We start from the raw sequence: 115,343 nt of genomic DNA, 5'->3' as shown, positions 1-115,343 counted from the left end.
AGAACTCCTTCCCGGCCGATCTGATGGCCTCTACGCCGGTCGGTTCTGCCGCTTCTCCTGCGGTGACTGTTCCCGCCGAGCCGCTGCCCGTCGCTGACCCGGTTGTCCCCGTGGCCGATCCCTTCGCCCCGATCGACAACTTCGCTGCCGACGACCTGGACTAACATTCGGCCTACAATTTAGTGCCTCGAAAGGACCCGCAGCTTGCGGGTCCTTTTTTATGACTGTGCAAGGGCGCGCAACATAAAAAACCGAGCCCTGCACATGGTGGCGCAGAACTCGGCGAACGGGTGAGCGGTCAAGGGTAGGTTTTAAGGCATGTCCCAAAAATCTACTTGAGGAGGAAGTCGGAGAGGGGAATGGTGCGTGCCTCGCGATGCTCGGGATCGGCGATGTGGTCGGCGGGATAGCCACAGACGAGCATGTGATAGGGATAGACGCCCTTGGACAGATTGAACTGCTCCTGTGCCACCTCAGGCTTGAAATGGCACACCCAGCACGTTCCCAGGCCCTGCTCGGTGGCCTCCATCATCATCTGATCACACACGATGGACGTATCGATTTCGCTGGAATTCATCTGGTCATACGGGCGCACCCAAGCGTCATCGGTAACGCTGCAAATAAGGAAGACAAGCGGAGCCCCAAAGATAGACCCATCACGAGCAAACCGGGGCTGACAAGCAGCAGCCTTCTCCAGAAGCTCAGGCGTATCCAACACCATCACACGGGTTGGATGATTATTACAAGCAGAAGGAGCAATACGCCCAGCCTCAACAATGGCATCCACCACAGCCTGCTCAACAGAACGATCCTCAAACTCACGACAAGAATACCGACCCCGAGCCAGATCCAAATAAGACATACAAGCCCTCCAACAATTAAAAATCAAACAAACCCAAAGTAACCCAAACAGTACCCAAGCAGCAATCAGCCAAACGCTCATCGAGGGCCAAAGTGTCTGAACGGATACCAAAGGTCCCTTCAGCCAAACCCCCATTGCGCTATAACTATCAGCCAAAGTTCCCAATGGTGGTACGTAAGGGAGCGGGCCCGGCCACTAATAACCTTTTGAACGACTCTGCTTGCAGCCGGAGTGAAAAAGGTTATTAGTGGCCGGGCCCGCGACCGCCGGGACACGTACCCCCAATTAACTGTTCTTCATGACAATCGAATCCACAACATCGGCCACATTCTCACAGCAGTCAGCACAGTACTCCAGGAAGGCGTACACGTCACGCCAAGCGATGACCTCGAGCGGATCCTTGCCGTTGACATGCAGGTTGCGCATGGCGTTGATGTAGAGCTCGTCGGCCTCGGACTCGATCGTGTTGATCTGGATGACGAGTTCGCGCAGGGTCTTGGACTTGCGGTAGTTGGGCAGCTCGACCATCAGGTCCTTCATGGCGCGGCAGGCGTCGGTCACCTTGTGGGCGATCACGATGGCATCGGGGTGGATGCTCTGGATGTTGGTGAAGTAGACGCGCTGCACGACGCCCTCGATACGATCGAGTACGGTGTCGAGCGAGCAGCTCATCAGGTCCAGATCCTCGCGCTCAAGCGGGGTGATAAAGGCCGTGAGCAGGGCGTCCTCAAGCTCATGGTGCTTCTTGTCGGCCGCATGCTCGATCGCGTGCATCTTGTTGAGCATATCGTGAATCTTTGCGGGGTCGAAGTTCTCGAAAATCTTGGTGAGCAGCTCGGCGGCCTGGACGGCAAGGTCGGCGCAGGCGACGTAGTTGTCGAAGTAGAACGAATCGGGTTTCTTTGCCATGAGTGGGTCCTTTCGAGGCGAAGACGGGTGGGCGAAGTATTACGGTCCGGATGGACGCTCGGTTTGACTAGATGAACATCATGAACAGCTTGGCCATGACAAAGCTGATGAGTCCGCAGGCGGGGAAGGTAAAGAACCAGGTGAACATCATGTCCTTGACCACGCCAAAGTTGATGGCCGAAAGGCGCTTGACGGCACCGACGCCCATGATGGCGCAGGTCTTGATGTGGGTGGAGGACACGGGGATGCCGGTAAGGGTGGCAAGCAGCAGGTTTGCGGCGCCTGCGAGGTCGGCGGAGAAGCCCTGGTACTTTTCGAGCTTGACCATGCTCTGGCCGACGGACTTGATGATGCGCTCGCCGCCCACGCTGGTGCCGATACCCATAGTGGCCGAGCACAGCAGCATAATCCAGATGGGGATGCCTGCATCGCCGACGCTCGTTTGGCCGCTGGCAAAGGCCACACCTAAAAAGAGCACGCCGATGAACTTCTGTCCATCCTGCGCGCCGTGCATAAAGCTCATGGCCGCAGCGCTCGCGATCTGAGCGTATTTAAAGAAGACATTGGCACGTCGCCTGTTGGCGGCGGCGAAAAGAATCGAGACGAGCTTGCACAGGACCCAGCCCATGACAAAGCCCAAGCCGATGGAGAGCGCCAGACCGTAGATAACCTTCATCCACTCGTGGACGTTGACGCTGCTCGCGCCGCCGAGGGCGATAGCGGCACCGGTCAGGCCGGCGATGAGGCTGTGGCTTTGCGAAGTGGGGATGCCAAAACGCGACGCTGTGGCGCCGTAGACGACGATGGAGAACAGCGCCGCGCATAGGCAGGCGAGCGCCATGGTGCTATTTCCGCCAAAGTCGACGATATGTGAGATGGTGTTGGCGACGCTCGCGTTAAAGTGCGTCATGATGAGTACGCCGAGGAAGTTGAATGCGGCGCTCATGAGAATGGCGGCACGGGCGGGCATGCAACGCGTAGTGACGCAGGTCGCGATGGCGTTGGGCGCGTCGGTCCATCCATTGACGAAGATGGCGCCCAACGCGAGGATCACGGTGACGGCAAGGACTGGGTTCGACACAATTTGGCCGAGGAAGGTTGAGAACGTTACGTCCATATATGGGCTTTCTCGAAGTTTGCAGGCACGTTACAAAAACATGATAAATCGTATCACCTCCTGCGGGTCTCTTTACCGAGTTCTGATGGGAGAAGTGAACTTTTTGGCACTAAAATTGAATATTTGCCCTGTTGACCGCGGGTGTTCTTTTTGCTAACACGCCATGCGGACACGTGTGATTACTACGACACTCCAAAACCACAGTCTGTTCGCTTTACAACATACAAACATGCGTTCGATAATAGGAGGCATGGAATATCGACAGACAGACGGCAAAACTCGGCGCGTACACAAGCAGTATGTGGACGTCGTGGCTCGCATCCTCGCGGGCGGACAGGTTGTGCCGGTTACCGTCTGCTGGGTTGACGGTCGCTGCTTTACGATTGACGAGATTGTCTCGTCTACCGGTTTTGGCCTGACGGTTCACGGCATTCGTACGGCGACTTATAAGGTTCGTTTTGGTGGACATGCGACCGAACTGTATCTGGAAGAACAGGCACGCGAGCGACCGGATGGCTCGCAGGCACACGTGATGCGTTGGTGGGTCTGGGCCTTTGATCGCACGCTCGAGGGCGAGCGCCGTAGGTAAGGACGTACGGCATTCGGGTACAATGACAGGAATCTTGTCACCTACGGTGCCGTCGCGGCGCTTTGTGAAAGGACGAAGTATGAACGATATCCAGGGCTATCAGAACGGCCTCATCGAGACCGGCGCAAGCCGCGCCAAGGAGATGTCGCCGCGCGCGTACAACCTTGTCATGTCTGCCCTGATCTTTTTGGGCTTTTGCGCCATGGGCGCCGGCGCCTATTTTACGAGCACCATGTCGTTTGCGCGCATGATGATGAGCGGCGCCGCTTTGCCGCTGGTCTTTGGCTCATTTATTTTGACCATCGTCGGCATGGTCATGATGTCGGCTGCTGCCAGCAAACAGTCCGTGGGCCTGTCACTCGTGGGCTACGTGGTCTTTGCGAGCACCTTTGGTCTGACGGCGTCGTTTGGTCTTGCAAACTACGACCTGCCTACCATTAACACCGCCTTTATCGCCACGGCCGCCATCACCTTTGTCTTTGGTGCGCTGGGCGTGACCTTCCCCAAGTTCTTCCAGCGTGTGTATGGCATTGGTTTTGGCATCCTGCTTGCCACGATTCTGGTCGAGATCGTGCTGATGTTCATGGGCGTTTCGCAGTCCATCACCGACCTGATCGTGATTGTGGTGTTCGCCGGCTTCATCGGCTACGACACCTATGTGGCAACGACGGTGCCGCCCACGCTGCCCAACGCCGTACTTATGGCATCCAACCTGTTCGTGGATATTATCAACGTGTTCCTGCGCATTCTGAACATCCTCGGCCGTCGCGATTAAAGCGCGGCATTGCGATGCTTCCTGCCGGACACGGTAAAACGATGCGAAAGGCGGTCCTTCGGGACCGTCTTTATGTGTGCGGCGGGGTATCATGGATGGGAAAAGCCGATAGCGGCAGCGACAGGAAAGGTGGCCATGTATGGCAGACGTCGACAGCAGGAACCGTAACCGCAGGTCCAACCGAGCGGGTCAGCCCAATCCCAAGCGTGAGGCACGTGCCAAGGCCGCCGAGTGCCATGTGACGGCTGTGTCCGAGGCCTGTGCCAAGGACATCGAGCGTTCGCTTGCCGGCGTGCGCGAGTTCGATGGTATGCCTGCCGGTTTTGTCGCGGCGATGAAGACCAGGGTCCAGAAGGCAGCGGCTGCTGAGGAGCAAGCCGCCGAGGACGTCGAGGCTGCCGAGGTCGAGGCTACTGAGGCTGCTGAGGTCGAGGCTGCGGTCGATGCCGAGGTGGCGCCCGAGCCCGTCGAGGAGGCCACCGAAGCCGAGCCCGCGCCTGCCGCCGAGGAGCCCGCTCCGGTCCTGCCCGAGGTCACCGTGCTCGACGCCTCTGCCACGCAGGCCATTCTGGATAACGGTCGAGGCTACGCGCAGTTCTGCGACATGGCTGTGCTTGCCTTTGCCTCGTTCACCAATCCGGGCGGTGGCTACATCCAGGGCTATCTGGGCCAGGAGGCCACGCTGTGCGCCGATTCGTACCTGTACAATGTCCTTGATAAGCAGCGTAAATGGTACGGCGAGAACCGTCGCCGCAACATCAACTGTGAGCTGTACCGCAACCGTGCGCTGGTGGTGCCCGCGGTGCGCTTCGACCGCAAGCATGTGCACGCCTATGCCGACGTAATCGTCGCCGCTGCACCCAACGCCAAGCGTGCTCGCCAGGAGTACCGCGTGAGCGACGATGCCTTGCTTGACGCCCTGCGCGACCGCATTCGCTTTGTGCTTGCTATCTGCGATGAGCTGGGCCGCGAGAAGCTCGTACTGGGTGCTTGGGGCTGCGAGAACAACGGCTTTGACGCCGAGGCCGTGGCCGAGCTCTTCCGCAAGGAGCTCGCATCGGGCGACTTCAAGGTCAAGCAGGTCTTCTTTGCCGTGCCCTCTACGCGCTGGGACGAGGATTTTGCCAAGTTCGAGCACGTGCTGGCAAACTTCCCCGAGCGCAACGAGGAGTCCTATGCCCAGGTTGCCGCCCGCGCCGCAGCCGCTCGTGCCGCCGAGCAGGCCCAGGCAGCAGCCGAGGACGATGAGGACGAGGACGACTGGCGCAAGTACCTGTAAGCGGTGCGCGCGATGTGATATGCCAAGCCGACGGGAGGGATTGCTCCCGTCGGCTTTTTACGGAATGGGGAACTCAAGATGAAAAACGTTCTGTGCTTTGGTGACAGCAACACCTATGGCTATGATCCGGCGGGTATGCGCGACGGCACCGCAGTGCGCTATGCGCAGGATGTGCGCTGGTGCGGTGTGGTGCAGCGTGACCTGGGTGAGGGTTGGCATGTGATTGAGGAAGGCCTAAATGGTCGCACGACGGTGCGCGACGATATGTGCCATCTGGACACCAACCTCAACGGCATTCGCGCGCTGCCGATGCTGCTCGAAGCCCATAAGCCGCTGGACGCGATCGTGATTATGCTGGGCACCAACGACTGCAAGACGGTCTTTGGCGTGACAGCCTCCGATATCGCCCGTGGCGCCATGGCACTGATTCGCGCCGTCCGCGCGTTTGCCTGGACCGATGCCGCGCCCTGCCCACGGATTCTGCTGATGGCGCCTATCAAGATTAAGCCGCAGATCGCCGACGTATATATGACCGATTTTGACGAGCATTCCGTAGAAGCCTCGGAACATTTTGGTGAGTACTACGCGCATGTGGCTGAGCAGTTTGGCTGCGACTTTTTGAATGCCGCCGACTTTGCCGAGCCGGGCGATATCGATTATCTGCACATGATGCCCGAAGGCCACGAGAGCTTGGGACATGCCGTGGCAGCCAAGCTCCAAGAGATGCTCGGTGAGTAGCGCAGCCCCAAACCAGTACAAAAGTTTCCCTTGCGGCGGCTTGTTTCGTTGGTTTGTCTCGATCTGTAACAGCTGTAAGGCCGAAAACGGGCTAGATGTTACAGATTGAGATTATTCAGGTTGATATCGGTCGTTTGTCTCGATCTGTAACATCTAGGGTCGATTTTGCCGATCTACTGTTACAGATCGAGATTATCTTCTCGGCAGAATTTGAATGTCTCAATCTGTAACAGGTGGGCCGAAAAATGGACTCTAACTGTTACGGATCGAGATGTCTGTGGGAACCACCGCAAAGGTGTCTGTCCCCTTTGCGGTGGTTTTGGACTGCGAATCTTAGTACTGCCACATGTGGTTGACGGGGCCGGAGCCTTTGCCCATGTCAAAGCCGGCGGCGAGAGCGCCCGTTAGGTAGGCCTTGCCGGCATTGATGGCGTCGGCAAGATCCATGCCCTGCGCCAGCGCACAGGCGATGGCGGACGAGAGCGTGCAGCCGGTGCCATGCGTGTTACCGGTCTCGATGCGCTTATGGCGGAACCACGTGGTGAGCGGATCGCCCAGGTGGTTGCCCTCGTCATCGAGCGGCGCGGGCTCTGCTAGCACATCGTTGGCCTCGTTGACAAAATGCCCGCCCTTAACGAGGGACGCGCAGCCAAAGCGGCGGGTGAGGAGCATGGCAGCGTTTTGCTGCGTGCGCTCGGAATCGACCTCGTAGTCGAGCAGCGCCATGGCCTCGGGAATGTTGGGCGTGATGACGGTCGCCAACGGGAACAGGCGACGTGTGAGCGCCTCGGCGGCATCCTCGGCAATGAGGCGAGCGCCCGAAGTGGCGACCATGACGGGATCGACGACGATATTTTGTGCGTCCCAGGCACTCAGGCGGTCGGCGATAACCTCGATAATCTCAGCAGAGGAAACCATGCCGATCTTGACGGCGCTGGGTCGGATATCGTCAAAGACGGCATCGATCTGCGCCGCGACAATATCCGGGGAGACATTCTGCACGGCGGTGACACCGAGCGTGTTTTGTGCGGTGATGGCCGTGATGGCTGTTTCGGCATACAGACGGTGCGCCGTGATGGTCTTGATGTCTGCCTGAATGCCGGCGCCACCGCTGGAATCGGATCCTGCGATGGATAGAACGGCTGGTACCTTACTGTGATCCATGTTCGCTCCCTTGTCCGGTCGGATTCAAATGGGTCTTTTACCCCGCATTATAAAGATGCCCGGGCCGGCGATATGCCGAACCCGGGCGCGAGATGCAATTTTTACGCAAATGCAGGCAAATGTTCACATGTCAACAATTGACGAACACCTTGTGGCCGTTTGTGGCTCCGGTGACGAGTTAGTCCTCCATGCCGAGGTCGATCGTGGTGCCCTCGAAGATCTTGTTGACGGTGCGGACGGCGCACATCTTGCCACACATGGTGCAAGTGCCCTCGGTGGCGGCGGGGGACTCCTCGTAGCGCTTCTTGCCCGTAACCGGGTCGAGCGCGCACTCCCACATGGCGTCCCAGTCAAGCTTGCGGCGTGCCTGGCCCATCTTGTCGTCCATGTCGCGGGCGTGGGGCACCTTTTTGGCGATGTCGGCGGCGTGTGCGGCGATCTTGGTGGCCATGAGGCCGTCGAGCACATCCTGGGCGTTGGGCAGGCATAGGTGCTCTGCCGGTGTCACGTAGCACAGGAAGTCGGCACCGGAGCTGGCGGAGATGGCGCCGCCGATGGCAGCGGTGATGTGGTCGTAGCCAACGCCGATATCGGTCACCAGCGGCCCGAGCACATAGAACGGGGCGTTGTGGCACAGGCGCTTCTGCAGTTTCATATTGGCAGCGATCTCGTCGAGCGCCATGTGACCCGGGCCCTCGACCATGACTTGGACGCCGGCGGCCCAAGCGCGCTTGCATAACTTGCCGAGCTCAATCATCTCGGCAGTCTCGGTGGCGTCGTTGGAGTCGTAGAGGCAGCCCGGGCGGCAGGAGTCGCCGAGCGAAATCGTCACGTCGTACTCGTGGCAAATCTCGAGCAACTCGTCGTAGAACTCATAGAACGGGTTCTCGTTACCGGTGACCTCCATCCAGCCAAACAACAGTGAGCCGCCACGGCTCACGATGTTCATCAGGCGGCCGGTCTCCTTAAAGGTCTTGGTGACCGACTTGTTTATGCCGCAGTGGATGGTCATAAAGTCCACGCCGTCCTCGGCATGCGCGCGCACGACTTCGAACAGGTCGTTCTTGGTGAGCTTGACCAGCGGCTTTTCCATGTAGCCGATGGCGTCGTACATGGGGACGGTGCCTACCATGAGCGGTGTCTCGTCGATGAGCTGCTGGCGGAACTGGCGCGTCTTGCCCGAGTTGGAGAGGTCCATGATGGCGTCGGCGCCAAAGTCCTCGGCGATCTTGACCTTCTTCCACTCTTCGGCGGCATCGGCCTTATCGCCCGAGATGCCCAAGTTGACGTTGACCTTGGTGGACAGGCCCTCACCGACGCCAAAGGCGCGCATGCCCTTTTTGATGTGCACGATGTTGGCGGGAATGGCGATGCGGCCGTCGGCCACGCGCTCGCGGATGTACTCGGGGTCGCGATGCTCGCGCTCGGCGACTTCCTTCATCTGCGGTGTGATCTGCCCGGCGCGGGCGAAGTCGATTTGCGTGACGAGCTTGGGCTCGGTCTGTGTGCTCATTGGCACGGCTCCCTTCGTTGGCATTACCCATATCAGGTTTGCGGGTCAGGGCGGGCGCGCCCAGTCTCAGCCTGCCGTCTTGTCCTGCAAGCTCCCCGTTTATGTGGTGGGCTCAAGTATAGCCTGAATGGGTACGATTGGGCCAACGAGCGTGCCTGTGGGGAGGCGAACATGGAAGACAAGCATCTATATCGAGAGACGCAATGGGATGTATCGGCCGAGGAAAGCCGTGCGCACCATGGCCTTGTCGCGATTGGCTTTGCGGTGCTTGCCGTGCTGGTGATTGCCTTTTGTATTTGGACGTTTGGCGGTCGCGGCGGCGCTGCCTGGGAGTTTGAGGCCGACGAGGGCCTGCCGATTATGACGGTGAGGAGTACTGGCGGTAATGCCAATACGCTCGCCGTTCCGGGCGATTATTGGTACCCGTGCGATGAGTTTGTGCAGTTGCAGCTGAGTGGTGGGTCTATTCCTGGTGAGGAAATCGAACGCGTGACGTATGATGCGACGTTCAAAACGTTGACGGTGAAGCTCAAAGATCAAGGGGATGTGCCCACGACGATGGATATCGCGCTGACGGAATGGCGCCTGGAGCCCCCGTCGGGTGTTGCGGTGTCCGAGGTCGAGCACGTCAAGATTGTCTATCAGGACGGTTCGACAAACGGGATTGCAAAGGCCGACGGTCTAGCTGAATAGGTGTCGAGCCTAGCAGCCAATTCATAAAAGTTGCGGTGGAATAGTTCCTGATTGTGCGAAAAAGGCTCAAATAGGAATTATTCCACCGCAAGTTATATAGAGAAGGCTGAGCGGGTCAGTGTTGGGTGCCGGCTCTAGAGCATCTGTTCGTTGATGAACACGAGGGTGCCTAGGTATGAGAGCTCGGGGACGTGGCGATAGCCGATGTTGAATGCGGTAAGTTCGCTTGCATCCTCGAGCTTGTTTTCTGCCATCCACCGCACCATGGAGCCGCGCGCCTTTTTGCTGGCGGTCGACCGTTGGATGGGCTTCCCGTTGCGGATACCCTCGCCAAAGAGGCACGTGACGGCTGTGGCGTCGCCCGCGAGGTGGGGCAGAACGGCTTTGGCATACTCTACGCTGGCGAGGTTGACGATCGTGGTGTTTGAACCTGCCGGGGCGATAACCCGCGCGAGCTTGTCGCTCCAAAACGCGTAGAGGTCTCGGGCATCGTCAACGGCGAGCTTCGCACCCATCTCCAGCCGATACGGTTCGACGGCATGAAAGGGGCGTACGCATCCGTAAAGGCCCGAGAGGATCCACAGATGGTCTTGCAGCCATGCGAGCTGCGCGGCATCCATCACCTCGGGTGCCATGCTCTGGTATTGAATGCCGTGATAGGACATGACGGCGGGGGAGGTATTGCGGGCGATATCGGGATTGTCGAGGTCGCCGTTTTCCAAGATGGGCTCGAACTCATGCAGGGTGTTGAGGCAAGGCCCCAGCAGTTTGTCACTCACGTTCCATAGCGCCTGCAGGCCGCCGCTGCCTTCATTTCGCTCAATATCTAGCAACGCGCGATGCAGTCGAGCCGTCTCGCGCGCAAAGGGCGGAATGCCCAGGACTTCAAAAGCATCTTGGGCCGAGCGCATCTGCTTGGCGGGCGAAATGATGACCTGCAGCATGGACTCTCCTCTGTCAAAAAGGAAGTTGCGGTGGAATACGGTCTGTTTTGGCCGTTTATAGGCCAGTTTAGTCCGTATTTCACCGCAAGTTATGAAGGGCTGGTTAGGCGCGCTCGAGGAAGGCCTTGTAGCCGCGGTAGGCCTCGTAGATATCGGCCTTGTTGGCGACCTCCCATAGGGCGTGCATGGACAGAACGGCAACGCCGGAGTCGATGACATTCATGCCGTACTTGGCCATGATGTAGGCGATGGTGCCGCCGCCACCTGCGTTGACGCGGCCGAGCTCACAGGTCTGGAAATCCACGCCTGCCTTGTCCATGATGTCGCGGACGAGGGCCACATACTCGGCATCGGCGTCGTTGGAGCCGCCCTTGCCGCGGCTGCCCGTGTACTTGTTAAAGCACAGGCCGCGACCCATAAAGGCGGCGTTCTTGGTCTCGAACTTGGCGGCATAGCCCGGGTCGAAGCCGGCGGACACGTCAGAGGAGAGCATGCGGCTGCGGGCGAGCGCGCGGCGCAGGGCCAGCGGGCTACCCTCGCCGGCGAGCGTCATGATCTCGGCGACGGTGTTCTCGAAGAAGCGGCTCGTCATGCCGGTGGCACCCACGGAACCGATCTCCTCTTTGTCGACGATGAGCGTGATGCTCGTGCGCTCCACGTTGGTGACGTTGATCTGGGCGAGCATAGAGGGGTAGGCGCAGACGCGGTCGTCGTGGCCATAGCCCAAGATCATGGAGCGGTCGAGGCCCATGTCGCGGGCGGGGCCGGCGGGCACGACCTCGATCTCGGCGGAGAGGAAGTCCTCCTCCTCGACGCCGTACTGCTCTTTGAGGATGTCCAAGAACATCTGCTTGACGGGCTCCTTGGGAGCGTCCTTGTCGTCCTCATCGAACTTGACGGGGCGGCCGCCCACGATCACGTCGAGGATCTCGGCGTCGACGGCGTCCTTGGCAGGCTTGGACATCTGCTCGCTCGAGAGATGGATCAGCAGGTCGGAGATGGTAAAGACCGGGTCGTCGGCCTTGTCGCCGATGTTAATGTCGACGGTGGTGCCGTCCTTTTTGCAGATGACGCCTACGAGTGCGAGCGGGGAGGCCACCCAGTGGTAGCTCTTGACGCCGCCGTAGTAGTGCGTGTCGAGATAAGCCATGTCGCCGGCCTCGAAGGCGGGGTTCTGCTTAAGGTCCAGGCGCGGCGAGTCCACGTGCGCGCCCAGGATGTTAAAGCCCTGCTCGAGCGGGGCGGTGCCCAGGTTGACGAGCATAAGGTCCTTGCCGTGATTGGCGGCGTACACCTTGTCGCCTGCCTTGAGCTCGCGGCCTTCGGCGATTACGGTCTCCAGGTCGACGTATCCCGCCTCCTCGGCCATCTTGATGCCGGCCTTGACGCACAGGCGCTCGGTCTTGTTCTCACTCAAAAACTGCTTATAGCCGCGGCAAAGCTCCTCGAGCTCCTCGATTTGCTGTGGCGTGTACTTTTTCCATGCGCAGGGACGCTCCATGACGCAGGCTCCTTTCGGATCGATCGTGCTGGTTGATGTACCGTGAGCCATCGTATCACGCGCGGGCTCACGGTGGCGGGGGAGCTTGATGTGAGGTGGCCGCGGGGCGGGGAGCGTGTAAACTGGAGTGAGCAAACCGTGCCCAGCCCAAAGCGAGGTATTCAATATGTCTGACAAGCGCCGCACCTTTGCCGTTATCGACGGCAACTCGCTCATGCATCGCGCCTTCCACGCCGTGCCGCCGACCATGAACGCGCCGGACGGTCGCCCCACCAACGCGATTTTTGGCTTTCTGAACATGTTTCTTAAGATGATCGACGCCTTTAACCCCGACGGCGTTGTTGTGGCGTTTGACAAGGGCAAACCGCGCGTGCGCATGGAGATGCTGCCGCAGTATAAGGCGCAACGCCCGCCCATGGACCCCGATCTGCATGCGCAGTTCCCTATGATTAAGGAGCTGCTCACCGCGCTCAACGTGCCGATTCTGCAGTCCGAGGGCTGGGAAGGCGACGATATCCTGGGAACCATGGCGCGCCTGGGTGAAGAGGCCGGCTGCGACATGCTACTGGTGACCGGCGACCGCGACATGTATCAACTCGTGACCGAGCACGTCAACGTGGTCTCGACCCGCAAGGGCCTGTCCGACGTGGCGATTATGACGCCCGAGAGCGTGGACGATCTGTATCACGGCATCACGCCGGCGCTCGTGCCCGACTTTTATGGTCTGAAGGGCGACACGTCCGATAACATCCCCGGCGTGCCGGGCATCGGCCCCAAAAAGGCGAGCGCGCTCATTGCGCAGTACGGTAGCCTGGACGAGGTCATCGCACATGCCGACGAGGTCAAGGGCAAGATGGGCGAAAACCTGCGCGCGCACATCGACGATGCCCTGCTGAGCCGCAAGGTCGCGACCATCCGCACCGATGCGCCCGTTGAGCTCGATTTTGAGGCGACGTCCTTCCCGGCGTATTCTGCCGATGAGGTTTCCGCGGCGCTGGGCACGCTTGGTATCACCGCCATGCAGAACCGTTTCTTGGCGCTGATCGGTGGCGAGGGCGGGGCTGCGGCCACTGCCAGCACGTTTGAGATTCCCCACGTTATGCGCGCTGCCGCCGGCGATGCCGAGGCGCTTGCTGACGTGGCGTCCGAGGTTTCGCGTGCGATCGAGGCGGGCGAGTGGGTCGCCGCCGTGGTGGACGACGACAAGGAAGATGGCGCGCTCTTTGGACTGACGCGCACGCTGTGGTTGGCGACGTCCAAGGGCCTGTTCGCGCTCGAGGAGGGCGACAGCTGTGCGGTGGCTGAGGTTGAGGGCTTCAACTTCGTCCACGGCGTGATTGCCGGCGTGCTCGCGCGTCTGTTTATGGAGGGTCGCGTGGCGAGCCCGGATATGAAGGCGCTGTTGCACGAGCTTTCGCCCATCGATTCTTCTGAGCCCGAGCTCATGGATCCGCTGGCAGTTGATTCCACGCGCATCTTCGACACCGTGGTTGCCGCCTACCTGTTGGATTCCGACCGCTCCGAGTTTGATGAGGCATATCTGGCCGATACCTATCTGCAGATGGCGCTGCCTGCGGCGTGCGGTGCAGAGGGTGCCGGCGAGGACGCTCCCGCGCCTGCCGCCTGTACTGCGGCTCTGACGCTGGCGCTCGTGGCGCCGTTGCGCGAGTGCATGGCCCGTGAGAATGCCGCCAACGTGTTCGATGGCATCGAGATGCCGCTCGTTCCGGTACTTGCCAAGATGGAGCGCACGGGCATGCTCGTGGACCCCGATCGGCTGCGCAGTCTGTCCGAGGGTCTGGCGACCCAGATTACCGAGGTTGAGCGCAGTATTCGCGACCTTGCCGGTGACGAGACCTTTAACATCGGCAGCCCCATGCAGCTGTCGCATGTGCTCTTTGATGTGATGGGCCTTCCGACCAAGGGTCTCAAAAAGACCAAGCGCGGTTACTATTCGACCAACGCCAAGGTGTTGAGCGACCTTGCCCGCGACCACGAAATCGTGCGTCTGATCTTGGATTGGCGCGAAAAGTCCAAAATCAAGTCCACCTATCTGGACACACTGGGCCCGCTGCGCCGTGGTGACGGTCGCGTGCACACCACGTACAACCAGACCATCACGGCAACGGGGCGTCTGTCCTCGAGCGACCCGAACCTGCAGAACATCCCGACGCGCTCGGAGCTGGGTCGTACCGTCAAGACGGCGTTTTCGGCAGGCGAGGGAAGCGTCTTTTTGGCGGTGGACTACTCGCAGATCGAGCTGCGTCTGCTGGCGCATCTCTCGGGTGACGAGCACTTGGTGCGCGCCTTTAACGAGGGCGAGGACTTCCATGCCGAGACGGCGGCGCGCGTGTTTGGTGTGCCGGTGTCCGAGGTAACGCCCGACCTGCGCAGCCGCGCCAAGGCCGTGAACTTTGGCATCGTGTACGGCCAGCAGGCCTACGGTCTGTCGCAGTCGCTGCATATCTCGATGGCCGAGGCGCGCGACATGATCGATCGCTACTACGAGGCCTACCCGGGCGTGCGTACGTTCCTCGACAACGTGGTGGCGCGCGCCAAGCAGACGGGCTACGCCGAGACCATGTATGGCCGCAGACGCCATATTCCGGAGCTCAAGGCCAAAAACCCGCAACTCCGTGGCTTTGGTGAGCGCACGGCCATGAACCATCCCATGCAGGGCACCGCCGCCGACATCATCAAGATCGCGATGGCCCGCGTAAGCCGCCGTCTGGAAGAGGAGGGCTTTGCCGCCCACATGATCTTGCAGGTACACGACGAACTGGACTTTGAGTGCCCCATCGACGAAGTCGAGCGCCTAACCACCATGGTCCGCGACGTCATGGAACACGTAGTAGACCTCCGCGTCCCCCTAATCGCCGAAGCTTCGACTGGAGTGACCTGGGCAGACGCCAAGTAAGGGCACGACCACAATTCCAAAGTAACCAAAACCAGAAGGACGCCCCTCATCAACAAGGAGCGTCCTTCGTTCAATAAAAATCAGCCAAAGTATCTAGGCGCCAAGACGCCATCCATGCGGCAAGCAAGTCAACGTAGCCATGCCCGGGGCCGGCCGTTTGATTTTTGTAGATTCCGCACGAGCCGAAGAGCACTTAATGTGCTCTTCGAGCGAGCCCAGGACCTGACCGAACAAAAATCAAACGGCCGGCCCCGGGCATGGCGGCGAGTTTAACGAGCCGCCAGAATGGCGTCGATGAGCGTCAGTACGCCCCCGTCGTTGTTGCTCGGAATGCGCCACTTGGCGTGCGCGTTCATATGCTCCTCGGCATTGTCCACGATAAAGCTGTGACCGACGCGCTCGAGCATGGGGATGTCGTTGTAGGTATCGCCCACGGCGGCGGCATCGGCAATATCGATGCCCAGGTGCTCGCACAGGTGCGCGACGCCGGCGCCCTTGTCGACGCCCAGGTTCATAAAGTCGATCCACTCGCGCCCGGCGTTGGTGACGTAGAGCTTGTCCGAGAACTCGGGGCTATAGGTCTCGCGGAATGCGGGCTCGGCATCATAGGCCGGGAAGAAGATTGAGATCTTGTTGGACTCGATATCAAGGCCCTCAAAGCTGTCGACGTAGTTGATTGTGTTGTAGTAGACGCTGATCTCGTCGTGGTATTGATGGTCGCGGGCAAGCACGTAGAACTCGTCGAAGCAGCACAGGACGGGGACGGCGCGAGGGTCCTCCGAGGCACGGCTCAAGACCTGCTGATACAGCTCCACGTCAATATTGCTCTTATAGATATAGCTGCCGCGATAGATCATGCACGCTCCGTTGTCGGGACAAAAGGCGAGGCGGTTCTTGATGCCCTCGAACATCTCCTCGAGCTTGGGGGCGGGACGTCCGCTGGCGGGGCAGAATACGATGCCGGCGTCGGCGAGCTTGTCCAGGCGCTCGTCAAGACCCTGGGGCAGCACACGCTCGTCGGTCAGCAGCGTCTTGTCCATATCGACGGCGAGAATCTTAATGTTGCCGATGTTGGCGTCCGATTCGTAAGTTTGCATAAAAATGCGCCTTTCGTTTCGAGATTGTTTCAGACGTTATAACCATCAACTAGTAGTCGAGCGTATTTTCGCAGGAATGGTGCGTATTTGCACTGCAATTCACAAACTAATGAAAAAACTTTTCAGAAATTTGAATTTGTCGCTTGCGCAGCGTGCACTTTATCGTAATATAGCGAACATCGAAAACGGAGACGGAAAAACAACCGCTTACCGAGGAAAAGGTACCGTTTACGATATTAGAATTGCGCCCGGCGATAGGTGAAAGGAGAGGCAGATGCAGTTCGTAAAGATCATCACCACTGCAGACAATGCCATCCGACGCCAGCGCGCAATTTCCCGACGACGATAACAATCGTCTCTGTCCGCATGGGGCGAATTGCCTCAACAGAGTCATTTTGAGGTCGTTGGGTTTTAGCACGACATTGCTGCATGTTTCTAGGGCATGTATGTGCTGATTTTTGCTATTTAACCTGATATTGCACGGTATATGACCTTGAAATGACTTGCAACTGACCGATGTTCTAACTAGCTACCAAGGGCGAAAGGAAACAGCCATGAGCAAGGAAAAAGTCGTTCTCGCATATTCCGGTGGTCTTGATACATCCGTATGTGTCAAGTGGCTCCAGGACGAGAAGAATCTCGATGTCGTTTGCGTCTGCGGCAACGTGGGCCAGGAAGAGACCGGACTGGATGCCAAGAAGCAGAAGGCGCTCGACCTGGGCGTTCTCGATTGCCAGGTACTCGACCTGCGCGACGAGTTCTCCGATGAGTTCCTGACTAAGGCCATCGCCGCAAACTCCATGTACGAGAACAAGTATCCGCTGCTCTCCGCCCTGTCTCGCCCGCTGCTTGCCAAGAAGCTTGTTGAGGTCGCCCACGAGTTTGGCGCGACCTACGTCGCCCACGGCTGCACCGGCAAGGGTAACGACCAGGTCCGTTTTGAGGCCGCCGTCAAGGCCCTCGACCCCGAGCTCAAGGTTATCGCCCCGGTTCGCGAGTGGGACCTGAAGTGCCGTCCCGACGAGGTCGCCTATGCCCACGCCCACAACGTGCCGGTTCCCGAGGGTGCCAACGACAACCCCTACTCCATCGACGACAACCTGTGGGGTCGTGCCATTGAGTGCGGTCACCTGGAGGATCCCTGGAACGAGCCACTCGACGACGCTTGGGTTATGACCAAGAACCCCGAGGACACGCCGGACACCCCGACCTACACCGAGATTGAGTTTGAGGCCGGCAAGCCCGTCGCCGTCGACGGCAAGAAGATGAAGCTCTCCGAGATCGTCATCGCCCTCAACAAGATTTCGGGCGACAATGGCTTTGGCCGTCTCGATCTGGTCGAGGATCGCCTGGTGGGCCTTAAGAGCCGCGAGTGCTACGAGGTTCCCGGCGCCCTGACGCTCATCACCGCCCACAAGGCGCTCGAGGACATCTGCGTCGAGGGCGACCTGCTCAAGACCAAGATTAAGCTCGAGCAGGATTGGGCCACCGCCGTGTACAACGGCCAGTGGTACAGCCCGCTCAAAAACGCGCTCGATGCCTTTATGGCCGATACCCAGAAGTTCGTGACCGGCACTGTCCGTCTGAAGTTCTTTAAGGGTAACTGCCATGTCGTCGGCCGCAAGAGCCCCTTCAGCCTCTACGACTACGGTCTGGCTACCTACGACCGCGACACCACGTTTGACGAGAAGGCCAGCGCCGGCTTTATCGAGATCGATACGCTGTCGCTCAAGACGTGGGCAAAGGTCCAGGGCCCCAGCTCTGCTGCCGCCCAGGCCTAGCGCCTCCTTCCCTTGGTATCCGCGCGGCCCATCCGCGTGATACAAAACGGGCGCACGGGGTCCCTACCTTTCGTTATGCTTGCTGACACTTCTTAACATCGGTGGCCCCTACGTTCCGCCCGCATATATGACGCTGCGCTTGCGGCTGAGTCCGAGCCCCGCCGGGGTTGTCCGGCGGGGCTCCTTCTATCAATTTGGCGGCTCTGCGCCTATATATATGAGGAGTATCCATTATGTTCAATGCTATCGCGCATGCTTTACTTGCCCTCGCGCCCGAGCTCGATGCTGCAAAGGTCGAGGACGTCCCTATGAGCCTGAAGGCTTGGATTGACGGTTCGCAGGGCAACATCCGGAGGGAGACGTTGGGTGCCAAGTGCATGGTGCGTCACTTCTTTGCAAATTAGCTACATGGCCCCGCATGCAGTGGGAAATGTGCAAAACTAGCGGTTGGTAAATCGCTTTAGCGACATGGCACATTGCTTTGGGCGCTTCGTTTGGTATTTGATGAAAGGGGACGATCCCATGGCTCTTTGGGGCGGTCGTTTTGAGGCGGGCGTGGCCGAGGTCACGCAGGAGTTTGGCGCGTCGCTGCCGGTCGACAAGCATCTCTATAAGCAGGATATCGCCGGCTCTAAGGCGCATGCCAAGATGCTGGCCGCTCAGGGCATCATCAGTGCCGAGGACGAGCAGGCGATTGCCGAGGGCCTGACCGGAATCGAGCAGGATATCGATGCCGGCAACTTTACCTTCGATATCAACGACGAGGACATCCATATGTCTATCGAGAGCGAGCTGACGCGTCGCATCGGCGAGGCCGGTAAGCGCTTGCATACCGGACGTTCGCGCAACGACCAGGTGGCGACCGATACGCGCCTGGGCGTCAAGGCACTGGCCAAGGAGCTCATGGAGGCCAATCTTGAGCTGCGCCATGTGCTGGTGGATGCGGCTAAGAAGTATGACAAGGTGATTCTGCCGGGCTACACGCATATGCAGCACGCTCAGCCCGTGCTGCTCTCGCATCATCTGCTGGCGTATTCCTGGATGTTCGCGCGCGACTTTACGCGTCTAAAGGCCGCCTTCGATGCCGCTGATAATTGCCCGTTGGGCGCCGCCGCACTTGCCGGTACGAGCTATCCGCTCGATCGCCAGATGACGGCTGCCGAGCTTGGCTTTGCGGGCGTGATTCCTAACTCACTCGATGCTGTTTCCGATCGCGATTTCCTGCTCGACCTGCATTACGCCGGCTCCGTCATGGCCATGCACCTGTCGCGTCTTTCCGAGGAGATTGTGCTGTGGTCGAGCTCCGAATTTGGCTTTATCACGCTTTCCGACTCGTACTCCACCGGCTCGTCCATCATGCCGCAGAAGAAGAATCCCGACTTTGCCGAGCTTATTCGCGGCAAGAGCGGCCGTGTGTATGGCAACCTGGTGCAGCTGCTCGTGACCATGAAGGGCTTGCCGCTCGCATATAACAAGGACTTGCAGGAGGACAAGGAGGGCGCGCTCGATACCGCTCACACGCTCATGCAGTGCCTGTCGGTTATGGCCGGAATGATTTCGACTTGGACCGTCAACGAGGATGCCATGGCGCGCGAGTGCGGCGTGGGTCACCTTGCCGCCACCGATGTTGCCGATTACCTGGCTAAGCGTGGTCTGCCGTTCCGTGAGGCACATGCCGTGGTGGGGCATCTGGTTCTGATGTGTGAGAAGCGCGGCTGCAATCTTGAGGACCTACCGTTTGAGGTGTTCCAGGAGGCAAGCCCGCTCTTTGAGCGCGACATCACCGAGGCGCTCGACATCCCGTCGATTGTCGCCGCGCGCACGACCGAGGGCGGCACCGCTCCTGCCGCCGTTGCCGTGCAGCTTGAGCGCGCCGAGGCACAGCTCGTGGCTGACGAGGGTGTGTTTGGGTCACTGACTAAGGTCGTCGAGATGGGCCACGGGGTAAAGTAGGGATTTGGCTGAAGCCGTTTTGGCCATTTATTGATAAATCGTTTTCACTTTACGGGCGCCTGCTGATGTGGGCGCCCGTATTTTGTTGCTATGGGGGAGGGGCTTGTCGAGAACTTCTGTAGGACCTTTGGGCAGGTTGTGAAGGGGATACGTTCGCGGGCGGCAACCGACCGCCTGCTCTGTTCGATGCGGTTGATGGGCGGTCGGATGGTACTCTAATCGGGCTTCAAAACAGAAGTGACACATATGGAACGCTTCAATAAATTGCAACGTTTCAATAAACAGCTTTTTGTTTAACTGCAGCTAAAACTCTGTTACGATGCAGTCCAGGCGGGTGCCGGAATGGGACTTGGGCACGCGCGAACCTACTTGAAAGGCTACCTTATGGCTATCGAGAAGACCTTCATCATGATTAAGCCCGACGCCGTGCGCGACCGCAAGATCGGCGAGATTGTTGCTCGCATCGAGCGCAGCGGCCTTGTCATCGAGCGCATGGAGATGACCACGCTCGAGCGCGCTACCGTCGAGGAGCACTACGCCCATCTGGCCGACAAGCCCTTCTTTGGCGGTCTCTGCGACTTTATGACGAGCGGTCCGGTCGTCAAGATGGTCGTTTCCGGTCTCTCCGCTGTTGCTAAGATGCGCACCCTCATGGGCGCTACCAACCCGCTTGAGGCTGCTCCTGGTACCATCCGCGGCGACTTTGCCGTCGATGTCAACGCCAACGTGATCCACGGCTCCGACTGCCTGGAGAACGCCGAGATTGAGATCAAGCGCTTCTTTGGCTAAACCAGCTTTGACTCCTTAAAGCTGTTAGCGTGTGGCTTGGGCGCCGCGGAACTCCATCCGCTGCGCCCTTTTATTCCAAAATCTATGCAGGGGCCCGCTCGGATATGTGTTCCGAGCGGGCCCCTGCTGTTAGCTTGTGGCACTGAATAGTTTAGGCTTCGTCGACGATCTTAAGGCCGCGCGTGCGATCGATCTCGTTGAGGAGGTTAACGCGACGCTCGTGACGACCACCCTCAAACTCGGCGTCGAGCCACTCGTCGACAATCATCTTGGCGAGCTCGGAGCCCACGACGCGGGCGCCAAAGGCGAGCACGTTGGTGTTGTTGTGCATGCGGGAGAGCTTGGCGCTGAAGGGCTCGGAGCACACGACGGCGCGAACACCTTCGACCTTGTTGGCGGCCAGGCTGATGCCGACGCCGGTGCCACAGATGAGGATGCCCAGGTCGACGTCACCGTTGGCCACGGCCTTACCCACCTTGTAGCCGGCGATGGGGTAATCGAAGCTCTCGGAGGTGTCGGTGCCAAAGTTCACGACCTCGCAGCCGCGCTCCTTCAGGTGCTCGGAGATGATGTTCTTGAGCTCGACGGCGGCGTGGTCGTTACCGATACCGATCTTCATGGATGGTTCCTCTCTGGTCTGTGCGGCGCAAATGCTAAAGGTGTTTACCGCGTTCGACTGCATGATAGCGCGACTTTTGCGTAAACGCTCGAGCGTTTTTTGGTCAAACGCTTTAGCAGGCAACAAGACTGGCTTCTCGTGAATGAATGTCGTCAGTTTGCGCTTGAGCGCCGTCTGCCGGAACCATGGTTGCGGTTTTTGATGCATTGTTATCAAATAAAGGAGCTAACTTTTTTGAGAGCCCAGCCCGTTATGCAAGCAGGAGATACCTATGCCTACCGATTCCATCCGTGATGCCGCGTTTTGCGATGTTTTGAACCGCGAACTTGTCTGTGCACTCGGCTGCACCGAGCCCATTGCCGTTGCCTATGCAGCGGCGCTGGCGAGTCAGACGCTCGGTTGCGAACCCGATCATATGGACGTTGCCTGCTCGGGCAACATCATCAAGAACGTTAAGAGCGTGACCGTGCCCAACTCGGGCGGCATGCACGGTATTGAAGCGGCGGCCGTGCTGGGTGCCGTGGGCGGCGACGCCAAGAGCGCGCTCGAGGTGCTCGAGAACGTTGACGATAAAGACCGTGCGCGCGTGGCCGAGCTTCTCGCCGACGCCGGCTACTGCGATGTGTCGCTTGTCGAGGGTGTGCCCAACCTCTACATCAAGGTGACAGCGACGGCCGGGGGCCATACCGCGGTCGTCGAGATTACCGACCACCACACTAATGTCACGTGCCATACGCTCGATGGTATTCCGGTATGCGGCAAGTCAGCGGGGGAGTGCGCCGCCTGCGCCGAGCGCGTGGTGGCCGAGCGTGCGGCAGATAACGCCGATACCCCTATGAGCATTGAGTCCATCATCGACTTTATCGAGGACGGTGACATTGAGGACGCCCGTGCTGCCGTTGAGCGTCAGATTGAGCTGAATGGCGCGATCAGTGCTGAGGGCCTTGCGCACGCTTGGGGCGCCGAGGTGGGTCGTACGCTGCTGGGTGCTCGTGCCGATGACGTCGCCTGCCGTGCCCGTGCCCGTGCGGCCGCCGGGTCCGACGCCCGCATGAACGGTTGCGCGCTGCCGGTCGCCATTGTGTGCGGCTCGGGCAATCAAGGCATTACCTGCGCATTGCCCGTCATGGAGTATGCCGAGTACCTGCGTTGCGACCACGAGCGCCTGGTGCGCGCCGTGATGCTGTCCGATCTTATCGCCGTGCATATCAAGAGCTATATTGGTGCGCTCTCGGCGTTTTGCGGTGCTATTTGCGCCGCGTGCGGCGCCGGCGCCGCGATTACCTGGCTGTGCGGTGGCACGCGCGAGCAGATTGGCGCGACGGTCTCGAATACGCTCGGTAACGTGGGCGGCATCGTGTGCGACGGCGCCAAGGCGAGCTGTGCCGCCAAGATCTCGGCTGCCGTCGATGCGGCGATTCTGGGCCATGATATGGCCATGCAGGGCCGCGGCTTCCGTGCCGGCGAGGGTCTGATCCAGGATACCGTTGAGCAGACAATCGCCAGCATGGGTTATGTGGGCCGTGTCGGTATGAAAGATACCGACGTCGAGATTCTCAACATCATGATCGGCAAAACCCAGGTTTGTTAGTTACGCGGTTTTACCAAACCGCGTAACCAGTCGACGCTGCAAGCCCGCCTGAGCGGCAATCTGCCTTTCAACTTCGGCGGCATGACCAGAAGGTCAATGCCGCCTTGTTTCAAGGCACCTTGCTCGCTCTGGCGGGCTTTCGCTGTCGTTGCCAAAACATCGGCGCCATCTTTGTAATGTGAAAAGGGGCTGAACCTTTGTCACATTCGGTCTGCGGCGTTATTTTGTTTGGAGCGAGCGAGGGGGTACTACGACAGTTCGTCGGCTATTTGGTGTTCGTAGAAGGCTTCTACTACGGCGTTAAAGTCGCGGGCGAAGTCTTCCATGGTTCCGCGCCAGGTGGCTCGGCTGGACTTGCCCTGGCCCACAAAGGCGGTTTGGATGCCGCAATCGGGGGACGGGAAGTCGCGTTTGGGATCGTTGCCCACCATAAGGACCTCGTGTGGCTCGAGCCCCATCACCTGAAGCTGTTCAAGATAATAGGTGGCATCGGGCTTGCAGCGGGTGGTGTTTCCCATGTGCGTGACAAGCTCAAAGGGGGCGTCGGCCAGGTCGCCCCAGCCCATGCGGCACTCGATGGCCCCCTGCGGAAAGCTGGGGTTGGTAAAGAGCGCGCAGCGCAGCCCTGCGTCCTGTACGGCCTGAAGCGCGGCGTGTGCGCCCGGCATGGCGTGGGCGTTAATGACATCGTCGTTCTTGTGCGGAAGAACTTCGCGGTCGTAGTAGGTAAACGCCTCGTAGATGAGGGGATCGGAGAGGCAGATCCCGCATCGGCGCTCGACCTCTTCTTGGTAAAACTCAAGATTGGTGCGGTTGTCCGTGCCGCTGCGGCGATTGGCGTTGAGGTCGACCAGGATGGTGCCGAGGCGTGCCATCGTGCCACCGCGGCTGCGGCGCCCGATATCCGCGAGCATCGAAGAGACATCCTTAAAATAGCGAAGGATGAACGCGTTGAGGTTGATGCTGAGAAGCGTTTCGTCCATATCGAAAACGACTGCTTTGAGCACGCGGGCACCTTTCTCGAAAAATCGATCTAGAATCGTTGGCTCCGGATACTTTACCCCAAAGCCGAATGCCCGGCTGGTTATCGTCAAGTTGCGGAGACGTGTGTTCATAAGATTACGAAAAAGTCTCCACACGAGTAAAAAATCGCAGTTCACGCTTGAAATCGAACTCATTTCCCCGTAACCTATACGAACGTGATTGCATAAGCGTCACATTAGTATCTGTCGGCTCCCGAGTGTTCCTAAACGTTGTGTGCTTGTCGCACCCTTCTGTAGGTCCTAGCAATCGGGGCCCCGTAGTTCGAAAGGGGTCCACCTTTGAGTGAGATTCAGAACTCGTCCATTTTCTCTCTTGACGATGTCAATGAGGAGGAGATGAACAACCTCATCGACGGTACGATTACCGACTTTGATGAGGGCGATCTCGTTAACGGCACTGTCGTTAAGATCGAGCATGACGAGGTGCTCGTTGACATCGGATTCAAGTCCGAGGGCGTTATCCCGGTCCGCGAGCTGTCCATCCGCAAGGACGCTAACCCTGCAGACATCGTTGCACTCGGTGATCCCATCGAGGCTCTGGTTCTCCAGAAGGAGGACAAGGACGGTCGTCTGGTCCTGTCCAAGAAGCGTGCCGAGTACGAGCGTGCTTGGAACCGCATCGAGGAGAAGTTCAACTCCGGCGAGAACGTCGAAGGCGAGGTTATCGAGGTTGTCAAGGGCGGCCTGATCCTCGACATCGGCCTGCGTGGCTTCCTGCCCGCTTCCCTCGTCGACCTCCGTCGCGTCAAGGACCTCACCTCCTACATGGGCACCCGCATCGAGGCTCGCGTCATCGAGATGGACCGCAACCGCAACAACGTCGTCCTCTCCCGTCGCGTCGTGCTCGAGGAGTCCCGTAAGGCCGAGCGCTCCGAGATCCTGTCCAAGCTCAAGTCTGGCATGCGTCTCCAGGGCACCGTTTCCTCCATCGTCGACTTCGGCGCCTTCGTCGACCTCGGCGGTATCGACGGCCTCATCCACATCTCCGAGCTCTCCTGGAACCACGTCAACCATCCTTCCGAGGTTGTCAAGGTCGGCCAGGAGGTCGAGGTCGAGGTTCTCGACGTCGATCTCAACCGCGAGCGCATCTCCCTGGGTCTCAAGCAGACCACCGAGGATCCGTGGCGCGCACTGGTCAAGAAGTACCCCGTCGGCGCTATCGTCGAGGGCACTGTGACCAAGCTTGTCCCGTTCGGCGCTTTCGTCGACCTGGGCGAGGGCATCGAGGGCCTGGTGCACATCTCCGAGATGGCCAACAAGCACGTCGATCAGCCTTCTCAGGTCACCCACGTGGGCGACAAGGTTCAGGTCAAGGTCATGGAGATCGACCTCGACCGTCGTCGTATCTCCCTGTCCATGAAGTCCGCTGCTGAGACTCTGGGCGTCGAGATCGAGGTTACCCCGCTTCCTTCCGAGAAGAAGGACGAGGAGACCGACGCCGAGTAAATCGGTTTAACGATCACTTGTTTTAAGGGATCCGTCCGCAATGGACGGGTCCCTTTTTGCATTTGGTGCCGAGATGCACGATGCTGCCCATGCTGTCCACAGGCTATTTGGTTGTCGCTGCATGAAAAATGCCGACATCCCGCCTCGGGGAGGAGGCGGGAACGCACCGAGTAGGCGGAGGGGTGCGGAGCGCGGTCGCGTCTCGACTGACGACGTTGCCCATCGACTGAACTATTGTAGCGCATGGGTGGTTCTTGGTTTATCGTGCGAGCGCTTGTGTTGTGCCATTGCCTGCGGCAACGGTGTGCTACACTCTTGCACTGCTGAGTGGGCCAGACGGTCGCGCGATGTGCTGCTTGCAGCACGCGTGAGGAAAGTCCGGGCTCCAGAGGGCGGGATGCCGGCTAACGGCCGGGCGGAGTGATCCGACGGAAAGCGCCGCAGAAAAGAAGACTCCCACCTGCGTCGCAAGGCGTAAAGGGAAAAGCTGAAACGGTGGTGTAAGAGACCACCAGCGTCGTGGCAACACGGCGGCTTGGCAAGCCCCATCCGGAGCAAGCGCGAATAGGAACGCTATGGGCCGGCCCGGTCCGCGTTCGGGTAGCGTGCGTGGAGCTGCACGGTAACGTGCAGACAAGATAAATGACCGTTCACGACAGAACCCGGCTTATAGGCCCACTTGGCAACTATGTTGACGCTGCGAACCCGTCAGCGCGGCAATCTGCCTTTCAAGCCTTCGGGCATGACCATAAGGTCAATGCCCTCGTCTTTCAAGGCACCTTGCTCGCGCTGACGGGTTCTCGCCTTCGACGGCGTCAGCTGGCCGATTTGGCGCTCATTCGTCGGTCGCCGCCATAAGGCGTGCTCCCTCCTCTTTCGGGCCAAATCGACTCAGCTGACGCCGTCTCGCTGTCTTTGCCTGATCATCGACAGCCTCATTTTTGTTGCAATCTCGACTTTCAAGGCACCTTGCTCGCGCTGACGGGTTCTCGCTGTTGGTGACGGCATCATTGGCGTTCCCGTTCTTGTTGGCGAGGGCAATGGTGCTGTCTTTGCCGTATTATTGAGGCTGTTTGTTGCTGCACTTTATTCTGTTGAGGGGCTTTGTTGGACAGCTATTTTACTCTGCAATCGAATATTGAGGCTTCGGGCGAGTTTTTGGACCGCAAGAGTCGGTTTATTGCCCAGCTGGTCCATATTGAGTCCGAGGAAGAGGCGAATGCCTTTATCGAGATGGTTCGCAAGCGTCATTACGACGCTCGACACAATGTTCCCGCGTGGATTTTGGTCGATGGGCGCGAGCGCCAGAGCGATGATGGTGAGCCGAGCCGCACGAGCGGCATGCCGACGCTCGAGGTGCTGCGCGGTGCGGGGCTCAAAAATGTTTGCTGCGTGGTGACGCGCTATTTTGGTGGCACGCTGTTGGGGCCTGGTGGCTTGGTACGCGCCTATACCGCGGCGACGCAGGCGGCGGTGGCCGCGGCTCAGGAGGCAGGGCAGATCGTTGAGATGACAAGCGTCGTGCCGGTTGACGTGCATGTGGCCTATCCGCAGTATGAGCAGGTGCTTCGTTTGGCGCAGGATTCGGGTGCCAAGGTTTCGGATACCGATTTCGCGGATGCCGTGACACTTCATTTTGTGTTTAAGGCAGGGGAGCAGGAGTCGTTTTGCGTTAAGATGCGCGAGCTTATGGCGGGGCGCGAGGAGATTGAGGTCGGCGCTCCCGAATTTTCCGAGTTCTAACGGCGACGGCCGGCGTGCTTTTGGATGGATCCCAAGCGCGCCGGCCGTCGTTTTTCTGTTGCTGCTGTTTACTCGGCGAGCTGCCTTAGCACATCGCAGGCGATCTCGACGGCATCGTCGATGCAACCGGGGCAGCTGCGGAGCGGACCCTTATCCGATCCGATGCCCTTGAGCGTGCCGCAGACGGTCGTCGTATTCTTCTCGCCAAAACGCTTGGCGATTTCGCGCGACAGCTTGTAGGTCTGGCCCTTGGTCTTGGGGTTTTCCATGCCGTCGCTCATTACAAAGCCCATGATGGCTACGGCGCCCGAGATAGCGCCGCAGGTTTCGGTCATGCCGCCCATGCCGGCACCAAAGCCCTCGGTGAGGGTAAAGGCGATCTGGGGGTCGAGCCCGACGGCGGGCGCGAGCGTGCAGGCGACGGCCTGGGCGCAGTTAAAGCCACGGGCGTGGTACTCGGCAGCCTGAGCCTGACAGGCGGTGATGTCGAGCTGGGCCGTATCGATTTGCTTCATCGTTGTCTCCTTGGTCACGGTGTACCCGCCTATGGTACCCGTGCCGGTGCGTGTAATCATCGAGAGCTTCATGGATGCCTCATTTTTATCTATCGAGCAAATGCCCAAGGCTTGAGATAAATACCCCTGATCAATTAGTCACATAACCTACCTTGGGGATGGGTTGAGAGGGGTGCGGGGTAGCGGTATCGTGAACCGAATAAAACTAAAACCCAGGCAAGGGAGCTAGATATGAGCAAGCAGACCATCGGTACGACGTGTGTTCAGGGCGGCTATCACCCGGGAGATGCCGAGCCGCGTCAGGTGCCCATCTACCAGTCCACCACGTGGAAGTACGACACGTCCGAGCACATGGGCAAGCTTTTTGACCTGGAGGAGTCGGGCTACTTCTATAGCCGTCTGCAGAACCCCACGTGCGATCTGGTTGCCGCCAAGATCTGCGAGATGGAGGGCGGCACTGCCGCGATGCTCACGAGCTCGGGCATGGCCGCGAATTTCCTTGCGATCTTTAACGTGGCCGGTGCCGGCGATCACGTAGTCGCGAGCTCTGCCATCTATGGCGGCACGTACAACTTGCTCGCCCACACCATGGGCCGCATGGGCGTGACCTGCACGTTCGTCGCCCCCGACTGCACCGATGAGGAGCTCGAGGCGGCCTTTGAGCCCAACACCAAGCTCGTCTTTGGCGAGACGATCGCCAACCCCGCGTTGGCGGTCCTCGACATCGAGCGCTTTGCCAAGGCCGCACATGACCACGGCGTGCCGCTGATGGTCGACAACACCTTCCCGACTCCCGTGATGTGCCGTCCCTTTGAGTGGGGCGCCGATATCGTTACGCACTCCACCACCAAGTACATGGATGGACATGCTGCCTACCTGGGCGGCGTGATCGTCGACCATGGCCAGTTTGACTGGATGGCCCATGCGGACAAGTTCCCGGGTCTCACCACGCCCGACGAGAGCTATCACGGCGTGACCTATGCCGAGAAGTTCGGTCGCGAGGGCGCCTTCATTACCAAGGCAACCGCTCAGCTCATGCGCGACCTCGGCCCCATGCAGAACCCGCAGGCGGCGTTCTTCTTGAACAGCTCGCTCGAGAGCCTGCATGTGCGCATGCCGCGTCATTGCGAGAATGGCCTGGCCGTTGCCAAGTTCCTGCAGAGCCATCCCAAGGTGCGCTTCGTTAGCTATCCGGGTTTGGAGGGCGACAAGTACTATGACCTGGCTCAGAAGTACATGCCAAACGGTACCTGCGGCGTTGTGAGCTTTGGCTTTAATGGTGGTCGCGCGGCGGCCGAGACCTTTATGAAGAGCCTCAAGCTCGCCCAGATCGCCACGCATGTGGCCGACGCCCGCACCTGCTGCCTGCATCCCGCTAACGCTACTCACCGCCAGATGAACGATGAGGAGCTCATCGCCTGCGGTATCTCCGCCGACATGGTGCGCCTGTCGTGCGGCCTCGAGGACACGGCCGATCTGATTGCCGACCTTGAGCAGGCGCTCGAGCAGTGCTAGGCTAGCGTTCGTGCGAGGCGCCGATGCTGGCAGAAAGCTTCGGCGACCTTTCGTTCCGATTCCGTAGGCGGGACCCCAATTGCGACTGTTTACAGGCGATTGGGGCCCCGTTTTTGCGTTGGGCCACTCGAAAGGATGGATATGGAGAAAACTGCAGAGCAGCTGCGCCGCGAGCACATTGCCCTAGAGGGCGACACCCATGGAAAGAACAAGTGGGCGATTCTGTTTACCGTGCTCATCATGACGTTTATGGTGTGTTTGGATTCGACCGTCGTGACCGTGGCGCTGCCCGTGATGCAAAAGGAGCTGGGCGTGGGCCTCGATCGCATTCAGCTGGTAAGCTCGGTGTATCTGCTTGCGACTTGCGTGGCTATGTTGCCGTTTGGCCGTCTGGGCGACGTGCGCGGCAAGGTGAATGTGTTCCAGTTGGGCGTCATCGTCTTTTCGGTCGGTTCGCTGCTGTGCGGCCTTTCGGCCTCGCTCGAGGTTCTTATCCTGGCACGCATTGTTCAGGGCATAGGTTGCGCGGCGGCCATGGCTAACAACATGGGTATCATCACCGAGTCGTTTCCGGCGCGCGAACGAGGCCGTGCCATGGGTATTCTTGCGACCTTCGTGGCTCTCGGCATGATGTGTGGACCCGTGCTCGGCGGCATGCTGGTGGCAAGCTTTCCTTGGGAGAGCATCTTCCTCATCAACCTGCCCATTGGCGTCATCTCGTTTATCGTGGGGCTCTACACGCTGCCGCACGTTAAGCCAGAGGCCGGCGAACGCCCCATGTCCCTGATCGAGGCTGCTCGTCGCTGCTTTGCAAATTCGGCCTTCACCATCAACCTTGCCTGCATGCTCATCGTGTTCGTTGGTATTGGCGCATCCGAGTTTATCCTGCCGTTCTATTTTCAGGACGCCCACGGCTTTGGTTCCGACATTTCCGGATTGCTCTTTTTGGCGCTGCCGATGGTGAATGCCTTTATCGGACCGCTTTCGGGTACGGTTTCGGACCGTGTTGGCTGCGAGGGCCCCACGGCGGTCGGCCTGGGCGTGTACGTGTGCAGTCTCTTTGCGGTAAGCACGCTCGACGAGCACTCTTCTATCCCTGTGATCGTGTGCTGCGTTGCGTTTATGTCGTGTGGCACGTCGATTTTCCAGAGCCCCAACAACTCGCTGTATATGGGCTCAGCTCCGCGCGAAGCGCTCGGCTTTGCGGGCAGCTTGGGCAGTTTGGCGCGCTACGCCGGCATGGCACTCGGCATTACGGTGGCGTCGCATATCCTGTATGGGCAGATGAGCGTGGCGATGGGCGAGGCCGTGACCAGTTTTGTTGCAGGTCGTCCGGATGTGTTCCTGTTTGGTTTCCGTTCGGTGTTCTACGTGCTCATGGCTGTGGCCGCCGTGGGCTTTGCGCTTGCCATGGTGCGTTTGGTGAGGATACGCGCTCGCCATTAGCTTGTGGGGGCAGGCTTGCCATGAATCGGGCCTATCTACCGGTCTTGCGGCTTTGTGGTGCGATGCGGCTTGTGGGGCGGGCGGGGGTCGGTCCGTGGTAGACTATCGAACAACGTTTATTAATCGCGCGGTATCGTTGCCGCGAGAAGGGGTTGCGCCATGCAGGAGCTTGAGGATCGTATTCGCCATGACGGCATCGTAAAGGCCGGTAACGTCCTTAAGGTTGATGCCTTCCTCAACCACCAGTGCGACGTTGAGCTGTTCGACCACATGGGCGCCGAATGGGCCCGTCTGTTCGAGGGTGTCGAGATCAACAAGATCCTGACGATCGAGGCTTCGGGTATTGGTATGGCCTGCATCGCGGCTCAGCATTTTGGCGGCGTGCCGGTGGTCTTTGCCAAGAAGGCACAGTCTATCAACCTCGACGGCGAGCAGTATGCCACGACCATCTACTCCTTTACTAAGCAGAAGGAGTACCCGGTCATCGTTGGCAAGCGCTTCCTGTCCGAGGGCGATAAGGTCCTGATCATCGACGACTTCCTGGCCAACGGCTGCGCGCTCGAGGGTCTTATCAAGATCTGCGAGGCTGCAGGTGCCGAGGTGTCCGGTATTGGCATTGCGGTGGAGAAGGGCTTCCAGGGCGGTGGCGATAAGCTCCGCGAGCGCGGCTTCCGCGTCGAGAGCTTGGCCCGTATCGCCGATATGGACTGCGAGACCGGCGAGATCACCTTCGCCTAAGCGCACAGCACAATCGATTGGTATGCGATGTGACAAAGGGACTGTTCCTTTGTCACATTTTTTGTATGAGGGGAGGTATTGATATGGATGAGAACAAGATGGGATGGCGCGAGTATGCACGCTATGCCGAGATGTCGGTCGAGGAGCTGGCACGCGATTGCGAGGTGCAGGTGTTTCGCGCGACGGGTCCGGGTGGACAGGGCGTGAACACGACGGACTCGGCGGTGCGCATGAAGCATGGGCCCACGGGGATTGTCGTGACGGCGCGTGAGAGCCGCAGTCAGTTTCAGAATCGCAGCTGCTGTCTGCGTAAGCTGAGGGCAGAGCTTGAGCGTCGCGGGCGTCCACCGCGCCGACGCGTAAAGACCAAGGTGCCTCAGCGCTCGCGCCAGCGCAGGCTCAATGACAAGCACTTCAACGCGATTAAAAAGGCCAACCGTCGCAAGCCAGGCGGGGAGGAATGATCTTCTCAATAAGTTGCGGTGAAATGGGGACTGTTTTGCGGCTTTAGCTGCATAAACAGTCCCCATTTCACCGCAACTTAGGTGGGGCTAGCGGGTGGGGCGCCAGACGTGGAGGGCGCCGGCGAGGATGTCGACCTCGATGCGCGAGGCGACAACGGGCTCGCCGTCGGCCTGGATGGGGTAGTTGGGCTCCTCGAACGTGAGCTCGGCATGACGGCAACGACGCATGCGAACCGGCGGCAGCTTGGTATGGTGGCCGTCCTTGGCCGAAAGAAACATGGGCAGGGCAACCGCACGAGGGACGGGACCGCAGGCGTAGCAGACGTCGAGTATGCCGTCGCACGGGTCGGCGTCGGGGCAGATGCGATAGCCCGAACCATAGGTGGGGCCCAGCTGAATCGCCATGATAATCGCCCTTACGCGCTCGGCGGGCGCGCCGTCAAAGCTGACGGTCATGGGGTAGTTGCGATAGCGCAGGCCAAACTGCTCAAGTCCCGAAAGAGTGTAGAGCGGAGCGCCGGCGAGGCCCGTCTTTTTGCGCAGCTCGGTGGTGCCAAGGCCGATGGCGGCATCGATGCCGACCGAAAGCGTCTGGTCGTAGTACTCAGCGGCAGCCTCGCCGCTGCCGCTTGCAGGGCTCCACGAGCGAATGCGCCCGATGTCCTGATGCTGCAGCTCGCAGGTGAGCAGCGCGCCAAAATCCTTGCCGGAGAAATCGTCGATGCCGAGTGTTTGGGCAAAATCATTGCCGGAGCCTACTGGCAGGACGGCAAGCGCCGGTCGAACCGCCTCTTCTTGCGCCATCAAGCCATTGACGACCTCGTGGATCACGCCGTCGCCGCCAAGGGCGATAACCGTGCGGTAGCCCTGAGCCTGTGCGGCCAGTTCCTTGGCGTGTCCCCTTCGCTCGGTTAGCACCAGGTCAAACTGGGATGCGCGTGCGGTCATGTCCAAAAAGCGTTGCAGGCGCTCGGCAACTTCGCGCGCCGCACCCGACTGGGCGGCTGGGTTGGCGATGATGAGCGTGCGGCCAAAATCAGTTGCGTGCATGGGGCGACTCCCGGCGTATGACGTGACGGTGCGGTCGCGCTCAGGTCGAATTGCCCCCGATTGTGGCTGCACGTCGAATACTTACGTCTACTCTATCAGGTCGTTGTGGCGCTCGATAGCATCCGCTACCGTACCGCCCTCATCTACAATAAGCGAACGGCGCTTGGGCGAGATGATGCGCTGGGCGGGGTACACGCCGCGGTGTCCGGCGGTTAGGTAGCTGATAAAGGCCACGATGACAAAGAACCCGGCTGCCGTGCCGTGGAACAGGTCGATGGCCATCATACAGGTGGTGATGGGCACGTTGAGGCCGGCGCAGAACACGCCGAGCATGCCCAGCGCTGCCAGAAAGCTGGGGTCGATTCCGACGAGGCAACCGATCCAGCCGCCGAGCGCCGCACCGATACCAAACAGGGGCGTGACCTCGCCGCCTTGGAAGCCGGCGCCCAGGGTGAGCGCTGAGACGACCAACTTGATGGCTGCGTCCGCCAGGGTGGTGTTGCCGGCAAATCCGGCGCCGGAAAGCCACGTGGAAAGGCCGGCGTAGTTCCAAGCGTCGAGAAGGGCATAGGCGGCCAAAACCACGAGTGCGCCTATGAGTGCGCGAACGAGGTAATTGGTGATAAAGCGACCGTACAGGCTCTTGACGGTTCGAACTGACCAGGCAAAGAGGCGTGCCGTCAGACCGAAGATAATGGCGCTGATAACAACGATGACAACCGTCCGTGGTGTCATGTTGGGAACGCTGGCGATAACATTCGCCTCGTACTCGGTACCCAGGGCGAGTGATGTAAAGTAGCCGGTAAACGAGGCGACCAGGCAGTAGATGCCCGCGGTGTAGTCGATCTTGCCGATAAAGCACATCTCCATGCCAAAGAAAGCTCCGGCAAGGGGCGAACCGAATACGGCGCCAAAGGCCGACGAGATGCCGGCGAGCATGAGGTCGTGGTGGTCATGCTTTTTGAGGTGGGCGAGGCTCGAGATGTTGCTGGCGATGGTGCCGCCAATCTGCACCGCAGCTCCCTCGCGACCGGCCGATCCGCCCGTTAGGTGCGTGAGCGTGGAGCAGACGAAGGTGAGGACGGCCATGCGCATATGGATGAGGCGTGTGCCCAGAGCGGAGTCGATGACCAGGTTGTTACCGCGTTTGGCGGCAAGACCGTGGTTTTTGTACACCCATGCGGTGGCAACGCCCACAACGGGAAGCAGTGCGTAAATCCACGCATGGTGCTCGCGATAGTCGGTGGCGATATTCAGCGAGGCCAAAAACGCCCAAGCGGCAACGCCCATGGCGAGCGAGACAATGACGACGAGCGCGAGCAACTTGGCGCTCGCGAGTAGGTTGCGGGCGTTGCGGCGCGTGTCGGCAGCCAAGAGATGCTCGGAGCGGGTAAGTTGATGCCTGCCTGCCGTGATGACGTCGTTCAGGGAGAAAAAGCCGCCGTCGTCGAGCGGCTGGGAATGATCCTGCGTTTCGTTTGCGCTTTCGGTTTTGTCGTTATGAGCCATACGTTCCTCTTTTAGGTTGCAACGCAAGCATTATAAAACGCGGTAAACGCGACGAGCCGGTGGGTTGGTTTCCATTCTGTTTCGCGGCCTGCAACCGACAGGTGTATTTGCGGGTACAGACCGAGTCGCGGCCGTGCATCGGGGGATTATACTGAGACAAGCATAAAGAATCGGCGCCCCTGTTATGCGCCGTGGCATTAAGAGGTGCATATGGCAGAGAAACTCATTCCGCTGGATGACGCACAGTCGATTGTCCTGTCGCACGTTGCTCCGACGGATCTCATCGAGATTCCCGTGTGGCAGGCGGCTGGTTTTCCCTTGGCCGAGGACGCGGTGGCCGATATCGACATCTCGCCGTTTGCCAACAGCGCTATGGACGGATATGCCGTGCGCTCGGCGGACTTGGCGCAGGCGTCTGGTGAGGCGCCGGTGACGCTCGACGTTATCGGACACGAGGCTGCGGGCCATGTGTTTGAGGGCGCTCTTGGCCCGGGCGAGACGGTCCGCATCATGACGGGCGCGCCGGTACCCGAAGGTGCCGACGCCGTGGTGAAGTACGAGATCGTCGATGTGCTCGACGGCGATGGCAACGAGGGCTCGCACGTTCGCTTCTCGGCGCCGGCCAAGGTGGGGGAGAACGTTCGCTCTGCTGCCGAGGAGGCCCATGCCGGCGATGTTGTGATGCACGCCGGCGAGGTCGTGGCTCCGGCGGGCGCGGGTCTGCTGGCGAGCGCCGGATACGCGAGCGTGAAGGTGCATGCCGCTCCGCGCGTGGGCATTATCTCGCTGGGCACGGAGCTGGTCGCGCCGGGTGAGCTGCCGGCGCGCGGGCAGATTCGCGATTCCAACTCCTCGGCGCTGATGGCCGAGGCACTCGATGCCGGCGCCGAGCCCGTATTCTACGGCATCGCGCCCGATGATGAGCAAGCGATCGCCGAGCAGGTGCATCGTGCCGTGCAGGAGTGCGACTTTGTCATTACGAGCGGTGGCGCCTCGGCGGGCGATTACGATTTCGTGACGGCGCTCGTCCGGCGCGAGGGCGAGGTACTGTTTGACCGCATCTCGATGCGTCCGGGCAAGGCCATCACGTTTGGCTTGCTCGGGGGTAAGCCCTATCTAGGGCTTTCAGGCAATCCGGCCGCGGCGTATGTAGGCTTTGAGATGCTTGCCCGTCCGGCGATCCGCAAGATGCGTGGTTTTGCCGAGGGGGCGCGTCCCGTGCAGCAGGCGACGCTCACACACGGCGTGAAAAAGCGCCAGGACCGACGCTTCTTCGATCGCGCCACGGTTTTGCGCGACCCCGAGACCGGTGAGCTGTTGGTGACCGAGGCCAAGACGCAGAATTCGGCGCTGCTCGGCACGATGCAGCGGGCCAACTGCCTGCTGCGTATTGACGAAGGACCGTGCGAGCTCAAGGCGGGAGATGTCGTGGACGTTGTTCGCGTCGACCTGCCTGAGGGAACGGTGCTATAGGAGGATCGCTATGGAGTTGAAGATTTCGATCGTGACGTGCTCGGACACGCGCGACCTTGCCCAGGACGAGGCTGGAGCCGCGCTCGAGGAACTCATCGTGGCACAGGGCTGGACGGTCGCCTCACATGTGGTCGTGCGCGATGACGTCAGCGAGATTGGTGATGCCGTTGTGGAAGCCGCCGATGAGTGCCACGCCAACGTCGTGCTCACCTGCGGCGGTACGGGGCTTTCGATGCGCGATGTGACGCCCGAGGCGACTCGTGCCGTCTGCGACCGCGATGTGCCGGGTATTGCCGAGGCAATTCGTGCGTACTCCATGACCAAGACGCGCCGCGCTATGCTCTCGCGCGCCGTGTGCATGCAACGAGGTCATACACTTGTCGTAAACTTTCCCGGTTCTACGAAGGCCGCCCGCGAAAGCTGGGAGGCCATAGCAGACCAGCTGGAACATGCGGCCCAGATGACGGCGGGCGGCGGACACGCCAAATAAGCGCACTACCTGCGGCGGAGCTACCTTACGGGCTGCTCCGCCTTTGTTTTCCGCCGAAGCGACGCCGAGGTGCACGCTAACTCGAAACTATATTCTCTGGTGAGAATAATTTCTCACTATCATTATTCGCGCAGAAGTATAATCTGATTGCAGATTAAAGCCCGCGGTGGGGTGCCCGGGCATAAGGTCCGAAAGGGTTGAATATGTTCGATTTGGTTTCTCGCCGCGGTTTTGTCTCGCTTTCTGCTGTCGCCGCTGCCGGCCTTGGTCTTGCTGGCTGCTCGGGCAACAAGACGTCCGAGCCGGCCGGATCCGATGCCGGCTCCGCCAAGGCCTCTTCCAAGAAGGAAACCGTCGAGCTGCAGGTCTTTGCCGCCAACTCGCTCGAGAAGGCTCTGCCCGAGGTCCAGGAGCTTTACACCGAGCAGACTGGCATCACGTTTGCCGACACGCAGTTCAAAGCGTCTGGCGACCTTGTCGAGCAGATGCGCGCCGGTGCCACGGTCGACGTGCTCATCACCGCTTCCAAGGGCACCATGGATGACGCTGAGACCGCCGAGCTCGTCGACGCCGACACGCGTGAGGACATGTTCGTCAACGACCTCGTGATCATTCGCGCCGAGGGCTCCGACACCAAGATCGAGGCCATCGCCGACGTCGCGAATCTGGACGGTAAGATCGCCATCGGCGACGCCAAGACCGTTCCTGCCGGCAAGTACGCCAACCAGGCGCTGGCTTCCGTGGGCCTTTATACCGGCACCGAGGGCGACGACGGCGAGTATGCGCCCGAGATCGCCGACAAGGTGGCCCTGGCCGACAAAGTTGGTACCGCCGCCGCCTATGTGTCCACGGGCGACTGCGTGGCTGGCTTTGTCTACAGCTCCGATATCTTCCGCTACGACGGCATCGAGGAGGCCTTCGTGTGCCCCGAGGATTCGCACAAGCCCATCGTGTATCCGGGTGCCGTTGCCGAGAGCTCCGAGCACGCCGACGAGGCCAAGGCGTTCATTGACTTCTGTCTGACCAACAAGAAGGCTCAGAAGATTTGGGCCAAGTACGGCTTTGAGCTTTCCGCGTAGTGCGGCTTGGCGCGATAATTCCATCGTTTTGTGTTTCACTCCGTCCTTGTATTCGCTTGGAGCTTTTCGTGCTTAATAGATTTCGCATGCTTGTCGCCTGTGCTTTGACCTTCGCGCTTTGCTGGGTGCCGGGATTTGCGTTTGCTGGGGACGCTGAGGACGGGGCCCAGGTTGCTGCGACCGCTCATGGGCTTTCCTATGGGATCGAGGGTTTTGAGCGGTTGGCCAAGGGGACCGCTCGTGCCATGGAGGGCCAGCCTGAGGGCTACCGGTTTCCCGTTGACGAGGACGTGGACCTTGTAGTGGCGCCTGCTGCTGATCGCGTTGTGGTGTGGATATCGCGCAAGGCGGTCGAGAAGTATGGATTGGATCCGCAGGACAACGAGTGCGTATCGGGTCTCAAGGCCCTCGTCTGTAAGCTCGACAGCGCAAACTGCATGGGAGGTGCGCAGCTAGGGGACGTGGATCTTCCTTGGTATGTCACGGCGGAAACAACGTTTGAATCCGGCGGGTATACCTATGGCTTTGACGAACGCGGTGCGGATGGGGACCGCTATGTGGTGATTGCATCAGCCTCTGGTGATGCCAAAGGCGGCGCGCGTTGGCTTGATAGCGCTCAAATGGTAGAAGCATCGTCTGTCGTGTTGCAGGATGAGCAGGGGCCCTTGACCTCTCTGGCTTCCTTTTTGGGCGACATCGACTATCGCCCGTTTTGGGTGTCCATAAAAACGAGCGGCCTTGCCCTGATGATTGCGTTTGCGCTGGGTCTGTTCGCCGCGTGGAAGACTATGGGTACCTCGAGCCGCATCAAGGGCTTGCTCGACTCGGTCTTTACCATTCCTATGGTGCTGCCGCCCACGGTCTGCGGTTTTTTGCTCCTCATGCTGTTTGGTCGATCGACCGGGGTGGGCCAGTGGCTTATCGCGCACGGCGTCTCGATCGTCTTTACGTGGCCCGCGGCGGTGATCTCTGCCGTGGTGGTGTCGTTCCCGCTCGTCTATCGTACGGCACTCGGAGCCTTCGAGAGCCTCGACACGCAGATGCTCGATGCGGCGCGAACCCTGGGATGGTCCGAGCGTCGCATCTTTACCAAGCTTATGATGCCGCTTGGCTGGCCCTCGATTGCCGCCGGCACGGTGCTCGCCTTTGCCCGCGCGATGGGCGAGTTTGGCTGCACCCTGTTCTTTGCGGGCAACTACGCTGGCATTACGCAGACCATTCCCATTGCCATCTACTTTGAGTGGATGAGCGGCAACACGTCGGTGGCCCTCTTTTGGGTCGCCGTCGTGATCGTGTTTAGTTTCTTAGTCATCCTATTCATCAACATGTACACCGTTCATTCGCAAAAGTATCGCGAGCGGGGCCTTTCCCGTGCGGAGCGCAAGCAGGTCAAAGATCTCGCCGGACAGGGCGATTCGCTCGACCCGGCGGGCGGCGATGCCTTGCGTATCGATCGCGAGGCGCTGGCCGACCTCATGCGCGATGATGCGGCGCCGCAGGGAGGTCGATAAGCTATGTCGCTCGTTTTGGATATTAAGAAACGTTATCCCGGGTTTGTGCTCGACATGCAGCTTGAGGCCGGCGAGGAGCGTGTGGCGCTGCTGGGTGCCTCGGGTTGCGGCAAGAGCTGCACGCTGCGCTGCATTGCCGGTGTGGAGACGCCCGACGAGGGCAAGATCGTCGTCAACGGCGTGACCTTCTTTGACTCGGCGGTGGGCATCGACCTGTCGCCTCAGGAGCGAAAATGCGCTCTGCTGTTCCAAAACTATCAGCTGTTCCCCAACATGACGGTGGCCGACAACGTGTGCGCCGGCGTAAAGGATGCGGGCGATGCCGCCGCGCGCAAAAAGCTCGCCGAGCGCTATCTGAGCATTTTCGGTCTAGCCGATTTTGCCGACCGCTATCCCGCGCGCCTCTCGGGCGGCCAGCAGCAACGCGTGGCGCTTGCACGCATGGTGGCGGCGCATCCGGGCATCTTTATGTTCGACGAGCCCATGAGCGCACTCGATTCCTATCTTAAGAGCGCCCTCGAACAGAACATGCTCGACCTGTTCGATGTATGCAACCGCACCGTGCTCTACGTGAGCCACGACATCGACGAAGCGTGTCGCCTGTGCCAGCGCATCTGCGTGATGCACGACGGGCATGTGGAGGAGATCGGCTCCATCGAGGACGTGGTCCGCCGGCCGCAGACGCTGGCGGCACTGCGCCTAACGGGCTGCAAGAACACAAGCCGTGCGCGCAAGATCGGGCCTCAGGAAGTTGAAGCCCTGGATTGGGGTATGACCTTTAACGTGGGTCGCGAGGTTCCCGATAATGTGGCGTACCTGGGCATTCGGGCAAGCTACTTCCATGTTGACAACCGTGTCGAGCGTGGTCGCAACAGCTATGACCTGCATGTGGCCCGCGTGAGCGATTCTCGCTTTGAGCGGCTGGTGCTGCTGGACGTGCCGCGCGTCGATGCGCCCACGCGTCTGCAGTGGAAGGTGAATAAGGTGAGTGTACCCGTGGAAGAGCTGCCGCAGGCGGGTGAGACTCTGCGCATGCATTTTGATGCAAGCAGGATTCATCTCGTTTGCCGATAATGCGGGGGCGATGCGGTCGAGGAGGTATTCCTCGACCGCTTTATTTTCACTTCGCCGTTCGCCGATTTCTACATGACTAAACCTTATCAGTCTGATAATTAATTATCAGACAGTGAGATGCTCACATCCCGACGCTGTCGTACGCATGTCGGCGGTGTTCGTCTGGACGACAACCGTTGATATAGTTACCTTCGACGAGAAAAGGAGGGCGCGCTGATGCCGCAGAAGACATATTCGCGTCGCGTTGCGGCGCGCGCCCTGTATATGGCTCGGAGCCGCATATGAGCAGGTATGTTCACGGCTCCGGGAGAGACGACGCACAACTAAATAATCAGCTGCAAAGCAGGTTCCCCAAAATTCCGGGTTTAGGCACGGCTGGGTTTTCGGCGCCCACCGTGCAGAAATACCGTAGCTATTCATTTTTGGTTCGAGAGGGGAACCGTCATGGCTGAAGAATTCGATTTCCATCCGATGTGGGAAAGCCTCGGCATGAATCTTGCCGACCACGACATGCTGCTGGGCGCCGTGGGCCAGATGTACGGCGATATGTTCCTGACACAGAACAATCGCCCCAAGTCTACGTCCTACCTGGATTTTGTCGCCACCAACATCCACAGCGGCCGTATTAAGGAGATGCTCGACAAGAAGGAGGCCGGCGAGGCCACCAAGATCGTCGGTTCGTTCTGCGTCTACGTGCCCGAAGAGATCGTGCTTGCCTGCGATGGCATCCCCGTGGGCCTGTGCTCGGGTGCCGACTGGGCAACGGACAAGGTTGAGGAGCACTTGCCGCGCAACACCTGTCCGCTCATCAAGAGCTTTGCCGGCTTTAAGCTGGGCGAGGTCTGCCCCTACATTGAGTCGAGTGACCTGGTCGTGGGTGAGAACACCTGCGACGGCAAGAAAAAGGCCTACGAGTTCTTTGCCACGCAAAAGAACATGTACGTCATGGATATTCCCAACGTACACGACGAGTCGACGCTCGTGACCTGGAAGGCCGAGGTCAAGAAGCTCGCCGCCAAGATCGAGGAAGAGTGCGGCGTCAAGATCACGCCCGAGCGTCTGAAGGCCGCCATCCACGCCGTCAATGAGAAGCGTCGCGCCCTGCAGCGCCTCGCTGCCACGCGCGCTGCCGACCCGGCGCCCATCAGCGGTCTCGACAGCCTGCTGACCGTTCAGGCCGCCTTTATGGACGACACGCCGCGTCTGACCGGAGCCATCAACGAGATGGCCGCCGAGTGCGAGCAGCGTGTCGAGGCCGGCGAGGGCGTGGCGCCCAAGGGGACCAAGCGCATCCTGTACACCGGTACGCCCATGGCCGTGCCCAACTGGAAGCTGTTCAACCTTATCGAGAAGGCCGGCGGCGTCGTGGTGGGCGAGGAGTCCTGCACGGGCTCGCGCTACTACAAGGACCTGGTCGACGAGTCCGGCGAGACGGTCGACGAGATGCTCGACGCCATCGCCGAGCGCTACTTTAAGATCAACTGCGCCGTCTTTACGCCCAACGATCAGCGTATGAAGGACATTGTCCAGATGGCCAAGGACCTGCATGCCGACGGTATCGTCGACGTGGCCCTGCAGTTCTGCACACTCTACGAGATGGAGTCCTTCGCTGTGGAGAAGGCCGCAGAGGAGGCGGGCATTCCGTTTATGCACATCACGACCGACTACGCCGGTGAGGACGCCGGTCAGCTCCAGACCCGCATCGAGGCCTTCCTCGAGACGATTTAGCCGCACCTGCGCCAAGCTGTGCCGCCGGGTGTTCCTGTCCACGCGATAGGGATTTCTCCGTTGCCATGTCGGCCGGTGTCCGGATGCACCGCAGGGCGCCGGCCGGCTTCGCATAGCTGCCGGGGCGGGGATTTCCACCGTGCCGGCAGATTCTATCCGTTTGTTCAGACACGAAAGGAACTCAATGAACAACGACCTTTTCAAGGCGGGCGTTTCCCGTCGCGGTTTTCTGACCGGCTCCGCTGCCCTGTGCGCCATGGCGGGCCTCGGCCTCACCGGCTGCGGCGGTTCGGGCGCCGAAAGCGGTAGCGCCGCTGCCTCCGGCCAGGATGTGGAGTATCGCGACGAGCTGCAGATCGCGCTCCCGGCGAGCCCGGACGGCCTCGATCCGCACACCACGTCGTCGCTTGTGACCGTGGACATCATCTGCAACGTCGTCGAGCCGCTCTTTGGCCTCGATAGCGACTACGAGCCCCAACCCGTGCTGGCCAAGGGCTATGAGGTCTCCGACGACGGCCTGACCTACACCATCAAGCTGCGCGAGGGCGTCACCTTCCACAACGGCAAGGAGTTTGGCTCCGAGGACGTCGTGGCCTCGATGAACCGCTGGCTCACCGTCAACGACCGCGCCGCGAGCCTGCTGCCCGGTGCCACCTTCGCCGCCTCGGGCGACCACGAGGTCACCTGCACGCTGACCGAGCCCGCCATCGACTTTCTGATCATCCTGGGCAACCACTCCCAGTATCCGGGTATCTTCCCCTCCGAGGTCATTGAGGCCGCGGGCGATACCGGCGTGACCGAGTACGTGGGTACCGGTGCCTACAAGTTTGTGGAGTGGAAGCAGGACCAGTACGTCCATCTCACCCGCTACGAGGACTATGTCGCCGCCCACGGCAAGGCTTCGGGCTACACCGGCAAGGTCTCCGCGCCCACCAAGGACATCTACTATCAGTTCGTGACCGAGGCCTCCACGCGCGTGAGCGGGTTTGAGACCGGCGAGTACGATATCGCTGGCGAGATCCCCACCGAGAACTACCACGACTTCGACGGCAACGACGACGTCAAGCTCTACACTCATAACGCCGGCGTTCTGACCGCCTTCCTCAACATGAACGAGGGCATTTTCGCCGACGAGGAGATCCGCAAGTGTGCCCTCATGGCTATCGACTGCGAGGCGGCCGCTCTTGCCGCCTATGGCGAGAAGGAGCTCTTCAACATCGATCCCAACCTTGGCAACCCCGAGAACACTCAGTGGGCGACCGACGCGGGCAAGAAGTACTTTAACCAGGCCGACGCCAAGGCCGCCAAGAAGGCCCTGGCCAAGACCTCCTATGCCGGTGAAACGGTCAAGCTACTGACCACCCCCGACTACAAGGATATGCATAACGCCACCGTCGCGCTGCAGGAACAGCTCGAGAAGGCCGGTTTCACCGCCGAGGTCGACAGCTACGAGTTCGCGACCTTCATGGACATCCGCTCCGGCAAGCCCGAGCAGTGGGACCTCTTTGTGGCCTCCACCAACTACAAGCCCATCCCGGCCCAGTCCCTCTCGGTCTCCAAGGCCTTCTATGGCCTGTCCGACGAGGAGGCGCTCAAGCTCGTGGCCGAGACCCGCACCGCCAAGGACACCGATGCTGCGGCCAAGAAGTGGGCCGAGGCTCAGGAGCGCCTCTATGAGATCGCCGTCATCGAGCCGCTTTGCCACTACGCTTCCATCACGGGCACCCAGGCAGACGTCGAGGACGTCGAGGTGCTCGACGGGGCCATCATTTGGAACGCCAAGCGTCCGGAGTAATGCAATAGATGGCGTGGCGGCTGGAGGGGTCTGGTCCCCTGTGGCCGCCACGCCCTGTCCACGTTCAGAGGGGAAATAGACGCCTCGCATGATGAAGTACACGCTCAAACGTATAGGCGCGATGGTTCCGGTGATGCTCATCATCTCGGTTGTCGTGTTTTTGATTATCTATCTCACACCGGGTGACCCGGCCTCTTCGATGCTCGGCATGGAGGCTTCGGCCGACCAGATCGAGCGCGTCAACGATAGCCTGGGACTCAACGAGCCGCTGCCGCAGCGCTACGTTGAGTGGATGGGCGGCGTGCTTACCGGCGACCTGGGCGATTCGTATTTTATGCGGCAGCCCGTCACGCAGGCGATCGCCGAGCACTTTGGCCCCACGCTATCGCTCGCGCTTCTGGCACAGCTCATCGCGCTGTTGATTGCACTGCCTTGCGGCGTCGTCGCTGCCCTCAAACATGGGTCGCGCACCGACGCGGTCTTGCGTGTCGTTGCTCTTTTGGGCGTGGCGATACCCGGCTTTTTGATGGCGCTCATGCTTATGTGGCTGTTTGCCGTCACGTTGCGTGTGTTCCCGGTGGCCGGCTATGCGCCGCTATCGAAGGGCTGGTTCAGCCATTTACGCTATCTTGCGTTGCCGGCCATATCGCTTGGATGCGTTCAGGCCGCGCTGCTCATGCGCATGACGCGTGCGAGCGTGATCGAGGCCATGCAGCTCGACTGCGTTAAGACGGCGCGCGCCAAGGGCGTCTCCGAGGTTCGCGTGGTGCTGGCCCATGCCCTGCGCAACGCCGCGCTGCCGATTCTCACCTCGGTCGGCTATTCTTTTGGCGCTCTGATTACGGGCGCCGTGGTGACTGAGGCCATTTTTAACATCCCCGGTTTGGGCCAGCTGGTCACGAGCTCTATCGAGCGTCGCGACTATCCGGTGATTCAGGGTGTGCTGCTGGTCATCGCCTTGTTGAATTCGGTGATCAATCTGGCTGTCGACCTTGCCTACGGCGCTTTTGACCCGCGTGCTCGCAAATGGGGCGATGCATGATGGCAAACGTTAAGAAGGCTCTTGCCAACAAGGAGCTTGTGGTCGGCGGCTGTATTTTCCTGGCGATTGCGCTGATCGCGCTCGTCGGTCCGCTGGTGTGGACGGTTAATCCCAATGCGCAGGAGATGACGTTGCGACTTTCGGCACCTTCGCCCGCGCATCCCTTTGGCTGCGATGACTGTGGCCGCGACCTGCTTGCCCGCGTCATCGCGGGCGCGCGCGTGTCGCTTGGCGTCGGCATTGCCGTCACGCTCGCGACGAGTGCGCTCGGCTTGGTGATTGGCGCCTATGCGTGCTACAACGAGAGGCTCGATCATATTCTCATGCGCATCTGCGACGGCCTTATGTCCATTCCGGGCGTGCTGCTGGCCATCGCGCTCATGGCGATGATGGGGGCGAGCGTGTGGAACGTCATCATCGCGCTCTCCATCGTCTATACGCCCAGCATGGCGCGCATCGTGCGCTCGCGCGCGATGGTGGTCAAGGAGGAGCCCTTTGTGGAGGCCCTGCGCGTGCAGGGCGCCTCGACCGCGCGCATCGTGTGGCTGCATATCGTGCCCAACGTTATGGCGCCCTTCCTGGTGCAGGCGACCTTCGTCTTTGCCGAGGCCGTGCTCTCTGAGGCCGCCCTCTCGTTTCTGGGCCTGGGTATCAAGGCGCCCGACGCCAGCTGGGGAAACATCCTGCAGGCGGGCAAGAACGTGATGCGCAAAGCCCCGTGGATGATCTTCTTCCCGGCAGCGGCCATCATCGCGAGCGTGCTTTCGCTGAACCTTGCCGGCGACGGCCTGCGCGACGCCCTCGACTCCAAGACCAAGGAGGACTAGCCCATGGCTCAGCATCTTTTGGACGTGCGCGACCTCTGCATCTCGTTTGTGGGCCGCGATGGCAACGCGCTGGAAGCCGTCAACAAACTCAACCTACATATCGATGCCGGTGAGATCGTTAGTGTTGTCGGCGAGTCCGGCTGCGGTAAGTCGGTGTTTGCCCAGAGTGTCATGCGCCTATTGGAGCATGAACAGAAGATGGCCTATGAGGGCCAGATTGTGTTTGATGGCGAGGATCTGCTGGCGCGTCCGCTCAAGCGCATGCGCGAGGTGCGCGGCTGCGATATTGCCATGATCTTCCAGGACCCGTTGTCCTCACTCAACCCCGTCATGACGGTCGGGGCCCAGGTCGTCGAGGCCGTGCGAGCCCACCGTAAGGTGAGCCGACGCGAAGCCCGCGCCGAGGCCCTGCAGCTGCTGGAGCGCGTGGGCATCCGCGACGCCGACCGCCGCTTCGACATGTATCCGGGCGATTTTAGCGGCGGCATGCGTCAGCGCGTGATGATCGCCATGGCGCTCGCCGGGCACCCGCGCCTGCTGATTGCCGATGAGCCCACCACGGCACTCGACACGACGACTCAAAAACAGATTTTGGATCTTCTGCGCGACCTCAACAGTTCTGAGGGCATGGCGGTGCTTTTTATCAGCCATGATTTGGGTGTCGTCACGAGCATCTGCTCGCGCGTGCACGTCATGTATCTGGGTCAAATCGTAGAAGAGATCGACGCCTGCGGCCTTATGGATCGCCCGAGCCACCCGTATGCCCGGGGGCTCATCGCGAGCATTCCGCCGCTCGAAGGCGAGCGAGTTGACACGCTGGCGGATATTCCGGGCACGGTGCCGCCGCTTACGGCAATACCCTGTGGATGCCGCTTTGCGCCTCGTTGCGCCCGGGCGGACGAGCGTTGCCGCGCGCAGGAGCCTCCGCTGTTTGCCGTGAATGCGTGCGACCGGTCTAAATGCTGGCTTGTCGAGAAAGGGGAGTGCCATGGCTGTTGATAGCGAAGCCCTGCTTAGGGTCTCACATCTGACTAAAACGTTTCCCATGCCGGGCTTAGGTTTTAAGCGTCAGGCCTTTACCGCCGTGGACGATCTGTCGTTTGAGATCGCACCGGGCGAGATCTATGGCCTGGTTGGCGAATCCGGATCGGGCAAGTCGACGACTGGACGCCTGATCTGTGGTCTCGAGCGTGCGGATTCCGGCTCGATTGTCTATCGCGGGCACGACCTCGCCACGATGCCGGAGCGCGAACGCAAGCCGTTTCGCCGCGAAATCCAGCTGGTATTCCAGGATAGCTCTACGGCTTTTGACCCGCGTAACCGTGTCGGCCGCATTTTGGAGGAGCCGCTGATTATCGCCGGCGTGCGCGATGCGGATGAGCGCCATGAGCGCGCGCTCTCGGCCCTGGCCTCGGTCGGTCTTCTGGCAGAGCATTATGACCGCTATCCGCACGACCTTTCGGGGGGACAGCGTCAGCGACTCAATCTGGCACGGGCGCTTATTTGCGAGCCGCGCCTTGTGGTATGCGACGAGCCGGTCTCGGCGCTTGACGTGTCCGTTCAGGCTCAAGTGCTCAACTTGCTTCGTGACCTGCAGCGCACGACGGGCGTGGCGCTGCTGTTTATCACGCATGATATGCGTGTGGTTCGGCATATGTCCGACCGGATTGGCGTGCTCTACCACGGTCGTCTTGTCGAGGAGGGCGCGGCCGAGGACGTGATCGCGCACCCGAGCGATCCGTATACGCAGGAGCTTATCGACGCCATTCCCTAGAGGATGCTTCCTTTTGGGTATGGCGTGGGTTTGTTGTTTAATTGTCGGTATATCGGTGCAAGAGAGGGGAACTACTATGGTCGATATCGAGGAGCAGCCGTTGCCGCGCACGTTTGAGGAGTTCAACGAGCAGCGCAAGGCGGCGTTTATTCGCGTCAAGGATTACAAACAGGCAGGTAATCGCCTGGTCGGCTTTTTGTGCAGCTATACGCCGCTCGAGATTATCGATGCCGCGGGGGCTGCGAGCGTGGCTCTGTGTGGTACGTCCGATGAGGTGATTCCCGAGGCCGAGAAGGTGCTGCCGGCAAATCTCTGTCCGCTCATCAAGTCGACGTACGGCTTTGCCTACTCGCAAAAGTGCCCGTTTACGTACTTTAGCGACATGATCATCGGCGAGACCACCTGCGACGGCAAGAAGAAGATGTACGAGCTACTCAACGAGCTCAAGCGCACGCACATTCTGCACCTGCCGCAGGGTCGCGATCGCGCCTACGAGCGTGAAGGCTGGTACGAGGAGTGCCGCCTGCTCAAGGAGGAGCTCGAAGGTTTCTACGGCATCACGATTACCGACGATGACCTGCGCGCTGCCGTCCGTCGTCGCAACCGCTTGCGTGCGGCCCAGCTCGACATGTTTGCGCTGCAGGCCAACCAGCCGGCGGCCATGAGCGGCGTCGACCTGATGAGCACCATGTTTGCCGGCACGTTTAGCTTTGATATCGATGCCTATACGCAGCAGCTGGAGCAAAAGGTTGCCAAGCTGCGCGAGGCCTACGACGCGGGCGAGCGCCCGGTCGCGGCAGACGCCAAGCGCATCCTGATTACTGGTTGCCCGGTGGGCGGCGTGATCAACAAGATCGGTCGCACCATCGAGTCCAACGGCGGTGTGGTCGTGTGCATGGACGACTGTTCGGGCGAGCGCACGGCGGCCATGATGATCGACCCGGACGCGCCCGATATCCTGCGCGCCATCGCCGACCGCTACCTGGATATCAACTGCTCGGTCATGACGCCCAACGACGGTCGTATGGAAAACACGCTGGCCATGTGCGAGAAGTATCACGTCGATGGCGTAGTGGAGAGCGTGCTCCAGGCGTGCCACACCTTTAACGTGGAGAGTGCGCGCATGCAGGAGGCTGTCGAGGGTGCGGGTATTCCGTATATGAAGATCGAGACCGACTATAGCAACGGCGACATGGGCCAGATCGAGACGCGCATCGCCGCCTTTATCGAAACCCTCTAGCTTCCTCAGGCACCGGATCTTGCTCCTCAAACCGTCGCTTGCGTACCCAAAGTACGCTGCGCTCCTCTTTCGGGGCAATCTCCGGCACCTGAGAAACCTAGAGCTAAGGCGCCTGAACGCGCCGCTACCTTTGATGTTTAGATTGGGAGAGAGCCATGATAGGGATCGGGATCGATATCGGGTCTACGGCGGCTAAGGCCGCTGTGGTCGACGGGGAGGGTTCGGTGGCGTGGACGTGCGTGCAGCCAACCGGGTTCTCCTCGGTCGATGCTTCCGAACGGCTGCGCGGCGAGCTTGCCGCGGCTGGCTATGACGTGGCTGCCGACGACGTGCGCGTGGTCGCGACTGGCTACGGCCGTGTTGCCGTGCCCTATGCACACAAGGTCGTGACCGAGATTACCTGCCACGGTACCGGTGCCGTGCGCCTGTTTGGCGATCACGGCACGGTGATTGACGTGGGCGGCCAGGACACCTAGGTCATTCAGCTTAAAAGTGGCCGCGTGGCCAAGTTCGCCATGAACGACAAGTGCGCTGCCGGTACGGGGCGCTTTTTGGAGATCATGGCCGACCGTCTGGGTATTTCCCAACAGCAGATGGCCGACCTTGCGCGTTCCGGTGAGCCCACCAAGATCAGCAGCATGTGCACGGTGTTTGCCGAAAGCGAGGTCATCAGCCTGATCGGTCGCGGTGAGCCGCGCGAGAACATTGCGCGTGGCGTGATCGACAGCGTGGTCTCGCGCGTGGCGACCATGGCCGGGCAGGCCGCGGGCGCCCCGTACTACCTGACCGGTGGCCTGTGCGAGAACGCCTTCGTGGTGGAGCGATTGGGCGAGCTACTGGGGTCGCCGGTGACCACCTCGCCCCAGGCTCGCTTTGCAGGTGCCATCGGCGCGGCGATTCGCGCCGCCGCCTTGGCCTAGGGGTGTACCGCGACATGCGCATCCTCAATATCTCGGCGCAAAAACCAGATAGTACCGGCAGCGGCACCTACCTTGCCGCGCTCGTGCGCGAGCAGATCGAGACGGGGCATCGCGCCGCCGTGCTTTGCGGCGCGGCACCGGGTGATACCCAAGGCGAGCTGGACCGGCGTGCTGCCGTGTTTGCCGTACCGTTCGAGTCGCCCGAGCTGCCGTTTCCCATCTGCGGTATGTCCGATGTCATGCCCTATCCCTCTACACGCTATCGTGACCTGACGCCTTCGATGCTCAAGGCATTTGAGCGGGCATTTGCTGCTGCAATCGATCGGGCGGTGGCTGAGTTTCGGCCCGATCTGGTGCTCTGCCATCATCTGTATCTGGTGACCGCATTGGTGCGCGAGTGCGTCCGGGGCGTGCCGGTTGTTGCCGTGTGCCATTCGACCGACCTGCGCCAGCTGCGTTCGCATGCGCTCGAGCGCGATCGCATCGTACGTGCGGTTCGTCGGCTCGATGCCGTCTTTGCGCTCCATGCTGAGCAGGCTGAGCAGATTGGCCTGGTGTGCGGCGTCGATGCCGATCGCATCCACGTGATTGGGACGGGCTACGACCATCGCGTCTTCTGCTGCGACGCAAGCGTGGCGAGACAGCCGGGATCGCTTGTGTACGTGGGCAAGATTTGCTTTAAAAAGGGCGTCGAGTCGCTGGTTCGAGCCATGTCATTGCCGATTGACGATGGCGTCCGCCCATCTGGCTTGGTACTTGTGGGCGGCCGCGGGGACGATGCCGAGTACGCGCGTATCGAGCGCTTGGCCGCGGCCTCGGATGTGCCGGTGACGCTGGCGGGCCGCCTGGATAGCGATGGGCTCGTGCGTGCCTACCGCAGTTCCGGCGTCTTTGTGCTGCCTTCGTTTTACGAGGGTCTGCCGCTCGTGACGATCGAGGCCCTCGCGTGCGGCTGCAAAGTTGTGGCGACCGATTTGCCCGGCGTTCGTCCCTGGATGGAGGCGATGCTTCCCGGCGCTCCCGTGACGTGGGTGGCGCCGCCGCGTATGACGGATGTCGACACGCCCGAGGCGGCCGACCTTCCGTTGTTTGAGCGCGCACTGGCAGATGCTATCGCGCAGGCGCTTGCGGCTCCGCCTTCGACGTTCGAGCCGTTGGCGGTCTCTTGGGAAGCCGTGCCTGGGGCGTATACTTAAAGTCGTTGATTTGTTGGAAGGGGGTTCGTATGGCTAAGGACACCATGAGGCTCACGTCCATGACGGCCGCGAGCGGTTGAGCCGCTAAGTTGGCTCCCGGAGCCCTCGCCCAGGTCCTGGGCGACTTGCCCAATGTGCATAACGACAATCTGCTCGTGGGGTTCGATACCTCCGACGATGCGAGTGTCTTCCGCGTAGGGGAGAACCTGGGGCTCGTGCAGTCCATCGACTTCTTCCCACCGATGGTCGACGACCCGTTCCTGTTTGGCCAGATTGCCGCGGCAAACTCACTGTCGGACATCTACGCCATGGGCGGGCGGCCGAGCCATGCCATGAACCTGCTGTGCATTCCGAGCTGCCTGGGCGTCGAGGTTGCCGGTCAGATTCTGGCGGGCGGCGCCGACAAGTGCGTTGAGGCCGGCTGCACCATCGCGGGCGGCCACACCATCAACGACGACGAGCCCAAGTACGGCCTGTCCGTGAGCGGCTTTGTCGCGCTCGATTGCATGCTCGCCAATAGCGGTGCGCGCGTGGGCGATGTCCTGCTGCTGACCAAGGCGATCGGCTCGGGCATCATCACCACGGCCATTAAGGGCGAGCTTATCGAGCAGGACGAGGCTGGTCCGATGTTCGACTCGATGCGCACCCTCAACGAGGCCCCGATTCGTTTGGCCGAGGGACTCGAGCTTCACGGCTGCACCGACATTACGGGCTTTGGTCTGATCGGGCATGCGTGCGAGATGGCCGAGGGCTCGGGCGTGCAGATCGAACTTGCGTCGGGGGCGGTGCCGCTCTTTGACCAGGTGCTCGATATGGCGCGTCTGGGCATTATCCCCGCGGGCTCCTACCGCAACCAGGACTTCTTTGGCCCGCGCGTGGCTGCCGACGAGGACCTTGAGGCGGGCATGCTTGACGCGCTGTACGATCCGCAGACCTCGGGTGGTTTGCTCATCGCGGCGCCTGCTGCCGATGTGGATGGGCTTGCGCGTCGCCTGCATGCCGAGGGGCGCATCGCGGCCGTTGTCGGGCGCGTGTGCGAGGCGGAGCCGGGCGGTCCTGCTGTCCGCGTTGTTCGCTAGCCCGCACGTTTATGTAACTGTTTGCCGTTCTCTAGAACGGCTCTTTCGAAAGGAAAAACTATGTCTACCAAGATTGAAGTCAATGCCATGGGCGATGCCTGCCCGCTGCCCGTCGTCAAGACGCTCAAAGCTCTGAAGCAGCTCGATGGCGAGGGCGCCGTCGTGACCTCGGTCGACAACGAGACCGCCGTCAAGAACATCTCCAAGATGGCGCAGGAGAAGGGCTGCACGGCCTCGGTCGAGAAGGTTTCTGACGCCGAGTGGCACGTGACCGTGGCGACCTCTGGCGCCGTTGCCGTGGCCGATCCCGAGCAGGATGGCGCTGCCTTCTGTGATGCCAGCGCCGGCAAGGGCAAGCTCGTCATTTCCGTCTACACCGACTGCATGGGCCGTGGCGACGACGAGCTGGGCCACAAGCTCATGAAGGCGTTTATCTTTGCCGTGACGCAGCAGGAGGAGCTGCCCGCGACCATGCTGTTCTACAACGGCGGCGCCAAGCTCACCGTCGAGGGCTCGCCGGTGCTCGACGACCTGAAGGGCCTGGCCGAGCAGGGTGTCGAGATTCTCACCTGCGGTACCTGCCTCGACCACTATGGCATTAAAGACCAGCTTGCGGTGGGCGAGGTCACCAACATGTACGTGATCGTGGAGAAGATGGAGCAGGCCGTGCGCGTCGTGCGCCCGTAGCGTATTGGTTGGAGTTGCCATGAGGGAGAAGCGCCCGGCGCTTGTCATCACGTTTCCCACCACGGCGGCCGCCATGGGTTGCGAGTCTCTGTGCATCGAGCGCGGCCTTCCCGGGCGAACGATTCCCGTGCCCGGGGAGGTCGCTGCCGGCTGCGGTCTGGCGTGGAAGGCGTTGCCTGCCGATGAGGAGCTGCTGCGCGGCGAGCTTGCCGCGGCGGGCGTTCCCACCGAGGGCTATACCGTGATTGATATGTGGGAGGTCGTGCGATGATCTACCTGGATAACGCGGCGACGACCATGCACAAGCCGCAGACGGTCATCGATGCCGTGACGCAGGCGATGTGCTCGCTCGGCAATGCCGGGCGCGGCGCCACGTCGGGTGCCCTCGATGCCGCTCGTACGATTCACGGTTGCCGTGCCAAGCTCGCGCGCCTTTTAGGTTGCCCGAGGGCGGACCATGTGTGCTTTACGTCCAACTCTACGGCGGCGCTCAACATCGCCATCTGTGGCGTGGTGCGCCCCGGCGACCGCGTGGTCACGACGGTGCTCGAGCATAACTCCGTGCTGCGTCCGCTCAACCGCCTGGCAGCGGAGCGGGGCGTGACCGTTGAGCATGCGGGCTGTGACGTAAATGGTGTGCTCGACTACGACGAACTCGAGCGGCTTGTCACGCCGGGTACGCGTGCCGTGGTGGTGACGCATGCCTCCAATGTGACCGGCAACGCGGTCGACATTGCGCGCGTGGCTGTCATGGCCCATGCGGCCGGCGCGCTCGTGATCGTCGATGCCTCGCAGTCTGCCGGCACGGCGCATATCGATATGCAGGCCATGGGGCTCGACGTGGTGTGCTTTACCGGCCACAAGGGGCTCATGGGTCCGCAGGGGACCGGCGGCCTGGCCGTGGCAGAGGGCATTGACGTGGCGCCGTGGGCCATGGGCGGCACGGGCGTGCACAGTTTTGATGCGTTGCAGCCGCTTGAGTGGCCCACGCGCCTTGAGGCGGGCACGCTCAACGGCCACGGTATCGCCGGCCTTTCCGCTGGTCTCGACTTTATCGAGGCCCAGGGTGGGGTGGAGACGATTGCTGCCCACGAGCGTGCGCTCGCTGATCGCTTCCTTGCCGGTGTGCGCGAGATTCCGGGGATTAAGCTCTACGGTGCGTTTGACCAACCCGCGCGCTCGGCGATCGTGTCGCTCAACGTGGGCGATATCGACTCTGCCGAGATCTCGGACGCGCTCATGCAAGGGTGGGGGATTGCGACGCGCCCCGGTGCCCATTGCGCTCCGCTCATGCACCGCGCGCTCGGGACCGAGCGCCAGGGTGTTGTTCGCTTCTCGTTTGGGTATTTCAACACGACCGAAGAAGTCGACACGGCTATCGATGCTCTGTGCGATTTAGCCTGCTAAAGCTGCTAGACCGTTTATACTTGCGGGACGGGTGTTTTTGCCCGTCCCGTTTTTGTTTCGACCCGAAAGGTGGTCCCATGGCTTCATCCACCCCGCGTGGTCTGCGCTCCGACCATGTCGTCACTGTCGGCATCGCCCTATTCTCGATGCTCTTTGGCGCCGGCAATCTCATTATCCCGCCGCTGCTGGCGCTGCAGGCAGGTTCTGCCACGCCGGTCGCCATGCTCGGCTTTCTGGTTGCCGCCATCGGCCTGCCCGTCATGGGCTTTATCGCCGTGGCGCTTGCCGGAACGGCGCGCGAGCTTGCCGGCCGCGTGCACCCCAAGTTTGGCGAGTTCTTTGTCGCGGCGGTGTATCTTGCCATCGGCCCGTGCCTGGCCATTCCGCGCACGAGCTCCACGGCCTTCGAGATGTTGGTGCCGCTGCTGCCCGAGGGTGTCTCGCTTGGCACGGCTCGCCTGGTGTTTGCCATCGGGTTCTTCGCAGTCGCGTTTGTGCTCACGCTGCGCCCGGGTGTCATCACACGCGTGCTCGGCCGCATTACGGGCCCCGCGCTTATCGCGCTCATCGTGCTGGTTGTGGGTGCTGCCGTGATCTCGCCGCTGGGACCGGTTGCCGCGCCTCAGGCTCCCTACGATGCGGGTGCTGCCGTGCAGGGCTTTTTGACCGGCTACCAGACCATGGACCTGCTCGCGTCGCTCGCCTTCGGCATTATCATCGCCGAGACTATCCACGAGCTGGGCGTTACCGACGACAAGCGCGTGGCCTTTGAGATTTCGCGCTCCGGTGTGATCGCCGGTGCGCTCATGGCCGTCATCTACTGCGGCCTGGCGCTTGCCGGCATGCAGCTCAGTACGGTTATGCCCGATGCCACCAACGGCGCTGCCATCCTTGCCCGCTCTGCCTCCATGCACTTTGGCCTTGCCGGCACGGTCGTGGTCTTCGCGATCTTTTTCCTTGCCTGCATGAACGTGTGCATCGGCCTCATCAGCTGCTGCTCGCGTTACTTCTGTGAGACGTATGTGGTCGAAGGGGGAGCGGAGGCCTCCGAGGAGGCCATGCGCCGTCCCTTTGCGGTTCTCGCCTTTGTGTTCGCGGCGTTTTCGTGCGTGCTCTCCAACGTGGGCCTCGACATGATCCTCATGTTCTCGGTGCCCATGCTCAACGCCTTGTACCCCGTCGCCATTGTGCTGGTGCTGATGGGCCTGGTGCACGGTTTTTGCGACGCCCATCCGCAGGTGTGGGTTTGGGTCGGCGGCGTGGTCGTGGTGCAGAGTGTGATCACCTCGGTCCGCGACGCGTTCTTTGCGGGCGTGTGGCTGCCGTTCGATGCGCTGCCGTTGGCGGACATTGGAGCCGCGTGGGCGCCGGTCGCCGTGGTGGCCTTTGTGATAGGCCTGGCCCATAGCCAGTTTGTCGCACATTCGAGGAGCTAGGGTATCGTCGCTTGCATAGGCGGGGAGTCTCCCCTATAATTTTCTTCGCTTTGGGACACGCAAGGTTTAGACCTTAGCTGCTCAACACCTTCGGGACGTGGCGCAGTTTGGTAGCGCGCCTGCTTTGGGAGCAGGATGTCGCAGGTTCAAATCCTGTCGTCCCGACCATATCTTGCGGGCGTAGTTCAATGGTAGAACCCCAGCCTTCCAAGCTGATGACGCGGGTTCGATTCCCGTCGCCCGCTCCATAGGATAGTTTTAACGGCTTTGGCTTTATTTGGTGCCAGAGCCGTTTTCATAAGCGTGCCGGGCGACGGGAATCGAACCCGGCAGGGTGCGAAGCTGAGAAAATGCGTGAGCATTTTCCAGCGCAGCACGCAAGGGCCAATGGCCCGCAGCGAAACAAGGGTTTGCGAAGCAAACCCTTGGACTTCCCGTCGCCCGCTCCATAAGATAGATGAATGGCTCTGGTTCCTTTTGGGACCAGAGCCATTTTCATATACATGCCGGGGACCCCACATCCCCTCCTAAGTTGCGGTGAAATACGGACTGTTTTCCGGCTTTTGCGAACCCACTGAGGGTCGGGGTGGCTAATTTGGGACGGGCATTTTTGACTACTCTAGCGATCGGCTGGCAACTGTGGTCAAAAAGTCCTGTTCCAAAATGACTGGTCTGGTGCTGGGCCACGAAAGCGGCCCATCTACTACGTTTGGCTCGCAGGGGCCGACCATAGCAGCATTTTCGGAAAATCGGCAAGCCGTCTACCAGCGGTTTTGATATTTCGGATTTCGGTATGGTCGAGGGCGATCGGTTAAACGTAGTAGATAGGCCCATTTCGTGGCGAACAGTAGGATTCGCGGTCCAAGGCTGCCGGTTTCGGATGGCCAACCTGGAAGTTGCGGTGGAATAGTTCCTAAAAGGCCCGTGGAAGCTTGAAAACAGGAACCATTTCACCGCAACTTAGGGTGGGATGGGACTAGTGGCGGGATTGGTGGCGGAGCTTGTCGATGGTGGAGTCGGTGCTTCGGCTGCGGGCTTCGGCGGCGCGGTCGCGGGCGTCGGCAGCGGTTTGGCGCTGGCGGCGGTAATCGATCATGCCTTGGATGATGGGCTTGCCAAAGCTCACGACATCATCGTTGTAGATGGCGGTTCGGGCGGCGAGGAGGCAGTCGGTAAAGTCCATATGGGTCTTGCCAAAGAGTTTGACGGCAAGGGAGACAACGGTGGGCTCGTCGACCATGACATCATCGAGCAGCTTGGTCATGGCCGTCGCAATCTCCACACGCGGGACCTTGTAGACGTCACGCAGCGTAACGGCGACGCGCGTGATGATTTCGGGGTAGACGCGAGCGGTGCGTGTGGCGATGACCTTGGCGGCGCGCGGTGACAGGACTTCGTCGTCGTCAAGCAGGTAGCGTAGGATGACGGTCTCGTCGATGATGGTGCTACTCATGGATATCTACTTCCTCGGGACCCAAAATCGAATCGTCGCTTTCCGTGGCAAGGTACTCAATCCAGGCATTGCGCTCCTCGGCGCGGCGATTGGGGTCACCATATGCTTTGAGCGATCCATAGGCGGCGGTGCCGTCCTTTGAGCGCACGGCGACCGGCTGAAAGGGGAGCTTGCGCATCAAAATGCTCTGCGCGACAAAAAGACGGACGGCCTCGGCGAGCGATGTGCCCATGGCGTCGTAGAGACGCTCGGCATGTTGCTTGTCTTCCTCGCGAATGCGCACCTGCAGGATGGCTCGTTTTTGAGTCGATGACATCACTGGCCTCCCTTAATGAGCGTGCAATATGAATAGTCATATACAGCAACGGCTAATAATAGCCAATCTTACAACCATTACTTTATTACACTAGAGTAATTGAGTGTAAACGATATTACAAACGTACTACATCCTTCAGAAACGAGCGTGAAATCTTTCTTGGGCGTACGCATGTATTACACTCACCTTTATAGCTTCTAGAGAATAATTCCAACCTGCCAAAACCCCTGCAATACACCCGTATTGCAGGGCCTATGCTCAAGTTTGCCCCCTGCAACTGCGTATATTAAACTTGTATATCGTTGGAGGAATTCTATCGAAGTGCCTGTTTCGCCGCATGCACTCGATACGCCGATGCCGGACCACGGGCGGTCCGGGGCAACGTCGGCAGGGTCTCTCCGGCATGGGATTCAGGAGGGAGTGAACAACATGGGCAATAAACGAGTCGTGGCTGATTCTTCACGCTGCATTGGGTGCCAAACCTGTATGGCGGCGTGCATCGAAGCACACGATATTCCCGGCAACATCGCCGCACCTCGCTTGCGCGTAACGCGCACCTACGAGATTTCCGCGCCGGTGGCATGTCACCACTGCGAGGATGCCCCGTGCGCCAAGGCCTGCCCCACGGGCGCCTTGTTCTTTGATCCAAAGAACCATCGCATCGGCGTCAACGAGGACAACTGCATCGGCTGCAAGAGCTGCGTCATGGCCTGCCCCTTTGGCGCCGTGAGCGTGGCGACCACGCAGGTCCCCGTCTTAATGGGCGACGTGCGCGTAGGTTCGCAGACTAAGAGCTTCGTGCTCAAGTGCGACCTGTGCGTGGACCGTCCCGGCGGTCCGGCGTGTGCCGAGGCTTGTCCGACCAAGGGCCTCACCCTGGTGGACGAGGAGCGCCTGGCGGAGCTGACTGCCGAGCGTGCCCGCGCCACCATCGAAAACGAGGCGTAGGCGGGCGGCCATACAAGCCCAACGATTGTCAAATAAGTACCGATTAATCGGTAGCAGAGAAAGGAAGGAGGGTGTCATGGAGAAGCATAAAGTGATCTGCCCGTATTGCGGCGCCGGTTGCCAGTTTAACCTCTTGGTCCAAAACGGCCAGGTCGTGGGTACCGAACCGCTCAACGGCATCACCAATCAGGGCGAGCTGTGCCTTAAGGGCATGAGCGGCTACGACTTCATCAACGACACCAAGATCTTGACTCCTCGCGTACTGCACCCGATGATCCGCCGCACTAAGGGCGCGGATCTTGAGCGCGTAAGCTGGGACGAGGCACTGGATTTCACCGCATCTAAGATGCAGGCCATAATTGACGAATATGGTCCTAACGCTGTCATGACCACCGGCTCTTCGCGAGGCGGCGGCAATGAGGCGAACTACGTTATGCAGAAGTTTACGCGTGCGTGCATCGGCACCCACAGCGTGGACAACTGCGCCCGTACTTGACACGGCCCTACTGTCCTCGGTCTGATGGACACGGTTGGTTCAGGTTGCATGTCATGCTCCATCCCCGGTATGGAGGATGCGGGCTGCATTTTCCTCTTCGGCTATAACCCTGCCGATTCGCACCCCATCGTCGCAAGGCGTATCGTGCGAGCCAAAGAAAAGGGTTGCAAGATCATCGTCGCCGATCCGCGCCATATCGAAACCGCGCGTATCGCCGATCTCTACCTTCCGATCAAGAATGGTTGCAACGTCGCGTTCCTCAACGCCTTTGCCAACTGCTTGGTCAACGATGGCCTCTACGACAAGGAATTCGTCGCCGAGCACACGAACGGCTTTGACGAGTGGTGGGAGACCATCAAGAACTACACTCCCGAATCCGTACAGGACATCACGGGTGTCGAGCCCGCGTTGATCCACCAAGCTGCCGAGATGTACGCCACGGCGAAGCCCTCTGCCATCATTGGCTGGGGCATGGGCGTATGCCAGCAGAAGCAGAACCTGAAGACGGTGCACACCATCGCCTCCATCGCCTGCGTTGCCGGCCAGATCGGCAAACCCAATTCCGGTCTCGCGCCCGTGCGTGGCCAGAATAACGTCCAGGGCTCCTGTGATATGGGCATGCTGCCCAACCTGTACCCTGGCTACCAGAAGGTCACCGACCCGGCAGTGCGTGCCAAGTTTGCCAAGGCTTGGGGCGTGCCCGAGGAAAAGCTCCCGCTCGAGGAGGGCTACAAGCTCACCGACCTGGGCCACCTGGTCGACGAGGGCAAGGTGCACTGCTTCTACAACTACGGCGAGGACCCGGTGCAGACCGAGCCCGATTCGGCCGGAATGCGCAAGACGCTCTCCGAGCTGGATCTGTTCATTTGCCAGGACATCTTTATGACGCAGACGACCATGCTCGCCGACGTCATCCTACCTGCCACCTCTTGGGGCGAGCACGAGGGTGTCTTTACTGCATCCGACCGTAGCTTCCAGCACTTTGACGCGGCCGTTCCGCCCAAGGGCGAGTGCCGTCACGACTGGGAGATCTTCGCGGATCTGTCTACGCGCATGGGTTACCCCATGCACTACGACAACACCGAGCAGATCTGGAACGAGTGCATTAGCCTGTGCCCCAACTTTGTGGGCGCGACCTACGGGAAGATGGCTCCCGAGGGCGGCTACGCCCAGTGGCCCGTCAAGAGCACCGATGTGAACGACCACGGTACGCCCGACATGTTCGCTGGTGGCAAGTTCACCACCAAGGACGGCCGCGCCAACCTGATGGCGCACGACTGGGAGGCGCCCTCCGAGCTTCCCGACGATGAGTACCCGCTCATCCTGTGCACCGTCCGCGAGGTCGGCCACTACAGCTGCCGCTCGATGACCGGCAACTGCAAGACGCTGGCGCTGCTTGCCGACGAGCCCGGCTTTGTCCGCATGAATCCCGCGGACGCCCAGGCGCGCGGCATCAAGAACGGCGACATCGTCTCGATTCACAGCCGCCGCGGCCAGGTATACAGCCGCGCCGACGTGAGCGATCGCATCAACAAGGGCACGGTCTACATGACCTACCAGTGGTGGATCGGCAAGTGCAACGAGCTGACCATGCACAAGGTCGACCCGGTCTCGCATACGCCCGAGGACAAGTTCTCCGCCTGCCAGGTCGACGCTATCGCCGACCAGGTCTGGGCCGAGGGCGAGGTCGAGCGTCAGTACACCGAGCTCAAGCAGGCTCTGGTGGACGCCGCCGCTCCCCAGGACGTTGAGCCCGGCGCCGCCAAGTTCGACGACGAGACGCACGTGAACCAAATCGTGTAGTCCCGTTCTCGTTGGCTATTTGGGCCGGGCGTCCCGTACGTTCGGGAGCCCGGCCCGTTATTTTGAAAGGAAGTGGGGATGAACCGCTTCATCGACATCAACCCGGAGAGGTGCATCGGCTGCGGAACATGCCAGTCCGCCTGTGCCGACGCCCACCGGATGCAGGGTCTTCAGGATACGCCGCGCCTGGCGCTCGTGAAGACCGGCGGTATTTCGGCCGCCCTTGCCTGCCACCATTGCGAGGGTGCCCCCTGCGCCGAGGTCTGCCCGGTGAATGCCATCGAGCACGATGGCGATCGCATCCACGTCAAGGAGCAGGAGTGCATCGGGTGCAGGCTGTGCGCCATCGCGTGCCCCTTCGGAGCCATCCATCCCGATGGCACGTCTATCGCCGGTGTCGCAGGCATGTGCGACCCGACGCCTTCGTATCCTAAGTCCCTGAGCAGCCTGCTTACGTGGGCTCCTGGCCAGTACACCTGCGCCGTCAAGTGCGACCTGTGCGCCTTCGATCCGGACGGCCCGCATTGTGTGGCGGCGTGCCCCACCAAGGCGCTGACCGTCATGGGCGGCGCGGCCGATCGCGAGCTCGACGAGGCCAAGCGCCTGCGTTCGATCGAAAACGGTCCGGTCGTCGACGTTACCGCTGTGGCCCAGGGCCTGTCCGAGAAAGCAGAAGGGAGCGTAAACAATGGATAGCATGACGCTGTTTATCGCATCGCTTGCCGTCTCGTGCATCGGTGCGCTCGCCTCGGTTCTGCTGATCAAGGCCGATAACGCCGCCAAAACCGCCGGCTGCCTTATCGGCGCCGTCGCCGCGGTGCTTTCGTTTGTGGCCGGTATCCAGGCCGTGCTGGGCGATGTCACGTCGGTCGACACCATCGTGTTCTTCCCGTTTGCCCATTTCCAGCTGCTGCTCAATCAGTTGTCCGGCCTGTTCGTGGCGCTCATCTCGGTGCTCGCGTTTGCCGGTTCGATCTACGGTCTCAACTACTTTGATGAGTACCCGGGCAAAAAGGGCCGCGCTGGCTTCTTCTTTAACACCTTCGTGGCGTCCATGATGCTCGTCATCACCGCCGACAACGTGTTTTGGTTCCTGGTCGCCTTTGAGCTCATGTCGCTGACCTCGTACTTCCTGGTCGTGATCGAGGAGAACGAGAATTCCATCCACGGCGGTTGGCTCTACTTTGTGATCGCACACGTGGGCTTTGTGCTCATCATGGCGAGCTTCCTCACCATGACCAACTTCGCCGGTGGCTCGTTTGCCTTTGCGGATTTCCGCGCTACGCAGTTTAGCCCCGCGGTCGCATCCGTGTGCTTCGTGCTCGCCTTCTTTGGATTTGGCGCCAAGGCCGGTATCATCCCGCTGCACGGCTGGCTGCCCAAGGCACATCCCGAGGCGCCGTCCAACGTGTCGGCCCTCATGTCCGGCGGCATGATCAAGATCGGTATCTTCGGCATCCTCAAGGTTGGTCTCGACCTGCTCTCCGCCTCGGGCGTTCAGGTTTGGTGGGGCCTTATGGTCATGGTCTTCGGTGCGATCTCGTCGGTTCTCGGCGTGGCTTTCGCCCTGCAGGAGCATGACATCAAGCGCCTGCTGGCCTATCACTCCGTCGAGAACATCGGCATCATTCTGCTCGGCGTCGGTGCCTCCATGGCCGCCATGGCGCTCAACTCGGTCGGTATCGCCGTCCTGGCTCTGATGGCCGCCCTCTACCACACGTTTAACCACGCGATGTTTAAGGGCGAGCTGTTCTTGGGCGCCGGTGCGCTGCTGTATTCTACGGGTACGCGCAATATGGAGAAGATGGGCGGCCTGTTCCGTCGTATGCCGGCAACGGCCATCTGCTTCCTCGTTGGCGCGCTTGCCATCTCGGCCATCCCGCCCTTTAACGGCTTTGTTTCCGAGTGGTTTACCTACCAGTCGCTGTTTAATGCCGCCATGCAGGGCGACAAGGCCGTCATGATCGTGGCCGTGTTCGCTGCCGTCGCGCTTGCCATTACCGGCGCGCTGGCTGTCACGTGCTTCGTCAAGGCCTATGGCGTCTCCTTTGCCTCCGCGCCCCGTTCCGAGGCTGCGGCCAATGCCAAGGAGGTTCCCGCCCCCATGGTGTTCGCGCAGGGCCTGCTCGCGGCCATCTGCGTCGTGCTGGGCATTGGCGCTCCCGTGATCGCGCCCGTGCTGGTCGATGTCGCCGCGTCCGTGCTGCATCCGTACGGCGGCGTGTTTGCCGCCGAGGGCATGGAGCTCATGAACCAGTACTCCGGCGCTGCCACCTCCACGCCCGCGATCGCTATTGCGCTCGTGGTGCTCGTCGGTCTTGCCTGCGGTTATCGCAAGCTCAAGACCGTCGGCAAGGTGCAGAAGTCCCAGCCGTGGGCATGCGGCTATGCTCCCAACGAGCATATGCCCGTCGTGGCCACGACCTTTGCCTCCGAGGTGTCCTGGTTTATGCAGCCGCTCTACACGCTGCGCGACCGCTGCACGGCCGTCTGCTGGTCCATCGCGCACTTCTTCCAGAAGCTCACCGGTGTGGCCGAGGCTGTGGAGCCCGTACCCGACAAGGTTCTCGTCGATGCCCCGCATAAGGGTGTCGAGAAGCTCGCCGACCTCGCGACTAAGCTCGAGGGTGGCAACTACAGCATCTATATCTGCTACATCGTCGCGGCACTCGTGGTGTTCCTCGTGCTCGCCGTGCAAATGGGTTAAGGAGGGGAGAGCATGAACAACATCGTACTTGCCGTTCTGCAGGGCGTGGTCGTCATGGCCGTCGCGCCGTTCTTCTCCGGTCTCGGCCGCGTGATCCGCGCCAAGATGCACAACCGTCGCGGCCCCAGCATCATGCAGGACTATCGCGACCTGGCCAAGCTCTTTGCGCGCCCCGAGTCCCAGAGCGAGGACGCGAGCTTTGCGCTGCGCATTATGCCGCCGCTGTTCTTCGCCGTCGCCTTTATGCTCGCGATGGGCCTGCCGCTCTTTACGGCGCAAAGCCCCATCCCGGTCTTTGGTGACGCCATCACCATCATGTACAGCCTGGCGCTCGCCCGCTTCTTCTTCGCCCTCTGCGGCGTGGATTCGTCCAACGCCTACGCCGGTATCGGCGGCGTCCGCGAGCTGCTCATGAGCGTGCTCATCGAGCCGTCCATGCTGCTGGCGCTGTTTGCCGCCGCCCTGGTGTGCGGTTCCACCGACATCGCCACCATGGGTCAGCACATCATGACGGGCGCCATCGACGCGCCGGTCGCCGTAATCCTCGCCGGCATCGCCTTTGCGATTGCCTGCTACATGGAACTCGGCAAGCTGCCGTTTGATCAGGCCGAGGCCGAGCAGGAGCTTCAGGAGGGCCCGCTCGCCGAGCTTTCCGGCCCGTCGCTTGCGATGGCCAAGCTCGCCATGTCCATGAAGCAGGTCCTGGTCGTCGCCTGGTTCTGCGCGATCTTCGTCCCCTGGGGCGAGCCCGCGACCGTGGGCGCCGCCGCTGTTCTGGGTGCAGTCATCTTCCTGGTGAAGTGCCTGATCGATTTTGTCGTATGCGGCGTGATCGAGAACTCCTGCTCGCGCTCGCGTTTTAAGGTGCTTGGCAATCAGACCTGGGCCGTCGTGGGCATCGCCGTTCTGGCGTTTGTCTTCGTGGTCGTCGGCGTGTAGGAGAAGGGAGAAACAATGTCATTTGCAGTCAGTCTGTCCCTTCTCGGCTTGGTCGCTATCGCGGCCCCGATGGTGGCCTCGGTGCTCGTCGCCCTGTTCCCCCGTCCGTACGCCAAGTGGTTCAGCGTTTTGGGTGCCGCCGTCTCGACGGTCTGCACCATCGCCCTCGCCGCGAATTTCGCTGGCGCCGGCATGCCCGACACGCAGGTCCCCCTGATCTCGTTTGGGCAGACCCTCGTCATGGGATTCACCTTCGATCGCATGAGCACGCTGCTCGCGCCCGCCTTTGTGGGTATCGGCCTGCTTGTCGTGATCTATTCGATTCCCTATATGAGCGAGAATAACCGTGAGCATCCCGACGCACCGCGTCGTCGCTTCTACGCGTACCTCGCGATCTTCATCGGCGCCATGGCCGGCCTCGTGTACAGCTCGACCCTTTTGGGCCAGCTCGTGTTCTTTGAGATCACGGGTGCGTGCTCTTGGGGCCTCATTAGCTACTACATGACGCCTACGGCCAAGAAGGCCGGCATGAAGGCTCTGATCATTACGCATATCGGTGCGCTCGGCCTGTATCTGGGCGCCGCCATCGTGTTTGCCCATACCGGTACCTTCGCCATTACCGCGATTGCCGGCCTCGACGCCAAGCTCAAGGCTATCGTCCTTTTGCTCGTGTTGTTTGCGGCCTGGGCCAAGTCCGCACAGGTTCCCATGTACATGTGGCTGCCTTCGGCCATGGAGGCGCCGACGCCTGTTTCGGCCTACCTGCATGGCGCCTCGATGGTTAAGGTCGGCGTGTGCGTGTTCGCGCGTGCACTCGTCTCTGCCGGCGAGATCCCCGAGATCGTGGGTTGGGTCGCCATTATCGACGCCATGGTCACCATGCTCTTTGGCTTCCTTATGTACCTGCCGCAAAAGGACATGAAGCGTCTGCTGGCCTTCTCCACGATCGCCCAGCTCTCCTATGTGTTCTTTGGTCTGGGCCTTTCGGTCTTTGGCAGCCAGCTGGCCTTCGATGGCGCCGTCTGCCACATCTTTAACCACGCTTTCGCCAAGACGCTGTTCTTCCTGATCGCCGGTTCGTTCTCCTTTACGCTCGGCACGCGTATGCTGCCCAAGCTTCGCGGCATCGTAAAGAAGTACCCGATCTCGGGCGTGGGCTTCGGTGTCGCGGCACTCGCTATTGCCGGCGTGCCGCCCATGAACACGTTCTTCTCGAAGTTCCAGATCATCGCCGGCGGCTTTTCTGTAGGTGCCGGCAACGTCGCGATCCTGGTGCTCGTGTGCATCATGGTCGCCGAGACCGTCGCCACCTTCGCCTGGTTCCTCAAGTGGATGGGCTATTGCCTGCCCGGCGAGCCGAGCGAAGAGGTCGCTGCGGGAGCCCCGCTTCCCCGCGCGATGGCGTTTGTGTTCATCGTGCTCATCATCATGGTCATCGTCAGCGGCCCGCTTTCGGCCAGCTGGATCGGTTAGGAGGTAGAACGACATGGGTTATTCGATCGTCAACATCCTTGGCGGCCTTCTGATCGTCACGTCCACCATGGTGGTTGTCTCCAAGAACATCAAACATTCCATCCACTGGTATGCGGTGCAGTCGCTGGTGCTCGTGGGGCTTCTCGCCACGCTCGGTGTCACCACTGGTGCGCAGGAGCTGCTTATGTGGGCTGGATCTGCCTTTATCACCAAGGTTGTCCTGGTCCCTTATATCCTCAACCGCGCATACAAGAAGATGGGCGAGCCGAGCGACGCATCACTCAAGGCCGGCCTTAAGCCCGCGTGGGCCATCTGCATCATCGCCGTGGAGGTCGCGATTTGCTTTGCCGTCGTGACGCAGATCAGCCTTCCCACGGCCGAGGTCGCAACGCCTGCGCTCGCTATTAGCTTCGCTCACTTCTTTGTGGGCCTCACCTGCATCATCTCGCAGCGCAACATCATGAAGCAGATCTTTGGTTACTGCCTTATGGAAAACGGCAGCCACGTGACGCTCGCGCTTTTGGCCCCCACCGCTCCCGAGATCATCGAGATCGGTATCGCCACCGACGCCATCTTTGCCGTCATCATCATGTCCATCGTCGTGCGTCGCATTTGGGACGACTCCCACTCGCTCGATGCGCGCGACCTGTCCGAGCTGAGGGGGTAGTCCATGGAAACGTTGATTCTCGCCCTGCTCGCGACTCCTTTGGTGTTCTCGCTGGTTATGGCGTTTTTGCCCAAGAACACGTCCTATAACGTGTTTGCCGGTCTCAACCTGGTCTCCGTCGCAGCCGTCCTGGCGCTGTCGATTATGACGGCCGGTGACGTCCTTATGAGCGGCGAAACCGCGAGCGCTCTTGGCCTGTGGTTCCACCTCGATTCGCTGGGCGCCATCTTTGTGCTGCTCATCGGCTTTATCGGTTTTCTTACGGGGCTGTTCTCGCTGCCCTATGTAAAGGCCGATATCGAGGAGGGCTCCATGCCCGCCGAGCGCGCCAAGCAGTATTTTGCACTGTTTAGTCTGTTCGTGTTTACCATGCTGCTCGCGTGCCTGTCCAACAACATGATCCTCGCGTGGGCCGCCGTGGAAGCAACCACGCTTTCCACCGTGTTCCTGGTGGGTATCTACAAGAACAAGACGGCCCTTGAGGCTTCTTGGAAGTATGCGATGGTCTGCACCGCCGGTGTGGCCTTCGGCCTGTTCGGTACGCTGCTGATCTACGCCAACGCCGCCGACGTGATTCCCAACGCCCACGAGGCCGCATTCCTGTCGTGCGTGCTGCCGTATGCCGACCAGTTCGACCCGACGCTCATGCGCCTCGCCTTTGCGTTTATCGTGATCGGCTTTGGCACCAAGGCCGGCCTGTTCCCCATGCACACTTGGCTGCCCGATGCCCACTCCCAGGCCCCGAGCCCTGTCTCGGCCCTGCTTTCGGGCGTGCTGCTTAAGTGCGCCATGCTCGTGATCATGCGCTTCTACGGCTTTACTATCCAGGCCGTGGGCGCCGAGTATCCGCAGCTTTTGCTGCTGATTGTCGGCACGCTGTCCATTTTGGTGGCGGCACTTTCTATGTTCCGCCAGGACGACCTCAAGCGCCGCTTTGCGTACTCGTCTGTGGAGAACGTGGGCGTTATCGCCCTGTGCCTGGGTATCGGCGGCCCGCTGGGTATCGCCGCGGCCCTGCTGCACTGCGTGTTCCACGGCTTTACCAAGACGCTTGCCTTCTGCGTGTCCGGCAACATCCAGCACGCCTTTGGCACGCGTAGCCTGGCCAAGATCCAGGGCGTCGTCGAGGTTGCCCCCGCAACCGCCGCGCTCGCCATTCTGGCGCTGCTCGGCCTTGCCGCCTTCCCGCCCTTTGGCATGTTTATCTCCGAGTTCCTGACTTTTGTCGCCGGTGTTACCGCCGGTCCCATGTGGCTGGTCGTCGTGGTCGCCCTCGGTCTTACCGTGGCCATCTCCGCGCTCACCCGTATCGCACTCAAGTCGGTATTCGGCCATGCACCCCAGGGCATGGGCAAGCATGAGGCCCCGGCGCTCATGCTTATCCCCGAAATCATCCTGGCTGTCATGATCTTGTGGTTTGGCATCGCCACCCCGCTGCCTCTCGTGCACGGTGTGGAGACCGCGACCGGCATCGTGCTCGAGCAGAGCACCGAGGAACTTCACGCGACGCCGATGTACCGCGCTGTGTTCGGTACCGAGACCGCTCAGAGCGAGGTGGAGTAACGAATGATTGAAACTGAGAACAAGGTGTATGCCCGTCGCTGCGAGAGCCATGTCGAGGCCCTGCGCCGCGCCGTTCCGGGCTGCATCGAGAAGGTCGAGTGGCAGTGCGAGGACCAGCTGACGATTACCGTCAAGCAGGACAAGCTGCCCGAGGCCGTCCACTACCTGTATTACGAGCGCTACGGCTGGATTCCCGTGATCATCGGCAACGATGAGCGCAGTCTGTGCGGCCGTTACGCCGTGTACTACGTCATCTCCATGGAGGGGGAGGATCCCGGCTGGGTGACCGTGCGTACCGAGGTCGATCCCGCCAAGATGACGTTCCCGTCCGTGACGCCGTTCGTCCCCGCCTGCGTGTGGGGTGAGCGCGAGCTGCGCGATATGTTCGGCCTGATCCCCGAGGGTCTGCCCGATCGTCGCCGCCTGGTGCTGCCCGATGACTGGCCCAGCGGCCTGTACCCGCTGCGCAAGGACTCCATGGACTACCGCTTCCGTCCCGCTCCCGCGAGCGACATGGAAAACTACGAGTTCTTGGCCGACACCAAGGGCAAGGAGACCACGCTCGTCCCCATGGGCCCGCTGCACATTACCTCCGACGAGCCTGGCCACTTCCGCCTGTTCGTCGAGGGCGAGACGATCGTCGACGCCGACTACCGTCTGTTCTACGTGCACCGCGGCATGGAGAAGGTCGCCGAGACGCGCCTGAACTATGACGCCGTGACGTTCCTCGCCGACCGCATCTGCGGCATCTGCGGCTGCGCCCACTCGGTGGCCTATGCCGAGGCCGTCGAGCGCGCCCAGGGCATTCATGTCCCGCCGCGCGCCCAGTACATCCGTGCCATCATGCTCGAGGTCGAGCGTCTGCACTCGCATCTGCTCAACATTGGCCTGGCATCGCACTACACGGGCTTCGACTCCGGCTTCCAGCAGTTCTTTCGCGTCCGCGAGAAGTCCATGGACCTGGCCGAGAAGCTTTCCGGTCACCGCAAGACCTACGGCCTCAACGTGATCGGCGGCGTGCGTCGCGACATTTTGGCCGAGCAGAAGCTCTCCACGCTCACGACCATCCACCAGCTGCGTTCCGAGGTTCAGGAACTCGTCGATATGCTGCTCTCCACGCCCAACTTTATTGAGCGTACGAGCGGTATCGGCATTCTGGACCGCAAGATCGCACGCGACTTCTCGCCGGTCGGCCCGCTCATGCGTGGCTCGGGCTATGCCCGCGACGTGCGCTTTGACCATCCCTTCGACGGCTACGCCGATCCGGATGTCCAAAAGATGCACGCTGCCACGGCAGACACCTGCGATGCCTTCGGCCGTACCGCCGTTCGCATCCAGGAGGTCTACGATTCGATCGACATGATCGAGACCATGCTCGAGAACTGCCCGTCGGGCCCCATCCTCACCACGGATTGGGAGTACACCCCGCACAAGTACGCTATCGGTGCCACCGAGGCGCCGCGCGGCGAGGACGTGCACTGGGCGATGCTCGGCAACAACCAGAAGTGCTACCGCTGGCGCGCCAAGGCAGCCACGTACAGCAACTGGCCGGTCCTGCGCTACATGTTCCGCGGCAACACCGTGGGCGACGCGGCGCTGATCGTCGGCTCGCTCGACCCGTGCTACTCCTGCACCGACCGCGTGACGGTGACCGATGTCGCCGCCAAGCGCGACCATGTGCTTGACAAGGAGCAGTTCGAGAACGTCTGGCGCGACAAGTCGCCGCTTGCGGGCGAGGGCACCATAGCCGCTCCGCTCGATGAGGAGGCGCTCTAATATGCTGAAGCTTTGGAAGGTTAACGCCAAGGCCGGCGACGCGACGGTCAAGTACCCGTTTGCGCCGTTCCCCACCAATAAGGACATGCGCGGCAAGCCCGAGCACAACGCCGAGCTCTGCATCGCCTGCGGTGCCTGCGGCGTGGCATGCCCGGCCGATGCCATTCGCATGGACACCGACCTTGCGGCCGATACCATCACCTGGTCGATCGACTACGGCCGCTGCATCTTTTGCGGCCGTTGCGAGGAAGCCTGCCCCATGGAGGCCATCAAACTCACCGAGGAGTTTGAGCTGGCCGTCATGAGCAAGGACGACCTCACCAGCAAGAGCGTCTACACGCTCGAGCACTGCTCGCGCTGCGGCAAGCCGTTCGCCCCGCACAAGGAGATCGACTACGCTAAGCGCCTGCTGCAAAAGGCCGGCGGCATGGAGGCCGAGCAGGCCGCCCGTACCGTCGGTATGTGCCAGGAGTGCAAGCGCGAGCTCGACGCCCTGCGCGCCGCCTCGGCCGTAAAGACCGGCAACGCTGCCGGCATGGCCGCCAACGAGACGCTTGCGTCCGGTGAGCCCCAGGGCCCCGGCATGGAGTATCTGGGCGGCCACGGCGTGAACCCGGAGTATATCGACCGCGAGCTCAACCCCGATGCGCCCGAGATTCCCGCCGGTCCGGCGCCGGTCGAGGGCATCATCATGGATTTTGAAACGAAGGAGGAGTAACCATGGCCGAACCCACGCTTTTGCCCGAGCGGCTTCAGTACCGCCCGACCAAGATCGAGCTCGACGAGAGCATCGAGAAGGCCAAGGCGACCCTTCTTAAGAAGATCAAGCGCTCGGTGTACGTCTACCGTGTCGACTGCGGCGGCTGCAACGGCTGCGAGATCGAGATCTTCGGTTCCATCACGCCCGTCTTCGACGTCGAGCGCTTTGGCATCAAGGTCGTGCCCTCGCCCCGTCACGCCGATGTGCTGCTGTACACCGGCGCCGTGACGCGTGCCATGCGCATGCCGGCCCTGCGCGCCTTTGAGGCCGCACCCGATCCCAAGATCGTGGTGTCCTATGGCGCGTGCGGCTGCACCGGCGGCATCTTCTACGACAACTACTGCGTCTGGGGCGGCACGGATAAGATTCTGCCGGTCGATGTCTACATCCCCGGCTGCCCGCCCAGCCCCGCGCAGACCGTCTACGGCTTTGCCATGGCACTCGGTCTGCTGGACCAAAAGCTCCATGCCGAGACCACGGTGGAGGCCGCCGACGAGCAGGCCGATATCCTGCACCCCGGCGTGCCGTACAAGCTGCGCGTTGCCATCGAGCGCGAGGCTCGCGCCATGAGCGGCTACCGTTACGGCCGCGACCTGGCCAACGAGTTCATGGACACGCTCGAGGGTGCACCCAAGGGCGATATCCGCGGTGCCATGGCGCTGCTCATCGACAAGCAGGACGATCCGCGCCGCGTCGAGGTGTACTCGGCGCTTCAGGATCTGGTGCTGGCCGGAGGTCGCTAGATGGAGCTTACGGACCGCTCTGGTTACTTTGCGGGTCCCGGCATGCTCGGCGGCTCTTTTGGCGATGCCTCGCGCGCAAGCGTCGAGGCCGCCGAGGGCGTCGCCGACCCCTGCCTGGGCCATGCGCCCGACCAGGTGGTCTTCTATGAGCTCACGCGTAAGTTTGTGGAGACCAAGGAAGACGTTCCCCAGGAGGCCTGCGACGTGCTGTACTACACGCTCGCCGTGGGCCACCACACCGGCGTGCTCGACTGCTTTGAGCCGCGTCTGTCGGTGCCGGTGAACGTCTTTTATTCGCTCGTCGACGCGCTGCCGGAGGGGGAGGCCAAAACCAAGTTTGAGGCCATCCGCTCCTTTGGCGAGTGCCAGCTCGACAAGGCGGCGGTGCCGTCGCTGCTCGAGGCCTGCGATGCGCTGCTCGACGAGCGCGGTTTTCGCGGATCTGCCAAGGCCGGCATCTCGGTGTTCGATGACGACTTTGGCCTGCATGCCCAGCAGGTCGCGTTCTTAATGAAGTTCCGCGATCTGGTGGAACGCGTGCGCGATGTGTCGGGTGTGTATCTGACGGGGAGGTTGCAGTAATGGGTCGCGTTGTGGATGGTCGTGTGAACGGCGCCCCGTTTGCGGGTATCGTGCTCACTGCGGGAAGCGTGCTACGTGCCGACGATGCCGCCGGCCCCGTGCTCTCCAAAAAGATGGAGGACGCGCCGCTTGCTGGCTGGTACACCATCGATGGCGGTCAGACGCCCGAGGACGACATCATCGAGGTTAAGCGTGAGCGTCCGCCGCGTTTGGTTTTGGTCGATGCCGCCGACATGGCGCTGCCCGTCGGCGCCATCCGCTTGCTCGACAAACGTGACGTGGCCCGCAAGTCGATGTTCACCACGCATTCGCTCCCTTTGTCGATTCTGATCGAGGAAATCGAGCAATCGTGCGAAGATATCGTCTTCATAGGGATTCAGCCGGGCGATACGGAGTTTTACAACCCTATGTCCCCGGAAGTCTTTGACGCCGTCGACGCCGTGTACGACGCCGTGGCCGCCAACGACTTTTCCCACTTTGTCCGCTTGGGGCAGGAGCTATAGCAGCGCTTGTCCCTGCTGATTAGGAAAGAAGCGATTGACATGGCAGATTCCAAAGTGGAGTACCCCGCTCCCGATTGCCTGGCGCCCGCCGCGATCGAGGCCAAGACCGAGGCCGCCGGCGTGACCAAGGCTAACCTGCCGGTCGCTAAGGCCTTTCTGTTGGCAATGTTCGCCGGCGCGTTTATCGCCTTCGGCGGCCTGTTCTTTACGGTGTTTTTGAGCGACAGCACGCTGGGCTGGGGTGCCCAGCGCGTCGTGGGCGGCCTGTGCTTTTGCCTGGGCCTGGTGCTGGTGCTGGTGTGCGGCGCCGAGCTGTTTACCGGCAATTCGCTTATGGTCTGCGCGCTCAAGAGCAAAAAGATCACGCTGGTCCAGATGCTCAAGGCCTGGGTCGTCGTGTGGATCGGCAATTTTGTCGGCGCTCTGTTCATCGTCTTCTTGGTGTACATGGCCGGCATTTACAAGCTCAACGGCGAGGCGGTCGCCAATTCCATGGTGAGCGTCGCCGCCGGCAAGGTGACGGTCGACTGGGTGACGATCTTCTTCCGCGGCATCCTGTGCAACATCTTTGTGTGCCTGGCCGTGTGGATCGGTACCGCCGGCAAGACCGTAGTCGATAAGGTTGTGGGCATTTTGCTGCCCATCGCCGCCTTTGTGGCCTGCGGTTTTGAGCACTGCGTTGCCAACATGTACTTTTTGCCCATGGGTGCCGTGATGCACGCGTGCGGCTATGGTGCCAAGGTTGCCGGGGCCGATGCGCTCAACGTCGCGGGTATTGCGTTTAACCTATCCGCCGCCACGCTGGGCAACATCGTGGGCGGTGCGGTTCTGATCGCGCTCGGCTACTGGTTTGTCTACGCCAAGAAGTCCGAGGCGTAATAAGCCGGAATGACGTACGGGCCTCCCGAGGGGCGTTTGCCTTTTGGGAGGCTCTTCGTGTCTTGCTGCGGTAGATGCTGCGGGCTTTGCGTCGCGGCAGCTGGCGGCAGAGCTGTGGTGCGGTGGGGCCTGAACCCCTGAGCTGGAAGGAATAATCGAGATGGCATCGAGAACTATGCATGACGGTCGCTCCGTGGTGACGACATGCGGGGGATGCTATGCCGATTGCGCCTTTGCGGCCCATGTTGAGGATGGGCGTGTGGTGGCCGAGTTGCCGGTGCCGGGGCATCCGTGCGCGGCGCGTGCCCTGTGCGCCCGCGGACGGCATCGCCTGGCAATGCCGTTTGACGAGCGTGACCGCATTGTGCACCCCATGCGACGCCGCCGGGATGGCTCGGGGTTTGATGCGATTACCTGGGACGAGGCGTTCGCGCAGATTGCCGAGCGTCTTTTGGGGATTGTTGACGAGTGCGGGCCTCGTGCACTGGGCATGACGCTCGGCGTTCCCTCGTTCGACCGCTACTGGGGCTATCGCTTTATGCATGCGCTGGGTTCGCCCAACGTGTACGGTGCCGATGGTGCCTGCGAGGTAAGCCGACTTACCGGCTGGGAGCACAGCCTGGGCTATAGTCCCGCCTCCGACCTGGCGCGTACCGATTGCATTATGTACCTGGGGCGTTCCATTGTCGATTCGTCGACGATGGGAGCCGTTGATGCGCTCAACGATGCGCGCCGGCGCGGGGCGAAGATCATCGTGGTTGATCCCCGGCGCAGCGGCTCGGCCGCGCTTGCCGATCGCTGGCTCCGCGTACGCCCGGGCTGCGACTTGGCGCTGCTGTTGGGTATTGCCCACGTGTTGATTGACGAGGGCCTGTACGACCGCGAGTTTGTGGACCACTATACCACGGGTTTTGACGAGCTGGCACAGGCGGCCAGTGCTTGGACGCCCGAGTGGGCCGAGTCGATGTGCGACGTGCCGGCCGCAGAGATTGTCGCCACGGCGCGCGATCTCGCTGCCGCCGCGCCTGCCGCCGTGGTGGATGCGGGCTTTCATGGCGGCATCGGAATCGCGTATGCCAATAGCACCCAGACCGCGCGCGCTATTTGCTTGGTCGACGTGCTGCTGGGCTGCATCGGACACGTGGGCGGTGCCCTCAACCCGCCCACGCCGCTTGTGTTGGGCGACCTCGATCCCGCACGCTTTGCGACGCCGCCGGTGCCGCGCGGGCCCAAGCTGGGGTCCGAGCGCTATCCGCTGGTCGATCCGGTGCGCGGCCTGTGCACGACTATCGGTCAGTCGATTCTTGCCGGCGATTTGCGTGGGCTCATCGTCTATGCCAGTAACCCCGGTGCGGGCTATGGCAATGCACAGGCTTGGTTGAGTATTTTGCAGCAGCTCGACTTGCTCGTGACGATTGATATTTGCTGGTCCGAGACGGCGCGTGCTTCTGACTTCGTGCTGCCCGACGTGACGTATCTGGAGGCTGACCGCGGCGTGGGAACGGTGACGGGCGCCAACGATGCGCGCGTGTTCTACCGCAACGCCGTGCTGCCCGTGCAGCATGACGACACACGTCCCGGTCGGGAGATTTTTGCCGGTCTGGCGCAGGCGTGTGGCGTGGGCGAGTACTTCCAGTTTACGTCTGACGATCTGGCGGCTGCCCAGGTGGCGCCTTTTGGGATCGATCTGGACGAGCTCATGGAGCGCGGCTGGGCCGATACGGGCATGGAGCTGCCGACGCGCACGGGTGAGCCGGTGATTCCGCTTGCCGGCGGCAAGATTGCGCTGGCAAGCGACATATGGGAGCGAGCCGGCATGGGTCGTGTGCCCGACTGGATCGCGCCCATGGTGGAGCCCAGCCCGGGGATGTTTCGCCTCATTAGTGGCAATCGACCCTTTGAGTCGCATACCTCGCGCAGGCTCGCGGCAGCAGGTGCCGCCGAGGCGGGTTCCGACTTGGACGCCGTGCAGATGAATGCCGGTGTTGCCACACGCATGGGTATCGCCAATGGAGAGGTCGTCGAGTTGGTGAGCGATATGGGCCGCGATCGCGTGCGCGTGGAGACGACGCCGTATCTGCATCCGGCGTGCATCTTCACCTCGGCCGCCCCCGGCGGGCGTTCGTTTGGCGCCGATGCCGGCGGCGCTCAGGCCTTGGGCGTCGGCCCACTCGACCATACACCGTTGCGTTGGGACCCATTGACGGGCGCCGCGCTCACCCAGGAAAACGCCGTTCGCGTGGAAAAGATCGCGGCACGCGAGGATAATAGCGATTGATTGACTCAGCCGATCGAATTGGCTGATAGTTTGACGTTCGAACGATTGATTCACCTTTGGTTTTGAAAGGTCGCACATGAGCGATAGCCAGAACATGTCCGATGAGGTGCGCGCCCGCCTGCGCGCCATTCCCTCCGTCAACGAGCTGCTTACCGAGTGGCCGGTGGTGAAGGCGGCGGGGGAGACCTGCGACGCGGTGGTGCATGCCGCCGTCACGGCCGAGCTCGACGAGGAGCGAGCCGCCATTCGCGCCGGCGCCGCCCCGCGCTCTAAGCGCGACCTGGCTTCGGCCATCGAGTGGCGTGCGCACCGTTCCGCGCTGCCGAGCCTGCGCCCTGCCGTCAACGCTACGGGCGTGGTCATCCATACCAACTTGGGCCGCGCCCCGCTCGCGGAGTCGGCGGCAAAGGCCGTGGCCGAGGTCGCGCGCGGGTACAGCACGCTCGAGTACAGCGTGGACACCTGCTCGCGCGGGTCGCGCAAGGAACATGCCGCGCAGCTCATCCGCTCGCTTACCGGTGCCGAGGACGCGCTGGTCGTTAACAATAACGCGGCCGCCGTGCTGTTGGTGCTGGCGACCCATGCCGCAGGCAAGGAGGTCATCGTCAGCCGCGGCGAGCTTGTCGAGATTGGCGGCAGCTTCCGCATCCCCGATGTCATGGCGGCTTCGGGCGCCAAACTCGTCGAGGTCGGCGCCACCAACCGCACGCACCTGGACGACTACGAGCGCGCCATCACGCCCGATACGGCCATGATCCTCAAGGTCCATCCTTCCAACTATCGCATCGAGGGCTTTCACGAGGAGGTGGGCTCTCGGGAGCTTGCGGCGCTTGCTCACAAGCATGGCCTGCTGTTCTACGAGGACCAGGGGTCGGGCGCGCTGTTGCCCGACGACATCTTGGTGCGCGGAGGCGAAGAAACCACGCCGGCTTCGGTCGCGGCGGGGCTCGATATCGTGTCATGCTCGGGCGATAAGCTGCTCGGCGCCGCGCAGGCGGGCATTATCATGGGCCGTCGCGATCTGGTCCAGGCCTGCGGCGCACATCCGCTCATGCGCGCTCTGCGTCCGGGCAAACTGGCTCTGTCGGCGCTCGAGGCCACGCTGCGTATCTACATGGATGGCGCCGATGTTGCCCATCGCGATATTCCGGTGCTCAGCATGCTTACGCTGCCGCAGGCTCATTTGGAGCGACGTGCCCGTAAGCTGCGTGATCGTATGGTCGCCGGGCTCGATAAGGCTGGTTGCCCGTGCGCCGTTGAGCTGGAGATTGTCGAGGAGTCCTCGACTCCCGGCGGCGGCTCGCTGCCTACCGTCGAGCTGCCCACGATGTGCGTGGCCGTCTGCCCAGTCGACGGGTGCCTGTCCGTCGACGCGCTCAAGCGCTCACTCGTCCAAGATTTCGACACACCGGTTGTCACGCGCGCCTCGCACGATCGCGTCCTGTTTGACGTACGCACGCTCGTGGGTGACCGTGATATCGAGACGGCGGCATCGACGCTCGTCGCGTGCGTTAAGAAGGCGATTGCTCGATGAGTGAGGTTCAAGCGCTGGTGGAGTGTCCCGTTATCGTTGGCACGGCGGGCCACGTCGACCACGGTAAGTCGGCACTGATCGAGGCGTTGACCGGCAAGAATCCCGACCGTCTGGAGGTCGAGCGCCGTCGCGGTATGACCGTGGAGCTTGGCTTTGGCGAGCTGGCGCTGCCGAGCGGCAAGATCGTCGGCCTGGTCGACGTGCCGGGCCACGCGCATTACCTGCGCGCCATGGTGCAGGGTGCCACGGGCATTGATGTTGCCGTGTTGGTGGTCTCTGCCGTCGAGGGCGTGATGCCGCAGACCCGCGAGCACGTGCATGTGCTGGAGCTGCTGGGCGTTACGCATATGGTGGTGGCGCTTACGATGCGCGACCTGGCCGATGCCGAGATGGTCGAGCTTGCCGAGCTCGATGTCGATGACTTTTTGTCGGGCACCGTGTTTGCGGGCGCGCCGATCGTGCCCGTGTCGTCCAAGACGGGCGAGGGTATCGACGGGCTGCTTGCGGTGCTCGACGAGCAGGTGAATGCCTGCTGGGATGCTTGCCGCGATCGCGCCGAGCGGAGCGACGCCGCGCCACGCTTGCCGATTGACCGCTGCTTTACGATCAAGGGCGTCGGCACCGTCGTGACGGGAACGCTGCACGATGCGCCGGTTGCGGTGGGCGACGAGCTGATGGCTTTGCCGTCGCGTACGGTCTGTCGTGTGCGCGGGATTCAGGTGCATGGCGATACGCCGCGCGCGCTGCCTGGGCAACGCGTGGCGCTTAACCTGGTTGGCGATGGCGTCGCGGTGCTTGACCGCGGCGAGATGCTGGGCGTGGCGGACCGCTTTGGTCAGACGTTGCGATTTATGATGACATTCACCTACCTGGGTCGCGAGGGCACCAAGCCGCGCGTGCTCGAGTCGGGCGCGCGCGTGCATGTGATGGCCGGCACGGCCGAGGTTGTTGGCCGCATCATGCTTTTGGAGGGCGAGGCCCCCATGGCGGTGGGCGAGACGCGAGTGGTGCAGGTGCGCTTGGAGGAGCCGCTGCCGCTGCGCGCCGGAGACCATGCCGTGGTGTTGTCGTATTCGCCCGTGATGCTTATTGGCGGCGGGCGCGTGCTGCTTTCGCACTGCCGTCGCTCGCGCGAGCTTGCCGAAGGAGAGCGTGCGCTGTACGCGGCGCTCGAGTCCGGCGATATCGCGGGCGGTGTGGGCGCTTGGCTTGCGCTGCAGGCGCTGCCGGTTACGGTGATTGATGTTGCCGAGGCTTTGGATCTTGGTGTCGGCCAGGTCGATGCCGCGCTGCGCGGGTTGGTGGCGCAGGGCTCCGTTCGCAAGCTTGCCGCGGGTGAAACGGACCTCTTGGCGGACGCCGTGGTGCTTGACGCTGCGATGGATGCCCTGGCGGCGACCCTGTCTGCCATGCACGCGGCTGCCCCCAAGGAGACGGGCTTTACGCCCGGCGCCGTCGCCCATGCTGCTTGGTCTACCGCTGACGATACAGTTGCCGCAGCCCTGATTTCCGAGGGCTGCTCTCGCGGCGTGTGCGCCTCCGAGGGCGCCGAGGTGTTCGACCCGCACTCCGCTGCCGCTGCAGCGCGTGTGGTGCGCGAGGCCTGCGAACGCATCGTTGCCTTGCTGGACGAAGCCGGCCTCGATGCGCCGACGTTGCCCGAGGTGGGCGAGCAACTCCAGCTCGATCGCGACACCATGACGCGAGCCCTGCGCGAGCTTTCGCTCAACCGCTTGATCGCTAAGGTCGAGCGCGACGTTGCCCTGTCTGCTGCCGCCGAGGCCCATGCGCGCGAGCTCGTCGCCGCCGCCATCACCGACGCCGGTGGCGCCGCCACCACGAGCGTGCTGCGCGAGGCCCTAGGTGTGTCGCGTAAACGTGCCATCAGCATCTTGGAACACCTGGATGCCGTGCGCTTTACGGCGCTCGACAAGGATGCCGGCGGCCTGCGCTCCCTGCGCTAGGCCGGTCACCTGCCCCCGCCTCCTCAGTTGCGGTGAAATAGTTCCTAGTTGGAGGCTTTGTCAGCAAAACCGGGAACTATTCCATCGCAACTTCTTGCTCGTCTTTTTGGGATGGGGCCTGTTCGGTTTGGTAAAATACCTCCGTACTTGGGAACGGATGGGCTCCGGTGGGCTCCGCGGTCCTCAAAACCGTTGCGAGGCGTGCAAAACGTCTTGGATGTGTTCGATTCACATACGTTCCCGCCATACGCTACCAGCGCTTTTGTGCTCGCGGTCTTACTGCGTGCCGCAAAGGCGCTGTTTTGTTATTGCACGAGCTTTTCGTAGCGCCGCTATTTCGGCGGCTGCATTCAGCTTCGTGCACCGGGTTTAGAGCATGCCGATGGGGGTGTTTTGCCGTATGACTACCGTAAGACGAGCCGATCTTTCTTGCGTCGTCCAGGCGGGCGGGCTGTCGTCGCGCATGGGTTCCGACAAGGCGCGGATGTTGTTTTGCGGCGAGCCGCTCATCGAACGCGTGCTGGGTCGCCTGGCGCAAGTTGCCGGCGAATTGGTTGTGACGACCTCGCGTCCCAGCGAGCTCGCCTATCTTGAGGAGCGCGCGTTTGGCGGTCTTGTGCCGCGTGTGGTAGCGGATCTTGAAGGGCCTGCGGGTGCCATGCGTGGCATCGCGAGCTCGTTGGCCGCGGCTCGGCTGCCTCTCGTGGCGATCGTTGCCTGCGATATGCCGTTTGTCTCGCCGGAACTCATCGGCGCGCTTGCCGTTCATGTTGAGGCCGAGGCGCTCGGTGTGTGCGTGCCGCGCGAGGAGCGGGGGATTGAGCCGCTGTGCGCCGTGTGGCGCCGCCAGACTTGCGCGTCGGTTGCCCGTGAGTTGCTCGACAAGGACCGCCAACGCATCCGCTGTTTGATCGACCAGGTCCATGCCGGCTATCTGGATGAGCCCCAGATTGTCGAGGTTGCCGGTTCCACGCTCTGCTTCGAGAACGTCAATACGCCCGAGGAGTTTGCGGCGGCCGAGTTGCTCGCCTAGACGATTGGAGTTGCCATGTCTCACGATATTTGTCCCGACACGGGAGAGCCTTGCACTTGCGATGGTTCCGAGCCCTGTACCTGCGGCTGCGGTGGCTGTGGACATACTGCGGAAGAGGAAGCGGCCGCCGCGGCGTATCGCGAGGCACATCGCGAAGGCCCGTCCGGTGATGCCCTCGACCACGAGCGCAAGATTATCGTTTCGTTCGACAGCACCTTCGATGTGATGGAGTGCGAGCAGCTTTGCCTGGATGCCGGCGTGCCCGGGCGCATTATGCCTTTGCCCGGCTCCATTACCGCAGGTTGCGGCCTGTGCTGGGCCATGCCGTTCTCGGGCGATGCGCTCGCTGCCTTCCGCGCCGCCACCGAGGGCCGCATAACCCCTGCCGACTACCATCAGCTCGTCCTCTAACCACCAACACCACCACAAAGGTGCCCAATGTGGTGGTTTGGAACATGTGGACGAAACAGCTTCGAAACACGCGATTTGCGCGTTGGGCACTCAAAAACGCTTCTACCTGCATCGTAATCAAAACGAAACATCTGCTCGTCGGCTTATGCGAAACTTTCCCGCAACAGTGCGATATTATCCATACTCGATAAAGCTCGCGGCGCATGGGGCGCCTCGAACGACACTTTTCTTTTCCATCAATTGGAGGAAGCATGAGCTACACGCAGAAAGTTCTCGAAGAGCTCAAGGCCCGCTATCCCGAGCAGCCTGAGTTCATCCAGGCCGCGACCGAGATTCTCGGCACCATCCAGCCGGCGCTCGACGCCCATCCCGAGTACGAGGAGGCCGCCCTGCTTGAGCGCCTCGTCGAGCCCGAGCGCATCGTCATGTTCCGTGTTCCCTGGGTCGACGACCAGGGCAAGGTTCAGGTCAACCGCGGTTACCGCGTCGAGTTCAACTCTGCCATTGGACCCTACAAGGGCGGCCTGCGCTTTAACCCGACGGTCACCCTGGGTATGCTCAAGTTCCTGGGTCTGGAGCAGATCCTCAAGAACAGCCTGACCACCCTTCCCATGGGCGGCGGCAAGGGCGGCTCCGACTTTGACCCCAAGGGCAAGTCCAACAACGAGATCATGCACTTCTGCCAGTCCTTCATGACCGAGCTCTATCGTCACATTGGCCCCAACACCGACGTTCCCGCCGGCGACCTGGGCGTTGGCGGCCGCGAGGTTGCCTACCTGTTCGGTCAGTACAAGCGCCTGACCAACGAGTGGACCGGCGTCCTTACCGGCAAGGGCCTCTCCTTTGGCGGCTCGCTCGCCCGTACCGAGGCCACCGGTTACGGTCTGGCCTACTTTGTGGACGAGTACCTCAAGAGCCGCGGCGACTCCTTCGAGGGCAAGAACGTCGTCGTTCACGGCTCCGGCAACGTCGCTATCTATGCGGTCCAGAAGGTCACTCAGCTCGGTGGCAAGGTGCTCGCCTGCTCCGATACCCACGGCTGGGTCGAGGATCCCGACGGCATCGACTACACCGTGCTCGAGCACGTCTATAACAAGAAGCGCTCCGGCCACGACAAGGGCGTTACGCTCGCCATGTACGTCGACGAGAAGCCCAACGCCGTGTGGCACGAGGGCGACGGCCGCGGCGTGTGGCAGCTTCCCTGCGATATTGCGCTGCCCTGCGCTCGCGAGAACACGCTGCTGCTCGAGGACGCCCAGGCACTCGTCGCCAACGGATGCAAGGTGGTCGGCGAGGGCGCGAACATGCCCACGACCATCGAGGCCACGACCTACTTCCAGAAGAACGGCGTCGCCTTTATGCCCGGTAAGGCTGCCAACGCCGGCGGCGTGCTCGTGTCCGGCCTGGAGATGAGCCAGAACGCCGAGCACCTGTCCTGGACCTTCGAGGAGGTCGACGGCAAGCTCGAGCAGCTCATGCGCGGCATGTTCCACAACGTGGACGACACCGCCAAGGAGTACGGCCAGGAGGGCAACTTCGTTATGGGCGCCAACATCGCCGGCTTCCTGAAGGTCGCCGACGCCATGCTCGCCCAGGGCGTCTGCTAAATCCTCGCTCGACATAGCATGTGATGAGGCTCCCAGCCATTCCGGCTGGGAGCCTTTTCTATCCCGGAGGACTCCTCATAACTTGCGGTGATATACGGACTGTTTTGCGTTCCAGAACGGCTAATCAGTCCGTATATCACCGCAAGTTATGTATGGGTGGGTGGATTTTGTCCTAAAACGGTGTGCGGCCCCTCGTTTGGTACACTTAAAAGTATTGGACAAGTGGAGAGATGGGGGAGAACGTGCTCAAGTTCGGTACCTACGTCCGTGTTGGAAACGCGGCCGAAGCCTATGAGCTCTTACAGAAGAACCGCAACAACAAGATTGTGGGCGGCGGCATCTGGATGCGCCTGGGTTCGCGTCGCGTGGCGACGGCGATTGACCTTTCGGCCTGCGGACTCGATCAGATCGAGGAGACCGAGACCGAGTTTCGCATCGGCGCCATGTGCACCCTGCGCCAGCTCGAGCGCCATGTTGAGCTCAACGCGCTTGTCAACAACGTCTTTGAGTTCGCCGTCCACGATATCGTGGGCGTGCAGCTGCGCAACACCGCCACGGTGGGCGGCAGCATCTACGGTCGCTTTGGCTTCTCGGACGTGCTCTCCGCCTTCCTCGCTCTTGATTCTTACGTTGAGCTGACGGGCGCCGGCCGCGTGCCGCTCGCGGAGTTCGTTGACATGGGCTACGTGCGCGATGTTATTGAGCATGTCGTGGTCGTCAAGCACGATTACCGCGCGAGCTACGAGGCCGTGCGCAAGGCTGCGACCGACTTCCCCTCGCTCAACGTCACCGCCGCCTGGTGGAACGGCTCCTGGCACGTCACCGTGGGCGCCCGCCCGCTGCGCGCGACCCTGCTGCAGGGCGAGGCATGTGGCCTGGTGAGCGAGCAGCCTTCCGAGGACGAGCTACGCACACTGGCCGTATCCGTGCGTGCCCTGAGCTACGGCACCAACCTGTGGGGTTCGGCTGAGTACCGCCGTCGCATCTCGGCCCCGCTGGCGATTCAGGCTGTGCGCCGCGCCGCCGGCATCGAGCTTTCTGCCGCGCTTGCCCGCGAGCTCGAGACCGTGCAGGTCCCCAAGTTTGCCACGGACGAGTATTCCTGCCGCCGCGTGCCCGGCGTCGATTCTAGCGAGGTGCGCTAATGGCTGCCAAACTCATCGATCTTTCCTTTACGCTCAACGGCCGCAAGGTCAAGGTTCAGATTGCCCCCGATACCATGCTCTTTGCGCTGCTGCGCGAGCAGGGCTGCGCGTCGGTGCGCTGCGCCTGCGAGACCACCAACTGCGGTCTGTGCACGGTGTGGCTCGACGGCGACCCGGTGCTGAGCTGCTCGGTTCCCGCCGCCCGTGTTGAGGGCCGCTCCGTCACCACGCTCGAGGGCCTCAAGGCCGAGTCCGAGGCGCTCGCCCGCGCAATGGCTGCCGAAGGCGCCGAGCAGTGCGGTTTTTGCGCCCCCGGCCTCATCATGAACGTGCTGGCGCTTGCCCGCGCCGCCAAGGAGGACCCGAGCCTCGTCGCCACGCGCGAGGAACTCTCGCGCCAGCTCGCCGGCAACCTCTGCCGCTGCAGCGGCTATGAGAGCCAGCTGCGCGCCATCGTCCGCTTCCTCAACGAGTCTGGCGTGCAGGTGGGCTTCGAGATGTCCGAGCTGCCGGTCAACGAAACCAGCTGCGACGGCGTCACCTACAAGCAGATTACCCACAAGCAGCCCAAGAAGGACTCGAAGGCCCTGCTCGAGGGCCGTCCCGTCTACACGGGCGATATGGTGCCCGCCGGCGCGCTCATCGTCAAACTCAAGCGCAGCCCCTATGCCCGCGCCAAGATCCGCTCCATCGATACGTCGCGCGCCCTGAAGGTGCCCGGCGTCGTGGGCGTCTACACCTATGAGGACGTGCCCAAGCGCCGCTTTACCATCGCTGGCCAGAGCTATCCGCAGCCGAGTCCCTACGACCGCCTAATTCTCGAGAACCTCGTCCGTTACCAAAACGAGGAGGTGGCGATCGTCGCCGCCGAGACTGAGGAGGCCGCCGACAAGGCGCTCAAGCTCATCAAGGTCGACTACGAGGTGCTTGAGCCCCTGCTCGACTTTACCAAGGCGCTCGATAACGACATCGTGGTTCACCCCGAGGGCGACGTGACCTTTATGTTTCCGCAGGGCGGCGACGTTCCGCGCAACCTGGTGTGCAGCGGTACCAGCGATTTTGGCAACCTTGACGAGGCCTTCGCCCAGAGCGACATCGTCTTTGAGCGCACCTACACCAGCCAGGCCACGCAGACCGCGCCCATGGAAACCTTCCGCGCCTTCGCGACGACCGACGCGTTTGGGCGTGTCTCGGTGACCACCTCGACGCAGGTGCCCTTCCACGTGCGCCGCATGGTCGCGCAGTCGCTCGACATTCCGCAGTCGCAGGTGCAGGTCATTAAGCCGCGCATCGGCGGCGGCTTTGGCTCCAAGCAGACGGGCTGCTGCGAGATCTTCGTGGCGTTCGTGACCCAGCAGACCGGCCGTCCGAGCTACTGCTGCTACACGCGCGAGGAGACCATCACCGCGGGCAACTCGCGCCACCAGATGCAGATGACCGTTAAGCTGGGCGCCATGAACGACGGCACCATCACGGCCATCGATCTGCACACGCTGTCCAACGCCGGCGCCTATGGCGAGCACGCCACCACGACGATCGGCCTTTCGGGCCACAAGAGCCTGCCCATCTACAACCATGTGAAGGCGAGCCGCTTTAGGTGGGACGCCGTCTACACCAATACCAACCGCGGCGGCGCGTATCGTGGCTACGGTGCCACTCAGGGTCAATTTGCCGTGGAGAGTGCCGTCAACGAGCTCGCCGACATGCTGCACATGGACCCCGCCGACCTGCGCCTTAAGAACATCGTGCGCGAGGGCGAGACCATGCCGCAGTACTACAACGAGAAGCTCAATGCCTGCGCGCTCGATCGCTGCCTGCTGCGCGCGATGGACATGATCGGCTGGCGCGACAAACCGCTAGCCGTCGACCTGGGCGACCGCGTGCGCGCCCTGGGCTGCGCGCTCACCATGCAGGGCTCGGGCATCTCCAATGTCGACATCGCCGGCATCGACATGCGCTTGGAAGAGGACGGCTTCATTACCATTGGCACCGGCGCCACCGATAACGGCATGGGCGTCGACACGATCCTGGCGCAGATTGCCGCCGAGGAGCTGGGCGTGGAGAGTTCAATGATCGTGGTACGCGGCGTGGACACCGACGTGTCGCCGTTCGATGCCGGCTCGTACGCGAGTTCGGGTACGTACGTGACGGGCCTTGCCGCCAAGAACGCCGCGACCGAGCTGCGTGAGAAGATCTGCGCCAAGGCCGCCCAGATGTGGGACGTGGACGCCGCCGACGTGGTCTTTGATGGTCAGTACGTGCGCCTGTCCGACGAGCGTGCCGCGCGTGAGCAGAACCGCTACCTCACGCTGCGCGACTTTGCCAACCTGTGCGTCAAGAACATCGCAGGCGGCGACGCGCTCACCTTGCATGCCTCTGCCTGCCTGCCCGTTTCGCCCCCGCCGTTTATGGCCGGCATTGCCGAGGTCGAGGTCGACAAGGCCACCGGCAAGGTGACTGTGGTGGACTACGCGGCGGCTGTGGACTGCGGCACCGTGATCAACGAGGCGCTCGCGCGCGTCCAGGCCGAGGGCGGCATTGCCCAGGGTATCGGCCACGCGCTCTACGAAATCGTCGAGCATGATGAGCGCGGCCGCCTGCGCACCGGCAACTTTATGAGCTACAAGTTGCCCACGCGCCTGGATATCGGCAGCATTCGCGTGGCCTTTGAGCCGAGTTACGAGCCGACGGGCCCGTTTGGCGCCAAGTCGATCGGCGAGGTCGTCATCAACACGCCGCTCGCCGCAGTAGCCTCGGCCGTGGCGCACGCCACCGGACATCAGGTTCGCTCGCTGCCGATCACGCCCGAGAAGGCCCTGCTGGGGGAGTAGGCGAGGCGACGCATCCGCCGCTCTTTGCCTAGCCCTGGGAAACTGCAGCCCACTTTTCGACCGAATTGTGGGCTGCAGTTTCCGTTTGAGGCCCTCGGCGGAAAGTGCATCCCGGAATAGGGGCTCAAAACGGGTTGCAGTTTCCGGTTGATGGCTATAGCGGAAATCGTGTCCCATTCCGAGGCCCCAAACCGGGACACGCTTTCCGGCACATGGCCAGCACCGCCAGACTGCCGAGTCCCACCGAAGTTGCGGTGGAATAGGGACTGTTTTGGAGGACTGGAGCCCCAAACAGTCCCTATTCCACCGCAACTTCGATGGGGCGGCGGGGGATCCGATGCGTACTCGTGGTGAGGTCGTGAGCCTATAAAAGGTGTGCGTGCGCTTGTCGTTCGTATCTGCTATCATTCCTAGTCTGTGCGCTCATGCGGGCGTGGCGGAATTGGTAGACGCGCCAGATTTAGGTTCTGGTGGGATTCCCGTGAAGGTTCGAGTCCTTTCGCCCGCACCATCGCACCTGCGTCGGCTCCCGCCGTCGCGACACTTTGTTGCATAAAGGTACCAGCACCTCAGATAAGCTGGGCAGTATGAGGAGGAACGTGTTGAACATCACCGCTTCTGACGTCAAGGACGCCAAGCTCACCGCTACGGTCACCATCCCGGCCGCCGACGTCGACGCCGCGATCAAGAAGGCCTACAAGGACACCGCCAAGAAGTACCGCTTCCCGGGCTTCCGCGCCGGTAAGGCTCCCCGTCCGGTCATCGACTCTGCTCTTGGCGCCGAGGCTACCCTCGCTCAGGCCACCAACGACCTGATCGCCGCCAACGAGCCCGTCGTCCTCAACGAGCTGGACATCGTCCCCACCAAGAGCGGTGACTACAAGGAGCTCGACCTCGCTAAGGATCACGAGGACTACACCTACACCGTCGAGTTCTCCCTGCGTCCTGCTGCTGAGCTCTCCTCCTTCGACGCCGTTGAGATCGAGATGCCTCCTGCGGAGGTCACCGAGTCCGAGATCAACAACCAGGTCGAGATGCTCCTCAACTACCGCGCTACCTTCGAGGACGTCGAGGGCCGCGCCGTCGAGGCCGAGGACTACGTTACCGTCGACCTCAAGGCCGTCGAGAACGCCGACAACTTCGCCGCTGAGGGCCGCATGCTCATCGCCGGTAGCGACAGCAACCCCAAGGAGTTCAACGAGGCCCTGATCGGCGCCAACGTTGACGACGTCAAGACCGTCACCTGGACCGACGAGGTCGAGGAGGGCGAGGAGGCCGAGACCCACACTGTCGAGGTCACCGTCAAGGGCATCAAGGTCCGCAACACCCCCGAGCTCACCGACGAGCTCGTCAAGTCCGACTTTGGCTTCGACAGCATCGATGCTATGCGCGACGCCATCAAGATCGAGATCGAGCAGGACAAGGCTTCCCGCCTCCCGGCCGAGAAGGAGAACCGTTGCGTCTCCGCTCTCGCCGAGCGCCTGCAGCTCGACGAGATGGACGCCGACTACGAGCAGTCCGTCTTTGAGGAGCTTGGCCAGAACTTCCTGTCTAACCTCGCTGCCCGTGGCATGACGCTCGACACCTGGCTGCCCGCTTCCGGCCTGACCATGGAGCAGTTCATCGGCGACCTGCACAAGCAGGCCAACGACGTTGCCCGTGAGTCCCTGGCGCTCGACGCTCTCGCCCGTGAGCTCAAGATCGAGGTCACCGAGGACGACATCAACGCCGAGTTTGAGAAGGCCGGCGTCAAGGACGTCGAGGCTTCCAAGGCCGAGTTCATCGCTGATGGCCGCATGCCGGCGGTCCGCGAGTCCATCCGTCGTTCCAAGGCCGTCGACCACCTGGTCGAGAACGCCAAGGTGACCGAGGTCGACGAGACCGCCAAGGACGCCGAGTAATTCTCGCCACCTTGCCCGCGAGCGCATGGATGCGCCCGTGATGGGGTAAAGTTATACACCGGTTATCCGGTTGCTTCGTACGGTGCCAGCCAATGCATAGCATGCGGGCACCGTACGTTTGTCTAGAACCACTATTGGTCCGTAAGAGAAATGGAGATGCGTATGATCGCTAAGTTCGATTCCGCCCTCGTGCCATACGTTATCGAGCAGACGCCGCGCGGCGAGCGCAGCTACGATATCTATTCGCGCCTGCTCAACGACCGCATTATCTTCTTGGGCGAGGAGATCAACTCCGTCAGCGCCAACCTGGTCGTTGCCCAGCTGCTGCATCTTGAGAGCCAGGATGCCGAGAAGGATATCTCGCTCTACATCAATTCGCCCGGTGGCGAGGTCTACTCTGGCCTGGCGATTCTGGACACCATGAACTTCATTAAGCCGCAGGTCTCCACCATCTGCGTCGGTATGGCCGCGTCCATGGCCGCCGTGCTGCTTTCGGCGGGCGCCAAGGGCAAGCGCTTCTGCCTGCCGCACTCCAAGGTCATGATTCACCAGCCCAGCGGCGGTGCCCAGGGCCAGCAGACCGAGATCGAGATCGTGGCCGAGGAGATCAAGAAGACCCGTCGCGAGCTCAACCAGATCCTGTCCGACGCATCGGGCCAGCCGATCGAGAAGGTCCAGGCCGATACCGAGCGCGACAACTACCTGACCGCTGCCGAGGCCCTCGACTACGGCCTGATCGACCGTATCGTTACCTCGCGCGATCTCGCCGCGAAGGACGCCTAGGATGGCAGGTAACATGCAGGACAACTTTGACGAGAACGGCAACCCCATCCGCTGCTCCTTCTGCGGAAAAGAGCAGGGCCAGGTCCGTCGTCTTGTAAAGGGCCCGACCAACATCTTTATCTGTGACGAGTGCGTCGCTGCCTGCTCCGAGATTCTTGAGGAGTCGCTGGCTTCGGACTTTATGGACGCCGCCCGCAACGGCAAGCTGCCGGGCTTCCTCAACGACCACGGCCAGACTGCGTCCCAGCCCGCCGTTGACCCCGAGACGGAGGGTTTTGAGCTCGAGGACGACCGTCAGGTCATCACGCACGTGCCGACGCCGCACGAGATCTATGACGAGCTTTCGGCCTATGTTATGGGCCAGGAGGACGCCAAGCGCGCCATGTCGGTGGCCGTGTACAACCACTACCGTCGCGTGATCGAGGGCGGTGCCGCGGTGTCCGCCTTTGACGAGGCCTCGGGTATGGGGGCCCAGTTTAACGACGACATGGACGAGGTGGAGCTCGCCAAGTCCAACATCTTGCTGCTCGGCCCCACCGGTACCGGTAAGACGCTGCTGGCCCAGACGCTTGCGCGCATCCTCGAGGTACCGTTTGCCATCGCCGACGCCACCGCGCTCACCGAGGCTGGCTACGTTGGCGAGGACGTTGAGAACATCCTGCTCAAGCTCATCAACGCCGCCGATGGCGATATCGAGCGCGCGCAGGTGGGCATCATCTACGTGGACGAGATCGACAAAATCGCCCGCAAGGCCGAGAACCTCTCCATCACCCGCGATGTCTCGGGCGAGGGTGTTCAGCAGGCACTGCTGAAGATTCTTGAGGGCACGGTGGCAAGCGTTCCGCCCACTGGCGGCCGCAAGCATCCCCAGCAGGAACTGTTGCAGATCGACACGACCAACATCCTGTTTATCTGCGGCGGTGCCTTTGTGGGCCTGGATAAGATCATCGCCGACCGCGTGGGCAACAAGGGCGTGGGCTTTAACTCCGAGATCGCCGGCCCCACCTCGGTCGACGAGAACGACCTGCTGCGTCAGGTGCTCCCGCAGGACCTCAACGCCTTTGGCATGATTCCCGAGTTCGTGGGCCGTACGCCCGTCGTCACCCAGACGCAGGCACTCGACGAGGACGACCTGGTGTCTATCCTGACCGAGCCCAAGAACGCCGTGGTGCGTCAGTACCGCAAGATGTTCCAGCTCGAGGACGTCGAGCTTGAGTTTGAGGACGCGGCCCTGCACGAGATCGCCCGCATGGCGCTTGCCCGCAAGACCGGCGCCCGCGGCCTGCGTTCCATCTGCGAGGACGTGCTGCAGCAGACGATGTTCGACCTCCCCAGCGAGGAGGGCGTTTCCAAGGTCGTCGTGACCGAAGCCTCCGTAAAGGGCGAAGAACAACCCCAGCGCATCTACGGGTAAATAGCTTGAATCCAGGCCCCGCGGCAACCACCGCGGGGCCTGCCATTTAGGGACAGGTTTATTTTGGTCGGTTTTATATGGGCAAATGTCGTTTCCCCTGATAAAACCGACCAAAATAAACCTGTCCCTTTTTGGCAGGTATGCCTGTGCTATTCTGTGAGATTGTCAAGTTAGTACCTTCAGACTGAAGTAATCGATACCTAAGGCGTGTCCGCCTGCTTGGTTTTCGTAGATTCCGCACGAGCCGATGAGCACTTAATGTGCTCTTCGTGCGAGTCAGGACCTGACCGAGCGAAAACCAAGCAGGCGGACACGCCGACGGGCAAGGGAGAAATATATGGAAGAAATGCCCAAGAACTACGATCCGTCGACCAACGAGCCGGCGATCCTGCAGAAGTGGCTCGACGGCGGCTACTACAAGCGCCGTGAGGGCGTGGGCGACTGCACCGTCACCATTCCGCCTCCCAACGTGACCGGCAAGCTCCATATGGGTCACGCCACCGACGACTCCATCCAGGACGCCATCATCCGCATGGCCCGCATGCGCGGCAAGTCCACGCGCTGGGTACTCGGCACCGATCACGCCGGTATCGCCACACAGACCAAGGTTGACAAGAAACTCAAGAGCGAGGGCATCAGCCGCCTGGAGATCGGTCGCGACAAGTTTGTCGACGCCTGCTGGGACTGGACCCACGAGTACGGCGGCATCATCGTCGAGCAGATCAAGCGCATGGGCTGCTCCGTCGACTTCGATAACGAGCGCTTCACCATGGACGAGGACTACGCCCAGGCCGTGCGCAAGGTGTTTTGCGACTGGTACCACGACGGTCTGATCTACCGTGGCAAGCGCATCGTCAACTGGTGCCCCAACTGCACCACTGCCATCTCGGACGACGAGGCCGAGTACAAGGACGAGAAGGGCCACCTGTGGCACCTGCGCTACCCGCTGACCGAGCCGGTCAACGGCCAGGACTACATCGTCGTCGCCACCACGCGCCCCGAGACCATGCTCGGCGACACGGGCGTCGCCGTCTCCCCGAAGGACCCCGAGAAGGCCGCCTTTGTGGGTAAGACCGTCAAGCTCCCCATCGTCGACCGCGAGATCCCCATCTTTGAAGATTGGCATGTCGACGCCAACTTTGGCTCCGGCTTTGTCAAGGTCACCCCGGCCCACGACCCCAACGACTACGCCATGGGTCAGGCCCACGACCTGCCGCAGATCAATATCTTCGACGAGCACGCGGTGGTCGTCGAGGGCTATGGCGAGTTTACCGGCATGACCCGCGAGGAGTGCCGCGAGGCCGTCATTAAGTGGTTTGAGGAGCATGACCTGCTCGATCACGTCGAGGACCACGACCACTCCGTCATGCACTGCTACCGTTGCGACGCCGCGCTGGAGCCGTGGCTTTCCGAGCAGTGGTTTGTGGCCGTCGACAAGCTCAAGGGGCCGGCGCTCGACGCCGTCAACTCCGGCAAGGTCACCTTCCACCCCGCGCGCTGGACGCAGACCTACACCACCTGGATGGAGAACCTCAAGGACTGGTGCATCAGCCGCCAGCTGTGGTGGGGCCACCGCATCCCCGTGTTCTACTGCGAGGACTGCGGCTGGGAGGACGCCCTTACCGAGGACACCGACGTGTGCCCCAAGTGCGGCGGCCATCACGTGCACCAGGACGAGAACGTGCTGGACACCTGGTTCAGCTCGCAGCTGTGGACCTTTGCCACGCAGGGCTGGCCGCAAAAGCCGGAGCTACTCGAGGGCCATCACCCCACGACGGCGCTCGTCACCGCGCGCGACATCATCGCGCTGTGGGTCGCCCGCATGGTTATGAGCTCGCTGTACTTCCTGGACGAGGTGCCGTTTAAGGACGTCGTCATCTACCCGACGATTCTGGCCAAGGACGGCAGCCGCATGTCCAAGTCCAAGGGCAACGGCGTTGACCCCATGGACCTCATCGGTATGTACGGCGCCGACGCCATGCGTTACAACCTGCTGACGCTGTGCACCAACAACCAGGACGTCAAGTTTGACGCGAACATCGACAAGAAGACCAAGAAGCTCATCGACAGCCCGCGTACCGACCAGGCCAAGTCGTTTGTGACCAAGATCTGGAACGCCAGCCGCTTCCTGCTCATGAACATGGAGGGCTACACGCCCGGCGAGCCCGTCGTGGAGACGCCGGCCGACGCTTGGATGTTCAGCCGCCTGGCCAAGGCCGTCAAGATGGTCACCGAGGGCATCGAGAACTACACCTTTGGCGACATGGCTCGCGGCGTGCAGCAGTTCTTCTGGAATGAGGTCTGCGACTGGTACGTCGAGGTCACCAAGGCCCGCCTGAAGGGCGAGGGCCGTCTGCAGGCCCAACGCAACCTGATCTTTGTGCTCGACACCTCCATTCGCCTGATGCACCCGCTCATGCCGTTTGTCACCGAGGAGATCTGGGACAACATGCCGGCGAGCGTGCTCGACCTGGACGCCGAGGGCAACGTGAACCGCGCCGAGGCGCTCATGATCGCCAAGTGGCCCGAGCCCGCCGACTACGCCAAGTACGTCGACGAGTCCGCCGAGCGCGCGTTTGATCTGTGCCGCGCCGTCGTTTCCGCCGCACGCGCCACGCGTTCGCGTTATCGCTTGAGCCCCAAGGCCGAGCTCGACGTGGTCGTGCGCGCCGGTGCCGAGGATATCGAGAAGCTTGAGAGCCTTCGCTCGACCATTGAACCGCTGGCGAACACCGCCTCGCTGGTCATGGGCACCGACGTTGAGAAGCCGGCCGCGAGCATCGCCGTGGTCGACAGCGGCGTCGAGGTCTTTGTGGTGCTCGAGGGCAAGGTCGACCTTTCGGCCGAGAAGGCGCGCCTGGAGAAGGAGATTGCCGCGGCCCAGAAGGAGCTCGCCGGCTGTGAGAAGACGCTCGCCAATGAGGGCTTTGTGGCTAAGGCCGCGCCCGCGGTGGTCCAGAAGAAGAGGGACCGTGCAGCTGAGCTCAAGGAGATCCTGGCGGCGTTGAACTCGCAGGTTGCTGACTTCTCGTAGGCGGTACTGGGGGACGCGGTTTGGGGCTTTGCTCGCTACTGCGGACAGTCCTGCTCGCACGAAGGCCACATTAAGTGGCCTTCGGCTCGTGCGGAACTTGTATCGAGCAAAGCCCCAAACCGCTCCCATAGCGTTTACGTGGTTGTTTGCATCTGCCTGTTAGGGCCACTGGTTTGTGGCCTTGAGGTCGCTGCAAAGCGGTGTTTGGCTGATATTTTGAATGGGAGGGGCTCGTTGTTGCTTACGGGCCTCTTTTTATGTTGAGGGGACTTTGGCTATGGCAAAGCGTTCTGGGTTGTATACGGTGCCGTTTGAGGTTCCGGAGCTTGCTTTTGATGAGGCTGTTGCACTTGCGGCCGATACGGGCAAGATTGCGCGTTATTCCACGCCGCTGCTCGAGACCGTCGTCGAGATGCTCGATGAGCTTGGTCGTCCTGACGAGTTCTATGATTGTGTCCAGATAGCCGGTACCAATGGAAAGACCTCGACAACGCGATTCTCGGCTGCCATTCTTCGTGGTGAGGGCCTTAAGACGGCACTCTTTACTTCTCCTCATCTGGTGCGCTATCCCGAGCGTATGGAGATTGACGGAAAGGTCGTCTCAGACGAGGTCTTTGCCCATGGTGTCTCTGCGGCGTATGAGGCGGGTCGTCGTCTCAATGCGCGTCGTGAGGCGGCGGGTGAGGAGCTTCGTTCTATTACGCCCTTCGATCTTTTGTCCGTGGCCGGCTTGACTATGTTTGCCGAGGCTTGCGTGGACGTGGCCGTGCTTGAGGTTGGCATGGGCGGACGATGGGATGCTACGAGTGCGACCGATCCCGTGGCCGTCGCCATTACGGGCATTGGACTCGACCATATGAAGGTCCTTGGCGATACGCTCGAGGCAATTGCGGGGGAGAAAGCTGCTGTTATTAAGCCTGGGCGTTTGGTTGTTTTGGGCGAGGGTACCCATGAGGCGAGCGTTCAGCGCGTGATGGATGCCCGTTGCCGCGAATGCGGTGTGGTGCCGCTCGTGGTGAACTATGCCACAACAAAGGTTCCGGCACACGTTGGTGATACGGTGGAGTTTAGCTGCACCACGCCGCGCGCGATCTATACGTCGAGGATGGTTAAGCCGGCGTATCAGCCGCAGAATGCCGCGTGCGCGATTATGCTGTGCGAGGGCTATCTGGGTCGCGAGCTCGACCATGATGCGCTCGACGTTTCTCTTATGGGCTGCCCCACGCCGGGTCGCTTTGATGTGCTGGGAACCGATCCGCTCAAACTGATCGACGCTTGCCATAACCCCCAGAGCTGCGAGAACTTTGTGAGCGCACTGGACGAGATCGATCCGTGCGTAGAGAATCGCCCCACGCTGCTATGCGCCGCGCTGGCCGATAAGGACGTGGCAGGCATCGTCGACGTGCTTGTTCCGGCCTTCCCCCGCGTGGTCGTGACCCAGACCGATTCCGACCGCGCCCTGCCGGCAGAGGAGCTCGCTGCCCTGGTGGAGGCGGATAAGCTCGCTGGCGTGTACCCCAGCGTGTCCGAGGCCCTCGCGGCCCTCGATGCCGCCGGCGAGTCCTTCGTAGCAGCCGGCACCATCACCCTAGCCGGCGAAGTGGCCGGCTTGCTCCGTTAACCCATACCCCCTCATCAGTTGCGGTGAAATAGTTCCTGTTTTTGGGCTCTAGCAGCCCATCCAGGAACTATTCCACCGCAACTTAGTTTGGGGGCTTGGGGACCAGGCTAGTCTAGGCGGACGGGATCGTGGGGGTATGCGTTGAGAATCTCGACGCCGGACTCGGTAACTAGGGCCAAGTCCTCGATGCGGACGCCGGTGCGGCCGGGGAGGTAGATGCCCGGCTCGATGGAGAACGTCATGCCTGGCTCGATAACCTGTTCGTTGACCAGCGAGACGTCGCCCGGCTCATGGTCCTGAAGACCGATCGAGTGGCCCAGGCGATGCGTAAAGTACCGCCCATAGCCCGCGTCTTCAATCACATCGCGCGCGGCGCGGTCCAGGTCGCACATGCGCACACCCGGTGCGATGAGTGCCTCGGCGGCCTCGTTGGCGCGGCGCACGATGTCGTAGATGCGCGCCGTCTCCTCGTCCGGATCGCCCCAAAAGAACGTGCGCGTCATGTCCGAGCAGTAGTTGCGACGACGCCCGCCAATGTCGAACAGCACCACGTCGCCGCGCTTGAGCACGGTGTCGTCGGGCTCGTGGTGCGGGTCGCCGGCGTTAGCACCAAAGCTCACGATGGGCGGAAAGCTAAAGCCCTCGCAGCCGTGCTTGCGATACAGGCCGAGCATCTGGTCGGCAATTTCGCGTTCCGTCACGCCCTCGTGAACGAGCTTGATAGCGTCGGCCATCACGGCGTCGTTAGCGGCCGAGGACGCGCGCATGAGCTCCTGTTCGGCGTCATCCTTGTGGGTGCGCGCGGCGGTGACGGCAAAGTCGCCCAGGAAAAACTCGCTGGCTGCGTGGCGCTCCATGAGTGGCATCAAAAAGCCGGAACGCATGACGGTGTCGATGCCGAGCGGTTTGTTCGGATCGACCTCGCGAGCGATGGCGTCGGCCACGACGTCGGTATCGGTGTGGTAGGCAACGCGCGCATTGTCATACTCGGGCAGCTGATGCAGCGCGTTGACCAGGGTCACGGGCTCGCTACCGCGTGCGAGCAGCGCGCCGCAAAAACGCTCGAACATATCGGCATAAAAACCGGTCAGATAGTAGATCGACCAAGGGTCATTTATGAGCAACTGCGCACCGGGGTGCTGAGCCTCGAGCGCATCGAGCACGCGCGCCACGCGCTGGTCATCGACATGTGCCATGAAACATCCTTTCGCTTGGTTGCCACCATGGTATCCCCAATGCCAGGGTAGTCAATTTGGGACGGGGCTATTTTAGCTGCGTCAAACTTGCGGGCTAATAGGTAAAAGTAGCCATAAGAGGCCCGTCCCAAATGGGCTGGTTTCAAAAGTATGGCGGATTACGGGGCTGGACCTGTATTACTTGACCATGGCAAAAATCGCGAAATTAAAACCGCATATAGATGGCTTGTCAAAAATTGAAAATGGCCGGTATGGATGGGGGTCTCCGAATCGGTCCCGTAATCCGGCATAGTTTTGAAATGGCACTAAAGTAGGCACAAGCTGAATACCGATCCCAAGGATAGTTGCGGTGGAATAGTTCCTGGATGCCGGGGTTTTGGCGGAAATCAGGAACTATTTCACCGCAATTGAGGAGGGGTGGGATGGATGGCAGCGTAACTAAAAGCCCCGTTCTAAATGAGCTGCTTAGGCTGGGTCGATGTCCATGCTGGCGATTAGGTTGATGTTGGTGTTGAGGAGGTCGGGGAGGACGACGTCGCCCATGCGGATGGGGGCTTTGACGATTAGGCCTCGGATGAGGTCCATGGCTTGGGCGTGGAGGGTCAGCGGGATGGCTTCGGATGTGCGCACGGGGAGCAGGGCTTCGTCGCCGCCGGAGACGGCCACGGTGGTGGTGAGCACGCGCATGGGGCAGGTGAGCTCCTGATGCGCGAACTTATCGCCGCGCGGGCAGTTGTTGCCGGTTACGGAGCGCACTTCTACCACGGCGCCGTCTTCGTCACGCTCTACCTCTACGGTCAGGAGGCACTCAGATGGGCAGGTTGTGCAGTTGAACTGCAACGTTTCGATCGCGTTTATGCTCATGGTCTTACGCCTCCTCGATGGGATCGACGGACAGGACAATTTCGCTAGCACCTAGGTCGAGTGCGCGCTGAATCACCTTTGGCGGCAGCGGGAGGCTCTCCATGACGCTCGGTTTAAACGGGCGGACCTTGCCTGTAAGTAGTTCCTCGTCGCCTGCTAGAATACGCACGCGGGCGGCATCGACCGGTCGGCGCACACGGAAGTTGAGTCTGGTGAGTGTCACAGTCGTAATGCGTCCCGGCAGCGCGTAGCCCGCGATGCCGGCAGGGGAGACCGTGAGCTCCCAGTCCGGAACGGTGCCCGCGCCGGTCCCCAGCGCGTACGCCGCTGCAGCTGCGCCAGCCCTCTCGGACTCGGTCGTTACGTTGTCGGCCAGGTCGTGCACGTGCAGCACGTTGCCGCAGGCAAAGATGCCCGGCACGCCCGTTTGCAGGCTCTGGTCCACCACGGCGCCGCGCGTTCGCGGGTCAAGCTCTACGCCAGCGGCAACCGAAAGCTCGTTCTCGGGAATCAAGCCCACCGAAAGCAGCAGTGTGTCGCACGGAACGATGCGCTCGGTCCCCGGAATGGGCGCCAGGCGCTCGTCGACTTGGCTTACCTCGACGGCTTCCACGCGGTCGTGCCCGATCACGCGTGTGACGGTGGTGGACAGGTGCAGCGGAATGCCAAAGTCGTTCAGGCAGTTCTTCACATTGCGGCGCAGGCCGTTAGCGTACGGCATGAGCTCGTACACGCCCTCGACCGAAATCCCCTCGAGCGTGCAGCGGCGCGCCATGATAAGCCCGATGTCGCCTGAGCCCAAGATGACGGCACGCGAGCCGGGTTTGAGGTTTTCGATATTGATGTATCGCTGCGCCAGGCCGGCCGTAAACACGCCGGCGGGACGACTGCCGGGAATCTTGATCTCGCTGCGCGTGCGCTCGCGACAACCCATGGCAAGGATGACCGCGCGCCCGGTGAGCTGCAGCATACCGGAGGGATTCATGAGCGTGACGGTATGGACCGCGTTGTCTTCCGTAGGCTCGCCCGAATCAATCCCAATCACCATGCAGTCCAGGAACAGCGTAATGTCGGTTGCGCGCACCTGGTCGATAAAGCGCTGTGCGTATTCGGGACCGGTGAGTTCCTGTTTAAAGTGCGACAGGCCAAAGCCGGGGTGGATGCACTGGCGGAGGATGCCGCCCAGGTGCTGCTCGCGCTCCACGATGGCCACGCGTGCGCCGGCCTTATGCGCGGCCAGCGCGGCCGCCATGCCTGCAGGCCCGCCGCCGATAACGACCACGTCGAAGGCTTGCGTTTGTACGGCTTCTACGACGCCGCAATCAATCGCACTCGATTTGAACTCCTCCATCCTAGCGCACCCCCTTCAAAGGTCCCTCGACCAACCAGGAGCCGGCGTCCTCCAGTAATACCTCGCTAGGGTTGCAGCCCAACTCGCGCGTCAGAATCGCCACCACGCGGCTCTGGCAAAAGCCGCTCTGACACCGGCCCATACCGGCACGGCAGCGGCGCTTGACGCCCTCGACCGAAACCGCGCCCGGCTGGCGTCGGATCGCGGCCACGATCTCGGCTTCGGGCACCGTCTCGCAGCGGCAGACAATCTGGCCCCACGCGGGATCGGACTCGATCAGCTCCTCCTTGCGCGCCAGTGGTGCGCGGTCAAAGTCGTCCGGCGCGCGGCGAATTGGGTTCCAGTCATCCCGTTCGCGCAAAACCACACCCGCGTCGCGCATAACCTGCTCCATGCGCTCGGCAATGGCCGGCGCGCTCGCCACGCCCGGCGACTGAATGCCTGCCGCCTGGAACAGTCCCGGCACCACGGCCGACTGCCCAATAAAGAAGTCGTTCGTTCCCTGAATGACCGGACGCCCGCCGGCAAATGCGCGCACCACGCGGCGCGTATCCAGATCGGGCACCAGCTTGCGCGCGCCGGTCAGCAGCGCGTTAACGTCGCCGGCGTAGGTCTGCGTGTCGCCCGGATCGCGCACGGCGGCGGTCGCGGTGATCACCGTGTTGCCGTGGACGGTGCCTGTAACGATGACGCCCTTGGAAACCGGCGTGGGAACGGGGTAGAGCGGCATGAGCGCACGTGGCTCCTTGTCCAGCACCACGATGTTGCCCTGGCGCCAGACCATCTGGAACTCCTCGGCGCCCGCCATATGCGAGATGTTTGCGGCGCCGTTGCCCGCGGCATTAATCAAATAGCGGCAACGCACATCACCGGTCGGTGTCACCAGCGTAAAGCGAGCGGTCCCGTCACCGCTCCCGTCGCCAGCGCCGGGAGCTACCTCGATCGCTTCCACCGATGCGGAGCGCATAAACGTCACCCCGTTGGCCACGGCGTTCTCCAGCGCGGCGATGGCAACCTCAAACGGGTCGACAAACCCAGTCGAGGGGCACCACAACGCGCACGTTGCATCGGCACTGGCGCGCGGCTCTAATTCGTGGATGCGGTCGGGTCCGACGATCGACAGCTCGGGCACGCCGTTGATATGGCCGTTGCACTGCAGCTGCTCCAGATGCGTGCGGTCCTCGTCGTTAAAGCCCAGCACCATCGACCCGGTGCGGCAGAACAGAAAGCCCAGCTCCTGCGCCCACGCACCGTACAACTCGCAACCACGAGCGTTGACCTGCGCCTTTACCGTGCCCGGCGCCGGATCGTAGCCAGCGTGCACCAGGCCACCGTTGGCCTTCGAGGCGCCCAGCGCGATGTCGTTGGCCGCCTCGATCACGCAAATGGTAAGGTCAAATCTCGCGAGCTGACGCGCGATGGCGCATCCGGTGATGCCCGCGCCGACAATCGCGATATCAAACGTTTCTGCCACGGTGCCTCCAAGACAAGTTGACAGGCTGTCAATAAGACCATCCTACGGTCTGCGTGCCCTCGGCGCGGCGGCAATGCGGCGAACAGCCCCGCAACACCCGCCAACGGCAGGCGCGGGCCGGCCCAGCACGGATGCTGGCCACGTTAGACCGCGAGATCTTCCCACCAAACATCGCGGTCGTCGCCGTTACCTGTTACAGATTGAGATGCTGCGTCCACAGGCGCACGTTCATCTCGATTTGTAACGATAGGCGGGGAATTGCGGTCCTACGTGTTACAGATCGAGACGGTAGCCCGTCGGGTTACTCGTATGTCTCGATCTGTAACAGCTGGCAGGGTTTTTGGTTCCTTTCTGTTACAGGTCGAGACAATCTTTCCGACGGATTCTGGTTGTCTCGATCTGTGACAGTAAGAACTGTTTTTGGGTTCTAGATGTTACAGATTGAGATTTAAGTCGGGGAGAGACTGGTTTGTCTAAATCTGTAACATCTGGGACTGTTTTTGCCGAGTATCTGTTACAGATTGAGATGTTTGTGTCCGCGCCAGCCCCGTACCCAACCGTAGTCCCATATAAACAAACCCCGTGGTAAACTTGACCGGATTGTAAATATTCCGAAAGGTACACCTCAATGTCCAAGTACATCTCCGAGCTCATGTCGCCGCAGCTTATGGGCGTCATCTATGCCTTTGTTGGCTTTATCGTCGCCCTGTACGTGCTGTCGGTCGTCTATGTGTTCATCGACGCTCGTCGCCGCGGCGCCAGCGCCTACGTGGCATGGGGCATCATCGCCCTCATCCCGTTTGTGGGCCTCATCGCCTATCTGGTTCTGCGTCCGCACTCCTACGCGGCCGACCGCGAGGAGCAGGAGCTGGACATGGCCCTGCGCGAGCGCCAGCTTGCCCAGTACGGCACCTGCCCGCAGTGCGGCGCTCCCATCGAGAAGGACTTTGTCGTCTGCCCCGTGTGCGACACCCAGGTTCGCAACGTGTGCCCCAGCTGCCATCGCCCGCTCGACGCGCACTGGAAGGTCTGCCCCTACTGCCGAACTCGCATTCAGTAACGCATCCATCGCCGGGCCGGCCGCAAGCCACGGGCGCCGCGCGTCACGCGCAAGCCGCACGCGCGCCCCGCAGTCCCGCCCCCACACGATGAAGCATGCGTAGAAAATCGCCCGCCGTGCCATTAAGGTGCGGCGGGCGCTTGTATACCAAGGCAACCTGCCTATAATGATGCAAGTCAAAAACGCCGAGCGCATCGCACGCACTTGCATCAGGCATCCGAGAGGAGAAAACATACCCATGAAGGCACTCTACAATGACGGTTCGGTGGCCGAGCTCCCCCAGGACGAGGTCACGCACGTCATCCGCCACTCTGCCGCGCACATCATGGCGCAGGCCATCAAGCGCCTGTACCCCGAGGCCGACTTCGCCTACGGCCCCGCGACCGACAACGGCTTTTACTACGACGTCGACCTGCCCGAGGGCGTTAAGATCAGCGAGGACGACTTCCCCGCGATCGAGGCCGAGATGAAGAAGATCGTCAAGGAGAACCTCAAGTTCACCGTGCACGAGAAGCCCCGCGCCGAGGCCATCGCACTTATGGAGGAGCGCGGCGAGAAGTACAAGGTCGAACACATCGGCGACCTGGACGACGACGCCCGCATCACCTTCTACCAGCAGGGCGACTACATCGACATGTGCGTCGGCCCCCACATCTGCTACACCAAGGCCCTTAAGGCCTTTAAGCTCACCGGCGTCTCGGGCGCCTACTGGAAGGGCGACAAGGACAACAAGATGCTCACCCGCATCAACGGTGTCGCCTTTGCCACCAAGGAAGAGCTCGACGAGCACATGCACATGCTGGAGGAGGCCAAGAAGCGCGACCACCGCAAGATCGGCCGTGAGATGGACCTCTTCATGATGCGCGACGAGGCCCCTGGCTTCCCGTTCTTCCTGCCCAACGGCATGATCCTTAAGAACACGCTGCTGGACTACTGGCGCGAGATTCACCACAAGGCCGGCTACGTGGAGATCTCCACGCCGCTCATCATGAACAAGCAGCTGTGGAAGACCTCGGGCCACTGGGACCACTACAAGGACAACATGTACTCCACCGTCATCGACGACGAAGAGTACTGCATTAAGCCCATGAACTGCCCGGGTGGCGTGCTGGTGTACGCCTCCAAGCCGCACTCCTATCGCGAGCTGCCCATTCGCGCTGGCGAGATTGGCCTGGTGCACCGCCACGAGCTGCGCGGCGCCCTGCACGGCCTGTTCCGCGTGCGCTGCTTTAACCAGGACGACGCCCACCTGTTTGTGCGTCCCGACCAGCTGACCGACGAGATCGTGGGTGTGGTCAACCTCATCGACTCCGTGTACCAGAAGTTTGGCTTTAAGTACCACGTTGAGCTTTCCACCCGCCCCGAGGACTCCATGGGTTCGGACGAGGACTGGGCTCGCGCCGAGGAGGGCCTGCGCACCGCTCTGGAGAAGCTGGGCATGGACTACGAGGTCAACGAGGGCGACGGTGCCTTCTACGGCCCCAAGATCGACTTCCACCTGGAGGACTCGCTCGGTCGTACCTGGCAGTGCGGCACCGTCCAGCTCGACTTCCAGATGCCGCTCAACTTTGACCTGGAGTACGTGGACGCCGACGGCACCAAGAAGCGCCCCATCATGCTGCACCGCGTGTGCTTTGGCTCCATCGAGCGCTTCATCGGTATTCTGATTGAGCACTTTGCGGGCAAGTTCCCCACCTGGCTGGCCCCCGTGCAGGTCAAGGCGCTTCCCGTCTCTGAGAAGAGCCGCGACTACGCCCACGAGGTGTGCGCCAAGCTGGAGGAGGCCGGCATCCGCGTGGTCTGCGACGACCGCGACGAGAAGATCGGCTACAAGATCCGCGAGGCCCGCAGCATCGACCGCGTGCCCTACATGCTTATCCTTGGCGAGAAGGAGGTCGAGGCCGGCAACATCTCCGTCCGCGATCGCTCCAATGAGACCGTTCAGATGAGCGTTGACGAGTTTGTTGCCAAGGTGACCGAGGAGATTAAGACTCGCGCCTAAGGAAAGCTTCACAACAATTTACAAAGGCGACCGTCCACATAGGGCGGTCGCCTTTTTCATGCCGAATTAAGAAAAGCCGCTGGTTGAGCGGCTTTTTTTGTTGCACAAAAAGGTACAGGTTTTTATAGGGGCTATGGAGATATACCTACTAGCAGTACATTTTGCGTAATCTGGGCAAACGCTGATTAATTGCTCGTATAATGTCGTCTATCGAAAGATACAAAAACCTGTACTTTTGCGAATGTGCCTAGCTGTGAGCGAGAAGCCTGTTCTAAACGCCCCTGCATTTGCGTGTATCGCAAAGCCAAAAGAGGGGGCGAGAACATGGAACAGACGGCACGGCGCCAAGAGCAGCTGCCGGGCGCATTTAATGGCGCCACCACCAACAGCCAGCACGGCCGTGTTCACTGGTATCTGGTCCACACCCCCAATGGAAAAGAGCGCGAGACCTGCGAAAATGTCCGCCGCATTATCCCGCACGAGCTGATGCAGGACGCTTTTGTAATGCAAAAGGAGTTCTGGTTTAAGCGGGACGGCGCATGGTCGCTCCAAACCAAACCCATGTACAAGGAATATTTCTTCGTCGCCACGGACGATGCCGCTTCGCTCGATAGGGCTTTGGCCCAGTTGAGCTTTGGCTGTCGCATCGCCGGCAGTAGGGAGCGGGCGTACATGCCCATGCCGGACGATGCACAGGACTGGTACCGCAGCGTGCTGGACGACGAAGACGTGGTGCGCAACAGCGTTGCGCGCATAGAAGACGGCGTGTTGCACATAGAGCAGGGTCCTTTGGTGGGGCAAGAGGCCCGCGTTAAAAAGATCGACCGTCATAAACGCTGGTGCCTGGTAGACGTGGGCGAGGGTGACTCCACTTTTAGGGAGCTGCTTGCGCTGGACGTTCCCAGCAAAACGTAAGGGAGACGTTGCACCAGCTGTTCGTTGGTTTTTTTGAATTCATCGATTGAGGGATCCTCGGGGAACGGGGGCGGAAGTTTGACTGTGGCTGCTAAAGAAGTAACAGAGAGTAATGCGCCCGTGGGGGCGACGCTGATTGCTCAGGCAATGGACCGGCGTGTGGGCGCCGGTCGCTACAGGGCCATGCAATCCATCATGGACTGGGATCGCTCGCGCCTGGCCTATAGGGCCGTGAAGCGCGCCTTCGACATCGTGTTCAGCGGTTGCGTGCTGGCCGTCATCGCCGTACCCAGCCTTGTGCTCGCCGCAGCTATTCGTCTGGAGAGCGAGGGCAACCCCTTCTACAGTCAGATCCGCGTTGGTCAGACCCGCCCCGACGGCAGCCTGTCCACTTTCCGCATGTGGAAGTTCCGAAGCATGTACAAGGACGCCGACGAGCGCCTGGTGGAGCTCAAGGAACAGAACGAGATCGCCGGCGCCATGTTCAAGATGAAGGAGGACCCGCGCGTCACCAGGATCGGCAGGTTCATCCGCAAGCACTCCATCGATGAGTTCCCGCAGTTCCTGAATGTGTTCCTGGGCCAGATGTCCGTCGTGGGGCCAAGGCCGCCGCTACCGAACGAGGTGGCGGAGTACACCGAGTACGACCTGCAGCGCCTGGCAGTGAAGCCTGGCATCACCGGCTGGTGGCAGGTGACCGATCGCAACGACACCGACTTCGACGGGATGGTCCGCCGTGATTTGGAGTACATCGCCAAGCGCGGCCTCATCACGGACTTGAAGATTGTTCTCCTCACGGTCGTTGAGGTCTTTACCGGTGGAGGTGCTTGCTAAATGACTGAACCGGTTAGGGTGGCTCAGGTTGTTGGCAAGATGGTTGGCGGCGGTGTTGAGGCTGTCGTCATGAATTACTACCGCCATATTGATCACAGCAAAGTACAGTTTGACTTTCTTGTCGATTCCGATTCGACGCTTGTTCCCCGTGACGAGATTGAATCGCTCGGCGGCAGGGTTTTCGAGATTCCGCCCTACCAACATGTTGTCAAATACCAGCGAGAGCTTCAGCGCCTCTATAAACAAGAGGGCTGGAATATTGTGCACAGTCACATCAACGCGCTTTCTGTCTTTCCGCTTCGTGCTGCAAAGAAGGCGGGCGTACCTGTGCGTATAGCCCACAGCCACTCTACGAGCGGTAAGGGCGAGTTTGCTAAAAACGTTGTCAAAGGCTTTTTGAAGCTTTTCTCAACAAGGTATCCGACTAATTTGGCCGCCTGCACCGAGCATGCTGGAAAATGGCTATTCGGCTCATCCCGTTTTACTGTTTTTAATAATGCTATCGATCTGAACGTCTTTTCTTTCAATAGATCGATTAGGGATGAGCGACGTACTGAGCTTGGAGCGAAGGACGATACGCTGGTATTGGGAAATATCGGTAGGTTCATCTCCCAGAAGAATCAGTTGTTTTTGCTTGATGTTTTCAAGGCGGTGCATGCTCAGAATCCCGACTCCATTCTTGTTATTTGTGGCGATGGAAAGCTGCGACCGCAGGCGGAGGAAAAAGCGTGCTCACTGGGCATTGCCTCGGCGGTGCATTTTCTCGGCCAAATGTCTGATGTACAGGACATCTATCAGGCGCTTGATTTATTCGTACTCCCCAGTCTGTACGAGGGTCTCGGAATGGTCGCGATTGAGGCTCAGGCTTCCGGCCTCCCGTGCATCTGCTCTGAGAGGGTCCCCAACGAGGTTGCGTTATCTAGTCGGTGCAGCTTTGTTCCGTTGAGCACGGGCGTCAAGGGCTGGTCCGACGCGATTCTTGCCGCTCACAGGGATGTTGTTGATCGCTCCGACCCTCATACATCTCGGGCGTTTGAATCTTATGACATCTTTAAAGCAGCGCCCAAGCTTGAAAAGTACTACCTGAAGCTATCAAAGACGGTGAATTAATGAAAATTTGTATTTTAACGTGGCTGCATAATCAAAATTTCGGCACGCTGCTTCAGGCTTATGCCCTGCAGCGCTTTTTGAAGTTCGAAGGGCATGACGTTGTTGACGCTGACTATCTTCCCAGCGTCAAAGAAAAGCTTTTGAACTGGGCTATCAACCGGAACTCCTTTGATTTGTTTGCCGGTAAGGCACACGAGCTGCTCAATCGTAAGAAGGAGCACGACGACTTCGGCTCCTCGACGGCTGACGTTTTCAGTCGCTTTTTGAGTCAGAATATCGAGACCACTGACAGGATTACCGATACAGACGGGCTGGTCGGTTTGCGGGGTAAATACGATGCGTATGTCTGTGGATCGGATCAGATTTGGTCGCCTTATCTTTTGAACAGGAATTTCTATCTCTCCTTTTTGGGCGACAGTGATAAGCGAATCGCGTATGCGCCCAGCTTCGGTGTCACTAGTACCACACAGAGGAAGAAAAAGATCATTACCGATCTGATTAAAACGTTCAGCTCCGTGTCTGTTCGTGAAGATGCAGGTGCGGATTTCGTCGAATCCCTCGGTCTCGTTCGCCCTTCACAAGTTGTGGACCCTGTCCTGCTCCTGTCGAAAGAGGACTGGGCCCCGCTCATCAACGGTAAATGTCCTGAGCCCGGAAAAATCGTCTGCTATTTCCTTGGGAATAGGCCGTTTTACAGGAAAGCTGTCGATTCGATTTCAAAAGAGCTCGGCTGCGAGGTCGTGACGCTTGTCGGTTCAGGTAAAAATGCTGTCGACGAGCAGCTCAATCCGCGTTACGGGCTTGGTCCCGATGAATGGCTCGCGTATCTGGCGAGCGCGCGGTTCGTGTTAACCGATTCGCTGCACGGTACGCTGTTTTCTCAAATTTTCCGCAAAGACTATTACTGCTTCAAGAGATTTGAGGAGACCGACAAACGCTCTCAAAACTCTCGAGTTGAGAGCCTCTCGAGGCTCTCGAATACCGAGGATCGTCTGCTAGATGGCTATGACAGCCACATGAACGCTACGGAAATCGAGGGCTATGAGAAGCGACTGTCCAACGTGGAGTCGCTCATCACGTTTTCGAAAAAATGGCTCTTGGATGCTCTTGAGCAATAGGGGGAAGTTAGCTTGAGCAAGAACATCGACACAGTTTCTCACCGGGCCTGCTTTGGTTGCGGAGCTTGCGCGGCCAAATGCCCTTTTTCCGCTATTACTATGCGTACCTCGCCCGATGGTTTCGAATACCCCGTGGTGGACGCAGCGAGATGCACCTCCTGCGGTCTTTGCCTGCGTACCTGTCCGGCGGAAAACCAAGTCGACGCGGACTCGGAGACCATTCGCGCCGCTGTCTTGCAGAGCGATGACCCGGGCGAGCTCGCGCAAAGTTCGTCCGGCGGTGTCTTCTCCCTTCTTGCGAAACGGATACTTTCGGACGGCGGGCGCGTTTACGGCGCCGCCTGGGATGGCGTCGATCACGTCAGGCATATCGGTATATCCGAGCTTGCCGATATCGCGCTCCTGCAAAAGTCCAAATATGTCCAGAGCGATGCTAGCGAATCGTATCCCGAAGTGCTCAGCGATCTCAAATCCGGCAAGCATGTACTGTTTAGCGGTACTCCTTGCCAGGTTTCGGCACTGCGTCTCTATTTGGATAAACCGATGGATGGGCTGACAACCGTCAGCGTTGTTTGCCACGGTGTACCAAGCTCTTCCATGTTCCGTTCCTATGTTGACTGGCTCGAGCTTCGTGAGAAGTCCGATGTCACCGCACTGACTTTTAGAGATAAATCGAAATTCGGTTGGGGCCATAACATAAAGATTGAGTTGTCCGACGGCAGGATTATAAAGAGGCCCGCCGCATTCGACCCGTTTTATGGGTCCTATATCAAAGGCATGATCAGCAGATCGTCTTGCTATAGTTGTCCCTTCAGAGGGTGCGAAAGCCCCGCTGACCTTATTCTCGGTGATTCCTGGCGTTCTGATTCCGCCAAAGACTGCGCACATCCTGAGAAGGGCATCTCAGCCGTTATCGTGAAGACCGAGCGCGGTGCCAAGCTGATTGATGAGATAGGCGATTGCGCTGCCTATTCTAACAACGACGTTGCAGCGAATGACGTGCTCCTGCATGAAGACCCTAATAAGCGCTCAGGCCTTGAAGAGAGGCGCGATGCGGTCATCGCTCAGTACGAGGCACTGGGGTCGGGGATCTTTGATTCCGTCTTGGTTCCCAAAGTGACCCTTTTCGACCGTGTGAAAAAAATGCTTCCGCCTTCGATGCGGTTGAGCGTAAAACGTTTGGTCCGATCCATTAAACCTGGGAACGCACATGAGTAGCCTTACCACAGCGATTACGATTTGCGACCGTCCCCATATCGGGGGCGGAGCTTCAAAAATCGCAATTGAGACAGCTTCGGCATTGGCAAAGATGGGGCTTAACAGCTATTTCTTCTCAGCGCTGGGAGATCCCGATCCGGCTTTGGTCGAATCGGGAGTCATATGCGTTAATTGCGGGCAGGGCGATGTTTTGAACGGTGGCGTCTCTGGTGCTGTCCAGGGCATCTGGAACCGACGATCGGAAACGGCGCTGGATGATTTGCTCAAGCAGCTTGACCCAGAAACGGCGGTCGTTCATGTGCATTCTTGGACGCACTCCCTTTCTCCCTCTATATTCAGGGCAATAGGGCGACGGGGCTTCAAATGTCTCATTACCGCCCATGAGTACTTCCTTGTTTGCTCTAACGGCGGGCTCTACGACTATGTGAATCATTGTAACTGCGGAATCGCCCCCGGTTCTCCGAAGTGCCTGCTGCACAACTGTGACAAGCGCTCGTATGCCCAAAAATTGTACCGGTCCGTTCGTTTTTCCGTGCAGAACCATGTTTTAGGCTCGCTTCGCCCGGCGGTCGCCTTTGTCTCCGACTCCAGCCGTCGGTTGATCGAACCTCATCTAGCGTGGAATTCTGAACGGTATGACTGCTTAAACTATGTTGATGCGGCTAAGTCTCAAGATGATTCCGAAGGAGATTCTTCGGCATACCTATTTGTCGGCCGTTTAAGTCCAGAGAAAGGCTGTGACTTGTTTTGCGAAGCGGTCTGTCGGGCGGGCGTGAATGCGATCGTCATTGGCGACGGTACCGAATTGAAGAGGTTGTCGGATAGCTATCCAGATATCAGATTCATGGGTTCCTTGCCTCATGATGAAGTTCTTTCCGTCATGAGGCAATCTCGCGCTATCGTCATGCCTTCTGTTTGTCGAGAGACGTTCGGGCTCGTCGCTTATGAAGCAATGATTGCCGCCGGCCTGCCGTGTATTGTTTCGGATGTCGGCGATGCGGCCTCCTTTGTTATGTCAAAAGGTCTCGGCGAGATCTTCAGCGCAGGTAGTGTGGAGTCGCTATCTGACGCAATGGTCAATATGCTCGATTCTGATGTTTACTCGCGTTACAGGGAGGCAGTTGAGAAGGCGGACTTCAGCTGCCTCGAAAAGACCGCGTATGTAGAACGTCTTATTGGTATTTACGATCAACTAATGGTTGAGCTTTAATTGGATGAAGGTTTTTAATGGTTACGGTTGTGATGTCAGTTTACAACGGCACGCGATATCTTACTGAGCAGCTAGATAGCTTAAGACTCCAGACAGTGTCTCCGGACCGAGTACTAATCGCGGATGATTGCTCGACGGATGGCTCGTTCGATCTTATTTGCAGATACATCGAGAAATACAGTCTCAGTAATTGGACCCTCAGCAGAAACTGTTCGAATTTCGGCTGGCGCAAAAGTTTCAAGGCACTTCTCGACCTTGCGTCTAAAAACGACTGTATCGTATTTCCGTGTGATCAGGACGATATCTGGGATTCGGATAAAATCGCTGTGATGTCCTCGATTCTCCAGAAGGATCCTTCGATTGACGTCCTATGCTGTGCCGTCGAGCCGTTTTATGAAGATGGCGGTAAAAAAGTAAGAGTATATGGTGCAGTTGATAATGCCAAATCTGTTGATGATTTGGATGCTCCGTCTTTTGACGAAAAGTTTATGGCAGTACGTCGACCTGGATGCTCATATGCTGTTAAATCGAACTTTATTAGAGAAATCTTGCCATATTGGCAGGATGATTTTGCGCATGACGGAATGCTGTGGCGATTCTCTTTGTTGAAGGGAACCCTCAGGCTCTTGAATCGGCCCTTGATTCGATTCCGTAGACATGACTCTAATGCAACCGAGATGCGTTACCTTGATAAGAGATCTCGTATTGGTGAGATAGAGATGTGTCTGAGGTTTTCTAATGCTTTAGAAGAATACTGCAGTAGCAATCCTGGTGATTATCGTGGTTCTTCTACACATATAGAACATTACCGTTCTATTTTGGATGCCCGTATGCACTTGCTTGAAGGCGGTCTAAAAATTAGCGATCTAGGCATCATTTTAAAATATCGTGAGTATGAACTGTCAAATTGTTCCCTGCTTGGTGATTTAAAGGCCTTAATCAGTTCCGGTGACAGTAAGTAGGCGTTTAGAATGCTTGAGCTCTTAACTAACGAATTCACTATTTTGATTTTCGCCGCAATCCTAAGCGTTATTTCTCCTGTTAAAGGGTTATTTTTTATAGTTCTAGGATTGCTCGTTTTCAAAGAAGTTCTTTCTGGGCGTCTTTATAAAGTTCTTTTAGATAACGCCATTCCTGTTGCCGTGTCGGGCGCGATAATTTTCTTTTCTGCCATTGCGTTTGCGTCCCGAAGCATGGATGAATCCCTCCTTACGGTCTGCTCGTACTTCTTCTGTATTCTTCTTGGTTTTATTTACGGTAAAGAAAAGAACGATGGCTGGGTTGGGGCTGCATTGCTCATGCTTCGCAATATAACCGTGTTCGCCTGCCTATTTAGCTTTGTCCTTGAAATTGTTTTAGGTCAACGATTAGTTACAAATGGTTCTTTTTCTTTTCTGCAAACTATAACGATTGATAATCCATCTCTGTATCGACTGCGTAGTTTTTTCGGACATGCAATCGTATTTGGTCAAATGATAGTTATTGCGGTGGTAATCAACTTTAAATTGGAGACAAGCAAAATGAAACGTCTCTTATACTCTGTGGTTCTTTTGGTCGCTCTGCTTCTGACAAAGAGCCGTAGCGCTTGGATCATTCTCACGGCTTCAGCATTGGTGTACCTGGTTTTTCGCCTAAAGAATCCTGAGTATTCTAAATGGAATTTAATTGCCCTTTTAACCCCAGCTGTATTGCTGCTCGTTTTCATGCTTTACAAGTCTGGTCTGTTTAACTTTGTTGGTTCACGATTTGGTGAACTTGAAACTGATGTGTCATATAGCCAGCGCTCTGGAGCGATTTCCTACATTATTCATAGCTTCCTAAGCAGACCGCTGTTTTGGCTTACTGGAAATGGTTATGGCAGTAGTCGCATAACCATGTTGGACACCACAGTTGAAATCAGTGGTTTTTCAACGGTAGACAACGGTTTCCTTGCAATGCTGTATGAATATGGTTTTCTTGGAATTTGTAGTTTTGCATCCTTGCTGATTTCCGCTGGCATCAGTTCGTTCAAGTCAGATTGTGAACTTGATCAAGTGCTTTTTTCCGTTTCCTGTATATGCTGTGCGGAGTTCATGTTTTACTGCGAGCTTGGTTGGTGGGTGCCAACGGTGATCTTGTTCGCTACCTGTGGACTCGCCCTGGGCAGAGCGAGTGCTCGGCATTCAAATTTGTATGAGTCAGGGCCTATTTTGATTTCTGAATAAATCAAGGTTGATAGTTTAATCAAACGAGGTCAAATGAATTATTCGTCTATTGCACGCAACACTATGATTGCGTTTGCTGCACAGTTTATTTCTCTATCGGTCAGTGTCGTCATGTCGCTGCTCGTGCCGAAAATCGTCGGTGTTGCCGATTATGGTTATTGGCAGCTGTTCATGTTCTATACGACCTATTCTGGCTTTTTCCACCTTGGCCTGAACGATGGTGTCTACCTGATCAACGGCGGTCTCTCTCGTGAGGAAATCGATAAGAGCTCGATCAAATCTCAATATATCTTCGGTGCTTGTTTTCAAGCAGTGATTTGCCTCGGCATCACTTTGGCTTCTCTGCCTCTTGTCGATGATGCAAATCGATTTTTTGTTGTCGCGTCATTTGCGCTTTACACCGTCGTCTATAACCTGACAAGTTATTTGGGCTTTGTCTTTCAGGCCATGAATGAAACTAAGCTCTTTTCGTTCTCCACAATGCTAGACAGGCTGGTGTTCCTGGTCCCTCTCCTTGTTCTAATTGGATTTAAGGTTTCGGATTACCACCCCTATGTCTATGCGTATCTCGTCTCGAAGATTATCGCGCTCATATATTGTTCCTGGATGGGCAAAGATATCCTGCGCGTTAAATCGATGTCTTTTGGCAATGCACTTAAGGATGGTACCCGCAGCATCGTCGTTGGCGTAAAGCTGATGATTGCGAATATCGCCGACACACTGATCCTCGGCGTATCCAGGTTTCTTATCGATCATTTTTGGGGTATTGTCGCCTTTGCAAAAATTTCGTTCTCCCTTTCTCTGGTGAATTTCTTCATCACTTTCGTCTCGCAGGCGAGCATGGTCTTATTTCCTGCCCTTAGGACAGGCTCTGATGATGAGAGGGTTCGTTTTTACATTGGCATAAGAAATTCTATCGAGCTTATCTTCCCTGCGATCTACTTACTCTATTTCCCTATGGTTTGGTTTTTGGGGGCATGGCTTCCTCAATATTCCGAAAGCTTTAGATATTTTGCGCTCTTACTCCCGATATGCGTCTTTAATACAAAGATGAGCCTTTGTTGTACTACCTATTTCAAGGTTCTTCGTAAAGAACAGCTGCTCCTGAAGTTGAATATCGTTGCCGTTATTTGCAGCACCGTCTTTTCGGTATTCGGTGTTCTCGCTCTCGATTCACTCGATGCTGTCCTGTGTGGCGCTGTAATCTGCATTATCGGAAGGTCGCTGTGGTCCGAACTATATTTAAATGAAAGGTTAAGTGCTGCGGGTTCGTCCAGGCCGTTCCAGGAGATTTTGCTTACAGTTGCCTTCGTCTTATTTACCGAGCTCATGCCCGGTGGAGTGGCGGCACTCCTGTATTCGATAGTTTATATTGGCTATCTTTTACTTAATCATTCTGAATTGAAAAACGTCGCCTCGCGTTTGAGCAGGCTTAAGCATTAGTAAATGTCATTCAATTAGATTGGATTAGGATATGAAAGGCATCATCCTCGCCGGCGGGTCCGGCACCCGCCTGTACCCGCTCACGCTCGTGACCTCCAAGCAGCTGCTGCCGGTCTACGACAAGCCCATGATCTACTACCCGCTGTCCACCCTCATGCTGGCGGGCATCCGGGACATCCTGGTCATCTCCACGCCTACCGACCTGCCCAACTTCGAGCGCCTGCTCGGGGACGGCTCGCGCTACGGCGTCAACCTGTCCTACGCCGAGCAGCCGAGCCCCGACGGCCTGGCGCAGGCATTCACCATCGGCGAGGAGTTCATCGCCGGCGAGCCTTGCGCGCTGGTGCTCGGCGACAACATCTTCTACGGCAACGGCCTCAGCCGCCACCTGAAGAAGGCCGTCGAGAACGCGCAGTCGGGCCGCGCCACGGTCTTCGGCTACCACGTGGACGACCCCGAGCGCTTCGGCGTCGTGGAGTTCGACGGCGAGGGCAGGGCCGTCTCCATCGAGGAGAAGCCCGAGCGCCCCAAGAGCTCCTACGCCGTCACCGGCCTGTACTTCTACCCGGGCGACGTGGCCGCCAAGGCGCATGAGGTGAGGCCCTCGGCCCGCGGCGAGCTGGAGATCACCACGCTCAACCAGATGTACCTGGAGGAGGGGACGCTGTCCGTGGTCACCCTCGGCCGCGGCTACGCGTGGCTGGACACCGGCACCATGGAGAGCCTGCACGAGGCCGCGGAGTTCGTCCGCGCCGTGGAGCACTCCCAGGACCTGCCGGTCTCGGTCCCCGAGGAGATCGCCTGGGAGAACGGCTGGATCACGACCGCCGAGCTGGAGGAGGCCGCCAAGGCCTACGGCAAGTCGGTCTACGGCCGGCACCTGAAGAAGGTCGCCGCCGGCGAGATCGTCAACAGCCCGCGCGAGTACTAGGAGATACCCCTCATGTCTGAGATTTTCGAACCCAAGAACATCATCGTCACGGGCGGCTGCGGCTTCATCGGCAGCAACTTCGTGCACTACGTCGTGAACAACCACCCGGACGTCCACGTCACCGTCCTGGACAAGCTGACCTACGCCGGCAACCCCGAGAACATCGCGGGGCTGCCCGCGGGCCGCGTGGAGCTCGTCGTGGGCGACATCTGCGACGCGGGGCTGCTCGACAGGATCGTCCCGGGCCACGACGCGATCGTGCACTACGCCGCCGAGAGCCACAACGACAACTCCATCGCCGACCCCGAGCCGTTCCTACGCACCAACGTGGAGGGCACCTTCCGCCTGCTGGAGGCCGTCCGCAAATACGGCGTCCGCTACCACCATGTCTCCACCGACGAGGTCTACGGCGACCTGGCGCTCGACGACCCGGCGAAGTTCACCGAGGAGACGCCGTACCACCCGAGCAGCCCGTACTCGAGTGTTAGCGTCAATCTATTTTTCACCAGTTTCGCTAAACAGGCGCACCGTTCGCGCAAAGGCGGTTTCACCGGTTGCGCTAACGCTTTTTCACCGATTCCGGTCACGGCTTGACGGGGCCGTCCCTCGGCAGGTCCTTCAGCCTGTAGGACCTGCCGGTTATCTTGACCAGGTGGCAGTGGTGGCACACCCTGTCCGCGATCGCGCTCGCCGCCACGTCGTCCCCGAACACCCTGCCCCAGCCGCTGATCCCCACGTTGGTGGTGATGATCGTCGAGCGCTGCTCGTAGCGCGTCGATATCAGCTGGAACAGCAGGTCCGCGCCCGCGCTGCCGACGTCGAGGTAGCCGAGCTCGTCGATGATCAGCAGCCTCGAGTGGGCGTAGTACTTGAGCCTCTTCTTGAGGATGCCGCGCGACGAGGCGTCCTCCAGGTCCTCGACGAGCCGGGCGCAGTCCACGAACCTGACCTCGCGCCCTGCCCTGACGGCCTCGATGCCCAGCGCGACGGCGAGGTGCGTCTTGCCCACGCCGGGGCTCCCCACGAGCAGGACGTTCTCGGCCCGCTCGACGAACCTCAGGGTCGCGAGCTCCTCGATCTCGGCGCGCGGGACCGACGGCTGGAAGTCCCAGTCGAAGTCCGCCAGCCCCTTGACGTAGGGGAACCCCGACGACCGTATGCGCTGGTTGGTGATCCTGACCTCCCGCGCGGCGACCTCGACGCGCGTCATCTCCTCGAGGGCGGAGGCGAAGCCCCGCTCGCCCGCGGCGACCATCCTCACGTAGTCGGGCAGGGACGCCGCCATCTCGTGCAGCCCGAGCGCGGAGAGGTTCGCCTGCGCCCTGATCGAGGGGCTGCCCTCCGCGACGGCGCCCATCACGCCCCTCCGAGCGAGTCGAGCAGCGCGAGGTTGGCGCGCGCGGCCTCGGCGATGTCAGCGTCGGCCAGGCCCCGCTTCCCCTCGAGGGCCTGCCCATAGTGGTCGGGGTCGTAGTTGATGGGCCTCGACGGCCCGGACGCGGCGTCGTGGACGGCGACCTCCTCGCCGGCCATCCTCACCACGACCTGGCCGCCGGGCATCGCCACGACGCTCACGCGCCGGCCGATGCAGCGCCTGGGCACGGACCACTCCCTGCCGGCGGCCCTGACGAGCATGGTCGGCGGGACGGTCTGGACGCTCACGTCGCCCACCATCGACTCGAGGAGACGGAGGTTCCCGATGGGCCGCAGGCTCTCCTTCTCCCGCATGAACAGCGCGTCGGGCGGCAGGCCGGTGGTGCGGTTCGGCTCCGAGTTTGCCTGGGCCTCGACCCGGGCCACCGCCTCGGCGAGGCCGCCCCACCCGGTGAACTCGCCGCCGTAGGCGAGCAGGCGGTTCAGGAAGCGGTTGGCCGACTCGTCCTTGCCCTTGGTCTGCGGCGAGCGCGGCGCGCAGAGCCTGAGCTCGAAGCCGGCCTCCCGCGCGAACCGCCACGCCCTCTCCTGCCTGGTCCTCCTGCGGCCAGAGACGGTCACCAGGCACGACATGTTGTCCGTGATGCACTCCTCCGGGACGCCGCCGAGGCGGGTGAAGGTGGCGAGCAGGTGTTAGCGTCAATATAATTTTCACCATTTCCACCAACGCATTTTCGCCAATCGCGCCAACGCGGATACGCCGGATTCGCCAACGCGGATGTGCCGCTTTCGGCGCCTAGGCGCCCTCCTCCTTCCC

At 60.6% G+C, this 115,343-nt stretch carries 95 protein-coding genes, 4 tRNA genes, 1 other RNA gene, 3 pseudogenes and 1 riboswitch (1 of these 104 running past the window's edge); of the genes and pseudogenes, 82 read left to right on the top strand and 21 right to left on the bottom strand.

Annotation, left to right across the window (positions count from 1 at the left end; all coding sequences use genetic code 11):
- A protein-coding gene (locus tag AAAX72_RS00515; protein ID WP_148346099.1) for a DivIVA domain-containing protein crosses the window boundary here: on the top strand, nt 1-164 show its final stretch. Its footprint begins 511 nt before the window's first position; 164 of the gene's 675 nt are visible here — the last part of the coding sequence; its start codon lies beyond the left edge, outside the window; it ends in the stop codon at nt 162-164.
- Between the two features lie 167 nt (nt 165-331).
- Here AAAX72_RS00515 and AAAX72_RS00510 read toward each other — a convergent pair whose 3' ends face one another.
- The 3 genes from AAAX72_RS00510 to AAAX72_RS00500 all read right to left on the bottom strand — a co-directional run bounded on the left by AAAX72_RS00510 (nt 332) and on the right by AAAX72_RS00500 (nt 2,888).
- Entirely contained in the window at nt 332-862 is a 531-nt protein-coding gene (locus AAAX72_RS00510; RefSeq protein WP_349128534.1) for a nitroreductase family protein, read from the bottom strand.
- A 285-nt stretch (nt 863-1,147) separates the two neighbouring features.
- Entirely contained in the window at nt 1,148-1,771 is a 624-nt protein-coding gene (locus tag AAAX72_RS00505; protein WP_006234238.1) for a DUF47 family protein, read from the bottom strand.
- A gap of 67 nt (nt 1,772-1,838) precedes the next feature.
- Entirely contained in the window at nt 1,839-2,888 is a 1,050-nt protein-coding gene (locus tag AAAX72_RS00500; protein WP_117640318.1) for an inorganic phosphate transporter, read from the bottom strand.
- A gap of 250 nt (nt 2,889-3,138) precedes the next feature.
- On the opposite strand from AAAX72_RS00500, the gene AAAX72_RS00495 reads away from it, so the two are divergent.
- The 4 genes from AAAX72_RS00495 to AAAX72_RS00480 all read left to right on the top strand — a co-directional run bounded on the left by AAAX72_RS00495 (nt 3,139) and on the right by AAAX72_RS00480 (nt 6,269).
- A complete protein-coding gene (locus AAAX72_RS00495; protein ID WP_349128532.1) occupies nt 3,139-3,477 on the top strand; it encodes a hypothetical protein in 339 nt (112 codons plus the stop codon).
- A 79-nt stretch (nt 3,478-3,556) separates the two neighbouring features.
- A complete protein-coding gene (locus AAAX72_RS00490; RefSeq protein WP_349128530.1) occupies nt 3,557-4,252 on the top strand; it encodes a Bax inhibitor-1 family protein in 696 nt (231 codons plus the stop codon).
- Between the two features lie 139 nt (nt 4,253-4,391).
- Entirely contained in the window at nt 4,392-5,531 is a 1,140-nt protein-coding gene (locus AAAX72_RS00485) for a TIGR02452 family protein (RefSeq protein WP_329960439.1), read from the top strand.
- A 78-nt stretch (nt 5,532-5,609) separates the two neighbouring features.
- A complete protein-coding gene (locus AAAX72_RS00480; protein WP_138374470.1) occupies nt 5,610-6,269 on the top strand; it encodes an SGNH/GDSL hydrolase family protein in 660 nt (219 codons plus the stop codon).
- Nucleotides 6,270-6,602: 333 nt separating this feature from the next.
- Here the strand turns inward: AAAX72_RS00480 and thiD are convergent, their stop codons facing one another.
- Nucleotides 6,603-7,433 (bottom strand): bifunctional hydroxymethylpyrimidine kinase/phosphomethylpyrimidine kinase, encoded by an 831-nt coding sequence (gene thiD, locus AAAX72_RS00475; RefSeq protein WP_329960396.1) that lies wholly within the window; start codon nt 7,431-7,433, stop codon nt 6,603-6,605.
- Nucleotides 7,434-7,611: 178 nt separating this feature from the next.
- Nucleotides 7,612-8,946 carry a phosphomethylpyrimidine synthase ThiC gene (gene thiC / locus AAAX72_RS00470; protein WP_349128528.1) on the bottom strand — a complete coding sequence of 445 codons (1,335 nt, stop codon included), beginning with the start codon at nt 8,944-8,946 and terminating at the stop codon, nt 7,612-7,614.
- Nucleotides 8,939-9,054: riboswitch (TPP riboswitch) on the bottom strand. Its footprint overlaps the gene before it by 8 nt.
- 63 nt (nt 9,055-9,117) lie before the next feature.
- On the opposite strand from thiC, the gene AAAX72_RS00465 reads away from it, so the two are divergent.
- Entirely contained in the window at nt 9,118-9,639 is a 522-nt protein-coding gene (locus AAAX72_RS00465) for a hypothetical protein (RefSeq protein WP_349128526.1), read from the top strand.
- Nucleotides 9,640-9,773: 134 nt separating this feature from the next.
- Here AAAX72_RS00465 and AAAX72_RS00460 read toward each other — a convergent pair whose 3' ends face one another.
- Together AAAX72_RS00460 and AAAX72_RS00455 are read right to left on the bottom strand one after the other, a co-directional pair.
- Nucleotides 9,774-10,583 carry a YaaA family protein gene (locus AAAX72_RS00460; protein ID WP_225093442.1) on the bottom strand — a complete coding sequence of 270 codons (810 nt, stop codon included), beginning with the start codon at nt 10,581-10,583 and terminating at the stop codon, nt 9,774-9,776.
- 103 nt (nt 10,584-10,686) lie between these two features.
- The gene (locus AAAX72_RS00455; RefSeq protein WP_349128525.1) at nt 10,687-12,084 is read right to left on the bottom strand and encodes an aminopeptidase; all 1,398 of its coding nucleotides are present in this window, start codon (nt 12,082-12,084) and stop codon (nt 10,687-10,689) included.
- Nucleotides 12,085-12,250: 166 nt separating this feature from the next.
- On the opposite strand from AAAX72_RS00455, the gene polA reads away from it, so the two are divergent.
- Nucleotides 12,251-15,001, top strand: coding sequence for a DNA polymerase I (gene polA / locus AAAX72_RS00450; protein ID WP_349128523.1), 2,751 nt, complete (start codon nt 12,251-12,253; stop codon nt 14,999-15,001).
- 269 nt (nt 15,002-15,270) lie between these two features.
- On the opposite strand, the gene AAAX72_RS00445 is transcribed toward polA, so the two are convergent.
- Complete coding sequence (locus AAAX72_RS00445) at nt 15,271-16,098, bottom strand: HAD family hydrolase (protein WP_349128522.1); 828 nt, start codon at nt 16,096-16,098, stop codon at nt 15,271-15,273.
- Nucleotides 16,099-16,652: 554 nt separating this feature from the next.
- Between AAAX72_RS00445 and AAAX72_RS00440 the strand changes: the two genes are divergently transcribed.
- From AAAX72_RS00440 to ndk, 4 genes are all read left to right on the top strand, one after another.
- Complete coding sequence (locus tag AAAX72_RS00440; RefSeq protein ID WP_035138001.1) at nt 16,653-17,879, top strand: argininosuccinate synthase; 1,227 nt, start codon at nt 16,653-16,655, stop codon at nt 17,877-17,879.
- 233 nt (nt 17,880-18,112) lie between these two features.
- Complete coding sequence (locus tag AAAX72_RS00435) at nt 18,113-18,283, top strand: hypothetical protein (protein WP_349128521.1); 171 nt, start codon at nt 18,113-18,115, stop codon at nt 18,281-18,283.
- 118 nt (nt 18,284-18,401) lie between these two features.
- Nucleotides 18,402-19,832 carry an argininosuccinate lyase gene (gene argH / locus AAAX72_RS00430; protein WP_217107783.1) on the top strand — a complete coding sequence of 477 codons (1,431 nt, stop codon included), beginning with the start codon at nt 18,402-18,404 and terminating at the stop codon, nt 19,830-19,832.
- 384 nt (nt 19,833-20,216) lie between these two features.
- Nucleotides 20,217-20,621, top strand: coding sequence for a nucleoside-diphosphate kinase (gene ndk / locus AAAX72_RS00425; RefSeq protein ID WP_035138006.1), 405 nt, complete (start codon nt 20,217-20,219; stop codon nt 20,619-20,621).
- Between the two features lie 151 nt (nt 20,622-20,772).
- On the opposite strand, the gene rpiB is transcribed toward ndk, so the two are convergent.
- Nucleotides 20,773-21,240, bottom strand: a complete 468-nt coding sequence (gene rpiB / locus AAAX72_RS00420) for a ribose 5-phosphate isomerase B (RefSeq protein ID WP_349128519.1) — start codon at nt 21,238-21,240, stop codon at nt 20,773-20,775.
- Between the two features lie 271 nt (nt 21,241-21,511).
- Here rpiB and AAAX72_RS00415 point away from each other — a divergent pair, with 271 nt between their 5' ends.
- A complete protein-coding gene (locus AAAX72_RS00415; RefSeq protein WP_349128518.1) occupies nt 21,512-22,831 on the top strand; it encodes an L-serine ammonia-lyase, iron-sulfur-dependent, subunit alpha in 1,320 nt (439 codons plus the stop codon).
- A gap of 248 nt (nt 22,832-23,079) precedes the next feature.
- Here the strand turns inward: AAAX72_RS00415 and AAAX72_RS00410 are convergent, their stop codons facing one another.
- Entirely contained in the window at nt 23,080-23,946 is an 867-nt protein-coding gene (locus AAAX72_RS00410) for an HAD family hydrolase (RefSeq protein ID WP_349128517.1), read from the bottom strand.
- Between the two features lie 207 nt (nt 23,947-24,153).
- On the opposite strand from AAAX72_RS00410, the gene rpsA reads away from it, so the two are divergent.
- From rpsA to AAAX72_RS00395, 3 genes are all read left to right on the top strand, one after another.
- Nucleotides 24,154-25,320 (top strand): 30S ribosomal protein S1, encoded by a 1,167-nt coding sequence (rpsA, locus tag AAAX72_RS00405; RefSeq protein ID WP_022095232.1) that lies wholly within the window; start codon nt 24,154-24,156, stop codon nt 25,318-25,320.
- Between the two features lie 324 nt (nt 25,321-25,644).
- Nucleotides 25,645-26,006: RNase P RNA component class A (gene rnpB, locus AAAX72_RS00400), an RNA gene on the top strand.
- A 418-nt stretch (nt 26,007-26,424) separates the two neighbouring features.
- Entirely contained in the window at nt 26,425-27,063 is a 639-nt protein-coding gene (locus tag AAAX72_RS00395; protein ID WP_349128515.1) for a YigZ family protein, read from the top strand.
- A gap of 68 nt (nt 27,064-27,131) precedes the next feature.
- Here the strand turns inward: AAAX72_RS00395 and AAAX72_RS00390 are convergent, their stop codons facing one another.
- A complete protein-coding gene (locus AAAX72_RS00390; protein WP_349128514.1) occupies nt 27,132-27,578 on the bottom strand; it encodes a C-GCAxxG-C-C family protein in 447 nt (148 codons plus the stop codon).
- A 231-nt stretch (nt 27,579-27,809) separates the two neighbouring features.
- Between AAAX72_RS00390 and AAAX72_RS00385 the strand changes: the two genes are divergently transcribed.
- From AAAX72_RS00385 to AAAX72_RS00370, 4 genes and pseudogenes are all read left to right on the top strand, one after another.
- On the top strand, nt 27,810-29,093 hold the full coding sequence (locus tag AAAX72_RS00385; protein WP_349128513.1) for an O-acetylhomoserine aminocarboxypropyltransferase/cysteine synthase family protein: 1,284 nt from the start codon (nt 27,810-27,812) through the stop codon (nt 29,091-29,093).
- A 141-nt stretch (nt 29,094-29,234) separates the two neighbouring features.
- A complete protein-coding gene (locus tag AAAX72_RS00380; RefSeq protein WP_349128511.1) occupies nt 29,235-30,539 on the top strand; it encodes an MFS transporter in 1,305 nt (434 codons plus the stop codon).
- A 159-nt stretch (nt 30,540-30,698) separates the two neighbouring features.
- Nucleotides 30,699-31,277 (top strand): xanthine phosphoribosyltransferase, encoded by a 579-nt coding sequence (locus AAAX72_RS00375; protein ID WP_022095227.1) that lies wholly within the window; start codon nt 30,699-30,701, stop codon nt 31,275-31,277.
- A gap of 152 nt (nt 31,278-31,429) precedes the next feature.
- Nucleotides 31,430-31,741, top strand: a pseudogene (locus tag AAAX72_RS00370) (peptide chain release factor-like protein); the annotation flags it as partial.
- Nucleotides 31,742-31,828: 87 nt separating this feature from the next.
- Here the strand turns inward: AAAX72_RS00370 and AAAX72_RS00365 are convergent.
- Nucleotides 31,829-32,791, bottom strand: coding sequence for a diacylglycerol kinase family protein (locus AAAX72_RS00365; RefSeq protein ID WP_349128510.1), 963 nt, complete (start codon nt 32,789-32,791; stop codon nt 31,829-31,831).
- An 87-nt stretch (nt 32,792-32,878) separates the two neighbouring features.
- Nucleotides 32,879-34,300: a chloride channel protein gene (locus AAAX72_RS00360; RefSeq protein ID WP_349128509.1), complete on the bottom strand. Its 1,422-nt coding sequence runs from the start codon at nt 34,298-34,300 to the stop codon at nt 32,879-32,881.
- Between the two features lie 210 nt (nt 34,301-34,510).
- Between AAAX72_RS00360 and glp the strand changes: the two genes are divergently transcribed.
- The 21 genes and pseudogenes from glp to AAAX72_RS00255 all read left to right on the top strand — a co-directional run bounded on the left by glp (nt 34,511) and on the right by AAAX72_RS00255 (nt 55,306).
- Nucleotides 34,511-35,773 (top strand): gephyrin-like molybdotransferase Glp, encoded by a 1,263-nt coding sequence (gene glp, locus AAAX72_RS00355; RefSeq protein WP_349128508.1) that lies wholly within the window; start codon nt 34,511-34,513, stop codon nt 35,771-35,773.
- A gap of 10 nt (nt 35,774-35,783) precedes the next feature.
- Entirely contained in the window at nt 35,784-36,263 is a 480-nt protein-coding gene (locus AAAX72_RS00350) for a MogA/MoaB family molybdenum cofactor biosynthesis protein (protein ID WP_349128506.1), read from the top strand.
- A gap of 203 nt (nt 36,264-36,466) precedes the next feature.
- Nucleotides 36,467-37,342, top strand: a complete 876-nt coding sequence (gene modA / locus AAAX72_RS00345; protein WP_349128505.1) for a molybdate ABC transporter substrate-binding protein — start codon at nt 36,467-36,469, stop codon at nt 37,340-37,342.
- 68 nt (nt 37,343-37,410) lie between these two features.
- Entirely contained in the window at nt 37,411-38,853 is a 1,443-nt protein-coding gene (gene modB, locus AAAX72_RS00340; RefSeq protein WP_349128503.1) for a molybdate ABC transporter permease subunit, read from the top strand.
- 3 nt (nt 38,854-38,856) lie between these two features.
- Nucleotides 38,857-39,927, top strand: a complete 1,071-nt coding sequence (locus tag AAAX72_RS00335; RefSeq protein WP_349128501.1) for an ATP-binding cassette domain-containing protein — start codon at nt 38,857-38,859, stop codon at nt 39,925-39,927.
- Nucleotides 39,928-40,371: 444 nt separating this feature from the next.
- Nucleotides 40,372-41,655, top strand: a complete 1,284-nt coding sequence (locus AAAX72_RS00330; protein WP_055286139.1) for a double-cubane-cluster-containing anaerobic reductase — start codon at nt 40,372-40,374, stop codon at nt 41,653-41,655.
- Nucleotides 41,656-41,839: 184 nt separating this feature from the next.
- On the top strand, nt 41,840-43,450 hold the full coding sequence (locus AAAX72_RS00325) for an ABC transporter substrate-binding protein (protein WP_349128499.1): 1,611 nt from the start codon (nt 41,840-41,842) through the stop codon (nt 43,448-43,450).
- Nucleotides 43,451-43,538: 88 nt separating this feature from the next.
- A complete protein-coding gene (locus AAAX72_RS00320) occupies nt 43,539-44,492 on the top strand; it encodes an ABC transporter permease (protein WP_349128497.1) in 954 nt (317 codons plus the stop codon).
- Nucleotides 44,492-45,319 (top strand): ABC transporter permease, encoded by an 828-nt coding sequence (locus AAAX72_RS00315; RefSeq protein WP_349128496.1) that lies wholly within the window; start codon nt 44,492-44,494, stop codon nt 45,317-45,319. The genes AAAX72_RS00320 and AAAX72_RS00315 overlap by 1 nt, the downstream gene beginning before the upstream one ends.
- A 3-nt stretch (nt 45,320-45,322) precedes the next feature.
- Nucleotides 45,323-46,318, top strand: coding sequence for an ABC transporter ATP-binding protein (locus tag AAAX72_RS00310; protein ID WP_349128494.1), 996 nt, complete (start codon nt 45,323-45,325; stop codon nt 46,316-46,318).
- Nucleotides 46,308-47,093, top strand: coding sequence for an ABC transporter ATP-binding protein (locus AAAX72_RS00305; protein WP_349128492.1), 786 nt, complete (start codon nt 46,308-46,310; stop codon nt 47,091-47,093). Before AAAX72_RS00310 ends, AAAX72_RS00305 begins: the two co-directional genes overlap by 11 nt.
- Nucleotides 47,094-47,169: 76 nt before the next feature.
- Nucleotides 47,170-48,333 carry a double-cubane-cluster-containing anaerobic reductase gene (locus AAAX72_RS00300; RefSeq protein ID WP_349128490.1) on the top strand — a complete coding sequence of 388 codons (1,164 nt, stop codon included), beginning with the start codon at nt 47,170-47,172 and terminating at the stop codon, nt 48,331-48,333.
- Between the two features lie 155 nt (nt 48,334-48,488).
- Nucleotides 48,489-49,253, top strand: a pseudogene (locus AAAX72_RS00295) (acyl-CoA dehydratase activase).
- A gap of 14 nt (nt 49,254-49,267) precedes the next feature.
- Nucleotides 49,268-50,449, top strand: coding sequence for a glycosyltransferase family 4 protein (locus tag AAAX72_RS00290; RefSeq protein WP_349128488.1), 1,182 nt, complete (start codon nt 49,268-49,270; stop codon nt 50,447-50,449).
- Between the two features lie 29 nt (nt 50,450-50,478).
- Nucleotides 50,479-51,528: a selenide, water dikinase SelD gene (gene selD / locus AAAX72_RS00285; protein WP_349128487.1), complete on the top strand. Its 1,050-nt coding sequence runs from the start codon at nt 50,479-50,481 to the stop codon at nt 51,526-51,528.
- Between the two features lie 60 nt (nt 51,529-51,588).
- Nucleotides 51,589-52,215: a sulfurtransferase-like selenium metabolism protein YedF gene (gene yedF / locus AAAX72_RS00280; protein ID WP_055286145.1), complete on the top strand. Its 627-nt coding sequence runs from the start codon at nt 51,589-51,591 to the stop codon at nt 52,213-52,215.
- 19 nt (nt 52,216-52,234) lie between these two features.
- Nucleotides 52,235-52,486 carry a DUF3343 domain-containing protein gene (locus AAAX72_RS00275; protein ID WP_022095212.1) on the top strand — a complete coding sequence of 84 codons (252 nt, stop codon included), beginning with the start codon at nt 52,235-52,237 and terminating at the stop codon, nt 52,484-52,486.
- Nucleotides 52,483-53,622 carry an aminotransferase class V-fold PLP-dependent enzyme gene (locus AAAX72_RS00270; RefSeq protein ID WP_349128485.1) on the top strand — a complete coding sequence of 380 codons (1,140 nt, stop codon included), beginning with the start codon at nt 52,483-52,485 and terminating at the stop codon, nt 53,620-53,622. Before AAAX72_RS00275 ends, AAAX72_RS00270 begins: the two co-directional genes overlap by 4 nt.
- Before the next feature lie 77 nt (nt 53,623-53,699).
- Nucleotides 53,700-55,058 (top strand): branched-chain amino acid transport system II carrier protein, encoded by a 1,359-nt coding sequence (gene brnQ / locus AAAX72_RS00265; RefSeq protein ID WP_349128483.1) that lies wholly within the window; start codon nt 53,700-53,702, stop codon nt 55,056-55,058.
- Between the two features lie 91 nt (nt 55,059-55,149).
- Nucleotides 55,150-55,226: transfer RNA gene (locus AAAX72_RS00260), tRNA-Pro, on the top strand.
- Between the two features lie 6 nt (nt 55,227-55,232).
- Nucleotides 55,233-55,306, top strand: a tRNA-Gly gene (locus tag AAAX72_RS00255).
- Nucleotides 55,307-56,034: 728 nt separating this feature from the next.
- Here AAAX72_RS00255 and AAAX72_RS00250 read toward each other — a convergent pair.
- Together AAAX72_RS00250 and AAAX72_RS00245 are read right to left on the bottom strand one after the other, a co-directional pair.
- Nucleotides 56,035-56,511, bottom strand: coding sequence for a hypothetical protein (locus tag AAAX72_RS00250; protein ID WP_349128481.1), 477 nt, complete (start codon nt 56,509-56,511; stop codon nt 56,035-56,037).
- The gene (locus AAAX72_RS00245) at nt 56,504-56,827 is read right to left on the bottom strand and encodes a type II toxin-antitoxin system RelB/DinJ family antitoxin (protein ID WP_152067705.1); all 324 of its coding nucleotides are present in this window, start codon (nt 56,825-56,827) and stop codon (nt 56,504-56,506) included. The genes AAAX72_RS00250 and AAAX72_RS00245 overlap by 8 nt, the downstream gene beginning before the upstream one ends.
- A gap of 429 nt (nt 56,828-57,256) precedes the next feature.
- Between AAAX72_RS00245 and AAAX72_RS00240 the strand changes: the two genes are divergently transcribed.
- From AAAX72_RS00240 to AAAX72_RS00100, 29 genes are all read left to right on the top strand, one after another.
- Complete coding sequence (locus AAAX72_RS00240) at nt 57,257-57,775, top strand: 4Fe-4S dicluster domain-containing protein (protein WP_022095206.1); 519 nt, start codon at nt 57,257-57,259, stop codon at nt 57,773-57,775.
- 76 nt (nt 57,776-57,851) lie between these two features.
- Nucleotides 57,852-60,074: a formate dehydrogenase subunit alpha gene (gene fdhF / locus AAAX72_RS00235; RefSeq protein ID WP_349128479.1), complete on the top strand. Its 2,223-nt coding sequence runs from the start codon at nt 57,852-57,854 to the stop codon at nt 60,072-60,074.
- Nucleotides 60,075-60,152: 78 nt separating this feature from the next.
- Nucleotides 60,153-60,770 carry a 4Fe-4S dicluster domain-containing protein gene (locus AAAX72_RS00230; RefSeq protein WP_022095203.1) on the top strand — a complete coding sequence of 206 codons (618 nt, stop codon included), beginning with the start codon at nt 60,153-60,155 and terminating at the stop codon, nt 60,768-60,770.
- On the top strand, nt 60,763-62,781 hold the full coding sequence (gene hyfB, locus AAAX72_RS00225) for a hydrogenase 4 subunit B (protein ID WP_215673407.1): 2,019 nt from the start codon (nt 60,763-60,765) through the stop codon (nt 62,779-62,781). The genes AAAX72_RS00230 and hyfB overlap by 8 nt, the downstream gene beginning before the upstream one ends.
- A gap of 12 nt (nt 62,782-62,793) precedes the next feature.
- Nucleotides 62,794-63,720, top strand: coding sequence for an NADH-quinone oxidoreductase subunit H (locus AAAX72_RS00220; RefSeq protein ID WP_022095201.1), 927 nt, complete (start codon nt 62,794-62,796; stop codon nt 63,718-63,720).
- 15 nt (nt 63,721-63,735) lie between these two features.
- Complete coding sequence (locus AAAX72_RS00215; RefSeq protein ID WP_349128477.1) at nt 63,736-65,193, top strand: hydrogenase 4 subunit D; 1,458 nt, start codon at nt 63,736-63,738, stop codon at nt 65,191-65,193.
- A gap of 13 nt (nt 65,194-65,206) precedes the next feature.
- Nucleotides 65,207-65,860, top strand: coding sequence for a hydrogenase 4 membrane subunit (gene hyfE, locus AAAX72_RS00210; RefSeq protein WP_118237867.1), 654 nt, complete (start codon nt 65,207-65,209; stop codon nt 65,858-65,860).
- A gap of 3 nt (nt 65,861-65,863) precedes the next feature.
- The gene (locus tag AAAX72_RS00205; RefSeq protein ID WP_349128475.1) at nt 65,864-67,423 is read left to right on the top strand and encodes a hydrogenase 4 subunit F; all 1,560 of its coding nucleotides are present in this window, start codon (nt 65,864-65,866) and stop codon (nt 67,421-67,423) included.
- 3 nt (nt 67,424-67,426) lie between these two features.
- Nucleotides 67,427-69,199 carry a hydrogenase large subunit gene (locus AAAX72_RS00200; protein ID WP_349128473.1) on the top strand — a complete coding sequence of 591 codons (1,773 nt, stop codon included), beginning with the start codon at nt 67,427-67,429 and terminating at the stop codon, nt 69,197-69,199.
- A 1-nt stretch (nt 69,200) separates the two neighbouring features.
- A complete protein-coding gene (locus AAAX72_RS00195; protein WP_070097519.1) occupies nt 69,201-69,917 on the top strand; it encodes a formate hydrogenlyase complex iron-sulfur subunit in 717 nt (238 codons plus the stop codon).
- Between the two features lie 2 nt (nt 69,918-69,919).
- Nucleotides 69,920-70,702 carry an NADH-quinone oxidoreductase subunit B family protein gene (locus AAAX72_RS00190; protein WP_217750434.1) on the top strand — a complete coding sequence of 261 codons (783 nt, stop codon included), beginning with the start codon at nt 69,920-69,922 and terminating at the stop codon, nt 70,700-70,702.
- Nucleotides 70,703-71,284: a formate hydrogenlyase maturation HycH family protein gene (locus AAAX72_RS00185; RefSeq protein WP_349128471.1), complete on the top strand. Its 582-nt coding sequence runs from the start codon at nt 70,703-70,705 to the stop codon at nt 71,282-71,284. It begins immediately after the preceding gene.
- Nucleotides 71,284-71,787, top strand: a complete 504-nt coding sequence (gene hycI, locus AAAX72_RS00180) for a hydrogenase maturation peptidase HycI (protein WP_349128469.1) — start codon at nt 71,284-71,286, stop codon at nt 71,785-71,787. Before AAAX72_RS00185 ends, hycI begins: the two co-directional genes overlap by 1 nt.
- Before the next feature lie 39 nt (nt 71,788-71,826).
- On the top strand, nt 71,827-72,666 hold the full coding sequence (locus AAAX72_RS00175) for a formate/nitrite transporter family protein (RefSeq protein WP_349128467.1): 840 nt from the start codon (nt 71,827-71,829) through the stop codon (nt 72,664-72,666).
- A 160-nt stretch (nt 72,667-72,826) separates the two neighbouring features.
- Nucleotides 72,827-74,944 (top strand): molybdopterin-dependent oxidoreductase, encoded by a 2,118-nt coding sequence (locus tag AAAX72_RS00170; RefSeq protein ID WP_349128465.1) that lies wholly within the window; start codon nt 72,827-72,829, stop codon nt 74,942-74,944.
- Nucleotides 74,945-75,020: 76 nt separating this feature from the next.
- Nucleotides 75,021-76,478: an L-seryl-tRNA(Sec) selenium transferase gene (gene selA / locus AAAX72_RS00165; protein ID WP_349128463.1), complete on the top strand. Its 1,458-nt coding sequence runs from the start codon at nt 75,021-75,023 to the stop codon at nt 76,476-76,478.
- On the top strand, nt 76,475-78,442 hold the full coding sequence (gene selB, locus AAAX72_RS00160; protein ID WP_349128461.1) for a selenocysteine-specific translation elongation factor: 1,968 nt from the start codon (nt 76,475-76,477) through the stop codon (nt 78,440-78,442). The genes selA and selB overlap by 4 nt, the downstream gene beginning before the upstream one ends.
- 149 nt (nt 78,443-78,591) lie before the next feature.
- Nucleotides 78,592-78,688 (top strand) — tRNA-Sec (locus tag AAAX72_RS00155).
- Between the two features lie 154 nt (nt 78,689-78,842).
- Nucleotides 78,843-79,475 (top strand): molybdenum cofactor guanylyltransferase, encoded by a 633-nt coding sequence (locus AAAX72_RS00150; RefSeq protein WP_349128459.1) that lies wholly within the window; start codon nt 78,843-78,845, stop codon nt 79,473-79,475.
- Between the two features lie 15 nt (nt 79,476-79,490).
- Nucleotides 79,491-79,886: a DUF3343 domain-containing protein gene (locus AAAX72_RS00145; protein ID WP_195193057.1), complete on the top strand. Its 396-nt coding sequence runs from the start codon at nt 79,491-79,493 to the stop codon at nt 79,884-79,886.
- 251 nt (nt 79,887-80,137) lie between these two features.
- Entirely contained in the window at nt 80,138-81,493 is a 1,356-nt protein-coding gene (gene gdhA, locus AAAX72_RS00140) for an NADP-specific glutamate dehydrogenase (protein ID WP_349128458.1), read from the top strand.
- Between the two features lie 230 nt (nt 81,494-81,723).
- On the top strand, nt 81,724-82,638 hold the full coding sequence (locus AAAX72_RS00135) for an FAD binding domain-containing protein (RefSeq protein WP_349128456.1): 915 nt from the start codon (nt 81,724-81,726) through the stop codon (nt 82,636-82,638).
- Entirely contained in the window at nt 82,638-85,469 is a 2,832-nt protein-coding gene (locus tag AAAX72_RS00130) for a molybdopterin cofactor-binding domain-containing protein (protein ID WP_349128454.1), read from the top strand. Before AAAX72_RS00135 ends, AAAX72_RS00130 begins: the two co-directional genes overlap by 1 nt.
- A 427-nt stretch (nt 85,470-85,896) precedes the next feature.
- Nucleotides 85,897-85,980: transfer RNA gene (locus AAAX72_RS00125), tRNA-Leu, on the top strand.
- 88 nt (nt 85,981-86,068) lie between these two features.
- Complete coding sequence (gene tig / locus AAAX72_RS00120) at nt 86,069-87,370, top strand: trigger factor (protein WP_349128452.1); 1,302 nt, start codon at nt 86,069-86,071, stop codon at nt 87,368-87,370.
- 162 nt (nt 87,371-87,532) lie between these two features.
- On the top strand, nt 87,533-88,153 hold the full coding sequence (locus AAAX72_RS00115; protein ID WP_022095182.1) for an ATP-dependent Clp protease proteolytic subunit: 621 nt from the start codon (nt 87,533-87,535) through the stop codon (nt 88,151-88,153).
- A gap of 1 nt (nt 88,154) precedes the next feature.
- On the top strand, nt 88,155-89,567 hold the full coding sequence (gene clpX / locus AAAX72_RS00110) for an ATP-dependent Clp protease ATP-binding subunit ClpX (RefSeq protein WP_349128450.1): 1,413 nt from the start codon (nt 88,155-88,157) through the stop codon (nt 89,565-89,567).
- A 337-nt stretch (nt 89,568-89,904) separates the two neighbouring features.
- Nucleotides 89,905-92,601 (top strand): valine--tRNA ligase, encoded by a 2,697-nt coding sequence (locus AAAX72_RS00105; RefSeq protein WP_349128448.1) that lies wholly within the window; start codon nt 89,905-89,907, stop codon nt 92,599-92,601.
- A 277-nt stretch (nt 92,602-92,878) separates the two neighbouring features.
- Nucleotides 92,879-94,222 (top strand): bifunctional folylpolyglutamate synthase/dihydrofolate synthase, encoded by a 1,344-nt coding sequence (locus AAAX72_RS00100; RefSeq protein WP_349128447.1) that lies wholly within the window; start codon nt 92,879-92,881, stop codon nt 94,220-94,222.
- 107 nt (nt 94,223-94,329) lie between these two features.
- On the opposite strand, the gene AAAX72_RS00095 is transcribed toward AAAX72_RS00100, so the two are convergent.
- The 4 genes from AAAX72_RS00095 to AAAX72_RS00080 form a co-directional block, all read right to left on the bottom strand.
- A complete protein-coding gene (locus AAAX72_RS00095) occupies nt 94,330-95,418 on the bottom strand; it encodes an aminopeptidase P family protein (protein WP_349128446.1) in 1,089 nt (362 codons plus the stop codon).
- A 465-nt stretch (nt 95,419-95,883) separates the two neighbouring features.
- Nucleotides 95,884-96,282, bottom strand: coding sequence for a DUF1667 domain-containing protein (locus AAAX72_RS00090; protein WP_349128445.1), 399 nt, complete (start codon nt 96,280-96,282; stop codon nt 95,884-95,886).
- Nucleotides 96,283-96,286: 4 nt separating this feature from the next.
- On the bottom strand, nt 96,287-97,633 hold the full coding sequence (locus AAAX72_RS00085; RefSeq protein ID WP_349128444.1) for an FAD-dependent oxidoreductase: 1,347 nt from the start codon (nt 97,631-97,633) through the stop codon (nt 96,287-96,289).
- Nucleotide 97,634: 1 nt separating this feature from the next.
- A complete protein-coding gene (locus AAAX72_RS00080; protein ID WP_349128443.1) occupies nt 97,635-99,107 on the bottom strand; it encodes an NAD(P)/FAD-dependent oxidoreductase in 1,473 nt (490 codons plus the stop codon).
- A 628-nt stretch (nt 99,108-99,735) separates the two neighbouring features.
- On the opposite strand from AAAX72_RS00080, the gene AAAX72_RS00075 reads away from it, so the two are divergent.
- The 13 genes and pseudogenes from AAAX72_RS00075 to AAAX72_RS00015 form a co-directional block, all read left to right on the top strand.
- Complete coding sequence (locus AAAX72_RS00075) at nt 99,736-100,167, top strand: zinc ribbon domain-containing protein (protein ID WP_349128442.1); 432 nt, start codon at nt 99,736-99,738, stop codon at nt 100,165-100,167.
- A gap of 238 nt (nt 100,168-100,405) precedes the next feature.
- On the top strand, nt 100,406-102,169 hold the full coding sequence (thrS, locus tag AAAX72_RS00070; protein WP_349128441.1) for a threonine--tRNA ligase: 1,764 nt from the start codon (nt 100,406-100,408) through the stop codon (nt 102,167-102,169).
- 324 nt (nt 102,170-102,493) lie between these two features.
- Nucleotides 102,494-103,084, top strand: coding sequence for a hypothetical protein (locus tag AAAX72_RS00065; protein ID WP_349128440.1), 591 nt, complete (start codon nt 102,494-102,496; stop codon nt 103,082-103,084).
- 120 nt (nt 103,085-103,204) lie between these two features.
- Complete coding sequence (locus tag AAAX72_RS00060) at nt 103,205-103,918, top strand: sugar transferase (protein WP_349128439.1); 714 nt, start codon at nt 103,205-103,207, stop codon at nt 103,916-103,918.
- On the top strand, nt 103,919-105,028 hold the full coding sequence (locus AAAX72_RS00055; RefSeq protein ID WP_195363918.1) for a glycosyltransferase family 1 protein: 1,110 nt from the start codon (nt 103,919-103,921) through the stop codon (nt 105,026-105,028).
- Nucleotides 105,028-106,146, top strand: a complete 1,119-nt coding sequence (locus tag AAAX72_RS00050; protein ID WP_349128438.1) for a polysaccharide pyruvyl transferase family protein — start codon at nt 105,028-105,030, stop codon at nt 106,144-106,146. The genes AAAX72_RS00055 and AAAX72_RS00050 overlap by 1 nt, the downstream gene beginning before the upstream one ends.
- Nucleotides 106,147-106,158: 12 nt before the next feature.
- Nucleotides 106,159-107,364, top strand: a complete 1,206-nt coding sequence (locus tag AAAX72_RS00045) for a Coenzyme F420 hydrogenase/dehydrogenase, beta subunit C-terminal domain (protein WP_349128436.1) — start codon at nt 106,159-106,161, stop codon at nt 107,362-107,364.
- Nucleotides 107,357-108,574 (top strand): glycosyltransferase, encoded by a 1,218-nt coding sequence (locus AAAX72_RS00040; RefSeq protein WP_195363920.1) that lies wholly within the window; start codon nt 107,357-107,359, stop codon nt 108,572-108,574. Before AAAX72_RS00045 ends, AAAX72_RS00040 begins: the two co-directional genes overlap by 8 nt.
- A gap of 17 nt (nt 108,575-108,591) precedes the next feature.
- Nucleotides 108,592-109,536, top strand: a complete 945-nt coding sequence (locus AAAX72_RS00035) for a glycosyltransferase (RefSeq protein ID WP_349128434.1) — start codon at nt 108,592-108,594, stop codon at nt 109,534-109,536.
- A 9-nt stretch (nt 109,537-109,545) separates the two neighbouring features.
- Entirely contained in the window at nt 109,546-110,778 is a 1,233-nt protein-coding gene (locus tag AAAX72_RS00030) for an O-antigen ligase family protein (RefSeq protein WP_195363922.1), read from the top strand.
- A gap of 33 nt (nt 110,779-110,811) precedes the next feature.
- On the top strand, nt 110,812-112,221 hold the full coding sequence (locus tag AAAX72_RS00025) for a hypothetical protein (RefSeq protein WP_161159893.1): 1,410 nt from the start codon (nt 110,812-110,814) through the stop codon (nt 112,219-112,221).
- A 31-nt stretch (nt 112,222-112,252) separates the two neighbouring features.
- On the top strand, nt 112,253-113,152 hold the full coding sequence (gene rfbA / locus AAAX72_RS00020; RefSeq protein ID WP_349128431.1) for a glucose-1-phosphate thymidylyltransferase RfbA: 900 nt from the start codon (nt 112,253-112,255) through the stop codon (nt 113,150-113,152).
- A gap of 12 nt (nt 113,153-113,164) precedes the next feature.
- Nucleotides 113,165-113,635 (top strand): annotated as a pseudogene (locus tag AAAX72_RS00015) (GDP-mannose 4,6-dehydratase); the annotation flags it as partial.
- A gap of 100 nt (nt 113,636-113,735) precedes the next feature.
- Here the strand turns inward: AAAX72_RS00015 and istB are convergent.
- Nucleotides 113,736-114,509 (bottom strand): IS21-like element helper ATPase IstB, encoded by a 774-nt coding sequence (gene istB / locus AAAX72_RS00010; protein WP_117821545.1) that lies wholly within the window; start codon nt 114,507-114,509, stop codon nt 113,736-113,738.
- Entirely contained in the window at nt 114,509-115,159 is a 651-nt protein-coding gene (locus tag AAAX72_RS00005) for a hypothetical protein (RefSeq protein ID WP_349128429.1), read from the bottom strand. The genes istB and AAAX72_RS00005 overlap by 1 nt, the downstream gene beginning before the upstream one ends.
- Nucleotides 115,160-115,343 lie beyond the last annotated feature (184 nt).

It is taken from the genome of Collinsella sp. CLA-ER-H8 (assembly GCF_040092335.1).
Taxonomy (GTDB): domain Bacteria; phylum Actinomycetota; class Coriobacteriia; order Coriobacteriales; family Coriobacteriaceae; genus Collinsella.
This window is presented reverse-complemented; position numbering and strand designations above follow the sequence as displayed.

What these genes read in the sequence shown, in the direction of transcription:
- AAAX72_RS00510 (WP_349128534.1), bottom strand. Translation starts at nt 862, where the DNA reads ATGTCTTATTTGGATCTGGCTCGGGGTCGGTATTCTTGTCGTGAGTTT.
- AAAX72_RS00505 (WP_006234238.1), bottom strand. Translation starts at nt 1,771, where the DNA reads ATGGCAAAGAAACCCGATTCGTTCTACTTCGACAACTACGTCGCCTGC.
- AAAX72_RS00500 (WP_117640318.1), bottom strand. Translation starts at nt 2,888, where the DNA reads ATGGACGTAACGTTCTCAACCTTCCTCGGCCAAATTGTGTCGAACCCA.
- AAAX72_RS00495 (WP_349128532.1), top strand. Translation starts at nt 3,139, where the DNA reads ATGGAATATCGACAGACAGACGGCAAAACTCGGCGCGTACACAAGCAG.
- AAAX72_RS00490 (WP_349128530.1), top strand. Translation starts at nt 3,557, where the DNA reads ATGAACGATATCCAGGGCTATCAGAACGGCCTCATCGAGACCGGCGCA.
- AAAX72_RS00485 (WP_329960439.1), top strand. Translation starts at nt 4,392, where the DNA reads ATGGCAGACGTCGACAGCAGGAACCGTAACCGCAGGTCCAACCGAGCG.
- AAAX72_RS00480 (WP_138374470.1), top strand. Translation starts at nt 5,610, where the DNA reads ATGAAAAACGTTCTGTGCTTTGGTGACAGCAACACCTATGGCTATGAT.
- thiD (WP_329960396.1), bottom strand. Translation starts at nt 7,433, where the DNA reads ATGGATCACAGTAAGGTACCAGCCGTTCTATCCATCGCAGGATCCGAT.
- thiC (WP_349128528.1), bottom strand. Translation starts at nt 8,946, where the DNA reads ATGAGCACACAGACCGAGCCCAAGCTCGTCACGCAAATCGACTTCGCC.
- AAAX72_RS00465 (WP_349128526.1), top strand. Translation starts at nt 9,118, where the DNA reads ATGGAAGACAAGCATCTATATCGAGAGACGCAATGGGATGTATCGGCC.
- AAAX72_RS00460 (WP_225093442.1), bottom strand. Translation starts at nt 10,583, where the DNA reads ATGCTGCAGGTCATCATTTCGCCCGCCAAGCAGATGCGCTCGGCCCAA.
- AAAX72_RS00455 (WP_349128525.1), bottom strand. Translation starts at nt 12,084, where the DNA reads ATGGAGCGTCCCTGCGCATGGAAAAAGTACACGCCACAGCAAATCGAG.
- polA (WP_349128523.1), top strand. Translation starts at nt 12,251, where the DNA reads ATGTCTGACAAGCGCCGCACCTTTGCCGTTATCGACGGCAACTCGCTC.
- AAAX72_RS00445 (WP_349128522.1), bottom strand. Translation starts at nt 16,098, where the DNA reads ATGCAAACTTACGAATCGGACGCCAACATCGGCAACATTAAGATTCTC.
- AAAX72_RS00440 (WP_035138001.1), top strand. Translation starts at nt 16,653, where the DNA reads ATGAGCAAGGAAAAAGTCGTTCTCGCATATTCCGGTGGTCTTGATACA.
- AAAX72_RS00435 (WP_349128521.1), top strand. Translation starts at nt 18,113, where the DNA reads ATGTTCAATGCTATCGCGCATGCTTTACTTGCCCTCGCGCCCGAGCTC.
- argH (WP_217107783.1), top strand. Translation starts at nt 18,402, where the DNA reads ATGGCTCTTTGGGGCGGTCGTTTTGAGGCGGGCGTGGCCGAGGTCACG.
- ndk (WP_035138006.1), top strand. Translation starts at nt 20,217, where the DNA reads ATGGCTATCGAGAAGACCTTCATCATGATTAAGCCCGACGCCGTGCGC.
- rpiB (WP_349128519.1), bottom strand. Translation starts at nt 21,240, where the DNA reads ATGAAGATCGGTATCGGTAACGACCACGCCGCCGTCGAGCTCAAGAAC.
- AAAX72_RS00415 (WP_349128518.1), top strand. Translation starts at nt 21,512, where the DNA reads ATGCCTACCGATTCCATCCGTGATGCCGCGTTTTGCGATGTTTTGAAC.
- AAAX72_RS00410 (WP_349128517.1), bottom strand. Translation starts at nt 23,946, where the DNA reads ATGAACACACGTCTCCGCAACTTGACGATAACCAGCCGGGCATTCGGC.
- AAAX72_RS00390 (WP_349128514.1), bottom strand. Translation starts at nt 27,578, where the DNA reads ATGAAGCAAATCGATACGGCCCAGCTCGACATCACCGCCTGTCAGGCT.
- AAAX72_RS00385 (WP_349128513.1), top strand. Translation starts at nt 27,810, where the DNA reads ATGAGCAAGCAGACCATCGGTACGACGTGTGTTCAGGGCGGCTATCAC.
- AAAX72_RS00380 (WP_349128511.1), top strand. Translation starts at nt 29,235, where the DNA reads ATGGAGAAAACTGCAGAGCAGCTGCGCCGCGAGCACATTGCCCTAGAG.
- AAAX72_RS00375 (WP_022095227.1), top strand. Translation starts at nt 30,699, where the DNA reads ATGCAGGAGCTTGAGGATCGTATTCGCCATGACGGCATCGTAAAGGCC.
- AAAX72_RS00365 (WP_349128510.1), bottom strand. Translation starts at nt 32,791, where the DNA reads ATGCACGCAACTGATTTTGGCCGCACGCTCATCATCGCCAACCCAGCC.
- AAAX72_RS00360 (WP_349128509.1), bottom strand. Translation starts at nt 34,300, where the DNA reads ATGGCTCATAACGACAAAACCGAAAGCGCAAACGAAACGCAGGATCAT.
- glp (WP_349128508.1), top strand. Translation starts at nt 34,511, where the DNA reads ATGGCAGAGAAACTCATTCCGCTGGATGACGCACAGTCGATTGTCCTG.
- AAAX72_RS00350 (WP_349128506.1), top strand. Translation starts at nt 35,784, where the DNA reads ATGGAGTTGAAGATTTCGATCGTGACGTGCTCGGACACGCGCGACCTT.
- modA (WP_349128505.1), top strand. Translation starts at nt 36,467, where the DNA reads ATGTTCGATTTGGTTTCTCGCCGCGGTTTTGTCTCGCTTTCTGCTGTC.
- AAAX72_RS00335 (WP_349128501.1), top strand. Translation starts at nt 38,857, where the DNA reads ATGTCGCTCGTTTTGGATATTAAGAAACGTTATCCCGGGTTTGTGCTC.
- AAAX72_RS00330 (WP_055286139.1), top strand. Translation starts at nt 40,372, where the DNA reads ATGGCTGAAGAATTCGATTTCCATCCGATGTGGGAAAGCCTCGGCATG.
- AAAX72_RS00325 (WP_349128499.1), top strand. Translation starts at nt 41,840, where the DNA reads ATGAACAACGACCTTTTCAAGGCGGGCGTTTCCCGTCGCGGTTTTCTG.
- AAAX72_RS00320 (WP_349128497.1), top strand. Translation starts at nt 43,539, where the DNA reads ATGATGAAGTACACGCTCAAACGTATAGGCGCGATGGTTCCGGTGATG.
- AAAX72_RS00315 (WP_349128496.1), top strand. Translation starts at nt 44,492, where the DNA reads ATGGCAAACGTTAAGAAGGCTCTTGCCAACAAGGAGCTTGTGGTCGGC.
- AAAX72_RS00310 (WP_349128494.1), top strand. Translation starts at nt 45,323, where the DNA reads ATGGCTCAGCATCTTTTGGACGTGCGCGACCTCTGCATCTCGTTTGTG.
- AAAX72_RS00305 (WP_349128492.1), top strand. Translation starts at nt 46,308, where the DNA reads ATGGCTGTTGATAGCGAAGCCCTGCTTAGGGTCTCACATCTGACTAAA.
- AAAX72_RS00300 (WP_349128490.1), top strand. Translation starts at nt 47,170, where the DNA reads ATGGTCGATATCGAGGAGCAGCCGTTGCCGCGCACGTTTGAGGAGTTC.
- AAAX72_RS00290 (WP_349128488.1), top strand. Translation starts at nt 49,268, where the DNA reads ATGCGCATCCTCAATATCTCGGCGCAAAAACCAGATAGTACCGGCAGC.
- yedF (WP_055286145.1), top strand. Translation starts at nt 51,589, where the DNA reads ATGTCTACCAAGATTGAAGTCAATGCCATGGGCGATGCCTGCCCGCTG.
- AAAX72_RS00275 (WP_022095212.1), top strand. Translation starts at nt 52,235, where the DNA reads ATGAGGGAGAAGCGCCCGGCGCTTGTCATCACGTTTCCCACCACGGCG.
- AAAX72_RS00270 (WP_349128485.1), top strand. Translation starts at nt 52,483, where the DNA reads ATGATCTACCTGGATAACGCGGCGACGACCATGCACAAGCCGCAGACG.
- brnQ (WP_349128483.1), top strand. Translation starts at nt 53,700, where the DNA reads ATGGCTTCATCCACCCCGCGTGGTCTGCGCTCCGACCATGTCGTCACT.
- AAAX72_RS00250 (WP_349128481.1), bottom strand. Translation starts at nt 56,511, where the DNA reads ATGAGTAGCACCATCATCGACGAGACCGTCATCCTACGCTACCTGCTT.
- AAAX72_RS00245 (WP_152067705.1), bottom strand. Translation starts at nt 56,827, where the DNA reads ATGTCATCGACTCAAAAACGAGCCATCCTGCAGGTGCGCATTCGCGAG.
- AAAX72_RS00240 (WP_022095206.1), top strand. Translation starts at nt 57,257, where the DNA reads ATGGGCAATAAACGAGTCGTGGCTGATTCTTCACGCTGCATTGGGTGC.
- AAAX72_RS00230 (WP_022095203.1), top strand. Translation starts at nt 60,153, where the DNA reads ATGAACCGCTTCATCGACATCAACCCGGAGAGGTGCATCGGCTGCGGA.
- hyfB (WP_215673407.1), top strand. Translation starts at nt 60,763, where the DNA reads ATGGATAGCATGACGCTGTTTATCGCATCGCTTGCCGTCTCGTGCATC.
- AAAX72_RS00220 (WP_022095201.1), top strand. Translation starts at nt 62,794, where the DNA reads ATGAACAACATCGTACTTGCCGTTCTGCAGGGCGTGGTCGTCATGGCC.
- AAAX72_RS00215 (WP_349128477.1), top strand. Translation starts at nt 63,736, where the DNA reads ATGTCATTTGCAGTCAGTCTGTCCCTTCTCGGCTTGGTCGCTATCGCG.
- hyfE (WP_118237867.1), top strand. Translation starts at nt 65,207, where the DNA reads ATGGGTTATTCGATCGTCAACATCCTTGGCGGCCTTCTGATCGTCACG.
- AAAX72_RS00205 (WP_349128475.1), top strand. Translation starts at nt 65,864, where the DNA reads ATGGAAACGTTGATTCTCGCCCTGCTCGCGACTCCTTTGGTGTTCTCG.
- AAAX72_RS00200 (WP_349128473.1), top strand. Translation starts at nt 67,427, where the DNA reads ATGATTGAAACTGAGAACAAGGTGTATGCCCGTCGCTGCGAGAGCCAT.
- AAAX72_RS00195 (WP_070097519.1), top strand. Translation starts at nt 69,201, where the DNA reads ATGCTGAAGCTTTGGAAGGTTAACGCCAAGGCCGGCGACGCGACGGTC.
- AAAX72_RS00190 (WP_217750434.1), top strand. Translation starts at nt 69,920, where the DNA reads ATGGCCGAACCCACGCTTTTGCCCGAGCGGCTTCAGTACCGCCCGACC.
- AAAX72_RS00185 (WP_349128471.1), top strand. Translation starts at nt 70,703, where the DNA reads ATGGAGCTTACGGACCGCTCTGGTTACTTTGCGGGTCCCGGCATGCTC.
- hycI (WP_349128469.1), top strand. Translation starts at nt 71,284, where the DNA reads ATGGGTCGCGTTGTGGATGGTCGTGTGAACGGCGCCCCGTTTGCGGGT.
- AAAX72_RS00175 (WP_349128467.1), top strand. Translation starts at nt 71,827, where the DNA reads ATGGCAGATTCCAAAGTGGAGTACCCCGCTCCCGATTGCCTGGCGCCC.
- AAAX72_RS00170 (WP_349128465.1), top strand. Translation starts at nt 72,827, where the DNA reads ATGGCATCGAGAACTATGCATGACGGTCGCTCCGTGGTGACGACATGC.
- selA (WP_349128463.1), top strand. Translation starts at nt 75,021, where the DNA reads ATGAGCGATAGCCAGAACATGTCCGATGAGGTGCGCGCCCGCCTGCGC.
- selB (WP_349128461.1), top strand. Translation starts at nt 76,475, where the DNA reads ATGAGTGAGGTTCAAGCGCTGGTGGAGTGTCCCGTTATCGTTGGCACG.
- AAAX72_RS00150 (WP_349128459.1), top strand. Translation starts at nt 78,843, where the DNA reads ATGACTACCGTAAGACGAGCCGATCTTTCTTGCGTCGTCCAGGCGGGC.
- AAAX72_RS00145 (WP_195193057.1), top strand. Translation starts at nt 79,491, where the DNA reads ATGTCTCACGATATTTGTCCCGACACGGGAGAGCCTTGCACTTGCGAT.
- gdhA (WP_349128458.1), top strand. Translation starts at nt 80,138, where the DNA reads ATGAGCTACACGCAGAAAGTTCTCGAAGAGCTCAAGGCCCGCTATCCC.
- AAAX72_RS00135 (WP_349128456.1), top strand. Translation starts at nt 81,724, where the DNA reads ATGGGGGAGAACGTGCTCAAGTTCGGTACCTACGTCCGTGTTGGAAAC.
- AAAX72_RS00130 (WP_349128454.1), top strand. Translation starts at nt 82,638, where the DNA reads ATGGCTGCCAAACTCATCGATCTTTCCTTTACGCTCAACGGCCGCAAG.
- AAAX72_RS00115 (WP_022095182.1), top strand. Translation starts at nt 87,533, where the DNA reads ATGATCGCTAAGTTCGATTCCGCCCTCGTGCCATACGTTATCGAGCAG.
- clpX (WP_349128450.1), top strand. Translation starts at nt 88,155, where the DNA reads ATGGCAGGTAACATGCAGGACAACTTTGACGAGAACGGCAACCCCATC.
- AAAX72_RS00105 (WP_349128448.1), top strand. Translation starts at nt 89,905, where the DNA reads ATGGAAGAAATGCCCAAGAACTACGATCCGTCGACCAACGAGCCGGCG.
- AAAX72_RS00100 (WP_349128447.1), top strand. Translation starts at nt 92,879, where the DNA reads ATGGCAAAGCGTTCTGGGTTGTATACGGTGCCGTTTGAGGTTCCGGAG.
- AAAX72_RS00095 (WP_349128446.1), bottom strand. Translation starts at nt 95,418, where the DNA reads ATGGCACATGTCGATGACCAGCGCGTGGCGCGCGTGCTCGATGCGCTC.
- AAAX72_RS00090 (WP_349128445.1), bottom strand. Translation starts at nt 96,282, where the DNA reads ATGAGCATAAACGCGATCGAAACGTTGCAGTTCAACTGCACAACCTGC.
- AAAX72_RS00085 (WP_349128444.1), bottom strand. Translation starts at nt 97,633, where the DNA reads ATGGAGGAGTTCAAATCGAGTGCGATTGATTGCGGCGTCGTAGAAGCC.
- AAAX72_RS00075 (WP_349128442.1), top strand. Translation starts at nt 99,736, where the DNA reads ATGTCCAAGTACATCTCCGAGCTCATGTCGCCGCAGCTTATGGGCGTC.
- thrS (WP_349128441.1), top strand. Translation starts at nt 100,406, where the DNA reads ATGAAGGCACTCTACAATGACGGTTCGGTGGCCGAGCTCCCCCAGGAC.
- AAAX72_RS00065 (WP_349128440.1), top strand. Translation starts at nt 102,494, where the DNA reads ATGGAACAGACGGCACGGCGCCAAGAGCAGCTGCCGGGCGCATTTAAT.
- AAAX72_RS00055 (WP_195363918.1), top strand. Translation starts at nt 103,919, where the DNA reads ATGACTGAACCGGTTAGGGTGGCTCAGGTTGTTGGCAAGATGGTTGGC.
- AAAX72_RS00050 (WP_349128438.1), top strand. Translation starts at nt 105,028, where the DNA reads ATGAAAATTTGTATTTTAACGTGGCTGCATAATCAAAATTTCGGCACG.
- AAAX72_RS00040 (WP_195363920.1), top strand. Translation starts at nt 107,357, where the DNA reads ATGAGTAGCCTTACCACAGCGATTACGATTTGCGACCGTCCCCATATC.
- AAAX72_RS00035 (WP_349128434.1), top strand. Translation starts at nt 108,592, where the DNA reads ATGGTTACGGTTGTGATGTCAGTTTACAACGGCACGCGATATCTTACT.
- AAAX72_RS00030 (WP_195363922.1), top strand. Translation starts at nt 109,546, where the DNA reads ATGCTTGAGCTCTTAACTAACGAATTCACTATTTTGATTTTCGCCGCA.
- AAAX72_RS00025 (WP_161159893.1), top strand. Translation starts at nt 110,812, where the DNA reads ATGAATTATTCGTCTATTGCACGCAACACTATGATTGCGTTTGCTGCA.
- rfbA (WP_349128431.1), top strand. Translation starts at nt 112,253, where the DNA reads ATGAAAGGCATCATCCTCGCCGGCGGGTCCGGCACCCGCCTGTACCCG.
- istB (WP_117821545.1), bottom strand. Translation starts at nt 114,509, where the DNA reads ATGGGCGCCGTCGCGGAGGGCAGCCCCTCGATCAGGGCGCAGGCGAAC.
- AAAX72_RS00005 (WP_349128429.1), bottom strand. Translation starts at nt 115,159, where the DNA reads ATGTCGTGCCTGGTGACCGTCTCTGGCCGCAGGAGGACCAGGCAGGAG.